We start from the raw sequence: 115,343 nt of genomic DNA on the forward strand, positions 1-115,343 counted from the left end.
ATTATCATCATGTTAGTACACAGTTACAAACAGAGTGTACAGATCAGTTATTAAATAAATTAGAGCGCTTATCAAATCAGCTTGAAGCGGCAGATGGTTGGCGCTTTGATAGTCGTATTCAACTGGTGTTAACCCGTTTGGAGCTTTCTCCGGAAGCGAAACTTGAGTCGCTTTCAGGTGGTTGGTTACGCAAAGTGGCCCTTGCCCGTGCGCTGGTCAGTGAGCCAGATTTATTATTGCTTGATGAGCCTACTAACCATTTAGATATGGAAAGTGTCATGTGGCTTGAGCAGTTTTTAAAAGAGTTTAAAGGCGGCATTGTTTTTATTTCTCATGACCGTGCGTTTATTCGTGCAGTTGCGACACGAATCTTAGATTTAGACCGTGGTAAGTTAATTTCATACCCAGGCGATTATGCTACTTATTTAGAGCAAAAAGCCCATGATTTAAAAGTTGAAGAAACACAAAATGCATTATTTGATAAGCGTTTAGCTGAAGAAGAAGCGTGGATCCGCCAAGGTGTTAAAGCACGTAGAACACGTAATGAAGGTCGTGTACGTGAACTAAAACAGTTACGTAATGAACGTAAGCAACGTGTTGACCAAGTGGGTAAAACTGACTTCAACATCGAAACTGCCGATCGTTCTGGCAAATTAGTATTTGAAGCTAAGCACTTAAATCATGCATTTAATAAAGACAAAGTGATTGCTCAGGATTTCTCAACCATCGTTATGCGCGGTGATCGCATTGGTTTAGTGGGTCCAAATGGGATTGGTAAAACAACCTTATTGAAATTACTCTTTGGTGATATTGCAGCAGATGCTGGTGTTGTTAAACAAGGCGTTAACCTTGAATTTGCTTATTTTGATCAGTACCGTCAAAAGTTAGACGAAGAAGCGACAGTGCAAGATAACGTAGCAGAAGGTAAGCAAGAAGTGATGATGAATGGTCGTTCACGTCATGTGCTTGGTTATTTGCAAGACTTTTTATTCCCGCCTGCACGTGCGCGTACACCGGTTAAAGCACTTTCAGGTGGTGAAAAGAACCGCTTACTACTTGCAAAGCTATTCCTTAAGCCATCAAATATTTTAGTGCTGGATGAGCCAACCAACGATTTGGACATTGAGACACTAGAATTATTAGAAGACATTATTAACCAATATCAAGGCACTGTGTTGATTGTAAGCCATGACCGTGAGTTTATTGATAATACCTGTACTAGTGTCTGGGCGTTTGAAGGTAATGGTGTTATCACCGATATTGTGGGTGGTTATAGTGACTACGAAGCGTATGTAAATTATTTGGCGCAAGAGCAAAAAAAACAGGTGAATACACCAGTCAAAAAAGAAATTACAGTCGCCCCAACGTCAGTTGCTAAAACAGAGAATAAAGCAAATAAACTCTCTTACAAATTAAAACTTGAATTAGAACAATTACCCAGTAAGCTGGAGCAACTTGAACAAGCGCTAGAAGCGCAACAAGTTGTGGTTAATGATGCTGATTTCTTTAAACAAGATGCCAGTGTAACCAGCAAAGAATTGAACCATTTAGCACAACTTGAGTCTGACCTTGAAGCCGCTTTGGAGCGCTGGGAAGAACTTGAAGATTTAAAGAATCAGTAGTAAGGACTAAAATGAAATATAAATTACTCGCTGCTAGTATTTTAGCTACGATGAGTACATCGGCACTGAGTGCAACGTACCAGTTAACCGAGCTGAGCACGTTGGATGGCGCTAAGCATAACTATGTTAAAGATGTCAGCGAAAGTGGCCATATTCTTGGTCTTGCTAACGGAATCTACAATTTACCTATTGATGTTAGTTATATAGATTTTGATGATAACTTGATCAAAAATGCCTACAATCAGCGAGAAAACGATTTCGAGTCAATTAATAAGCAAATTACCTTTACGCTAGATGATATTGAAAACAATAATGCGGCAGCAACTAACCCTGACGCGCACAGTTTTATGTTGGATTTTTTAAGTTTAGATGCAATAAGAACAAACCCTGAATATCAAAAACTGGCGAATATTGTTGGTTACAATGTTTTAAATGGTGAAGCCCAAGAGCAAGTACTATTTGATCTTGCATCAGTCGATTATGATGGCCTTACACGATCAGTTAGCAATAACTATAATGCAGTGGCAGAAGACGGTACCGCAGTAGGTTGGGGCAGTGCGCCCTATGAGAAAACAGTTTTTACCCCAGATGGGGAAACAGAAGAAGAAACTCGTTTTGTTCGCGATTTTATTTCTCGGGGTATTATTGTCTCTCCTGATGGCTTAAGTGTGCCATTAGTCCCTGAATTTGATGAATATGGTGGCATCAGTATCGCCAGTGATATTGTAAAAACAAACTCAGGCTATACAGTGGTAGGGCAAGTTTCAACGGGTATACCATCGGATCGACAAGAAAATATCGATGATGATTGTGATGGTGAAGACCAGCCCATATCTGTGTGTATTGAAGGTTTACAAAGAAGTACTTCATCGCGTTTATTTGATACCCGCGCTGTTAAATGGAGTTTAGACAGCAACTTAAATATTACCAATACTGAGTTATTAGGTTTAGGGTTAACACCCGAAGACGATGATAACTTTGCGTTTACAAGTAATGCACTTGCAGTGAATAGTAATGGTATTGTGGCCGGCTCTTCTGATATTCGTGATAACAATCGCTCTTCGACAATTCGTACTTTACCGGTTTATTATAAAGACGGTAAAATTGTTGAAATGCTTAACCAAGAAGATGATTGGACTGGTGGTAAAGCACTGGCAATTAGTAATAATGATGTGATTGTAGGCTACGGTATTAAGCGTATAGAAGGCGAAGACCGACTTAAGTTTTTCTACCATGATATAGCAAGCAATAGCAGTGTATTCCCAACGGATTTCTTTAATAGCTCAGCGTCAATCGCCAATGATATTAATGATAATGGTTATATCGTAGGTGAAGGTGAAACCGATGTATTTAATCTTGGTTCACGACGTCGTGAAGGCTTCTTATATAAGATTGGTGAAGACACAATCACTAACGTCAATGATTTATTACCGTGTTACGAAGCCGATGGTGAGACCCGTTATAAATACGTCGTCTCAGAAGCAAAAGTAATCAACAACAACAATGAAATCTTTGGTGTTGCGACCAAAACAGTTGAAAAAACGGATTCTTTAGGTGGTGTAGTACGAGATATTAACGGCGAAATCGAATACGAAAGTATCGCCGTACCAGTAAAATTAACGCCAATTGATGGCGAAGTTGAGAGCTGTACAGATCCTGAAACAGATACTTATGAACGTCAGTCAGCTAGTTTCCCTTGGTATACATTGTTATTATTACCGTTAGTTGGCTTACGTCGCGCGTTTCGTAATAAGTAAACTAATTAATAAAATAAATAAAAAACCCTGCTTTACTCAGCAGGGTTTTTTTTGTCTATACTTTTACTAAATTTGGAACGATTGTTATTTGTGGCGATTTAACCAGGCTTTACGCACTGAGCGACGCCATAATAAATCAACACCAAAATAGCCAATGGCAGAGGCAAGAGTCGCGCAGATCAGTGAGCCAACTAAAAATGCAGGGCCAATGGTGGTTAAGCTTTCGATAAACCATTGCCAACTCGGTTCAAAAGCAAAATGCTGCTCAGGCTGGCCAAGTGCAATAGTGCCAATTAGATAAGAGCAATAAAAAATTGGCGGCATGGTGAGTGGATTAGTGATCCATACAACGGCGACTGAAATAGGTAAATTAACTCTCAGCGGTATAGCCAGTGCTGCAGCAAGCACCATTTGAAAAGGAACAGGGATGAAAGCGAAAAATAAACCGACGGAGAAAGCTCCCCGTGCTGAGCGGCGATTTAAATGCCATAAATTGGCATCGTGGAGTAAACGACCAAAAATTTTTAAAGATTTATGATGTTTAACTTTATTGTGATCGGGTAAAAACCGTTGGATCGTTTTCTTAGCCATTTAAAGCAACCATTTACATCTGTTTGGTTAAGTGTTGGGTTTGTTGTTGGTTGTATTGTAACCGTTTTTTATTATCAGACCCTTGTATTTACAGTTTTCGCTATATCTCTATTAATCGCGAGCGCTTATTTTAAGCCGTTTTACAGTGTATTGTTAGGTTTTATTTGTGGAATTTGCTGTGTTTGGTTCCATTTTTCTAGCTTCTATACAATTTCACCTGCTGTTTTGCATGAAAATCAACCACATTATAGCCACATCACTGTTGTTGAGATTATTTCTCAGCGCGATCATTATTATTTAAAAGTGCAGCTGAATAAGATTAACCAACAAAGCCAATCTATAATTAAACCGCCTTTGGCGTTGATCACCTTAAAAAGCGATCAACTACTTGAGGTTGGCGATGATATTTTAACTTGGCTGTATTTAAGTAAATATCGCAGCCAAAAAAACTATGCTGTGTTTGATAAAGAGCGTTATGCATTTAGTGAACGGATCTTTTATAAAGGCAAGCAAATTGGCAGTTATATTGAAATATCTAAAAGCAAAAACACGCATGTGATCAAGTCATATCGACAATTTATTAAAAATACTTATCAGAGCAGCGCCTTGAATTGGTTGTACTATCCGTTGTTAACAGGTGACCGCAGCATAATGAGTTATGATCAAAAGCAACAATTACAGCAATTTGGTATTAGCCACTTATTAGCAATCTCAGGACTACATATTGGTTTAATGTTTAGTATTGGTTTTTTTATAACGCGGGCTGTTTTAACTGGCCTCAACTTTGTAGTTAAACCACTAGGACAGCAGTTGAACCTATCGCTTATGTATAGCGTTGGCGGTTTCATACTGGCTTTTAGCTATGTGTATTTAAGTGGCTTTGTCGTGTCAGCAACTCGCGCATTGATCATGTTAGGCTGCTATTTAGTTATTTACTACTACGCTAAACAAGCGCTCAGATGGCGCAGTATTTTGTTTGCATTGGTGTGTGTACTACTTATTGAGCCATTTAGTTTACTTAACCCTGGACTTTACTTTTCATTTACGGCGGTGGTCATCATTTTTTGGGTGTTCAGTGTGATAGCTATTGCCAAAGTTGGCGTTATGTCATTGATACAAACACTTGTTATCTTACAGGTAGCGCTGTTTATAGGCTTATTACCGTTATCTCTTTATTATTTTAATGGTATTAGTGTGATTGGTTTAGTGGTCAATTTAGTTGCGATCCCAATACTTGGTTTTATTATTATGCCAAGTTTGGTATTGCTGTCAGTATTGAGTTTATTGTTTGATGTTACTGTTTTAATCACAGTGTTTGATTATTTATTACAGCATGCGTATCAGAGTCTACTATTGGTACCTGGTGAGTATCGTTGGTTGGATACAACAAAATTTAGCATACAATGGCTTATTAGTAGTTATATCGCAATTGGTATTATGTGTTTTTCATCGTGGCGAGTAATGGCGTGTTTACCAATTGCACTAACCTTTCTCGATCAATACTTACAGCCAAAACCTCTATGGCAACTAGATGTATTTGATGTAGGGCACGGCACTATGGTGTTGGTTAGCCGCCACGGTAAAGGCTTTATTTATGATTTAGGTCCTGTATATTTTAATACATTCACGCGGATCAACAGCACCTTAGTCCCGTATATAACCAGTATGGGGGTTGAAGTTGAACTAACGCTGATCAGTCATATGGATAAAGATCATGCTGGCGGGCTGACAGATTGGTTACATCATGGTTATCGACATACTTTTCGCTTATTACAACCGAATGGGCCTGAGCACGGTTGTAAAGCAGGCCGCTATGATTTTTATGATTTAACGTTAACCGTAAGTGAGTCCGCAGAGGACTTAAAAACTGATAACGATAATTCCTGTGTGGTACACATTAGTGATGGCCATTTTAGTGTATTACTCCCCGGTGATATTTCAGCAAAAAGAGAAAGCCAATTAATAGCGCAGCAAAGCGTACTCAAAAGTACTGTGTTGCTCAGCCCGCACCATGGTAGTAATACGTCATCAAGTGATGCGTTTATTCGCGCTGTTGCTCCGGAGCTTGTTATTCATTCAACTGCTTATAAGGGGCAGTGGCAATTACCGCATCCACGGGTTATCACACGTTTTGCTGATCATAATGTAATGCAATACACCACGGCCGCACATGGTCAGGTAAATATTGCTTTTTATGCAGATCAATACACGATTAATCTTGCTCGTGATGATGAAAGTTATTGGTTTCTAAAAGATTGAGTTTAGTTTTGTACTACTGGAGGCTACAATAGCCACAGACTATGAATAAGAGAGTGTTATGGATCAAACTACATCACAAATTTATAAGCGTTTATTGACGTATGTGGGTGATTATAAAAGCGTTGCTATTTTAGCAGTGGTCGGCATGATTGGTTACTCAGCGATGGATGCTTTATTTATCCAATTAATGAAACCATTTATTGATGAGGGCTTAAATCAGCGCAATGCTGATGTGCTAAAATATGCACCATTAGTCGTCATCGCATTAGTGATAGGCCGTGGTATTTTTAATTATATGTCGTCTTATTGCTTAAGTTATGTTGGCTCTCAAGTTGTGCGTTCATTGCGACAGCAATTGTTTGAACATATCCTACATTTACCCGTGTCATTTCATGATCAAAATTCAACGGGCGATTTGATCTCAAAAATTACTTTCGATACCGAACAAGTTCAACAAGCAATCACTAAAGCAATGCTAATCGTTGTGCGTGAAGGTGCTTTTGTGGTGTTTTTATTAGGAGTAATGTTTTATACCAGCTGGAAGTTGTCATTAATTTTCTTAGTTATCATTCCATTAGTGGCAGTGATTGTCTCTGTTGTTTCAAAACGATTTCGTAATATTTCTAAAAATATCCAATCAGCGATGGGACAAGTAACTCGCAGCTCAGAGCAGATGCTCAGTGGTCACAAAGTTATCCATGGTTTTGGTGGTCAACAACAAGAAATCACTCAGTTTGCAAAAATTAATAACCATAACCGTCAACAACGGATAAAAATGGATGCCACTAAAGCTATTAGTGTCTCTGTTATTCAAATTTTAGCGGCCAGTGCCATGGCGGTGATTTTGTGGGTGGTTGCTATGCCATCAATGATTGATACCATCAGTTCAGGTGATTTTGTGGTATTGATATCATCAATGATGATGCTATTACGCCCGCTTAAACAGCTTGCTAATGTTAACAGTGACTTACAACGCGGTATTTCAGCCGCACAGAGCGTGTTTTTAGTACTTGATGAAGAAGTTGAAAAAGATACAGGTACTGTGTCTGTTGACAAAGTGCAAGGGCACATCGAAGTAAAACACGTGACGTTTAGCTACCCTACTAAAGATGAAGCGGTATTAAAGGATTTATCACTAACCATTAAAGCGGGTGAGAGCATTGCCTTAGTGGGACGTTCAGGATCTGGTAAATCAACTATTTCGAACTTATTACCGCGCTATTATGACTTACACCCACCGAGTGAAATTTTGCTTGATGGTATTGCGCTCAGTGATTATAAGTTGACTGATTTACGTAAGCAATTTGCCTTGGTATCACAACAGGTTGTGCTTTTTAATGACACTATAGCTAACAATATAAGTTATGGCATTAGTCGTGAATTAAGCGAAGACGAGTTACTCAATGTTGCCAAGCAAGCACACGTTTGGGAGTTTGTTAAAGATTTACCCGATGGTTTAGATACCATGGTCGGTGAAAATGGGGTGATGCTATCAGGCGGCCAGCGCCAGCGTATTGCTATTGCACGGGCAATTCTCAAAGATGCGCCAATTTTGATTTTAGATGAAGCAACATCGGCATTGGATACTGAGTCTGAAAAACTGATACAGCAAGCGCTAGAAAATTTAATGCAAAATAAGACCTCGATTGTCATTGCGCACCGTTTATCGACGATTGAAAATAGTGATCGAATTTATGTCATTGATAACGGTCAGGTAATTGAAAGCGGCGACCATAAATCATTACTGGAAAAAGATGGTACCTATTCTGCTTTATGCAAAATGCAATTTGGTGAACAAGGTGAGTAAAATAGAACAAAGCTGGTATCAAGGTATCAGTTTACTCACTATTTTACTGCTGCCATTGAGTTTACTGTTTTGGTTGCTAAGCACGCTTCGCCGCGCGGCATATAAAATCGGCTTATTTAAAGCTTACATTAGCCCAGTACCTGTTATTGTGGTTGGTAATATTAGTGTTGGCGGTAATGGTAAAACACCTTTTGTGATCTGGCTGGTTAGTTACCTACAACAGCAAAACTTAAAAGTAGGGGTGATCAGTCGCGGTTATGGTGGTCATAGTGAATGTTATCCACTAAGCGTTACAGCAACGACCAGCCCAGCGAGTGCAGGTGATGAACCGGTGTTAATACAGCGTAGACTAGGGTGTCCTGTAGTCGTTGGGCCAAACCGAGAAGCGAATATTAAGCAGTTACTTGCCGAGCACTCACTTGATGTCATAGTTTCTGATGATGGTATGCAACATTATAAAATGGCCAGAGCCATTGAGTGCTGCATTGTCGATAGTCAACGACGTTTCGGTAATGGTTTTATTATGCCAGCGGGGCCACTTCGAGAAACTCAGGCACGTTTAAAATCAGTTGATTTAGTGATTGAAAATGGCGGGGATAACCCTTTCAACTATCAACTGAAAAGTGCAGCGCTATTGACTGTTGCTAACGCAGTTACTGCGCAAGCTCCTTTACTTGAAGGACATGCTGTTAGCGCAATAGGAAACCCACAACGTTTTGAGAATAGCCTACGAGAGCAGGGTATATCTCTATTAAGTTGCCATCATTATCGTGATCACTATGCTTACAGTGCTACAGATTTTGCACAATTTAATGATGAAATAGTGTTTATGACAGAAAAAGATGCGGTAAAATGCCAATCATTTGCAAAACCAACGTGGTATTTTTTACCTGTTGATGCAGAGCCCTCTGCAGCGGTGGTTACAAAATTAAATTTATTACTAAAAGAAAAAGGGATCCTCGATGGCCTTTGATACAAAGTTACTTGAAATAATTGCCTGTCCTGTGTGTAAAGGCAAATTACGTTTAGACAAAGAAAATAATGAACTGATCAGCACGGCTGCAAAGCTTGCTTACCCAATTCGCGATGATATCCCAGTGCTACTTGAAAACGAAGCACGTGAGTTATCACAGCAAGAGATTGAAACGTGGAATTCGTAGTTGTAATTCCCGCGCGTTACGCATCAAGCCGATTACCGGGTAAGCCATTAGCGGATATTTGTGGCAAACCGATGATCCAACACGTGTACGAAAAAGCCATGGCAGCGGGGGCAAGTAAAGTGGTTATTGCAACCGATCATCAAAAAGTCTTCGACGCTGTCAGTGTATTTACCAAAGATGTATTAATGACCAGTGAAGATCATCAGTCGGGCACTGAACGCCTTGCCCAAGTGATGGAGTTACTGGCATTAGCTGATGATACAATTGTTGTTAACGTACAAGGCGATGAGCCGTTGTTAGCTTCAGAAAATGTAGCGCAAGTTGCTGCATTGCTTGCAGATTCGTCTGCGCCAATGGCGACTTTAAGTGTTGCCATTGATGACATCGCAGAAGTACTCAACCCTAATGCTGTAAAAGTGGTTAGCGATATCAATAAAAATGCTTTGTATTTTTCTCGTGCTAGCATTCCTTTTGATCGCAGCAATATGATGGATGCCGCAAATAACCATCAGCTAAATACCGCGAACTACCAACGTCATGTGGGTATTTATGCTTATAGAGCAGGGTTTATTAAGCAATACATTAAATTAGCACCTTCGCCGCTTGAGCAACTAGAATCATTAGAGCAGTTACGCGTACTTTACCATGGTCATCAAATTAAAATTGAGCAAGCGCAGATTGCGCCTCATGCTGGGGTTGATACACCGGAAGATTTAGCGCGTGTCGTGAGTTACTTAGAAAGTAAAGCTGCGAGTGAATAAGCCCACATTAACTGTGCATGCTCAGCATGAAGATTTTTATATCTTAGAAAAGCCTGCAGGCCTAAATTTTCACAGCGTAGATGGCCCAGGTTTTGTGGTACTTGCTGAGCAACAGCTAAATGAAAAACTCTATGCGGTGCACCGCTTAGATAAAGTGACGTCTGGTTTGATTATCTTAGCGCGTAGCAGTGTTGCAGCCGCTGAGTTTACACGTTTATTCACAGCACATCAGGTTGATAAGTTTTATTTGGCTTTATCTGATAGTAAGCCAAAGAAAAAGCAAGGCTGGGTAAAAGGTGATATGGCTAAATCTCGCCGTAGTAGCTTCAAACTATTAAAAAGTCTTGAAAACCCGGCGATCACCCGTTTTTATTCGCTCAGTATTGCGGCTAACTTACGTGGCTTCATTTTAAAGCCCTATTCGGGGAAAACCCATCAATTACGGGTTGCTTTAAAAAGTTTAGCGGCGCCTATTTTAGGTGATTCACTTTATGGTGGAGGCTCTGCAGAACGTACCTATTTGCATGCCTATGCACTTAGCTTTGAGTGGCAAAATCAACAGCACCTGTATGTGTGTAAACCTGATTGTACAACACTGTTTGGACAATTAATTGAACACGAAAATTTTCACACATGGCAACAGCCATGGCAATTGGATTGGTAAATGACAGACTCGGTAACCGATATTCGTTTTGGTGGTATAAAACGCTTATATGGACAACAACAATTTGCATGGCTGCAAAATGCACACTTTTGTGTCATTGGCATCGGTGGTGTTGGCTCTTGGGCCGCCGAAGCATTAGCAAGAACGGGAGTAGGAAAGCTTACGCTTATTGACCTTGATGATATTTGTGCAACGAACGTTAATAGGCAAATTCATGCCCTAACCGGCACGGTGGGTGAAGCGAAAGTTGAGGCGATGAAAACTCGTTGTGAGCTTATCAATCCAACATGTGAAATAACGATCATCGACGATTTTATTACCCTGGATAATATTGCTGAACATATTCAAAATTTTGATTATGTGATTGATTGTATTGATGCAGTAAAAGAAAAAGCGGCATTAATAGCACATTGTAAACGCAATAAAATACCAGTGATCACCACCGGTGGCGCCGGTGGGCAAACCGATCCAAGCCAAATTACTTTTGGCGATGTGGCAAAATCTACCCAAGATCCTTTACTTGCGAAAGTGCGCTATATTCTGCGCAAACAGTACAATTTTAGTAGCAATCCCAAACGTAAATTTAATATCGACTGTGTGTATTCTACAGAGCAGCTGGTTTATCCTGGCTCAGATGGCAGTGTCTGTCATGCAAAACAAAATGCTGATGGTAGTATGAATATGGATTGTAATAATGGTTTTGGCTCAGTGACTATGATCACGGGCAGCTTTGGCTTTTTTGTAGCAGCTAAAGCGGTACGTAAATATTTAGACCGCTGCGCTCGGAACGTGAAAAGTTAGCTTTTTTGCTGGGCCATGGTTTGAATACGCTCAACCATGGCCTTGATACCATTACCGCGGGATGGGCTCAAATGCTGAATAAGTCCTAACCGTTGAAATTCTGCAAAGGCATTGGTGTTTATCACTTGCTCTGGTGTTAGACCATTATATAAGGCTAACACAATGGCTAGTAAGCCTTTTACGATACGGGTATCAGAGTCGCCAACAATGACCAAGGTATTCTCTTCTAGGTCAAAGTCCAAATACATCCACACTTTACTTTCACAGCCAGGAACAAGGGCGTCATCGGTTTTTAATACTTCAGGCATAGCTGGTAATTGTTTGCCTAACAGCATTATTTCTCGGTATTTTTGTTGCCAAGCAGACGCATTGTCTAAGGACTGTGCTATTTCTTTAAACGTTTTAATCATGTCTTATCCGAATTTAGTCTAATAACGCGATGCACTCTTGCAAGGCTGCGATGAATAAATCAACGTCTTGGTGGTTATTATAGAATGCGAAGCTAGCACGAACACTGCCATTAATTCCTAAATGCTGCATCAGTGGTTGTGCACAATGATGGCCACTGCGAACTGCGATGCCAAAACCATCCAACAAAGTGGCAATATCGTAAGGATGTTCATCCTTGTAATTAAAACTTAAGGTGCCAATATTGCTTTTTAGGTCGCTATAAATGGTGATCCCATCGATGGATTGCAGTTTTTTTGCGGCATAATTGAAAATTGCTTGTTCATGAGCATATACATTAGTCGTATCTAATGCTTTCAAGTACTCAATTGCGTGGGCAAAAGCAATCACCGCAGCGATATTTGGTGTGCCAGATTCAAACTTTGCCGGTGCTTGACGAAAAGTTGTTTCTGTTAAAGTCACGGATTCAATCATTTCTCCACCGGTTTGATACACACTAAGACTATTTAATTGCTCATAACGTCCATATAAACCGCCGAGACCCGTTGGACCGAGCATTTTATGCGCCGAAAAAACATAAAAATCGCAATCCAATTGCTGTAAATCAGGTTGTAAATGTAAAGCTGCCTGTGCGCCGTCAATAAGGGTAAGGGTATTTTGCTGTTTTGCTGCGTGTAAAATCGCTTCAAGTGGGGTGATATTACCTAATGCGTTTGATGCATGGGTAATTGCAAGTACATTTGGCTTATGTAGCTCAATAAATTTAACACATTGCTGTGTATTAAAGCGGCCATCTTGCTGTAAAGGCAAAGCGAGCAGTGTTGCCCCAGTACGTTTTGCAAGTTGCTGCCAAGGCACAATATTAGCGTGATGTTCTAAGGGAGAAATAATAATAACAGAATTGCTATTTAGTTGTTCAGTTAGGCCGTTAGCCACAAGGTTTATTGCTTCAGTAGCTCCTTTGGTCCAAACTAACTCATTGGTTGCAATATTAAAAAAATCAGCGACTGTCGCTCTTGCCTGCTCATAAGCGTGAGTGGCTTGTTCGCTTAAGGTATGGCGGCCGCGATGTACATTGGCATTATTACGCGCATAAAACTGCTCAGTCGCTGCGATCACTGATAGTGGTTTTTGTGTGGTAGCTGCTGAATCAAGATAAACCAGCGGTTGCTCGTTGATAAGTTGCGCCAGCGCAGGGAAGTCCGCACGGATTTTTTCTACATCAAACATAACGTTTCAACATCTAACATAACAAGCCAAATTTAAAATGAGCGAGAATTGTAATCACTTTATGATTTTTCTCAAGGGCTGGACACAAAAAAGGCCGCACATGCGGCCTTTTTAGCATTAAATAACGCTTAACGCTTGTCAGTTGCTACGTAGTCACGGTGAGTGTGACCAGTATAAAGCTGACGCGGACGGCTGATCTTATGACCAGGTTGAGAAAGCATCTCATCCCAGTGTGTGATCCAACCTACAGTACGCGCCATTGCGAAGATCACAGTGAACATGCTAGTCGGAATACCGATTGCTTTTAAGATAATACCTGAGTAGAAATCTACGTTAGGGTAAAGTTTCTTTTCAACAAAGTATGGGTCTTCAAGCGCAATTTGCTCAAGCTTCATCGCGATATCAAGCAATGGATCTTGAATGTTAAGTTCAGCTAACACTTCGTGACACGTTTGACGCATTACGGTTGCGCGTGGGTCGAAGTTTTTGTAAACACGGTGACCAAAGCCCATAAGACGGAACGGATCCGCTTTATCTTTTGCTTTAGCAACGTATTCATCAATGCGGTCAACTGAACCAATTTCTTCTAACATGTTTAAACATGCTTCGTTAGCGCCGCCGTGCGCAGGGCCCCATAGTGACGCGATACCCGCTGCAATACATGCATATGGGTTTGCACCTGAAGAACCAGCTAAACGTACAGTAGACGTTGATGCATTTTGTTCGTGATCAGCGTGTAGCATAAAGATTTTATCCATTGCTTTTGCTGTAACTGGGTTCACTTTGTATTCTTCGGCCGGAACAGAGAACATCATGTGTAAGAAGTTTTCTGCGTAGCTTAAATCATTACGTGGGTAAACAAATGGTTGACCTACGTTATATTTATATGCCATTGCTGCGATAGTTGGTAACTTAGCAACAAGTTTAATTGCACTGGTTTTACGCTGTGTTGCATCAGTGATATCAAGGTCTTCATGGTAAAAAGACGATAATGCACCTACTACACCACATAGCATTGCCATAGGGTGAGCGTCGAAACGGAAGCCTTGGAAAAAGTTTGCAATTTTTTCATCAAGCATAGTGTTATGCGTAACTTGTTGAGCAAAATCAGCATATTGTTCTTTCGTAGGTAATTCACCATTTAATAGTAAGTAGCATAACTCAACGTAATCTGAGTCTTCTGCCAACTGCTCAATTGGGTAACCGCGATGCAGTAAAATACCTTTGCCGCCATCAATGTAAGTGATTGAAGATTCGCAAGAGCCAGTCGACATAAAGCCTGGATCATAAGTAAAGTGTCCGTGAGCACCTAATGTACGTACGTCGATTACATCTTGACCTGCAGTACCTTGGTAAATTGGAAGTTCGATTGGATCTAGACCATCAATATGGACTGTGGCTTTCTTATCCGCCATCTATTTATCTCCTATTAAGATAACAACTCTGATTGTTATGTTCTGAATCTGTTTAAGCACATTCTTTTCATTTTAACGTGAAAGAGGGGGTTAAAGTCAATTTTTATAAACATTATGCACAAATGTATAATAAATATTCTGACGGGATTAAATATTATACCATTGGCTAATTCGCAAACATCTCTAACTAAACAAGAATTGTAAAAAGACCTTTGGCTATATATACTATCGAAGGTTTTATACCGTATTGTCTGTAGGTAAATGTAATTTTTGCAGCTAATTTTGCATAAATGTGAACTTTGTTGCTAAAAAGAGCTTTGCTTAGATAGTTCCATCAGAAAATCGTTTTCTGGTGGGTTAAGAAAAACAAGTAGATGAGCTCCTAGTGGGCAAGATGGGCAAGTAACTGTGAAAAAGCAAAGACCTGTAAATCTAGATCTAACAACTATATCTATGCCGGCAGCGGCTAAAGCATCAATTTTTCACCGCGTCACCGGTGTTGCATTATTTTTTGCTTTAACGTTTGTCATTTGGGCTTGGTCAGAGTCTCTTTCTTCAGCTGAAGGTTTTGAATTCGTCAAGGGTCTGTTTAGCGGATTCATTGCCAAATTTATTGCTTGGGGCACCATTTCTGTATTGGCATATCACCTTATCGGTGGTATTCGTCATATCATTATGGATATGGGACATTGGGAAGAACTTGAATCAGGTAACCTCAGCGCTAAAATTGCAATGGCACTCGGCGTTGTGGCTTCTGTATTAGCAGGGGTGTGGATATGGTTTTAAATCAAGCAACTCTAAAACGTGACGGCATACAAGATTATGTTTCGTTACGTACCACGGCACTAATAATTACCGCATATGCGATTTTTATTATTGGCTACTTCTTATGTACACCAGAAGTCACTTTCGAAGCATGGCAAGGCCTGTTTTCAAACCTAGCAATGAAAGGGTTCACACTAATTACCCTCGTTTGCATTATGGTTCATACCCGTATTGGCCTTTGGCAAGTACTGACTGACTACGTTAAATGCGCAAAATTGCGTGCTGTTTTAGGTTTTATTTTAAACCTAATGGCCGCTGCATACGTAGCAATTGGTCTAATCGTTCTATGGGGTGTTTAAGTGAAATATTCTGTTCGTGAATTTGATGCCGTGGTGATTGGCGCAGGTGGTGCGGGTATGCGCGCGGCACTTGCAATCACTGAATCAGGTAAAACCTGTGCACTTATCTCTAAAGTTTTCCCAACCCGTTCACACACTGTGTCTGCACAAGGTGGTATTACGGTTGCGCTGGGTAACTCACATGAAGATAACTGGGAATGGCACATGTACGATACGGTTAAAGGTTCCGATTTCATCGGTGACCAAGACGCTATCGAATATATGTGTAAAACTGGCCCAGAAGCAATTACTGAATTAGAAAACATGGGTCTACCGTTTTCTCGTTTTGAAAATGGCCGTGTTTACCAACGTCCTTTCGGTGGTCAATCGAAAAACTTTGGTGGCGAGCAAGCAGCTCGTACAGCTGCTGCAGCTGACCGTACAGGTCATGCGTTATTACACCTTCTTTATCAGCAAAACGTTAAAAACAAAACCAATGTATTCTCTGAGTGGTATGCATTAGATTTAGTTAAAAACGATGATGGTAATGTAGTAGGTTGTACTGCTATCGATATTGAAACAGGCGAAGTTGTTTATTTCAAATCAAAAGCTGTGGTACTAGCAACAGGTGGTGCGGGTCGTATCTTCGCTTCAACCACTAATGCACATATTAACACTGGCGACGGTGTTGGTATGGCAACACGTGCAGGCATTTCTATGCAAGATATGGAAATGTGGCAGTTCCACCCAACGGGTATTGCTGGTGCAGGTACGCTAGTAACGGAAGGTTGTCGTGGTGAAGGTGGTTATCTTTTAAATAAAGATGGCGAACGCTTCATGGAACGTTATGCACCGAATGCGAAAGACTTAGCGTCACGCGATGTTGTTGCCCGTTCAATGATGACAGAAATCCGTGAAGGTCGTGGTTGTGATGGTCCTTGGGGTCCACACATTAAGCTTAAGCTTGATCACTTAGGTGAAGAAACGCTTAACTTACGTCTGCCTGGTGTATGTGACCTTGCTAAAACATTTGCTCACGTTGACCCTGCTAAAGAGCCAATTCCAGTAATCCCTACTTGTCACTATATGATGGGTGGTGTACCAACAAACGTAAATGGCCAAGCGCTACAAATCGATGCTAACGGCAACGAAAAAGTAGTTGAAGGTTTATTTGCTGTTGGTGAGATTGCCTGTGTGTCAGTGCACGGTGCAAACCGCCTAGGTGGTAACTCATTACTTGATTTAGTTGTATTTGGTCGCGCAGCGGGTAACTTCCTTGGTACTTACTTAAATGATGTTGAAGTGTCTAAAGATGCTTCAGATTCAGATTTAGAAGCTGCGCTAGCTCGTTTCAATCGTTGGGAAAATTCAACGGCGGGCCAAGGCGAAGATCCAGTACAAATCAAGAAAGACCTACAGCAATGTATGCAACTTAACTTCTCGGTATTCCGTGAAGGTGAGTCAATGGCTGCTGGCCTTAAAGAGCTTAAAGAAATTCGTGAACGTCTGCAGCATGCACGTCTTGATGATAAATCATCAGACTTCAACACTGCACGTATCGAATGTCTAGAGTTAGATAACATGATGGAAACAGCATACTCAACAGCAGTTGCTGCAAACTTCCGTACAGAAAGCCGTGGTGCACACTCTCGCTTTGACTTCCCAGATCGTGATGACGAAAACTGGTTATGTCACTCAGTTTTCAATCCGGTAACGGATGAAATGAGCAAGCGTGATGTAAACTATGCGCCTAAACTGCGCGAAGCATTTCCACCTAAAGCACGTACCTACTAGGAGCGAGACGATGGCACAAGTACAATTTTCTGTTTATCGTTACAATCCAGATGTTGATAACGCCCCACGTATGCAAGAATATACTTTGCAAACGGAAGAAGGCCACGACATGATGGTATTGGATGCACTTTTATTATTAAAAGAGCAAGATCCAACGTTATCATTTCGTCGCTCATGCCGTGAAGGTGTATGTGGCTCTGACGGTGTTAACATGAATGGTAAAAATGGTTTAGCATGTATTACTCCTTTATCAACGCTACAAAAAGGTGGCAAAGGTAAGATTGTAATCCGTCCATTACCAGGTTTACCTGTGGTTCGTGACCTTGTTATTGACATGAGTCAGTTCTACACTCAATACGAAAAAGTAAAACCATATCTAATTAACGATACACCTGCTGCAGGTGAGCGTCTTCAATCAATTGAAGAACGTGATAAATTAGATGGCTTGTATGAGTGTATTCTATGTGCATGTTGTTCAACATCGTGTCCTTCGTTCTGGTGGAATCCAGACAAGTTCATCGGTCCTGCTGGTCTTCTTCATGCTTACCGTTTCTTGGCTGATAGCCGAGATACAGCAACTGAAGAGCGTTTAGCTGACTTAGACGATGCATTCAGCGTGTTCCGTTGTCACAGTATCATGAACTGTGTTAGCGTTTGTCCTAAAGGTCTTAATCCAACTAAGGCAATCGGACAAATCAAATCAATGTTAATAAACCGTTCGGTTTAACAATATTGGTAAATGTAAGATGGCTAATGCGAATTAGCCATCTTGTTATAACAATTAATTTCTGCGCTAAAGAAAAGGGCTTATAAATGCACGAAGGTGTGATGAAGGCATGGCTAGAATCTTCACATTTAAACGGCGGAAACGTTGCTTATATAGAAGAGCTTTATGAAGCGTATTTAGACAATGCGACTTCTGTGCCAGAAGAATGGCGAGAAGTGTTCGAACAATTACCAAAAGTTGATGGTGTGGATGTTGAAGTTAAGCATTCAGAAGTTCGTGCACAGTTTGCGGCGCTTGCGAAAAACAAGCATAGAGAAGTAGTGGTAGCAGAGGGCAGCGGTAGCGGCGATCCTAAACAGGTCAAAGTACTGCAGCTTATTAATGCTTTCCGTTTCCGTGGTCACCAAAATGCGAATTTAGATCCATTAGGCATTTGGCAACGTGAACGTGTTCGAGACTTAGAACTTGAATACCATGAATTATCTAAAGCTGATTTTGACCGTGAATTTAACGTGGGATCGTTTGCCGTAGGCCGCGATTCCATGCCTTTAGGTGAGTTATATCAAGCGCTTATGACCACATATTGTGGTTCTGTGGGTGCTGAATATATGCACATCACATCAACTGAAGAAAAACGTTGGTTACAACAACGTTTAGAGTCAGTGCAATCACGACCAACATTCAGTAAAGAAGAAAAGCTACGTATCCTCAAGGGATTAACCGCAGCCGATGGTCTTGAAAAGTATTTAGGGGCGAAGTTCCCAGGTGCGAAACGTTTCTCACTGGAAGGTGGTGATGCGTTAGTGCCAATGCTCAAAGAGCTTATTCACCGTGCTGGCGAAAGTGGTCAACAAGAAGCGGTAATTGGTATGGCTCACCGTGGTCGCTTAAATGTACTTGTCAATGTACTTGGTAAAAATCCATCTGAATTATTTGATGAGTTTGCTGGTAAACACAAAGAAACATTAAGCTCAGGTGACGTTAAATACCACATGGGTTACTCTTCGGATTTTGCTACGAAAGGCGGCAAAGTTCATATGGCACTTGCCTTTAACCCGTCGCATCTTGAGATTGTAAACCCTGTAGTTATGGGCTCAGTTCGCGCACGTTTAGACCGTTTGGGTGACAGCACAGGTATTAAAGCACTGCCAATCACTATTCACGGTGACTCAGCAGTTGCTGGTCAGGGTGTTGTTCAAGAAACCTTTAACTTATCGCAAACCAATGCGTTTAGTTGCGGTGGTAGTATTCGCATTGTAGTGAACAACCAAGTTGGTTTTACTACAAGCAAGAAAGACGATGTTCGTTCAACAGATTACTGTACTGACATCGCAAAAATGGTGCAATCGCCTATTTTCCACGTTAACTCTGATGATCCTGAAGCAGTTGCATTTGTTACGCAAATCGCCCTTGATTTCAGAAATCAATTTAAGCGTGATGTGGTTATTGATTTAGTATGTTATCGCCGTCATGGCCATAACGAAGCGGATGAGCCAAATGCGACTCAACCGATCATGTACCAAAAAATCAAAAAACACCCAGTGCCGCGTTTGATCTACGCAGATCAATTAATGGCAGAAGGGTCGTTTACTGAAGATGAAATTAAAGCGCTTGCTGACGATTACCGTAATGGCCTAGACGATGGTCATTGTGTTGTTGAAGAAATTCAACCAGAAACATCACACTCATCTGATTGGGCTAAATATGTAGGCCATGAGTGGAGTGTTGATTATGATGCCAGTGTGTCAGTCGAAAAGCTCAAAGAGCTCGGTGAAAAAGTAGCAAGCTACCCTGAGCAATATAAAGCGCAGTCACGCGTTAAAAAGATTTACGATGATCGTAAGTTAATGGCCGCCGGTGAAAAACCGCTTGATTGGGGTATGGCAGAAACATTGGCTTATGCGACAATCGCCTCAGAAGGTACTGATATTCGCTTAACTGGACAAGACTCTGGCCGTGGTACATTCTTCCATCGTCATGCTGTAGTTCATAGCCAAACTGATGGTGCAACGTATACACCACTAGAGCACATCAGTGAAGATCAAGGTACATTCCAAGTATTTGATTCAGTTTTATCTGAAGAAGCCGTTGTTGCGTTTGAATATGGTTATGCAACAGCAGAGCCTACATCACTGGTATTGTGGGAAGCACAATTTGGTGATTTCGCTAATGGTGCTCAAGTTGTATTTGACCAATTCTTAAGTTCAGGTGAGCAAAAGTGGGGCCGTCTATGTGGTCTTACAATTTTATTGCCACATGGTTATGAAGGCCAAGGTCCAGAGCACAGTTCGGCACGTTTAGAGCGTTTCTTACAGTTATGTGCTGATCACAATATGCAAGTATGTGTGCCTTCAACACCAGCTCAAGTATACGCCATGCTGCGTCGTCAATCAGTTAGACCACTACGTCGTCCACTGATAGTTATGACACCTAAATCGTTATTACGTCATCCACTTGCGACATCAACACTTGAAGAGTTATCGGAAGGTGTGTTCCATAATATGATTGACGAAATCGATGATATTGATGCGGCTAGCGTTGAACGTGTGATTTTCTGTAGTGGTAAAGTGTACTACGAATTACTACAAGAGCGTCGTAAACTTGAACTTAACAACATCGCTATTGTGCGTGTTGAGCAACTATACCCGTTCCCACATGATGAGATGGAAGCCATTATGGCTCGTTATCAACATGTAAAAGATTTTGTTTGGTGTCAAGAAGAGCCACAAAACCAAGGTGCTTGGTATTGTTCACAACACCATTTTGTAGAAGCAATTCCGCAAGGTGCTAAGCTTAAATATGCAGGTCGTAAAGCATCAGCTTCTCCAGCATGTGGTTACATGTCAGTGCATACTAAAGAACAACAAGCGCTAGTCGCAGACGCGCTTACTATTGAAAATAAAGGATAAGCAATGAGCACAGAAATTAAAGTTCCTGTTCTTCCTGAGTCGGTTGCTGATGCTTCCGTTGCTACATGGCATGTAAGTGTTGGCGACAAAGTAAGCCGTGATCAGAACTTAGTTGACATCGAAACAGATAAAGTTGTTTTAGAAGTTGTTGCACCCAATGACGGTGTGATCACTGAAATTTCACAAGAAGAAGGTGCAACCGTACTTGGTGATCAAGTGATCGGTATTATTGGCGATGCTGATGCAGCAGCGCCAAGTGAAGACGCTAAGAGCGAAGCTGCACCGGCTTCTGCTAAACAAGAAAATGCGCCAGAGGCGCCATCAGCACCAGCATCAGAAGGTAAAGAAGTGGACATTAAAGTACCTGTACTTCCAGAATCAGTCGCAGACGCGACAGTAGCTACTTGGCATGTGCAACCAGGTGACGCGGTAACACGTGATCAAAACTTGGTTGATATCGAAACTGATAAAGTTGTTCTTGAAGTTGTTGCTCAAGAAGACGGTATCATGGGTGAGATTATTCACGCAGAAGGTGAGACTGTACTAGGTGATCAAGTGATCGGTAAAGTACAAGCCGGTGGCAAACCAGCATCAGCGCCAGCTGCAAAAGAAGAAGCAGCACCTGCTGCGGATTCTTCTAGCGACAGTTCAGATGTGTTAACACCATCCGTTCGCCGTTTAATTGCTGAGAAAGGCCTAGATGCGTCTAAAATTAAAGGCTCTGGCAAAAATGGTCGTGTGACAAAAGAAGATGTTGATCAATTCTTGAAGTCGCCAGCTCCTGCGGCAAAAGCTGAAGCAGCACCCGCGGCACCAATGGGTGACCGTACACAAAAACGCGTACCAATGACGCGTTTACGTAAAACCATTGCTAATCGCCTTCTTGAAGCGAAAAACTCTACTGCAATGTTAACGACATTCAACGAAGTTAACATGAAGCCAATCATGGATCTTCGTAAGCAGTATCAAGAAGTGTTCGAGAAACGTCACGGTATTCGTTTAGGTTTCATGTCTTTCTACGTGAAGGCAGTAACTGAAGCGCTAAAACGCTTCCCTGATGTAAATGCTTCAATTGATGGCGATGATATCGTATACCACAACTATTTTGATATCAGCATTGCCGTTTCTACGCCACGCGGCTTAGTGACGCCAGTATTAAAAGATTGCGATAAGTTATCTGTTGCTGAAATCGAAAAAGGTATTCGTGAATTAGCACTTAAAGGTCGTGACGGTAAGCTTACCCTTGACGATATGACCGGTGGTAACTTCACTATCACTAATGGTGGTGTGTTCGGTTCATTGTTATCAACACCTATCATCAACTTACCGCAGTCATCTATTTTGGGTATGCATAAAATCCAAGATCGTCCAATGGCGGTTAATGGTAAAGTTGAAATTCTTCCAATGATGTATTTGGCACTATCTTATGACCATCGCCAAATCGATGGTAAAGAATCTGTTGGCTTCTTAGTAACAATTAAAGAGTTACTTGAAGATCCAACTCGCTTATTACTAGATGTTTAATCTAGTTGTATAAAATCTAAGCTGTGAGTCATATTCACAGCTTTTTTTTTGCGTCTATTAGTCTAACTGGGGTTTTCATGTTAAGCCTTGGGATCTATACTAGTTGCGCAATTTGGGATAGCTGTCTGTTAATCGAAATAGTCAGCTCTTTTAGTATAAAAAATTGGATAAAGCATCATGAATTTGCATGAGTATCAGGCAAAACAACTTTTTGCCGAATATGGTTTACCAGTTTCTCAAGGTTTCGCGTGCGATACACCTGAAGAAGCTGCAGCAGCTGCTGAGAAAATCGGCGGTGATATGTGGGTTGTTAAAACTCAGGTTCACGCAGGTGGACGTGGTAAAGCTGGCGGTGTAAAGCTAGTTAAAACTATCGACGAAGTTAAAGCGTTTGCAGCTAACTGGTTAGGTAAAAACCTAGTTACTTACCAAACAGACGAAAATGGTCAGCCAGTTGCTAAAATTTTAGTAGAAAGCTGTACTGATATCGCCAACGAATTGTACTTAGGTGCAGTTGTTGACCGTGCATCTCGCAAAGTTGTTTTCATGGCGTCTACTGAAGGCGGTGTTGAGATTGAAACTGTTGCAGAAGAAACACCAGAGCTTATCCACAAAGCTGAGATCGATCCATTAGTTGGTCCACAAGCTTACCAAGCACGTGAACTAGGTTTCAAATTGGGTCTTAACCCAACGCAAATGAAACAGTTTGTTAAGATCTTCATGGGTCTTGGTCAAATGTTCACTGATTTCGATTTCGCACTACTTGAAATCAACCCGCTTGTGATCACAGACGAAGGTAACCTTCACTGTCTTGACGGCAAAATCGGTATCGATGGCAATGCACTTTACCGTCAACCTAAAATGCGTGATTTCCACGATCCATCTCAAGAAGATGCACGTGAAGCACATGCAGCAAGCTTTGAACTTAACTACGTTGCATTAGACGGCAACGTTGGTTGTATGGTTAACGGTGCAGGCCTTGCGATGGGTACTATGGACATCGTAAACCTACACGGCGGTAAGCCAGCTAACTTCCTAGATGTTGGTGGCGGCGCGACTAAAGAGCGTGTATCTGAAGCATTCAAAATCATTCTTTCTGATGACAACGTTAAAGCTGTTTTAGTTAACATCTTTGGTGGTATCGTTCGTTGTGACATGATCGCTGAAGGCATCATCGGTGCAGTTAAAGAAGTTGGCGTAAACGTACCTGTAGTTGTACGTTTAGAAGGTACTAACGCTGAACTAGGTCGTGAAGTTCTTAAGAACTCTGGTCTAGATATCATTGCTGCTGAATCACTAACAGACGCGGCTGAAAAAGTTGTTGCTGCTGCGGAGGGCAAATAATGTCTGTATTAATCAATAAAGATACAAAAGTTATCTGTCAAGGTTTCACCGGTGGCCAAGGTACTTTCCACTCAGAGCAAGCGCTTGAGTACGGTACACAAATGGTTGGTGGTGTAAGCCCAGGTAAAGGCGGTCAAACGCACCTTGGTCTTCCAGTATTTAACACAGTACGTGATGCGGTAGAAGCAACTGGCGCAACTGCATCAGTTATCTACGTACCAGCACCTTTTTGTAAAGATGCAATTTTAGAAGCTATCGATGCTGGCATCGAGCTAATTGTTTGTATTACTGAAGGTATCCCGACGCTTGATATGGTTGACGTTAAAGTTAAGCTAGATCAAACAGGTACTCGCATGATCGGTCCTAACTGTCCAGGTGTTATCACTCCTGGTGAGACTAAGATTGGTATCATGCCTGGTCACATCCACAAGCCTGGTAAAGTAGGTATCGTTTCACGCTCTGGTACTTTAACGTACGAAGCAGTTAAACAAACTACTGATGCTGGTTTTGGTCAGTCTACGTGTGTTGGTATTGGTGGTGATCCAATTCCTGGTACTAACTTTATCGACGTGCTAGAAATGTTCGAAAAAGATCCACAAACTGAAGCAATCGTAATGATTGGTGAAATCGGTGGTACTGCAGAAGAAGAAGCTGCAGAGTACATCAAAGCAAACGTTACTAAGCCTGTTGTTTCTTACATTGCTGGTGTTACTGCACCAGAAGGTAAGCGTATGGGTCACGCTGGCGCAATCATCGCCGGTGGTAAAGGTACTGCTGATGAGAAATTTGCTGCATTAGAAGCTGCGGGCGTAAAAACTGTACGCTCACTTGCTGATATCGGTAAAGCACTTAAAGAGAAAACAGGCTGGTAAGCAGTTCTTTTCTTTTTAAAAAGGCTCGCTAATGCGGGCCTTTTTTGTTTTTCAATTTCCTAGTATGGCAATTTAGTATTTTATTTACAGGTGCGAATAATAATGCTTTATTTGTGAATTTAAATTCTTTAAACTGGTGCATTGTTCATTCGTATTTCTTAAAAATATTCGAATTCTAAAAGGTAATAATGACGTGCGTACCACAGAGTTGGTAGACGGTTTTCGCCAGTCTACTCCTTATGTTAATGCCCATAGAGGTAAAACTTTCGTTGTAATGCTTGGTGGTGAAGCGAATGACCAACCAGGTTGTCGCAGTATTATTAACGATGTTGCTTTGCTAACGAGTCTTGGTATAAAGATAGTTTTAGTCTTTGGTGCGCGGCCACAATTTAATGCTGCCTTAGATGATGTTGGCATAACTAGTCACTTTCATAATGCTATTAGAGTTACTGACAACGCGACATTTGATGTCATAAAAAAAGTTGCCGGTGCTATGCAGTTTGATATAACTGCGCGTTTGTCCACGTCATTGAGCAGTACCCCTATGTCCGGCTCATTTTTAAATGTGGTCAGTGGCAACTTTGTTATTGCTCAACCGTTAGGAGTAGACGAGGGGATTGACTACCATCATTCAGGCCGCGTTAGACGTATCGACGTGGATGGCATCCGTCATCAGCTAAATAACAACAGCATTGTATTATTAGGGCCCATCGCTGCATCGGTAACGGGTGAAAGTTTTAACTTAACGGCCGAAGAAATAGCTACGCAAGTCGCGCTTAAATTAAAAGCAGATAAAATGCTAGGTTTTAGTCAAGATGCCGGTATTTTAGATGAAAATGGCGAAGCCATTGCAGAGCTCATGCCAAATGAAGCAGAGCGACTATTAACGCATTATAAAACGCATGCTTCTTCATGCTCAAGTGCGCCCGTTTTCTTACAAGCCGCTATTGATGCTTGTCGTGGCGGTGTGCATCGCTGTCATTTAGTTAGCTATAAAGAAGATGGCGCCTTACTACAAGAGCTATTTTCTTTAGATGGGATTGGCACTCAAATTGCGCCACAAAGTTCTGAGCAACTGCGCAGCGCAACAATTTCTGACATTACTGGTATTATTAATTTACTTAGACCGCTTGAAGAGCAAGGTTATTTAGTGCGCCGCTCAAGAGAGCAATTAGAAATAGAAATTGAACAATTCACAGTGATAGAGCGTGATGGGTTGATCATCGCCTGTGCAGCCCTGTATCCATATGAAGAAGAGCAAGTTGGGGAGTTTGCGAGCTTGGCTGTGCACCCACAATATCGCGATGCTGATAGAGGAAGTTATTTATTACGCTTTATTATTAATAAAGCTAAAAGTGTTGGTTACAGTGCCTTATTTGCTTTGACAACACGCAGCATCCATTGGTTTTTAGAGCAAAGTTTCGAGTCTGCCACTGTGGATGATTTACCCGCGAAGAAAAAAGCGCTCTACAATTATGAACGACGCTCAAAAGTGTTACGCTTAGATTTAACTAAATTAACAAAAAATCGTTAATCTAAAGGTGACACTGAGTGTCACCTTTCATTGCTTTAGTATTGATAGTTTATGTGCTGGAAGAAACGCACCAATAGTTCTTGGCGGGTTGGGTTGAAAGCTAACTCATCAGTCACTTCATTGATAGCGCTGTGAACGTTATTCATGAACTTACCAAATCCCATATCATGTTCATCTATTTTGCCTGCAGCAATGACAAAATGAACCATATCGACAAGTTTGTCACCTTGCCAAGCATACTCCATTTGCACAGCTTGATCATCACAGTTAAATGTCAGTTTATGAAGTTCACTGTTGCTAGCTACTTTGTCTATCATGCTGTTTCGAACGATAGGTCGACTACCATCCGCGATCATCGCACCACGCGTAATATCTCGATTGATACAAGCACGTTGAAACGCATCAAATAAATAACAATAGAATTTATCGTAGTGTTTATCATTGAGCATCGCTTGGAACTGGGTTTTTATTTCTCGCGTTACAGGGATAGAAAACGTTACATAGGTCATATCGTTATATTGCTCAGGCAACTGACAATGACGTGATTGATAACGTGGGTAGATACTGCGTAATTTATAGCCGTAACTTTCTTTATTACCTTTTGCCTTAGCAAATAAATCATAGGTTAAATGTTGATGATCACGAATTTTCAGCTGTGCTTCACCACTGAGTAAATGTTCTTGCAGCGATGAAATTGCTTTTTGTACTCGGCTATGAAAATGTGCGGCATTACTGCGTAAATCATCCCCAGTTGCTAAAAATAAAAAGCGGATTTTGTCGCATCGATTATTACTGTCAGCATAAAGGGTGTGGCTTTCATGGTATTTAGGGTTGTAAAAAAATAGCATTTGCTTTGGTGTTTGCAAACAGTAGGGCTCATCATGATAGCGAACCACGGGTAATTTATCATTTGCCAAAATTTGCACATTATGAAGCTCATATTCATCACAAAATGAGAAAAGTTCACGGGCTATACGGTTATAACAATTAATATAATCATTAAATTGCAAGTAAAACTCATCACTTGGTTTAAATTCTACCAGTAAGTAGTGATTTGCTCGAGCATTACTTGCGATATAAACGCGATGTTGGTTACTTGATGCCATTATCTTCCCTTATTTACTAGATTACATTGGTTGGCACTATAAGTGGATTCTATGAATGTTTTATTGCGTTAACACAGAGTTTTTATGTATATGAGCAAGTTAAATTTTGCACTTGAGTATAATAAATTCACGGCAAGATCATTATAAATTGAACTTATAGAATATGTAGTGATCAGATCAAGGCATAATAATCACCTTGGTCACGTAAAATATGAGCGCTACTTTTCTGAAACACTTTAATTCAATTACCGATCCTCGCATTGAACGCTGTAAAAAGCATGAGCTTATCGATATTCTCCTTTTAGCCATTAGTGCAGTAATCTCCGGTGCACAAGGATGGGAGGATATTGAAGACTTTGGGCATCTAAAACTTGATTGGTTAAAAAGATATGGCGCTTTCAACGCGGGTATTCCAAGACACGACACCATAGCCCGTGTCATTTGTCGGTTAAAATCAGATGAAATAGAGCATGCATTTCAATCTTGGATATCTTCACTTATTGAAACCACGGGTGCTGATATTATTGCTATGGATGGAAAAACTGCACGTCGTTCATTTACAACCAAAGATAGAAAAAGTGCTTTACATACCGTCAGTGCATGGAGCTGCCAACACCAGTTAGTTTTAGGGCAAACAGCCGTTGATAGCAAAACAAATGAAATCACAGCCATACCTGAGTTACTCACCATGCTAGATATTGAAAATAGCATCATTACACTTGATGCTATGGGCTGCCAGCAAGAAATAGCGAAACAAATAATTAAACAAAAAGCTGATTATATCCTAGCGCTCAAAGGTAACCATTCAGGTATGCAGAGTGAATTAGAAGCTTGGTGGCACAAGAGTGAGCGCGAAGGATTGACCAATAGCAACTATGATAAACATACCGAAATAAGCTCAGGGCATGGGCGCATTGAAACAAGGGTTTGTCAGCAATTGCTTATTGATAAAAGCTGGTTAGATAAAATCTACCAATGGTCTGGCTTAAAGAGTGTTATTCAAGTAACCGCTGAGGTTCACGATAAATCATCAGGTACAGACACGATAGAAACGCGTTGGTATATTAGTTCGTTAGCGTTAGGTGCGGAGCAAGCACTTAATGCGGTACGAAGCCACTGGCAGGTTGAAAGTATGCATTGGATGTTGGATATGAACTTTAGGGAAGATGAATCAAGAATCCGTAAGAAGCAAGGACCCCTTGTTTTTAACGTAATGAGAAAAATAGCCATGGCGTTATTTAAACAAGATACAACTAAAACAGCCAGTATGGCGAGAAAAAAGAAAATGGCAGGGCTAGACGATGATTATCGCTCAACCCTGTTAGAATCTGGGATTAAAATGCGCTAGCCGTGATAATAAATTAATATCTTTAATAAACTGGCATCTATTGCTGTATGTTAAGGTTTGTTTTTGTAATAATGACTTAGTTTTGTCACCATGCACTATTGTGAGGATTGTATTCCTATGGCGGAAATTGAGAATCGCCCAAGTAACTTTATAAGAAACCGTATTGATGAAGACTTAGCATCAGGTAAACATGCGTCTACACATACGCGTTTTCCACCTGAGCCAAATGGTTTTTTACATATCGGTCACGCTAAATCTATTTGTTTAAATTTTGGTATAGCGCAAGACTACAGTGGTAAATGTAATCTACGTTTTGATGATACTAACCCTGAAAAAGAAGATATTAACTACGTTAATTCAATCAAAGAAGATGTTCAGTGGTTAGGTTTTAACTGGGATGGTGAAATAAAGTATTCGTCAAATTATTTTGATACTTTGTATGGCTATGCGGTAGAGCTTATCAATAAAGGCTTAGCCTATGTGTGCTTTTTATCGGCAGATCAAGCCCGGGAATATCGTGGCACATTAAAAGAGCCTGGTAAGAATAGTCCAACTCGTGATACTAGTCCTTCAGAAAACTTAGCGTTATTTGAAAAAATGCGTGCAGGTGAATTTAAAGAAGGCGAGTGTGTACTTCGCGCTAAAATAGATATGGCCAGCTCATTTATGGTACTGCGTGATCCTATTATTTATCGTGTTCGATTTGCACACCATCATCAAACCGGTGATAAATGGTGTATCTACCCAATGTATGACTTTACGCACTGTATCTCAGATGCGCTGGAAGGCATTACGCATTCATTGTGTACCCTTGAGTTTCAAGATAACCGTCGTTTATATGACTGGGTATTAGATAACATCAGCCTTGAATGTCATCCACAACAAATTGAGTTTTCACGCTTAAACCTTGAATACACAATTATGTCTAAGCGTAAGTTGAACGACTTAGTGGTGAATGGCCATGTTGAAGGCTGGGATGATCCGCGTATGCCAACGATCGCGGGTTTACGTCGTCGTGGTTATACACCCGCATCAATCCGCGAATTTTGTGCTCGTATCGGTGTAACCAAACAAGAAAACATGGTTGAAATGGGCATGCTTGAAGCGTGTATCCGTGAAGACTTAAACGAACATGCACCACGTGCTATGGCCGTGCTTGATCCTGTTAAAGTGATCATTGAAAACTATGATGCTCAGACAGTGGAAACATTATCGGTTGCAAACCACCCGAATGATGAAAGCATGGGTCGTCGTGATGTACCGTTCACCCGTGAAATTTATATAGAGCGTGAAGATTTCAAAGAAGAAGCGAATAATAAGTTTAAACGTTTAGTACTTGATAAAGAAGTACGTTTACGTGGTGCCTATGTTATTAAAGCGGATCGAGTTGAAAAAGACGAAAATGGCGAGATCACAACAATCTTTTGTAGTTATGATCCAGAGACTTTGGGCAAAAACCCAAGTGATGGTCGAAAAGTGAAGGGCGTTATCCATTGGGTTTCGGCAAGTGAGTCAATTACTGCTGAAGTACGTTTATATGATCGTCTATTTAATGTGCCAAACCCTGCAGCCGCAGAAGAGTTTTCGTCAACATTAAACCCAGACTCATTAGTTGTACTAACCAATGCGAAACTTGAGCCTGCTCTTGCTAAAGCAGAGCCAGCGCAAGGTTTTCAGTTTGAACGTACCGGTTATTTTAGCCGAGACACTAAGTCTGAACAGCTTGTATTTAACCAAACAGTTGGTTTACGCGACTCATGGACTAAAACTCAGCAATAGTCAGTTTATCCCTTAACTGTAAAAGTTAAGGGATAAAAGTAACAGACACAAAAAAACCTGCAAAAGCAGGTTTTTTTATTTCATTTTAGCGAAGAAATAAAACGAAATTATTGGCTATCAGCAAATGCTTTACATGCAGCAGTATCAGTACACTCACCATACAGATACAGCGAATGGTTGGTTAATTTGATACCATTTTCTTCTGAAATTTCAACTTGACGACGTTCAATCATCTCATCTTCAAATTCAACTACTTTACCGCATTTTAAACATACAAGGTGGTCATGGTGTGTGCTACCTGAGAGTTCAAACACAGATTTTCCGCCTTCAAAATGATGACGACTAACAATACCTGCATCATCAAATTGGTTAAGTACGCGGTACACAGTAGCAAGGCCAATCTCTTCACCTAGGTCCAAAAGAATTTTGTAAACATCTTCAGCGCTGATGTGTTGGTTATCTGGAGATTGTAAAATCTCTAAAATTTTAATACGCGGCAGAGTTACTTTTAAGCCGGCTTTTTTTAATTCCAAGTTATGATCAGTCATTAAATCTGTCTCAATTATATTTGGTTATACTAGACACCTTACAAAGATGTACACGACACATTAGCAACGATAAGAATAACGCGCCTAGTCATTAAGTGCAAAGATCAATTGCTAGAATTAGTTATAAAAAGTGAAATCATAAAAAAAACATCACTAATTTATACCATTACTAGCAATAAAGTGTATTTAATCAGCAAGTTCACTTAAGCACATTTCTTCATAAACTTGCGCTGACCATGCTTTTACACGTTGTTCAGTGAGCTCTGGCTGGCGGTCTTCATCAATGCCTAAACCAACAAAGTGGTTATCATCAGCCATGCCTTTAGATGCTTCAAAGTCATAACCTTCAGTTGGCCAGTGACCCACAACAATTGCACCGCGCTCGGTAACGATATCATTGATCATACCCATCGCATCAAGGAAGTATTCAGCATAGTCTTCTTGATCGCCACAGCCAAAGATAGCAACGAGTTTGCCATCAAAATCAACTTCTTCTAATTCAGGGAAAAAGTCATCCCAATCACATTGCGCTTCGCCATAATACCAAGTAGGGATACCAAATAAGATTAAATCAAATTCAGCGATCTGTTCTTTAGAACTTTTAGCAATATCGTGCACAGCCACAAGCTTTTTCCCCAATTCTTTTTGGATCATTTTAGCTACGTGTTCTGTGTTACCTGTGTCACTTCCGAAAAAAATACCTACACTTGCCATGGATTTAAAACCTTTTATCTATCAATAGCCAATCTTTCTTGTAAAATAGTTTCAATCAACGCACTACGGCTAATATTTTGTGCATCGGCCATATCGCTTAACGCTTGATACAACTGCGATGAAACTTTAAATTCGACACGTTTTAAACCACGTGCTTTATCTCTTTTTATTTGATTACGTTTATTTACCTTTAACTGAACCTCCCTCGGAAGGGGATTCGTTTTTGGTCTGCCGGGGCGCTTTTCGTATTCAAATAAATCGAGCGTTGTTCTATCTGTTTCAGACTTAGCCATGGTTAACCCACACCCGCACCTTGCCAAAACACTTGGATAAGCCCTTTAGCGATAAAACCAGAACACCCTAAAAATAGTACAAGCCATACAATATAGCGGCCAAACTTAGGTACATTACCTCTTTTAAGTACGTCTTGAATAGCCATACCAATAAAAAAGAACACACCGGCTAAGCCAAAATACAACCCAAGGGTATCAAATTCGTTAATTAACTGACTGACCATCAACGTATAACCTTTAAATTAAACGGCGCGTACTATAGCATATAAAATCGCAATTATTTAGTGCGCTTAGTCAAAAATACATGATTAAATTTTGCTTTGTTAAGCCATTAAAAAATCATTGATAGACTTATTCACGGCTTGTGGTTTCTGCGCATGTAACCAGTGACCAGCACCATGAATAATTTTTGCTTTTGCATTACTAAATTGCGCCATGATCGCATCGCGGTATTCAGGCAATATATAGTCAGAATCGTTCCCTTTGATAAATAAAGTATCGCATAAACAAGAATCATTTGCTTTAATATTTGTTAGGATATTACTATATTTTTTACTCAAAGTGGCTAAATTGAAGCGCCATTGCAATTGGCCTTGGTCATTTTTAGCATAACTTTTTAATAAAAACTGACGAACACCTAGTTCAGGGATCAGCTGTTGCATCAATTGGTCAGCCTGTTTACGGTCATTAACTGCGTGCTGTTCAACGAGTTTTAACGCAGCAATAATATCATCATGACGACTTTTATAAGCCACTGGCGCTATGTCTAAAACAACCAGTTTGTTAATTAATTCAGGGCTTAAATGCGCAATTTGCATAGCAACTTTGCCACCCATTGAATGACCGACTAAATGTGCTTTATTTATATTTAAATGCGCCATTAACGTTAGCACATCGTGTGCCATAACCGGGTAATCCATTTCTTCGCTGTGTGGTGAACGGCCATGGTTACGAAGGTCAATGTTGGTCACTGTAAAATTTTCAGCTAATGCGTTAGCGATAACATTTAAATTTTCCAATGAACCAAATAAACCATGGATCAAAATTACATCTGGCCCTTGGCCTAGTTGTTTGTAATTTAACAGCATCAGAGTTCCCAAAAATATCTCTAAAAAGTGCGCCTAGTTTGCCTAGTGAAATAACAAATTGCAAAACATAGAGAATTAAATCAGCTTTGGGTATAATCAGGTAGGAAAAAAAAATGTGACCCGTAACGACAGGAATAACATGAAAAAAATTGACATAGACGACGAGTTATATCAATACATTGCAAGTAATACACAAAGTATAGGCGAAAGCGCTTCAACTATTTTACGTCGTTTGTTAAATATTCACGACGAAAATGATTTAGTCGTACCAGAAAACCCTGCGCTTGTTGAGATGCCAGTAAGCGAAGATGATGGGCCGTCATCTAAAACAACACCGCTTGTTGAAGATAAAAAGCCAGCGCCAGTCACACAATTGACACATCAACATGCGAACGTTTTTAATATTCTAAATAAAGAAGAGTTAGCGATGCAAAAAGGGGTCGTTGGCCGCTTTTTGTTTATCCTCTCTGCTTTACACAGAACACATAAAACTGATTTTTCAGCAGTACTGGATGTGCAAGGACGCGATCGTGTCTACTTTGCGACTAGTAAAGAAGCGCTCGTCAACAGTGGTAGTAGTATGAATCCAAAAAATATCACCGACAGTGAATACTGGGTAATGACTAATTCAAATACTACCCGTAAGAAAATGATGTTGCATGAAGTGGCGCTTGGCTTAGGTTATAGTGCTGAACAAGCAGAAAAAATTCGAGACTACTTATAAAGGAAGTGTAATGGCGATTCATTCCGGCGCAGGGAAACCTGCAACACAATCAGATTTAGTAAATGTACCAAAATTAGTGTCTGCTTATTACTTAAATGAGCCAGATTTAGAACAAAATCCTGAACATTGTGTTGCCTTTGGTACCTCAGGGCATAGAGGTTGTTCTTATGATGTGAAATTCAATGAATCACATATTCTCGCCATTACTCAAGCAATTTGTGACTACCGTAAGCAAAATAATATTTTTGGCCCGCTTTATTTAGGTAAAGATACCCACGCATTAAGTGAAGCTGCTTTTAACTCAGCGATTGAAGTATTAGTTGCAAATGAAGTGCAGGTGATCACTCAAGAAAATGATGATTTTACACCGACTCCTGTTATTAGCCATGCTGTTGTTTGCCATAACAAATTACATCCGCATGAATTAGCGGACGGCATTGTTGTAACCCCTTCACATAATCCACCAGAAGACGGCGGTTTTAAATATAATCCCCCTAATGGCGGCCCAGCTGATACAGATGTAACGAAATGGATAGAAGACAGAGCTAATCAATTACTCCTTGAAGATTTAGTTGAAGTTGAGTTGTTTCCATTTGCTAAAGCATCGCGTTCTGGTTTTATTAAATACCAAGATTTAATGACCCCATACATTGAAGACTTAATCAACGTGGTTGATGTTGCGGCTATTAGTAAAGCAAATATTAAAATTGGTATTGATCCACTGGGTGGATCAGGAATTAATTTTTGGCCTGTTATTGCGAAGAAATTCAATTTAGAGTTAACGGTCGTAAATGATCAAGTTGATCCGCGTTTTGCATTTATGCCGCTTGATAAAGACGGTAAAATCCGCATGGATTGCTCCTCTCCTTATGCAATGGCAAATCTCATTGCCCTAAAAGATGATTTTGATCTTGGCATTGGTAACGACCCCGATTATGACCGTCACGGTATTGTTACTCCTGATGGGTTAATGAACCCGAATCACTTTTTAGCGGTTGCGATAGATTACTTATTGAATCATCGTAATTGGTCTAAAGATGTACAGATCGGTAAAACGCTAGTATCAAGTGCTATGATTGACCGCGTTGTTGCACGTAATAAGCGACAAGTGCAAGAAGTGCCAGTTGGCTTCAAATGGTTTGTTGAAGGGTTAAGCGCAGGCACACTTGCCTTTGGCGGCGAAGAAAGTGCGGGGGCCTCATTCCTGCGTTTTGATGGCACCGTGTGGAATACTGATAAAGACGGCTTTATTTTGGGTTTATTAGCAGCTGAAATTTTAGCCGTGACAGGTAAAACCCCCTCTGCACTTTATAAAGAACTTGAACAAGAGTTTGGTGCGCCTTTATATAAACGTATCGATGCACCAGCAAGCACGGCACAAAAAGACCGCCTAAAAGCGCTTAGTGCTAAAGATGTTACGGCTGATACCTTAGCTGGAGAGCCTATTTTACAAAAGCTTACTCATGCACCAGGTAACAACGCTGCGATTGGTGGCCTAAAAGTAGTCACCGAAAATGGCTGGTTTGCTGCCCGTCCATCAGGTACTGAAGATATCTATAAAATCTACCTTGAGTCATTCAAAGGTGAAGAGCATTTAGCGTTACTTGAAAAAGAAGCTAAAAAATTAGTTGATGCAGTGATCAGCTAATCATTAACGTGTTAAAGAAACGGCTGACTTGATCAGCCGTTTTTGTATTTACTCCACACAAAAGGCGATTCAATGTCAGCCACAACAAATTATATCAATGAGTTAAAAAAAACGGGTGACTTTTTAACACTCAGTCGTGCTAACGAATGGCACTTAGATGACAGTGAGTTTATGTTAGCGAATGGTACACAAGTGAATGTTCATGATACTGGCGTTATAGAGTTTCAACCGCAGGTGCACAGCAGCAAAGATATTGTACTCTCGAGTGCCATCCATGGTAATGAAACCGCACCTATTGAAATTTGCGATCAATTAATTAAGCAAGTTTTGCTTGGTCAATTACAGTTGGCGCAGCGTGTACTGTTTATTTTTGGCAATCCGCAGTCGATTAATATCGGCAAACGATTTGTCACAGAAAACCTTAATCGCTTGTTTAACGGTCACCATAGCGTAGACGGCATTGCAATGAACGATGAACGTCGTCGCGCTAAAAAATTAGAAGACTATGTAAGCGACTTTTTTACCCGTGGTGGGGCAAACCGTGCACGTTGTCATTATGATTTACATACTGCCATTCGTGGCTCTAAAAATGACAAGTTTGCTGTTTATCCATTTTTACACGGCAAGCCATGGAAAAAGTCACAACTGCAATTTTTATTGAGTTGTGGTGTAAATACAGTGCTGATGATGAAATCAGCGGCAACAACATTTAGCTATTATTCATCATTCGTCCATGATGCCGACTCGTTTACCGTGGAGCTAGGTCAAGTAAAGCCATTTGGTGAAAATGACATGAGCCGCTTTGCTAAAACGCGCGACACGCTAACTGCATTAATTAGCCAAAAAGAAGTTTCATATAAGGAATTTAATGCAAATGACTTTGAGTTGTTCGCCGTGCATCGCTCAATTAATCGCACAGCGCAAAATTTTTCTTTTCCTTTTTCTGATGATGCAGAGAATTTTACGGGTTTTAGCAAGGGTGAGTTACTCGCAACGGATGGCGAAACGTGTTACTACGCCGATGTAGAAGGAGAGGCAATTATATTTCCTAATGCCGATGTTGCGTTAGGTCAGCGAGCCTTATTAACTGTCATTCCACTGCAATTAACAGATAATATTATTTAAATTAGCGTTAAAAAATTCCGCCTAAGTTGTTAACTATATGATTGTATATGTTTTATATTTTTGTATAGTTAACTTTCCAGTCCCTCTCTCGCCAATTCAATTTGTTTCGTCTATGATTAGTTGAATAACACCTTACGTTAACGTAAGGTGTCGACAGATTTAATTTAAATACAGTGTTATTTCTGCAAACTTTAACCAGCAGAATTCATCCAATAATAACAAGCGATTTGCACTGTGTTGACAACAAAAGAAGGTAGGTTATGAGTAATCCAAATAACGTATCGCTGAATATCAGTCACGATCTAGAATTTATTGATGGTCATGCCCTGAATATTCCGACCTTGAGTATTTTAAACGAGGATGGCGATATCCAAGACGGTGCAACAGCCCCTGATATTGACGAAAGCACAGCGCTGCGATTATATGAAACAATGCGGTTTATTCGTGCGCTTGATGAGCGTATGCAAGCCGCTCAACGCCAAGGCCGTGTCAGCTTTTATATGCAATGTTTGGGTGAAGAAGCTGCGGTAACTGCATCAGCGGCAGCCCTTGATCAAGATGATATGATCATGGCGCAATACCGTGAGCAAGCAGCACTGCATTATCGTGGATTCACTCTTGATCAGTTTATGAATCAAATGTTTTCAAATGAGCTTGATCTTGGTAAAGGCCGCCAGATGCCAATTCATTATGGCAGTGCAGCACTTAATTATATGACTATTTCTTCTCCGCTTGGTACGCAAATTCCGCAAGCGACAGGCTATGCCTACGGTCAAAAAATTAAGCATATTGACGCCAAAACAGGTGAGCTAAATTCGGCCATTGATAACATCACCATTTGTTATTTTGGTGAAGGTGCGGCATCGGAAGGTGATTTTCATGCGGGTTTAAATATGGCTGCGGTACATAAGTCTCCGGTTATCTTTTTTGCCCGTAATAACGGTTATGCGATTTCAACGCCTGCGGATGAACAGTTTAAAGGAGACGGTATTGCTTGTCGCGGAGTTGGCTACGGTATTAAAACAATTCGTGTCGATGGTGCTGATGCATTGGCTGTTTATGCAGCAACCAAAAAAGCACGGGAAATCGCTACAACTACTGGCGAACCAATTCTGATTGAATCGATAGCGTATCGTTTAGGTGCGCATTCAACCTCAGATGATCCAAGTGGTTATCGCTCTAAAGATGAAGAAGCGAATTACCAAGCATGCCCAATTGAGCGTTTTCGTAAATGGTTAGTGAAACAAAACTGGCTAAATGAAGAAGAAGACGTTAAAGCGAAAGAAACAATTCGTGAAGATATTTTAGCCGCCTTAAAACGCGCGGAAGTGATTGCAAAACCAGCATTAGAAGAATTGATATCTGATGTCTACGATACGCCAATTCCTTCACTGCAACGTCAGTATGAGCAATTAAAAACCCACATCAAGCAACACCCAGATGCTTACCCAATCACAGCAGGGAGAATTAAGTAATGGCTAAAATGAACATGTTACATGCAATTAATTCAGCCCTTGATATCACCATGGCCGAACACCCGCAAGCGTGTATTTTTGGCGAAGATGTTGGTTTTTTTGGTGGGGTATTTCGTGCCACATCAGGCTTACAAGAAAAATACGGCCAGCATCGAGTGTTTAATACGCCACTTACTGAGCAAGGTATTATGGGTTTTGCCAATGGCTTAGCTGCGTTTGGCGCACCAGCACTTGCTGAAATTCAATTTGCTGATTATATTTTTCCTGCGTTTGACCAAATAGTGAATGAATCAGCTAAGTTTCGTTATCGTAGCGGTAATGAATTTAATGTGGGTAACTTGACTATTCGTACTCCTTACGGTGGCGGTATTGCTGGTGGTTTATATCATTCACAATCACCTGAAGCCTATTTTGCGCACACCCCAGGACTTAAAATTGTAGTGCCACGTAACCCGTACCAAGCTAAAGGCCTGTTACGTGCATCGATTAAAGATGATAACCCAGTTATCTTCTTTGAGCCGAAACGTTTATACCGTGCCTCAACAGGTGAAGTTCCTGAAGAAGATTACAGTATTGAACTGGGTAAAGCCGAAGTTGTTAGTGAAGGTACCGATGTTACACTACTCGCGTGGGGCGCGCAGATGGAAATCATCGAAGATGCTGCAAAACGTGCCAGTGAGCAAGGTATCAGTTGTGAAGTGATTGACTTACGCAGTATTTTACCTTGGGATATGGAAACGGTTGCCAAGTCTGTAACTAAAACTGGCCGTTTAATTGTTAGTCATGAAGCGCCAATTACAAATGGTTTTGGTGCAGAAATTGCGGCGACAATTCAGCAACAATGCTTTTTGCATTTAGAATCACCTATTTTACGCGTCTGCGGCTTAGATACTCCGTATCCATTAGCACTTGAAAAAGAATATGTACCGGATGCATTAAAAGTACTCGCTGCAATCAAGCAATCGGTCGAATTTTAGGAGTTATCATGGCAAAAGATTTTATTTTACCGGATATCGGTGAAGGCATTGTTGAATGCGAAGTGGTTGAATGGCTGGTTGCGGAAGGTGACAAGGTTACTGAAGATCAACCTATTTGTGATGTAATGACTGATAAAGCGCTAGTGCAAATTCCAGCAGTACATGATGGGGTGATCACCAAACTATATTATGCTAAAGGTGATATTGCCTTAGTCCATGCGCCGCTTTTTGCAATGGATGTGGCAGGTGAAGCGAGCGCAGAGCCAGAGCAACAATCAACGCCTAACGAAACAGTAACTACCAGCAACAATTCAGAGCAACTTGAAGACTTTATTTTACCAGATATCGGTGAAGGCATTGTCGAGTGTGAAATTGTTGAATGGCTAGTCAGTGAAGGCGATGTGATTGAAGAAGATCAGGCTGTTTGTGATGTAATGACAGATAAAGCCTTGGTGCAAATTCCCGCCAAATATACAGGCACTGTGGTCAAGCTTTATTATGCAAAAGGGGAGGTGGCTCAAGTACACAGCCCGCTTTTTCAAATGTCGATTGCAGGTACTAATTCAGCAAAAGTTGATGTCAGTGATGCCCTTGTTAAAGCACAAACAAAAGCCGTAGAACCTAAAAGCGCAGTGAGTGAGCAAGCAGCTTGTGCAACTTCAGGCACGGCTCAGCAGGCAAAACAAGTAAATCAAAAAGCAGTGGCTTCACCAGCGGTTCGACGCAAAGCGCGAGAACTGGATGTTGACTTAACCACAGTGCCAGGTAGTGGTAAAAATGGTCGTATCTATAAAGAAGACATTGAACGTTTTGTAAAAGGTGAAGTACCAAACAGCATTGATACATCGCCATTACAAGTTAACTCTGATGTTGCAAAGACTGCGACTAACACGACAAGTAACACACGGGTTGAGCCAATTAAAGGCATTAAAGCTGCGATGGCTAAACAAATGGTTGCTTCAGTTAGTACAATCCCACATTTTACATTTTGTGACGAAATTGATTTAACTGCGCTTATTGCTCTACGTTCTGAATTGAAAGAGCAGTATAAGCAACAAGGTGTTAAGTTAACCATGATGCCATTTTTCATCAAGGCCTTATCGCTTGCGATGAAAGAGTTCCCGGTATTAAATTCAAAAGTAAATGATGACTGTACTGAACTTACCTATTTTGCCGATCACAATATAGGTATGGCAGTCGATTCAAAAATTGGCTTATTAGTGCCTAACATCAAACAATGCCAGTTAAAAAGTATTGTTGATGTTGCTAATGAAGTAACGCGACTAACGGATGCTGCAAGAGAAGGGCGCGTAACACCGGATGATTTAAAAGCCGGTACTATTAGTATTTCTAATATTGGCGCAATTGGTGGCACCATCGCAACGCCAATTATTAATAAGCCAGAAGTGGCAATTGTTGCCTTAGGTAAGTTACAGCATTTACCGCGTTTTGATGAGCAAGGTCAGGTTGTTAGTAAGGCTATAATGCAAGTCAGTTGGTCTGGTGATCATCGCGTGATTGATGGCGGCACGATTGCACGTTTTAATAACTTGTGGAAGTCGTACTTAGAGAACCCAGCCAAAATGATGATGGCAATGAGTTAACTTTAAACGTTACCTATTTTAAAACCAGCTTAATGCTGGTTTTTTATGGTCACAAATTTAAATGCCATAGAAATACAAGCCATAACCTACAAGTATTGCCGGCACAGCTGAATAAATAGTCGCGACCAATGCAGCACGCGGTGCCATCGCTATCGCCGGGAATAATGCATCACCATCATTCGATATCGCATTAGCAGCTAAGGCGCTAAAAGGTATGATCCCTTGAATATAAAGTGTGGTGACGACTATTTGCGGACCACAGCCAGGTAAAAAACCAATCAACACCGCAATTAAAGGGGCTAAATACGCATAATGGGCAAACCAGGCTTTTAAATCCACTCCTGCAAAAGTAATTAAGATCTCAAACAACATAAAAGATGCAACCACCCAAGCTGTGACAAAATGGGTATCTTGCAAAACTTTATAGAGCTTTGAAGGCGGCGTAATGGTCTCTTCCTCAGAGGCAACGTCTTGGTAGCTTTGCCCTTTAGATGATAATGCCCACGTTGCGACAGCGATAAATGCCATACAAGCGCCAAACACTGTAATGGCGTCTGCCAGCACAGCATCGAAGCTACTGAAATCAGTATTAATCGCTATCAGCACCGCAATAATCACGCTCGGGATCAACACAACTTGCCAAATAGATTTACTCATTATCAGCGCTTTACTTGGGCGGTTGTAGCAGTCATCTGTGTAGTTGTTTTTTGCAGGTCGAAGGTGATCAGCGTTATGGAAAGCATTTACTACGCTGCCACTAATGACACCGACACTTAGGCCAATAAGAATGATAAGTAGTCCTTCAAGTGGTTTGGTCGCTAATAATAAAAATGCAGCATCTCCCATAGTCGCTGTTAACACCGCAACCACAGAGCCAAAGCTGGCTTGTCCTTTGGTAAATTGTGTCACTACAATAATCGCACCACCACAGCCGGGCAGTGCACCGAGCAGTGAGGCAAAGCTTACTTCCAATAGTGGTGATTTTTGACTTAAAGTACCCAATTCTAATTGTGGTAAACGATCAATTGCACAGTAGTAAAGAAACAAAGTCGCAGCGACAAATACACTGACTTGAAAAAATGCATCGCTCATTGCGGTTAATGTGAGCGATCTTATCGGTGGATAAGCTAAACACAGTAGTAGCAATATCGGTAGTAAAAGTCGCTTATTACTAAGAATAACTTGCGAAGAAATTGCAAAACTAAATTTGGTGAGTGTAAGAGGGGGCATAAGTGCAACCTAAAAATAATCTAAGTTGCACTTTAAAATTAAATCAAATGAAAATCAATATCATTTGCGTTGTTTTCTTTGAAATTCAGAATTTTCGTTCCATTTAGGCCACTGAGCTTGCTCAGAAATGTCAAAACCTACTTGGTAAAACAATTGTAAGTCTTGCACAGCGCCGGATAAATCCCACTCATCACGGTATCTATCGCATGGCTGATGGTAACAACCACGTAGCACTAAGCTCATGCGTTTACGATAATTAGCCGTGTCTTCATCGAGCGCTTCGGTGCCACCACCTGCATACATAGCTGGAATGCCCATATTGGCAAACGCAAAGTGATCAGAGCGGTAGTAGCCTCCAGATGACGGCTTAGGATCGCCTGATACAGTGCGCCCTTGTGCTTTAGCTGCAGCTTCTAATAGCGTGTCCATTTCAGATTTACCAAGACCAACAACACTAATGTCTTTAACTTTGCCTAATAAATTTAGGCTGTCCATATTGATATTCGCAACTGTTTTATTTGCTGGGATCACCGGGTTTGCAGCATAATATTTAGACCCTAATAAGCCTTGCTCCTCAGCTGTTACAGCTAAAAAGGTCATCGAACGGCTAGGGTGCTTAGGTAAACTTGCAAAGGCTTCGGCAACTTCGATTAACCCAGCGGTGCCTGTCGCGTTATCATGAGCGCCATTGTATATTTGGTCACCTTTGCGGTTTTTATCTGTGCCTAGGTGATCCCAGTGTGCTGAATAAATAATATGTTCATCGGCTTTTTCACTACCAGGTAAGGTGGCGATAAAATTATACGAAATAGACTTTTTAATGGTGTTTTTAACCGCAACTGACGCTGTTAAATCGCCCATATCAACATGGTAGGCTCCTTTCGAAGCATTGGCTTTTGCGGTATCAAAGTCCAAACCGACTTTAGTGAAAAGCTCTTTGGCAACGTCTGTGGTTACCCAACCTTCAACTGCAACTCTGTCCATATTATTGTTTTCTTTTTGAAAACCAAACTGCTCGCCACTCCATGAATTTTCTACAACAGACCAAGGGTATGACGCTGGTGCTGTCTCATGAATAATAATGGCACCTGCTGCACCTTGACGGCTTGCTTCTTCGTATTTGTAGGTCCAGCGTCCATAGTAGGTCATTGCATCGCCAGTAAATAAGGCAGGATCTTTAGTTGCAAAACCAGGATCATTAACCAGCATAACGACTGTTTTACCCTTAACATCTAAGCCTTCGTAATCGTTCCAGTTGTATTCAGGTGCATTGACACCATAACCAACAAACACCAACTCAGAATCTTTAATGCTTTGTTGTTCACTAATACGGCTGCTGCCCATTACCATGTCTGTTTTATATTGGTACGCTTTACCACCAATATTAAGCACCATATCTGAATCAGCTTCTAGCGAAACCAACGGCACTTCTTGTAAAAAGCTATCGCCGTTGCCTGGCTCAAAACCCAGTTTTTTAAATTCAGTTGTCAGGTAGGCCAGTGTCAGCTCTTCACCTTTAGAAGAAGGCGCGCGGCCACCAAACTCATCCGATGCCAGCACTTTTACATGCTCAGCGAGTTGTTCGGCATTTATTGAATCATAATCTTTGCTAACATCATCAGAGGTAAGACTTGTTGTTGCACATCCCGCAAGTACCGCAGTTGCAAGGAGTGTAAGAGAAAAATAACGTTTCATAGTCGCTCTTTTTTTGTTTTAAGTGGGCAGAGTATAAGAACTTCTATTAAATAGAACCAGTTTTTGCGGTAAACTCCCCCTAAAATTACTGTAAAGCTAAAGATACTCATGAAGCGTTTTACTCCTCACGAACAATGGCATAGCGCCAGCTTAGAAAATGGCGCATTTAACCACTTAAATAGATTATTTTCTTTGAACAGTCTAACTGACTGGCCAGCGTGTGCATGGTTTTCAAGCTTTCTTGATGCTAAAAACGCTAATCAACAAGTCATTAGTTTCGTTGACGATGCCTATTTCACTGAAGAAGAACGCTATTATGAGCAAATCATTTTTGATACCGGTAAAGTGCCTACCCGCCAGCAAAATTGGCATGACCTATTTGGTGGCTTGAGCTGGTGTTTATTTCCTAAAACCAAAGCATTAATCAACCAACGTCATGTTGAAGAGATCACCTTGCACGGCACAAAGCAACGCTCTAAACACCGTAATGCACTGACCTTATTTGATGAATGTGGGGTGGTACTTGCGGTGTGTGATGATATTTGGCCACAGCTACTTAAAAATCACCAATGGCAAGACGCTTTTATTACCCACAGAGCTTCATGGGGCAAAACCATTGCGCCATTTATGTTTGGCCATGCTAATTATGAAATGCTAACAAAGCCCTATATTGGTTTAACGGGTAAAGCGTTATTTGTAAAAGTACCGAGTGACATATTTTGTAAAGATTTAGCACAGCAGTACCAGTATATTGATCAAACTCTTTATGAGATGATTAAGCATGATAACTGTTTAAGGGACAACAGCCAGCTGTCACCGTTACCCTTATTAGGCGTACCGGGCTGGTATGACAATAATAACCCCGAATTCTATAGTAATACGGATTACTTTAGACCGAAACGAAGGACACGAATATGATAGAAGTATCAGGGCTTAAAAAGAAGTTTAAGCTGACCAAAGATCATAAAAAAAATAAACAAGATAAAATCGATCCTAGAGAAGATAAAGATTTTTTTCACTCAGTGCGAGATGTCAATTTTCATTGTAATAAAGGTGAAGTATTGGGTTTACTCGGGCCAAATGGTGCAGGTAAAACCACGACTTTAAGAATGATCTCCACAGCCCTAAAGCCAGATGCTGGCAGTATTCACATTGCGGGTGAAGACATTATTAAAAAGCCATTATTTGGCCGCAAATCTATTGGCTTTTTATCGGGTAGTACAGGGCTATATGGCCGTTTAACAGTAAAAGAGAACATTGAATATTTTGCTAAACTGCACGGTATGAGCAAAACGGCGATAAAATCGCGCTGCGAGGAGCTATTTGATTTACTCGATATGCACAGCTTTATTGACAAGCGCGCAGAAAACCTATCAACCGGGATGAAACAAAAAGCCAATATTGCCCGTGCCGTAGTGCATCATCCGGCAGTGGTTGTGCTTGATGAGCCAACCACAGGGCTTGATATCATGACCACACAAACGGTGATCAACTTTATCAAAGGATTAAAAGCGCAAGGTACGCCGGTTATCTTTTCAACCCATCATTTAGATGAAGTGGCCTTATTATGTGACCGCGTTGCAGTGATCAACGAAGGCATAAGTTGTTTTGATGGCAGTCTTGAGGAATTTAAAAAAGTAGGCAAGAGCGACGAATTGAATCAAGCATTTATGAACATTCTAACGGAGAAAAATGATGTTTGAAGTATTTAAAAAGGAAATAAAAGAGTTATTGCGTGATAAAAAGACCTTGATTTTTATTGTTGCATTGCCAGTTGCTATCTTTCCTCTGTTATTCGCTGTTATGGCATTTATAAGCTCTCAAGCAGCCCTTGAAGCAGAGCAAAAAGTAAATACCTATGCCATTATTAATGGCCAGTATGCGCAGTCGTTCACTGATAAAGTGTTTTACCATAAAAGTTTTGAACTCTATAAAGGCGAGCAAACTTTTACCAGCGTTGCAGAGCTCACTGAGGCAGTAAAAGCAGGCATCATAGATATGGGAATTTACTTGCCTTCGGATGCTAAACAAACCCTAGATGAAGCGCAGCAAAGTCAGTGGCAAGTGGTTTACAACGATTCTAAAGCGATCAACTTTTTATTTGACCGTGTAAAAGAATTAGCTGAAGAATTTGGCAATAATTTGCGAACCGAAAAGCTACTTAGTTACGGTATTAATGAGCAACAACAGCAAGCAATCATAGCACCGATAAAAGTTGTTAAAGTTGATACGGCCGATAAACGAGAAAACCTAGGCGAGAAAATAGGGGGCTTTATACCTTATTTGCTTATTCCATTGGTGCTGATGGGCGCAACTTACCCAGCAATCGATTTGGGTGCTGGTGAAAAAGAGCGTGGCACATTAGAGACGCTACTACTTACCCCTATTACCCGTACACAACTGGTATTAGGTAAATTTGTAACCTTACTTGCGGCATCCATTGCAACTACAACAATTACGGTGCTTAGTATGGGGATTTGGATCAGCATAGCGATCACTTTTGTTGATCTTGCCGTGGTTAAAACTGCATTTAGCTCATTACGCGTGTTAGATCTTGCGTTAATCTTTATTATCTTACTTCCCGTTGCTGCAATATTCTCATCACTTGCTTTAGCCATTTCTATTTATGCACGTACCTTTAAAGAAGCACAAAACTACATGACACCGTTGAGCATGGGGGTTATCTTTCCCATTATCGTTGCACTATTACCTAACGTAGAGCTGAATGCCAAAACAGCGTTTATTCCCGTTACTAATGTGGCACTGGCAATAAAAGAAATTATTAAAGGCACCATTGATTACACCTTGCTAGGTTTGATCTTCTTAGCCACAGTGATTGTTGCCGGTGCATTACTGGCATTTTGTGTTAAATGGTTTAATAAAGAAGCAGTACTGTTTAGGTAAGCTGATTTAAATAGCACACTCAAAACTAACTAATTTAAAATGGCGGCATATCCGCCATTTTTATTTTAACAAGCATGAGAAATATCGTTGTAAGTTACCTATACTGTGGTTCAGATAATAGACTGTAGAACGTGTTCAATGCCAAATAATAGTCCAGTTAACCGTTTCGTAAGTGGTAATAAAGTATTTCTGATTGCACTGCTCGTTTTTTGTATTTTATTGATCCCCACATTGTACTTTTTTGAGTTAAAAAGTAGAAAAGACGCATACCAATTAGCATACGCTAATTTACAAGAAGAATTAGATACCAAAAGCCAAGCATTGCGAGGGCACTTGCAACACAGCATTGCTGCGATTCATTTTTTTAATGTCACGCCACCCGTAACAGGTATTATACGCGCAGCAGAGAATGACTTGGTTGATCCTGTATTAAAAACACCAATAGCGGTTTGGCAAACACGTTTAGCTGAGATTTTTAGTGGCTTTATGCAAACTGACAGCTATTTAGCGCAGTCGCGTTATATAATGTTGGCTGAGCAAGGCCAAGAAATAGTTCGTATCGATAGAACTGAGCAAGGTATTAAACGCTTAACGGGGCCACAATTACAAAAAAAGGGCCAACGTGATTACGTAAAAGCGGCCAGTAAACTTGATAACAACACGGTGTATATTTCTCCCATTAATTATAATCGCGAAAATGGCGAAATGCAGCTCCCTTACGTCAGTATGTATCGTGTTGCAAAGCCTGTTTTTGATAGCGAAGGGCAGGTGTTTGGTGTTTTGGTTACCAATTACTTCGCTGAGGAACTCATTAACAGTTTAACCTTTAACACACCGGTAGGTATCAATCTGTACTTATTGAATCATAATGATCAGTTTCTATATCATCCTAATCCTAAACTGAGATTCGCATTTGAATTTGGCCAAACAAATAATTGGCATGATGAGTTTTCAACGACTCAGCTGATGAGTGAATACACGGCATTACCATTAACTGATCTGCCTGCACACTATTACCTAAGTAGAGAAATTACATTAGCGGGGGATGTTGCAATGCACCCCCTTAAATTAGTGGTAGCAATCGATACAGACTATTTACTAAAAGAAGTTACACAACGCAGAGATAATTTCATGCTTGTTGTAATTGGCTTTTTTTCAGCTTTACTTGTTTTGGTATGGTTATACCAACGCTATATAAACCGTAAATTAGAGTTACATTCACTAAAAGAGCAGAATAATAAAATTATTGAAAACTCACTCGATGCAATTGTGACTGTAAAAGCCGATGGCGTGATCTGTAATGCAAATCAAACTGCAAAAGCCAGTTTTAACTTAATTGGTGAGAAAATCGTTTTTAATGAGCTCTTTCATTTAAAAGACCAAGATAAATCTTGTATTGCTACGACAATTGTTGATGGCAATAAAGCCCCCTTTGAAGGCATGTATATAGCAGCTGATAATCTAGAGCATTATTACTCTATTACGCTAACCGCGGTTTTTGACGTATTTAGCCAGCAAACTCAAGTCGCCGCTATTTTGAGGAATATTGATTCACTCAAGCAAACGCAAGTTGAGCTTAAAAAGCTCAACGATTCATTTGAACAAAAGGTAGCCCAACGTACCATTGAATTGGAAACCGCGATAGAGGATGCACTGGCAGCAAGCCAAGCCAAAAGCGACTTTGTCGCTAATATTTCCCATGAAATACGCACACCTATGAATGGTGTGTTAGGCATGTTAGACATGCTTCGAGATGACTCCTTAAACGAGGAGCAACAACATTATTTAAAGCTCGCTAACAACAGTGCTAATTCGTTGATGACACTCATCAATGATATTTTAGACTTTTCAAAAATTGAAGCGGGCAAACTTGATATTGATAACCATAGTTTTGACATTATTACAGTGTGCAGTGACATGATCACATCAATGGCATTACAAGGACAACGCAAAGGTTTAGAAGTCATACTTAATACTGGCAAAGTTATAGATCGCTTGGTCGTTGGAGACAGTCATAGGCTAAAACAAATCTTAACTAACCTGTTAAACAATGCATTTAAGTTTACTCATAAAGGAGAAGTGAGTTTAAGCTTAGATTGTAATTATTTAACGGACGATAAATTAATAATGAGCTTCGCGATAACCGACACCGGTATTGGTATTGAAGCCGCTAACCTAGATAAGTTATTTGATGTATTCACCCAAGAAGATACCAGTACCACCCGTCATTTTGGTGGTACAGGGTTAGGCTTATCAATTTGTCGAAAGCTTGCTCAATTAATGGGCGGAGACATCACAGTAACAAGTGAAAAAGGCAAAGGGAGTTGTTTTACCGCATTGGTAGAATTACATGTTGCAGCAGAGAAAAAACTAAACACGGCAATAGAATTAAGCACAGATATACATGTTGGCGTTTTGATAGCTAAAGACAGTGTGTTTAATAACGTAAGCAATTTATTAGTGAAAAATTGTAACGTCAAAGCTAATAATATTCAGCGCTTTGATTATCTTTTAAAGCATCATGAGCTTAACGTCGATTTACTCGTGATTGATAATGAGCACCCTGAGCTAGAATCATTAATAGCGCTGTGTGATCAACTAAACAAAAAATACATACTGATTTTAAGAGATTTATTGCTCAGCAAAGAAGTTAAAGCCACCTTTGCAGAAAACTGCCACGTACTCAATAAACCACTCACTCAAGATCAATTTAGTTTTAAATTAGCCAATATTTTTGGTGCTAATAATAGTTTTTTATTACCAGCGCAAAAGCAATCGCAAATCGATGAAGCTCAGTTAAATTTATCACAATTCAACGTATTGCTTGTTGATGACAATATGATCAACTTAGAAGTTGCAAAGGCAATCTTAAAAAGTACCGCAGTTGTGATCACCTGTGCTACTGATGGCCAAGAGGCGCTTGAAACATTAAAAATAGAACAAACAACACCGTTTGATCTAATTTTAATGGATTGTCAAATGCCAAACTTAAATGGCTACGACACAACGGCTGCGATTCGAAAAGGGCAAGCTGGTGGAATTTATAAACACGTGCCGATCATTGCTATGACCGCAAGTGCAATGGCAGGAGATAGAGAGCGCTGTATTTCAGCAGGGATGAACGACTATATAACTAAGCCAATAAAGCCTGACACTTTAAAAAATAAACTAATTATGTGGTTAAACCGCGACCTATAGACGAAAAGGCAACTGTGATAAATAACTTCAGTAGTACAATACAGCTAGGCTGACTTTATTAAATCAGATCGTTAAGTATTTTACTGGTCAGACTAGTCACGATTATGAGTGAGAAAAATTTAATTGCTTAACTGTTAAGCTTTAGGTTTAATGGATATATAATAAACGCTGACCAATGCAGGGAGAGCTTAGATACGACAAGCCTCGTGCTCTCTCCAGTAAGCTAATATACAGCACACAGCGTCTCGCAAATATTGAAGTGTTATACATATATTTTACGGAAAGTTATGATTAATCAAGAAGTATCACAATACTATTTTTTTGGTACAACGATGCGTTTTCTTCAAGATGCAAAAGAGGGTTGGTCTATCCGAGGGGAAATGTTTATTTATGAAAATATAAAATGGTTCTTTGATCATTTAGATGCAATAAACCTGCCTGTTACAAAAAGAGCATCCAGGCCGCTCAAAGATTTTATGAGAAAGCTCGAAGAAACTGAAGAAGTTAATTTATCAAACAATCTTGCTCATGAACTTGCGCAGATCATGAATCAGATACGTTTTACTCTAGATGCTGAAATTCAAGGATTAGAAGCATTCATTATTACTCCTAAAAGATATGATGTTGATAAATTACTCAATGATATTAATGGACTATTTGCTCCTGAAATGTTTGCAAAATTTCATGATATAGCAAAAGTTGATTTTATTGAGGCCGGAAAGTGTATTGCATTTGAGCGAGCAACTGCTGCTGCGTTTCACATTCTTCGTGCTACTGAGGCAAACCTTCGTTTTTACTATGAGTCTATGGTTAAACAAAATAGAATTAAATCTAGGATGTGGGGTCCTATAGTGCAAGATCTGCGAGTGAAGGGTAAAACAAAAAACTATATTGCCCTTAATAATCATTTAGATAATATTCGGGTTTCTTTTAGGAATCCCACACAACACCCTGAAGCTTTGTATGACATACATGAGGTTCAGGACTTACTATCTGTTTGCATAGATGTAAATAACCGCATGTTTAAGGTCATAAATGCTTAATTGTATACTCTAGCAAACGCTGTGTTTTCTATTCACACTTACTGGATGGCTGTTAATTTGTTCCCCTTACATTGGTAATTTGTAAATATACCTAGCAGGGCTTACTTTTATTACGGGTTAACACTCAACTTTTTGTCTTAGTTACTTCTCTAATAGCTCTTGGTTTTTTGATATTATCTCTTTATCTCATGCTTTACTATTTAACAACTCTTTGTTCAAAATCATCAGATTAAAGTAATTAGCTAGACAGCTTATGTACTTATGTAAGAGTTAATGAAAGGTAGATACAATTCATTATCACATTCAAGACATCATTATTTGATCTATCCAAAGAAGATGAAAACCCTATTAACCCAATATATATTGAAATGGCTAAAAAAAGGTCTGCGATTCTTATCAGATAGGAGATACCAATACAGAAAATTGAGGCTTGTGCGGCCACATAAATTGCTTGATAGGGAATATATTTTAGGAACAATTGCGTACTTTGATAAGGGGGGATCTTTCATCTGAGATTGAATACAAAATTCAAATCGTGAAGGTTCGATTTTTTAAGGAGAAACTACTTGGTTGAGAGAAGATCAAACAAGACGATGCTTGTTTTTTATATTTAAAATCGGTTTTCGAGACAGAGTCAAAATTTCATGAGGTTACAATAGAATAAGCCCAAATATTCTGCATTCAATACAACACCTTCAATTATCTTTTAATCTTGCCACTGCTAAGTCATTTCAACGTATTGTTTTGCTAGTTAATCGAACTAGACTTTTTATTGATCAAAAGGCTGATACACTGCGTATCATAATGGAAATAATAATTAATTAGGTGATCTTTTGAAATTTCGCGTGCTTATAACCTGTGTTTATTTTAGCTGTGCTGCGGTTGTACCTTCGGCATTGGCTGCCAATGTACTTGTAGAACACGTTGCGATGGAACATGCCAAAGAACAAGTGCAAGCAGTTGGCAATGCTGAAGCTATACGTTCTGTGATCCTATACCCTGCAGTAGGGGATAAGGTGACAGCGGTACATTTTAAACCAGGAGATAAAGTTACTGCTGGGGCGGTGTTACTCGAACTTGATTCTCGCAGACAAACAGCGGCTTTGAATGAGGCGAAAATAAAGCTTGCTGATAGCGAGCGTATCCAATCTCGTTTAAAACAAAGTCATGCAAAAGGAGCTGTTCCGCAAAGTGACTTAGACGATGCTAAAACCGTGTACGAGTTAGCAAAAGTGGCAGTCACCAAAGCTGAAACTGAATTACAAGACCGTCAAGTCCGTGCGCCATTTAGTGGCACTATGGGGTTAACTGATGTGGAAGTTGGTGACCGAATCACCACACAAACGGCCATCGCCAGTATTGATGATACCCGTGCTTTGTATATCAATTTTAATGCGCCAGAATCAGCAATTAGTATGCTCAGAAACAGCGGAAATGTTCGAGTTATTCCATGGCAAGGCAGCACTGCTGTTAATGCTAAAGTTGCGTATCTTGATTCACGAATCGATCCTCAAACGCGTACGCTGCGGGTCAAAGCAAAATTAGAGAATAAAAACGCACAATTTTTACCTGGTATGAGTTTTAGAGTGCATATAGAAATTCAAGGTGAACGTTATGCGGCAGTGCCGGAAGCGGCATTACTGTGGGGCGCGACGGGCCCGTACGTCTGGAAAAGTGTTGAGCAAAAAGCCACCCGTGTTGATGTGAAAATTCAACAACGTTTAGCGGGTCGTTTATTGGTTTCTGGACCTTTACTTGAAGACGATATTTTAGTGGTTGAAGGCGTGCAACGACTTCGTCCAGCGCAAGCACTTGAGTTTGTGCAGCCACTTGCAAACGTACAGGAGTAGCAAGGATGCAATCACCTATGATGCAAGACTTGCCGTCAATGGCAATTCGCCGCCCAGTATTGATAGTCGTCCTTAACTTACTAATTATCATCGCAGGTATTGCAGCCATTGCGGGAGTTGAAGTACGTGAACTGCCCGATGTTGATACGCCTAGGATCACGGTATCGGCTTCTTTTCCAGGTGGTTCACCTGAGACGGTTGATACCGAGGTAACCAGTAAACTTGAAGGTGCGGTTGCACGAGTCAGTGGTGTTAAAACTATTCGTGCACAAAGTGAAGAAGGTAGCGCACGTATTGTGGTTGAGTTTCGTGCTGGTGTTGATCTTGATGATGCCGCAAATGAAACCCGCGAATCCGTAGCGCGCGTGCAACGTGATTTACCCGAAGAAGTTGAGCGGGTGTCTATAATCAAAGCGGATAACGATGCTGAAGCCGTCGTATCGTTAACCGTTTCCAGTGAGTCATTAGCGCTTGAGGCCTTAACTGAATTAGTTGAGGTTGATTTAGCCCCGCAGTTTTTAACCATTCCAGGGGTTGCCGATGTACGCTTAAATGGCGACCGCAAACGAGTATTACGGGTACGATTAGATCCTCTTAAATTAACCAGTTTTAATTTAACGGTCCCCGATGTGGCACGTGTGCTGCGCCAAGCTCCCTTTGATGTTCCTGCAGGGAGTTTAAAGTCAGCGGATCAACAAATTATTGTTCGCGCAGATGCAACATCGGTCACAGCAGAGCAAGTAGCAGATATTATCATTCGTGATGGCACGCGGATTGGCGATATTGCAGCGGTGTATTTTGGCCCCGCAGATCCACGCTCTATGGTGCGTTTAAATGGCCAACCTGTGATTGGCATGGAAGTTATCCGTCAAGCGCAATCAAATACCATTGAGATATCCGATGAAGTGTTAAGTTTATTAGCGAAAATGCAAACACGTTTTCCTGAGCTTGAATTTACCCTGACATCGGATGATGCACAGTTTATTAGAAGCTCAGTTGATGAAGTGATCTCTTCGTTAGTACTGACTGTATTATTAGTGATCATTACGTTGTGGATATTTATTGGCTCATGGCGGGCAACTCTAGTGCCTGCATTTGCAATTCCTGTTGCCTTGATTGGCTCATTAGCCTTGATCTGGGCGTTGGGCTTTTCAATCAATATACTTACGTTATTGGCATTAGTGCTTGCCACTGGTTTAATTGTTGATGATGCGATTGTGGTCAGTGAAAACATCCAACGGCAACGTGGTTTAGGCCTTGGCCGACGCGCAGCTGCCGTGGTGGGCACCCGAGAAGTATTTTTTGCGGTGGTTGCCACAACCGCCGTTTTAGCGGCTGTGTTTGTTCCGATTGCATTTTTACCTTCAACCGCAGGGCGGCTATTTAGAGAGTTTGGTGGAGTACTTGCGGGCGCTGTGATCATCTCAAGTTTTGTCGCGCTGTCTTTGGTTCCTGCATTAACCTCTAAACTAAAACTTAAGCAAGGTGGCAAACACCCGTTCGCAAAAATAGGCCATTGGCTTGCTAATGTTTACACTAAAACTATTCATTGGGTGCTTGATCACGCATGGCTAACGTTTGCTGCGTGCGTATTGGTTGCAGCGGGGTCGGGTGCTTTGTATGTCAATTTAGACAATGAGTTACTGCCATCAGAAGATCGCGGAAAAATTCGTATCTTTGCCCGTGGACCAGATGGCGTTGGCTTAAATTTTATGGATCGCCAAGCAATGCAAATGGAAGACATTTTATTGCCGTACGTAGAAAGCGGTGAGATAGAATCCATTTATACTGTAGTAGGGCAATGGGATCCTAATATCGTGTTTATCACCGTGCCATTAAAGCATTGGGACGAACGCCATTTTACCCAACAAGAGATCATCAATAAAATTCGTACTCCATTGGGCAATGTACCCGGTGCAGCAGGCTATCCAAATGGTTCAAATAGTTTAAATTTACGTGGCCAAGGTGGTGGGATTGAGCTGGCGTTATTAGGGCAAGATTACCTGCAAATCTATAAAGCCGCACAGCTATTTGCCGCCCAAGTTGAGCAGCAAATTCCGGCCATTGATAATGTTCGAATTTCATATCAACCATCTCAACCGCAGTTACGGGTTAATATAGATAGACGCCGCGCTGATGAATTAGGTGTTTTACTGAGTGATATATCAGTGACATTGCGTGCTGCAATCAACGGCGATGATATTGCTGATCTCAATATTGGTGATCAATCAGTGCCTATTATGTTGCAAGCACAAAATCAAACCATTAATGATCCGAGTGATTTAGCAAATCTCTATGTTAGTGCATCAAATGGCAGACTCGTACCCTTGAGTAGTGTTGCGACTATTAGCGAAGAAGGGGTTGCGGCAGAGCTTGAGCGCCATGCACAGCGTCGTGCTATTGAATTGGATATGGAATTACCTGAAGATATGAGCATTGCAGAGCTAGTTTCACAGCTACGCGATATTGCAGAGCAAACTTTGCCAAGTGGTATTAGCTTAGCATTCAAAGGTGAAGCATTAACGTTTGAAGAAACCTCTAATGAAGTGTTTATTACCTACATATTGGCATTTTTAATTGTGTTCTTAGTGTTGGCGGCACAATTTGAAAACGTTAACAGTGCAATTGTGGTGATGGTCACCGTTCCATTTGGTATTACTTCGGCAATCTTAGCGCTGTATCTTACGGGGACTTCCCTTAATATTTACTCGCAAATAGGCTTAGTGATGCTAATAGGCTTAATTGCTAAAAATGCGATTTTACTGGTTGAATTTGCCGATCAATTACGAGATCAAGGTTTAACGGTGCGCAAAGCGGTTGAGCAAGCGGCATTGGTACGGTTAAGGCCGATCACCATGACCTTAGTATCTACCTTGCTTGGCGCGTTGCCGCTCATATTATCAACGGGCGCAGGGGCAGAAGCACGTAACGCTATCGGTTGGGTGGTGTTTGGTGGCTTATCACTTGCGGTATTATTTACCTTGTATTTAACACCGGTTATTTACTTAGGTCTTGCGCGTTTTACCTCGCCGCGCGGCGATGAAAGCAAACAGTTAGAGCAAGAGTTATCGCAAGTCTAATTATTTAACTTTCACTGATCGGCTATTTTTTTTGAAAAAATAGCCGATTAGGCCCACAATCAACAAAACGCTTTAAAACGGATATGTTAATGCAAGCCGAACATGTTGATATCGCTCACTTCCTGTGTGAGCACGCCCCATTCGATGACCTACCAGAAGAAGCTTTAAACCAACTAGCTTGCCAAATTGAAGTGGCTTATTTTCGAGCTGGAACCAATATTCTTCTCTATGGCGATGATATAAATGACTTATATATAATTCGCAGTGGTGCAGTTGAAATGTATCGACGTGATGGTGAGCTGTACAACCGATTAACGGTTGGCGGCATATTTGGTCAAATGGGTTTATTAATGAATCGCAAAGTGCGTTACCCTGCAAAAGCCCTTGAAGATACCTTAGTTTATTGTATTAACGTTGAATTCTTTAATAAATATTGTGATAAATTTGACGCATTTGCAGACTATTTTGAAGCTAACGGCACGGTAAGGCTGCATCAAGCAATTGTTGAACAAGCCGATAGTAATGATTTAACAACGGCTAAAGTAAAATCTTTACTCCATCGCGACGTCGTCACTGTGGCAAAGGATGCCAGCATACAGCACGTAGCACAAGTGATGACGGATGAGTCGGTATCATCGGTACTGGTAACCGATGTTGATAAGCCAATTAGCGATGATCCTGAAGATGATGATGGCCAAGTTGTTGGCATTATTACAGATAGAGATTTACGCAGTAAAGTTATCGCCGCAGGCCTTGATTACACGATGACCGCGCAAGCAATCATGCAGCAAGATTTAATTTTGCTAGACAGTAACGCGTACATTTTTGAAGCTGTTTTAGCGATGCTACGAGAGAATATCCATCACTTACCTGTTGTTGTTAAGAAAAAGCCTATTGGTGTGATCTCACTTTCAGATATTTTACGTTACGAATCGCAAAGCAGCTTACTGTTAGTGCGGGGGATTTTATCGCAGCCTTCAGTGGAAGATCTTGCATATTATGCACGGCAATTACCAAACGTATTTGTACGTATGGTAAATGAAGACGCTAATTCACACATGATTGGTACCGCTATGGCTGTGATTGGCCGCACCTTTAAACAGCGTTTGCTAAGTTTAGCTGAGGAAGAATTTGGCCCACCACCTGTGCCGTATTGTTTTATTGCGTTAGGCTCAATGGCCCGTGATGAACAGCTTATTGTTACTGACCAAGATAACGCCATTATTCTTGATAACAGTTTTGATGAAGAAAAGCATGATGAATACTTTCAAAAACTGGCTGACTTTGTTTGCGATGGCTTAGCTGAATGCGGCTATACCTATTGTGCTGGTGAAATAATGGCTTCATTTAAAAAGTGGCGATTGACCAAAGACCAATGGCAGGCGCAGTTTGCTAAATGGATTGCCGAGCCAAAACCACAAGCTTTACTCAATAGCGCTATTTTCTTTGATTTAGATGGCGTATACGGCAAAGTTAAATGGGCGCTAGAGCTGCAACGCTTTATTGCCATAGAAGGGCGCAACAATAAACGCTTTTTAGCAAATATGGCTGCCAACGCGCGCAACCGCACACCGCCACTGGGCTTTTTTAAAGACTTTGTGCTTGAGCACAATGGTCAACATAAGCGTTCAATGAACCTTAAACGACGCGGTACTGCGCCATTATCTGATGTGATCAGGGTACATGCTTTGGCTGTAGGGTCACGTAAACAAAATTCATTTGAGCGCTTAGAAGATATTATAGATGCTAAATTGCTGCCAGAAGGCAAAGCACAAGATTTAAGAGATGCGCTTGAATACATTGCGATGGTGCGTATTCGTCACCAAGCGTGGCAAATAGAGCAACTCGATGAGCAACCGGATAATGATTTAGAACCACATTTATTATCGCCTTTTGAGCAGCGCAATCTAAAAGAAGCATTTGCTATTTTAGACAAAGCACAAAACTTCCTTAAATTTAGATACTCAGCTAATTCAGGTATTAAATAATATGGCGGGTAATCAGATTGATTGGCAAAAACGTTATAAGCAGCTAGAAAACAGCAGCAAAAATGACTGTATAAAACATTATTACCGTAATGCTATTTTTGATGGTAATACCGCGATTAGTGACGTTCCTTTAGTTGCTTTAGATTTTGAGACGACCGGTCTAAATTTTAATCATGATGATATTGTCAGTGCGGGATTAGTGCCGTTTAATACTCGGCGTATCAGCTGCAGTGGCAGTAAACATTGGCTGGTAAATCCCAAGCAAAAGCTCGATGAAGAATCAATTGTTATTCATGGCATCACCCATTCAGAAGTAGTTGATGCTCCTGATTTTTCAAAAATCATTGAGCCTTTATTAGCGGCATTGGCAGGAAAAGTGATTGTTGTTCACTTTGCGCCGATCGAGCGTCATTTCTTATATCAGGCTTTACAGGCTCGACTAGGCGAGGGGCTTGAGTTTGCAGTGATTGATACGCTTGAGTTAGAGAAGCGCGCGTTACAAGCCAGACAAGGGCTAATTGGCCGGTTATTTAATAAGAAACTTGATTCAGTAAGATTGGGCGACTCACGTAAACGTTATTCACTGCCAGCTTATCAAAGTCATAGTGCACTCACTGATGCATTAGCTACCGCAGAGTTATTACACGCACAGCTGGCATATCATTATCGTGATGACACACGGCTTGCAGATTTATGGATATAAAAAACGCCGCTAATTTTAGCGGCGTTTTTAGATTTTAGTTAACTGTGTTTAGCTTCTTGGTTCGGTTCTAAGTCCTAACAGTAAGCTTACACACATCATTAGTAGTACAATCGTGAATGGTAAGCCTGTGGACACGGCACCGGCTTGCAGTGCCTCCATTGCTTTCGTTCCACCTACCCAAAGTAGTGTTGCTGCTATGGCGCCTTCAACCGTCGCCCAAAAAATGCGTTGTGGTACTGGCGCATCAACTTTACCACCGGCAGTGATCGAATCAATAACTAATGACCCTGAATCTGACGAGGTAATAAAGAATACCAATACTAGAACAACCGCAGTGAATGACAGTAATTTAGCCATTGGTAATTCATCAAACATTTCAAACATCGCCAGTGGTACTTGCGTTAATCCTTCGGTACCAAGTTTACCAACCCCATTAATGACTTGATCAATTGCAATACCGCCATAAATTGACATCCACAGTATCGTGACCATAGTTGGAATAAGCAATACCGCAATTAAAAACTCACGGATAGTACGCCCCTCAGATACACGTGCGATAAACATACCAACAAATGGAGACCAAGAGATCCACCAAGCCCAGTAGAACACAGTCCAACCGTGCATCCAGGTTTCATCTTCGCGACCATGCGGGTTACTTAACGGAATAATGTTTTCAACATAGCCCATTACTGTGGTTGGAATGTTGCCTACAGACGCTGCAAAGCCAACTAATAAAACGAACATTAGCAAGGCAAAGGCAATCAACATATTAATATTACTGAGTAGCTTTACGCCGCCATCAATACCGCGTACTACCGAAATAACCGCTAATAAGGTGACGACGGATATAACTATAATTTGTAAACCAACACCGGATTCAATACCAAATACATGGTCTATACCCGCTGAGGCTTGTTGCGCACCTAAGCCGAGGGAAGTTGCTAAACCAAATAACGTCGCCAGTACTGCTAAAATATCAATGACGTGACCTGGCCAACCCCATGTTCTGTCACCTAAAATGGGATAGAAAATAGAGCGGATAGAAAGCGGTAAACCTTTATTATATGTAAAAAAGGCCAATGACAACGCAACAACGGCATAAATAGCCCAAGGGTGTAGTCCCCAGTGAAACATGGTCGCGCCCATGGCAAGTTTTGCAGCTTCAGGCGTATTAGGTGTGACATTGAGTGGCGTTTCATACCAACCGGTGTAGTAGGCGACGGGCTCTGCAACCCCCCAGAACATTAAACCTATACCCATACCCGCAGCAAACAGCATTGCCATCCATGAAAGACGTGAATGAGTAGGGCGCGCGCTTACACCACCTAATCTAATTTTCCCGTAAGGCGAGAAAATTAAACCGATGCAGAATAATAAAAAAATATTAGCAGACCACATCAAAAAGCTATCAAATGTATTAATGATGTCGAATTTGATCCCATCTAGCATTGCTTTTGCTGAGTCAGGATCACTAATTAACACTGCGATTAAAAAAATTAAAACTAAGCCAGCACTGGCACCAAAAACTGGATTATGTACATCAAATCCCCATTTCTGAATATTATCCTGGCCTACCGTATAGTCCGTATTATCAATACTATATTTGTCATGATTATCACTCATGAATAAGCCTCTTTTGTTAAATTTCCGTTTGTTTTAATGGTTTGAGCAGCGATCCCGAACAGGATTATTACTTCGTAGACAAACTAAAAATAGCACTTAGTAATATGCTAAAGTGTAGAAGTAATCGTCAAAATGTAAACCTAGATTATTCGTAAACCGCTGAATTATAGCCATTACGGTAATGAATAGCTTACAGGATCGTTTTGGTGCTGTCATGATGATGAGGAAAAATAAGCAATAATCACTAATTTAATATCCAACTCTAATTAATATTTCATCTAAGTGTCACTTAAATGCCTTTTAACTAAACTTAAACTATAGTTAATACAGCTAGTTTGTGAGGGATAATATGATAGCAAAGGATAACCAAACGCTTTTGCGTAACTTTAATAAAGTAAGGCGGGATTCAGAGCAATTAATTAGCAACCTCAGCGTTGAAGATTGCCAGCTTCAAGCAATGCCAGATGTAAGCCCTATGAAATGGCACCTGGCGCACACCACATGGTTCTTTGAAACTTTCTTATTAGTACCGCACCTTACTAACTACTGTATTTTTAATGCCGAATTTAAGGTGCTATTTAACTCTTATTACAATGGTGTTGGAGAGCAGTTTAGCCGAGCTTATCGGGGGACTTTATCACGACCAAGTTTAGAATCAGTACTTGAGTACCGTCGGTATGTTGACCAAGCAATGGCTGAATTGCTGACAAGTGATAATGGCTTAGAAGAGATTGTTGAACTTGGCATTAATCATGAGCAACAACACCAAGAGCTGATGTTAATGGATATTAAATATAACTTTGCATTTAATCCCTTGTTGCCAGCTTATCACCAACCTGCGGTAGCAACCGCGAACAAGGTATCAACACCACTCGAATTTGTGCAATTTAAAGAGTCTATTATCACTGTAGGGGCAGCACTAGATGAGCACTTTTCTTATGACAACGAGCGGCCAAATCATTCAGTGTTGATGCACCCTTTCAGTTTAGCAAATCGATTAGTGACTAACGGTGAATACCTCGAATTTATTAATCAACAGGGCTATCAACAACCCATACATTGGTTAAGTGATGGCTGGAACTATATTCAAAAAGAGCAGCTAACACAGCCTTTGTATTGGCATTTTATAAACGAAGAATGGTTTGAGTTTACTTTAAATGGCTTACAACCGCTGGATTTAAACGCTGCTGTTACTCATGTGAATTATTATGAAGCATGTGCTTATGCAAATTTTGCAAATGCGAGGCTGCCAACAGAGTTTGAGTGGGAATACGCGGCACAACAACCCGATACACTCCTACAACTAAGTGATAGCGCCTGGCAGTGGACAAACAGTGCTTATTTGCCTTATCCCGGCTTCAAACCTATCAGTGGTGTCGCAGGTGAATACAATGGCAAGTTTATGAGTAATCAAATGGTACTGCGTGGTGGGTGTCAATTTACACCAAACAATCATTCACGCAGCACATATAGAAATTTTTATTATCCACATCAAGCGTGGATGCAAAGTAGTATAAGACTTGCGAGGGATAGCGAATGAGTCACCTTACAGCGGTAGCAAATAAAAACGTTTTAGATCAGCAATTTTTAAATGATGTTTTAAATGGCTTAACGCAGCGCCAAAAGTCGCTACCGTGTAAATATTTCTACGATGATAGAGGAGCTGCATTGTTTGAGCAAATCACCAGCGTTAGTGAATATTATGTCACACGTACTGAGCTGAGTATTTTAGATAAGTACTCTCATGCGATTGCTCAATTATTACCACAAGATATCTCGATCATAGAGCCCGGTTGTGGATCTGGAAAAAAGGTGGCTTATTTGCTTGCTCATTTAGTCAATGTAAAAACCTTTGTTCCTTTTGAAATCTCCAAAGAGATGCTCAATTATTCCTTAGCACACTTATCGCCGCTTTTTCCTGAGCTGGTTATCTCGCCACTGTTGGGGGATTTCACGCACAGTCAGATGGTTAAGCAATTGGCAAAAAAATCTGCATTGGTGGATCAAACAAACCTAGTTTATTTTCCTGGCTCTACATTGGGTAACTTTGCACCCGTTCAGGCTATTGAAATTTTGCAAAACTTCCACCGCTTATGTGGCATCAACGGCTATGTTCTGATTGGTATCGATTTAGTTAAAGACCGCCAAGTGCTTCTTAATGCTTACGATGATAAAGCGGGTATTACGGCTTCATTTAATAAAAACATGTTATTGCGCATCAATAAAGAGCTAAATGGGACATTTGAACTGGATAATTTCACTCATCAATCTCGCTTTAATGAACTCCAAAGCAGGATTGAAATGCATCTTGTCAGTAACTGCGCGCAACGCATTTTTATAAATAATGTTGAAGTGAATTTTAAACAAGGCGAAAGCATCCATACCGAAAATTCACATAAATATACATTAACGGCCTTTGAACTTTTAGCAAAACAGGCGAACTTGAAGTTAGAACATACTTGGTGTGATGATAATGATTACTTTGCACTGTGTTTATTGCGCCCTTGCTAAAAGGTTAATAAAGTCTCACAGATTGTTTTTTTAATTGGTAATTTATTACAGCGCCGTTTACAGATGCTTGAAAAAGTGCGCCTTTATATTCTGTGTTTAGCTGTTTAATAAGCGGCGCAAGCACACTTAACGCAGATCCTGTTGCCTGATCTTCTGCTATGCCATAGTAAGGAGCAAAATATCGAAATGAGAAGCAGCCGTTATGGGGATTTTGTTGAAGCACAATTACAGCATTGGGGTAGTCTGTTAATTCTGTCACTCTTACATCAAGTTCTTTAAGTGGATGCTCAGTATTAATTAAAACAGTGGTATACCCATGTTTACTGGTTGTTGCATAGCTTTGCAGGATCGGCGTTTTAATCGCCATTTCGATGGCGTGCACAGGGGCAATTTTTTCGCTGTTTATGGCAGTTATTTCAAGCTGTAAGTTATTAATACTGGATTGTATTTTAAAAATTTCACCCGTTAATGAATAAAATTGACGAGGTGAATTACCTTGATATTTTTTTAAATACAAAGCAGCTGCTAGGGTACCGTGACCACAACGCTTTATTTCATTGTGTTGGTTGAACCAACGGATACTGCAGCTAGGGCTTTTAATTTCAGTTTCTTTCAAAAATACAGTGGCGCTGTGATGAGTATGGTTTGCGATACGCTGCATCATAAAACGGCTTAAGCCAGATTTATAAATAACGATCAGTGCCGATGAGCCTTTATTGTGGGGAGGATTATCAAAAACAGTTTGTTCAGCAAACACCTGCACAAAGCGCGGGGCTTTATGCAGGTATCTAGGTAATAATTGCGTAAACTTATTACTTTTGCTTATAGGCATCGTTATGGATACCCGCAGCGCGACCTGATGGATCAGCATTATTTTGAAATGATGCATCCCATAACAGTGCTTCAGGGGTAGAGCAGGCAACTGATTTACCATGCGGTACACATTTCGCTGGCGCGTCGCCTGGAAAGTGCGATTCAAAAATGCTGCGATAAAAATACGCCTCTTTAGAATCCGGTGTGTTGATCGGATACTTAAATTTTGCATTTTCTAAATCTTGGTCACTTACTTGCTCAGCAACGTATTCTTTTAATGTGTCGATCCAGCTGTAGCCAACGCCATCAGAGAACTGCTCTTTTTGACGCCAAAGTACTTCATCTGGTAAATAACCTTCAAAGCCTTCACGTAAAATATGTTTTTCAATTTTACCGTTGCCACACATTTTTCCTTCTGGGTTAATGCGCATAGCCACATCAACAAACTCTTTATCAAGGAACGGCACTCGGGCTTCAACACCCCAGGCTGCCATTGATTTATTCGCTCGTAAGCAATCAAACATGTGCAGTTTAGACACTTTACGGTTTAGCTCTTCATGGAATTCTTGTGCATTAGGGGCTTTATGGAAATACAAGTAGCCGCCAAATAACTCATCGGCACCTTCACCAGAGAGCACCATTTTGATACCCATAGCTTTAATTTGACGCGCCATAAGGTACATTGGTGTTGAGGCACGAATAGTGGTCACATCGTAGGTTTCAATGTGATAAATCACCTCACGCAGTGCATCAATACCTTCTTGAATTGTAAAATGGATAGGGTGATGAACCGTACCAATCATATCAGCTACTTTCTGTGCTGCGGCTAAATCGGGTGAACCTTCAAGACCGACTGAGAAAGAATGCAGTTTTGGCCACCATGCATCACTTTCGTCATTATCTTCAATACGTTTAGCGGCAAATCGTTGCGTGATTGCTGAGATAACCGATGAATCTAAACCACCAGAAAGTAACACACCGTAAGGTACGTCACACATTAGTTGGCGTTTAACAGCAGCTTCGAGTGCTTCTTTCACATCTTGCGCTTTTGCGTCATTGTCTTTAACTGCTGCGAAGCTTTGCCAATCACGAGTGTAATAAGGGCGTAGCTCACCATCTTTGCTCCATAAAAAATGCCCCGGCGGGAATTCTTCAATGTGTTTACAAATCGGTGACAGCGCTTTTAATTCTGAGGCAACATAAAAGTTACCGTGTTCATCGTGGCCCGTGTACAGTGGAATAATACCAATATGGTCACGGCCAATTAAATAAGCATCTTGCTCTTCATCGTATAAACAAAAAGCAAAAATACCGTTTAGGTCGTCTAAAAACTCAGGGCCTTTTTGTTTGTATAACGCTAAGATAACTTCACAATCTGATTGTGTTTGAAAGGTAAAATCAGTCTCTAAATTAGCCGCTAACTCTTTGTGGTTATAAATTTCGCCATTAACCGCTAAAATATGGGTTTTTTCTGGGTTATATAAAGGTTGTGCGCCGCTTGAAACGCCAACGATGGCTAAGCGCTCATGCACTAAAATCGCTTTTTCAGATGAATATACGCCAGACCAATCAGGCCCACGGTGACGTAATAATTTTGACATTTCAATTGCTTGAGTACGCAACTGAGCGGGATCAGATTTTATATCTAATACACCAAAAATTGAACACATAGTAACTCCTCATTCCTATCATGTGTGTTAGTTAGGCCTAAAATACCTAACTATTCACCCTTGTTTTAACAGAAATAATTAACTAAGTCACATAGCTTTTACAATATTTTCAGAATAATTTATGCACCAACGCGAGCATGCGTGCACCAAATTGATCAGTGCGTGGTGCCAGCTGCTACTTTTGTATCCAGTTTTGTACTGATCGCTTCGTTGATCAGCACTTTTAAAGCACTTAGCACGGTGTCTTCGCTCATACTGGGTGCGCCATTGTGGTGCAATGCTTGGCTGGGTAAATACGGAATATGAATGAAGCCGCCTTTGATATGTGGTTCGTGTTGGTTAATATGGTGCAACAGTCCATACATCACATGATTACAGACATAGGTCCCCGCGGTATTTGATATAACAGCCGGGATCTCACCTTGATGTAATGCCAGCAACATGCGCTTAATGGGTAGGTTTGCAAAATAAGCTGCAGGCGCGTCTGCGATGACTGGCGTATCAATTGGTTGGTTACCGGCATTATCTTTAATGCGCGCATCATCAATATTAATGGCAATACGTTCAATGCTAATTTCGCTGCGCCCACCAGCTTGGCCAACACACAGTACCAAGACGGGGTGATGCTGCTCTATTGCTTGGTATAGTAACGCTAATGAACGATTAAATTCGCAGGGTAATTCTAAAGCGATAACGCGATGTTTCGCTATCAAATTGTCGTCCAACTTGCTGACAGCTTGCCAAGAGGGGTTAATCGACTCCCCTGCAAATGGGGCAAAGCCGGTGATCAATACACAGGGCATACTTGATGTCAGTTTAGTCATTAAAAATCTCCATATAGATTAAAAAACTATCAACCGCCAACAGTATGAAGGCGCCAGCATTTGACCCTTTATAGCATGGTAAGTGCATTTTAAAGCGAATTATGGTTATTTAACTCACAACCTAGCCATTAATGTTTATTTTTAAGTGCAATAGCCAGTTGCTGCAAGTGCGCATTTAGCTTGGCTTGTGCAGCATTTGCGGTTGCTAAATCGACATAGCAGAAGTTAATACTGTCACCCGGTTTTAGCTGCGCAAAATGATAAAGATCGGCACTAATTACGGTGCCAAGTAATGGGTAGCCACCGGTCGTTTGGCCATCATTAAGCAAAACAATAGGTTCACCACTTGGTGGCAATTGTATTGAGCCTGGGTTTACCGCTAATGACGGCAATGAATGAGAATGTGCTAATTGATTAGTATGTGCCTGCAACCTGACTCCCATACGGTTACTTTGTGGGGTCACTTGCCAACTTTTTGCACAGAATTCGTCGAGCGTAGATTGGCTCAGTAGCTGGGTATGAATACTTGGATGCAGACGAATTAGGCTACGTTTTGGTGGCGATATTGCCCCCAGCTTTGGCCAACTTTTTGAGTATGGCGTAATAGGGATAGTATCGTTTTCTTTTAGCGCAGCGCCGGTTGTACCACCAAATCCTGCGGCTAAATCGGTCGCCCGCGAGTTCATTACACACTCACAATTTATGCCACCTTTAACCGCTAAATAGGCTCTAAAGCCGTTTCTAGCTGTAGCAAATGTCAGAGTTTGACCTTGTTTAATTGTGTAAGTCCAACCGGGGTAAATCGATGTATCGTCCAGTTTAGCTTGCATGTCTGTGCCAATAAGGGCAATGCTGCTATCGCAATTAAATTGCAGTTTCGCCAGCCCTAATGTTATTTCAATAACGGCGTCGTTATCATCGTTATCGAGCAAACGATTTGCTATGGTCATCGCGTAGCTGTCTATTGCCCCCGATTGGGCAACACCTAAGTGACGAAAGCCAGTACGGCCTCTATCTTGAATAGTCATTAATAAACCGGGTTTTAGTACTGTGATCATGATGTTGACTCCAGACAAACAAATTGCAGAGTATCGCCAGGTTGAATAACACTAGGAGGATTAGCGTGGCAGTTAAATAAACTAAAATCAGTATGGCCAATTATATGCCAACCGCCGGGAGAGTCAGCAGGGTAGATACCAGTTTGACCTGCACCGATTGCAACAGAGCCTTTGGCAACGTGTGTACGTGGGTTTGCCCTACGAGGCGTATGCAATTGGGTGGTTAAACCATGCAAGTAAACAAAGCCTGGTTGAAACCCTAAAAACAGAACTTGATAATGAGCACTGCTGTGTTTTTCAATCACTTGTTTTGGCGTAAGGCCATGCGCATCAGCAACAAAGTCCAGATCAGGACCATATTCACCGCCATAATGAGTGAGTATTTTATGATGTGCACCTTGATATTGTTGTGCGTCAATTTCGTCCCACCAGGTTGCTAAGGTAGTTTGCCATTTAGCCAGTTCATGGGTATTTAGCAAGTAAACGGTGAGCGAGTTCATTGCTGGTACAATATCAAGAAAGGCGTTACTTTCTTTACATTGGCTCACCAATGCCCAGATCCTTTTTTGAGTCATTAAGCTGTCTTCGCTTAAGTGTGTTGCATCCAAAAACAGGCTATTGCTACTGAGTATTGAAATCGATACGGGTGCTTGTGAGTTCATGGCTGATTATTTTATTAATTCTTAATCATTCCAACCTAGCACACTCAGTATTAAATGTTTACAGCAATGCGATTAGATTGCTGGATTTTAATACTCAAGTTATTTTCTGGGGACTTACGCATAAGCTTAACCTATCTGCTTATGCGTAATAACACAGCTTAGTTGCTCAGCAGCCACTCACTTAATAGACGAACACCATAGCCAGTACCGCCGGCTGAGATTTCATCCTTACCTTTGCTCGCTAACGCATTACCTGCGATATCGATATGAACCCAACGGGTATCACCAGCAAAATGTTGTAAAAAACTGGCTGCAGTTGTTGCGCCAGGGCCACTTGAACCTAAATTTTTAAGATCCGCAATATCCGATGATAATGTGTCTTTATAGCCTAAAGGTAAGCGCCATAAATTTTCATTAACTTGTTTACCAGCTAAAGTTAGTTGCTGAACTAGTTCGTCATCATCTGAAAAAACACCTGCATAATCATTGCCTACAGCTTTAATTTTAGAGCCGGTAAGGGTTGCAACATCAATCATTACTTGTGGCTTGAAATATTCTCTGGCATACCACATAGCATCGCTTAGCACTAAACGACCTTCTGCATCGGTGTTAACAATTTCAACACTCAAGCCTTCAGCGGTGCGCACCACATCGCCAGGTGCGACTGCAAACTGCGACACCATGTTGGCAGCCATGCCCATTACAGCCACTACATTTTTATCTGCTTTTGCTAATGCCATAGCTTTAACTGTACCAAGTACGGCTGCGGCGCCTGCCATATCTGACTTCATACGCGCTATCGATGCGCCCGTTTTTAAACTATAACCGCCTGAATCAAAGGTGATCCCTTTACCGACCAAGGCAATAGGGATGTCGTTTGAACCTTTGTAATGCGCAACCACTAAACGTGCGCCTTGCTGGCTACCACGGCCAACGGCTTCAAGTGCGCCCATACCGAGTTCTTTTAATTGCTGTGGCTCTAAAATAGTAATTTCAACACCTAAAGACTCCAGTTCTTTTGCTGCATTAGCAAAATCCACTGGGGTCATTTCAGTGGCAACTTCTGAGGTAAGGTCGCGAGCTAAAAATACGCCAGCCTGAATGCTTTCAAGCTGTGTGTATTCACGTTTTGCTTGCTTAGCGTTATCTACATCAACACTATAACTGATTGTGTGGGTATTCGCCGTTTGTTTGTATTTTTCAAAGCGGTGGTCACGCAAGTTCGCACCATGAGCAAAGTTAGCCGCTAATACGCTATTGCTATTTACACCAGCTAACTCGTCGCTAGCGATGGTTGCACTGGCTGTGTTATTAGCAAGTAATTGCGCGTGAATATTGCCACCTAATTTACTCATTAACGCTTTATCAAGTTTTTCTTGCTCGCCTGTGCCCACGATAAGCACACGGTTAAAGTCACTGTTATGCGGGGCTAATACTTCAACAACACTGGCGTACTTGCCACTAAAGTCATTAATGTCAATAGCACGCTGTAATTGGTTATTTAGTGTTTTATTGAGGGATTTGAACTGCTTATTACTGCCATCTTGGGCATAAAACAGTACTAATGCGTTGGCGTTATCATCAATTTTATTTGTAAAACTAAACTCTGCGGCTGTGGTTTGCGTACTGATTGTTACAGCAAGTGTGAGTGCCGATAGATTGAAAAGCGTCTTCATTGTTAAACCTAAATTAAATAAAAGCCTTTTTACCTTACTTAGGTTCACAGGTGAAGTCGAATTCGGTAAAGCTGCGATAATGAGCGATAAAATAATACAAACGAATGAAATAATAGTATCTGCTCTAAGGTCTACTAAAATGAAGCAATTAATAGAGTGAGGTAGGGGAATGATGACATCAATGAATTGGCTTAAATTAGCCACTTGCAGCGTTTTGTTCAGCGTGGCCAGTTATGCGCTGTCGCTTGAAAATGAAACAGACCGTGATGTGCAAGCCACCATGCATTTAGAAACTATTGTGCTTGGCTCTGGCTGCTTTTGGGGCGCTGAAAAACGCTATGAAGCATTAGACGGTGTGATCGATGCAGAATCTGGTTATGCAGATGGTAAAGGGTTCAAAGCAACTTACCGCAACATAACTAAACAATCACGTCGCTTCGATGAGAACAATTATGCTGAAGTCGTTCAAGTCACTTACAATAGTAATATTATAAGCGCCGCAACATTACTGAAAAATTATTTTGAAAGTCATGATCCAACCCAAAAAAATCGCCAAGGTAATGATATCGGCACTCAATATCGTTCAATTATTTTAACCACTATTACAGAGCAAGCAGAAGTGGTTGAAAAATTACGAGCGCAATATCAAAGTAAACTAACCGCAGCTGGGTTTGGAGAAATTCAAACTATCGTTAAACCGCTGACTGAGTTTTTTCCAGCAGAGGAATACCATCAAGATTATTTAGTTAAGAATCCAAATGGCTATTGCCCGGATCACTCAACGGGCGTGGTATTTGAAAAAGTTACCGAAGATGCAGTCGATAACACGGCATTATTAGTTGGAAAACAGATTGTTGTGATTGATTCACGTGATTATTGCCCATATTGTGAGAAGTTTAAAAAGGATGTTAGCAATGAGTACAAAGGCAGTATTGCGTTAACCTATCGTAAGGCTGATCAACTTGATGGCTTAACGATTAAAACACCAACGTGGGCAACTCCAACTATCTTGTTTTTAGAAAATGGCAAAGAGATTTATGGTCGTCAAGGGTATGTGTCAGCAACTGAATTTTATAAAGCACTGGGAGCTTTTAAATTAGGTGATAGTGAGGCTTACTCGGTGGCATTTAATGCCAGTACAGATAGCCCATTTTGTAAGCAATACGATATATTTAAAAATACGCCCGACGGTATTTTTATTGATAAACTCAGTGGAGTCCCTTTATTTGACACGCGTGACAGATTTAAATCGGGTACTGGCTGGTTGTCATTTACGCATCCAGTGAAAGGCACAGTTACACTGCATGATGACAACAGTTATGGCATGCAGCGGATTGAAATAAAATCAAAATCGTCAGGTATTCATTTAGGACATTTGTTTCCAGGTGAAGGCCCTAAAGGGCAGGATCGTTATTGTATAAATGCAACTGTTTTAGAGTTTGTGGCTCGTAAGCAAAGCTAACACGGCTCGTTTACCCAAAATCAAAACCCAGTCATGCACTGGGTTTTATTTTATGAATATCACTTAAGTGTTTAAAAGTATCTAGTAACCACTTTATAAATAGTTCAAGTGAGGCGTTGGTCTCACTCGGATCATGTTGGACTAAGTAATATTTGTCTTTAGTCACTAATGGTTCTTCGGTGAAGTTAAATAGCCAGCTTTCATCAAACCAAGTTTGACTAATAGGTAAGGGGATAAGTGCGATCCCCATGCCTTGTTGGGCTGCGCGGGCAACACCAAACATACTATCGATTTGGATAATTTGTTTTGGTGAAAAGTCATCAAGGCCTACATGTTCAGCCCATTGGTGCCATGCCCAAGGACGGGCTTTATGTAAAATCAGTGGCACTTGCTGTAACGCTTCAAGGGGATTTTCATGCCATTGTTGCCAATTTTCTTTATTACAGGCCGGAGAATATTGTAACGAAAACAGCTCATGAACCACGCCCTCAAGGGGTTTTGATGACGACAGTACAATCGATAGATCACTGTTTATAGCCAATTCTTTACGCGTTTTCATGGTATTAAGTTGTAAATTGGTTTTCGGGTGCTCGGTGGTCCACTCACTGAGTTTTGGCATCAATAGTTCACTGGCAAAAAACTCAGGTAAAGTAATACTGATAGTGACATTCTCTTGCAACTGACTAAATTCAGTGATGGTTTTTTCAAGCGCTTTGATCAGCGGTGACACCGAATCATAAAAGTTTTTACCCGCCGCGGTTAAATTGATAGAGCGAGTTTGGCGTTCGAATAGCTCAATACCTAACTGCTCTTCTAGCTGCTTGATTTGGTGACTAACAGCTGATGGCGTAAGGTAAAGTAAGTTAGCGGCTTCTTTAAAGCTTAACGTTCTTGCCGCAAAACAAAATGAACGTAATCCTCTAATAGGTGTTTGCATAATCGATGTTAGTAATTCTCAATAACGTTAGTAAAGCAATAACTATCCCAACTTGCGAGACATTAGCAAAATTAGTTTGTAACATAGCTATTTTCTGCATTTATAATTAAAAAACAACCAATTTAGGGTTATTTAATTTGTGTGATATTAGTTATCAGGTTAATCGGTGCTTTGACTTTTTGTCTACAACAACTAGCTGAGTTATCCAATTGTAGTACAAATCACAGTTATGGGGCACAAAAAAATGTTTTGCTGTAATTTGGTGCAGTTAAATGGCGAAAAAAAATCCCTCTTGCGAGGGATTTTGGGTAACTCAGCGCCATTGGCACTGGGAATGAGGTCGGTACAAGGTGAGTGAGAGGTAAATTAAAATACCATCTCTGGCACGTCACCATCAACAAGTAATTTACCTGCTGTTTTACTAATAATTTCATCAACTGACACGCCCGGTGCGCGCTCTAGCAGATGAAATGCGCCGTCTTTAACTTCTAACACGGCTAAATCTGTTACTATTTTCTTTACACAGTTAACACCAGTTAACGGTAAAGAGCAACTTTCAAGTAATTTTGAGTCACCATGCTTACTAGCATGAGTCATAGTAACAATAATATTCTTAGCGCCAGCGACAAGGTCCATCGCGCCGCCCATGCCTTTGATCAGCTTTTTTGGGATCATCCACGATGCGATGTTGCCGTTCTGGTCAACTTCAAATGCACCTAGAACAGTTAAGTCTACATGACCTCCGCGGATCATTGCAAAACTATCTGCACTATTAAATATCGCGGCACCTGTGGCTGCTGTCACGGTTTCTTTACCCGCGTTGATCATATCGGCGTCAAGCTCAGCTTTAGTAGGGTATGGCCCCATGCCTAATAAGCCATTTTCAGACTGTAGCATAACTTCAATGCCATCTGGTACATAGTTGGCAACGAGGGTAGGAATACCAATCCCCAAGTTTACGTAGTAACCATCTTGTAATTCTTGCGCAACACGCATTGCGACTTGTTCACGTGATAATGCCATGATGTTGCTCCTAATCGCTGGTGGTGACGCGTTCAATGCGTTTTTCAAAGCTGCCTTTGATAACGCGATTAACAAAAATACCTGGGGTATGAATTTGGCTTGGCTCAAGTTCGCCTGGTTCAACAATTTCTTCAACTTCAGCAACGGTAATTTTACCCGCAGTTGCAGCCATTGGGTTGAAGTTCATTGCCGTGTGTCGAAACACTAAATTACCGTAACGGTCGGCTTTCCACGCTTTTACAATGGCAAATTCGCCGGTGATTGATTCTTCTAAAATATAAGGGCGGCCAGCAAATTCTTTAACTTCTTTACCCTCAGCAACTGGAGTTCCGTAACCTGTCGCTGTATAGAACGCCGGAATACCCGCACCGCCAGCACGCATTTTTTCAGCTAAGGTGCCTTGTGGAGTTAATACAACGTCTATTTCACCGCTTAATAATTGTTGTTCAAAAAGGGCATTCTCACCAACATACGAAGCAATGATTTTTTTAATTTGTTTGTCGTGTAACAAAATCCCTAAACCAAAGTCATCAACACCACAGTTATTTGAAACCACAGTGAGATCTTTAGTTTTTTTACGTTTGATTTCATTAATTAATCCCTCTGGGATACCGCATAAACCAAAGCCACCAGCGATAATAGTATCGCCATCTTTTAAACCTTCCATTGCAGCTTCATAACTTGAAACTACTTTATCGAAACCGGCCATGGGCCCACTCCTTATAATTATGTGTATAACTGCTGTTATTACTCAGCAGCTTGATTTTTAAGGGCAAGGGAAACCTTGCTTACGGGTTGTTTGTTTAATGCACTACAAATAGCCCAACCAGCCTTAGCCAGTCTTTCTAAATCAATTCCATGCTCAATGCCAAGCCCTTGTAGTAAGTAAACCACATCTTCAGTGGCAACATTTCCTGACGCCCCCTTGGCATAAGGGCAGCCACCAAGGCCTGCAACTGCACTGTCAACCGTTGCTATACCTCGCTTTAGAGCGGTGTAAATATTTGTGAGCGCTTGCCCATAAGTGTCGTGAAAGTGAACAGCTAACAATGACTTATCAATATGAGTTAGAAGTAAGTCTAGTAGCTGATCGACCTTTTTGGCAGTACCCACACCAATTGTGTCGCCAAGGCTAATTTCATAACAACCTAGTGCTAATAATTTCTCAGCAACAGCAAGTACTGCCTGAGGGTCAATATCACCTTCGTACGGACAACCTAATACGCAGCTTACATATCCGCGCACTCGAATATTATTTGCTTTGGCAAACGCTAAGACGTCCGTAAAACGTGTAATACTTTCATCAATCGAGCAGTTGATATTCTTTTGGCAAAATGATTCGCTGGCTGCGGTGAAAATAGCAAATTCTTTAATACCTACAGCATGCGCGGCTTCTGCACCCTTTAAATTTGGGGTGAGGGCAGTGAGATTGCAATCAGGTAATTCAAGTGCGCTAATTACTTCGCTAGAATCGGCCATTTGCGGCACCCATTTAGGTGATACAAAGGCACCAGCTTCAATATCTTTAATACCCGCAGCGGCGAGTGCATTGATAAGTGTAACCTTACTTTGAGTACTTACAGCACTTTCGTTTTGTAAACCATCACGTGCACCTACTTCAACAATACGCACATTGCTAGGTAATTGATCTAAATTACTCATCAGCTGCACTCTCATCGGTGACTATTGCCAACAGCGCACCATGACTTACTAATTCGCCTTCAGCAAAACAATAACTTTGCAGCACGCCATCATGTGGGGCGGTAAGAGTGTATTCCATTTTCATCGCTTCAATGATCACCACGGCATCACCTTTAGTGATTTGGCTACCTACATCCACTAAATGCTTCACAACAGTACCATTGAGCGGAGCTGCAAGTGGCAGTGCATCACTTTCGTGTTCGCTGACATAATGCTTATCAATAATGTCAAAACGGCTTTGTAGCGCCTTATACATCACTGTGATGGTGTTATCATGCATAGCTACATGAGATGTGTGTTTCTCGCCATTTATAAATACACTACAGTGGTTATTTTCAAGGTTGCCAGAGGTTGTATAGTCAACTTCATTAACGTGAATAATATAACCATCAGCGGTTGCTGTCGCCGTGATCTGCTGTTCAACAAATGGAACTGTAATGGTAGTTGCACTGTTGAGTTTAAAACCGGCTAAATTATCCCAAGCTGAGTATTTATCGTGTTGCTTAAGCGAAGATAAATAGCTAAATGCAGCAATAACTTGGCTAAAATCTCGGTGCTTTTGCTCCACTTCAATCAAGGCTTCACCTTGTTCTTCGATAAAGTGGGTATCAGGCGCGCCTTGTTTAAACGTAGGGTGATTAGCAAGTGTATGTAAAAAGCTCACGTTACAGCTAAATCCGGCTAAATGAAATTGCTCAAGTGCAGTACTTAAACGAGCTAAGGCTTGTTCACGGTTTTCATCGTGAACAATAAGTTTTGCGATCATCGGATCGTAAAACGGGCTAATTTCATCCCCTTGCATTACACCGGTATCAATACGTACATATTCTGATTGAGCTGGTATATACAAGCTATTAATGGTGCCAGAGCAAGGAATAAAGTCATTACTTGGATCTTCTGCATAAATACGCGCTTCAAAACTATGGCCGTGTAATTGAATATCAGTTTGCGCAAGTGGAAGCGGTTGACCTGCGGCAATATTTATTTGCCAATTAACTAAGTCAACGCCGGTGACCATTTCAGTTACTGGGTGCTCTACCTGTAAACGCGTGTTCATTTCCATAAAGAAGAACTCATCGCCACACAATAAAAACTCCACCGTACCAGCACCGCGATAATTAATTGCTAAAGCACAACGAACCGCAGCTTCGCCCATTTCTTTGCGTAACGCGTCGCTTAAGCCTGGAGCTGGTGCTTCTTCAATTACTTTTTGATGACGACGTTGTAACGAACAATCACGGTCACCTAAATACACGCAGTTACCATGGTTATCAGCAAATACTTGTACTTCAACGTGGCGCGGTTTATTTACATAGCGTTCAAGTAGCACTAAGTCATTACCAAAGCCTGCAATTGCTTCACGCTGAGCGCCTTGTAGGGCACTGATAAAGTCTTTTGCATGCTCGACAATACGCATGCCTTTACCGCCACCACCAAATGCTGCTTTGATAAGCACAGGGTAGCCAATTTTTTCAGCTTCAGCGTGTAAAAACTCTGGATCTTGTTTATCGCCGTAATAACCTGGCACCAATGGTACATTGGCCGCTGCCATGATCTCTTTCGCACGGGTTTTTGAGCCCATGGCTTCGATGCTCGCCGCTGGTGGACCAATAAACGCAATGTTGTGTTGTTCACAGGCTTTGGCAAATTCACTGTTTTCAGATAAAAAGCCATAGCCTGGGTGAATGCAATCAACACCCGCATCCAGTGCTACTTTGAGGATCCTATCCGCTACTAAGTAGGAATCTTTACTCGGTGCTGCGCCAATATGGTAGGCTTCATCCGCTAATTTTACATGTTGCGCGTGCTTATCAGCATCTGAATACACGGCAACAGTGGTTAAACCCATTTGCTTGGCGGTACGCATAACCCGACAGGCAATTTCACCACGGTTAGCAATAAGAATTTTTTGTAATGATTGTGTGCTCATGGTGATCCCTATTTCTGCCAATTTGGTGGGCGTTTTTCAAAAAAGGCCGTTAAGCCTTCTTGGCCTTCTTCAGATACGCGAATTTCAGCGATCCGCTCTGCGGTTAAATTAATGATTTGACCATTAATATCATGACCTGCCACATCGTTAATTAATTGTTTCGCAGCGCGTACCGCTACAGGGCCATTATCTAGTAAGGTTTCTAGCAGTTGTTCAAGCGCCGTGTCTAACTTGCCGGTAACTTGATGAATTAGGCCTAACTGTTTCGCCGTATGGGCATCAAAAATTTCAGCGGTTAAAAAATAGCGCCGCGCCGCGCGCTCGCCAATTGCGCGGATCACATACGGGCTGATTACAGCTGGGATGAGCCCTAATTTGACTTCGCTTAAACAAAACTGTGCGTTGTCTTGGCAAATTGCAATATCGCAACAAGCGATCAAGCCAAGTGCACCACCAAAAGCGGCACCTTGTACGGCACAAATTGTAGGAAGCGGGCTCGTGGCTAATACATGCATCAGCTTGGCAAGTTGCTTTGAATCAGCGAGGTTTTCACTGAAATCATTATTTGCCATGGATTTCATCCAATTAAGATCAGCGCCAGCAGAAAAATGATCGCCTTTTGTTCTTAATACCAGTGCTCGTACGTCTAAGCTATTAGCGTGTTCGATGCATTGGATCAGCTCTTGAATTACTTGCTCGTTAAAGGCATTACGTTTTTCAGGGCGACTTAAAACGAGTACAGCCACATTTGATTTAGTTATTTGTAGTGTTACTGACATGGTCAATTCCTTACATTCTAAAGACGCCGAATTGCGAATCACGTTGCGGCGCGTTAGCTGCAGCACTCAGTGCTAGGCCAAGTACGTTGCGTGTATCAGCAGGGTCGATGATGCCATCATCCCAAAGCCGTGCACTGGCATAATAAGGGTGGCCTTGTTGCTCGTACTGATCGATTATAGGCTGTTTAAACTCACTGATTTGCTCGTCAGTCATAGTTTGGCCTTTACGGGCTAAACCATCTTGTTTTACTTGCGCCATCACGCCTGCGGCTTGCTCACCACCCATCACAGAAATACGCGCATTTGGCCACATCCACATCATGGTTGGTTCAAACGCACGGCCACACATACCATAGTTACCGGCGCCATAAGAGCCGCCAATTAGTACGGTAAACTTAGGCACATCAGCACAGGATACTGCCATCACCATTTTCGCGCCGTGCTTGGCAATGCCTTCGGCTTCGTACTTTTTACCCACCATAAAGCCGGTAATATTTTGTAAAAACACCAGCGGAATTTTGCGCTGGGCACACAGTTGAATAAAGTGCGCGCCTTTTTGCGCTGATTCACTAAATAAAATGCCGTTGTTGGCAACAATACCAACCGGGTGACCATAAATTTTTGCAAAACCAGTCACTAAGGTATCGCCAAAGTAACGTTTAAATTCATCAAACGAAGAGTCATCCACGGTACGGGCTATGACTTCACGCACATCAAACGGCTTTTTAAGATCGGTGCCGACAATGCCGTATAATTCGTTAATGTCATAACGCGGTGCTTTTACTGGTTCAAGTAGTGGCGAAGTAGGGCGTTGATAATTAATTCGTTCAATACATTGACGAGCAATAGATAATGCATGTGCATCGTTCTCAGCATAGTGATCCGCAACACCGGATGTTTTACAGTGCACATCAGCTCCGCCGAGTTCTTCTGCGGTGACTTCTTCACCCGTTGCTGCTTTGACCAGCGGTGGGCCAGCTAAAAAGATTGTGCCTTGCTCTTTAACGATAATACTTTCATCGGCCATTGCAGGAACATATGCACCACCTGCGGTACATAAACCCATAACTACGGCAATTTGTGGAATACCTTTACCAGACATACGCGCTTGGTTATAAAAAATACGCCCGAAGTGCAGTTTGTCAGGAAACACATCATCTTGTTCAGGCAGGTTGGCACCACCTGAATCAACTAAATAAATACAAGGTAGGTGGCATCGCTCGGCAATATTTTGGGTACGTAGATGCTTTTTAACTGTCAGTGGGAAGTATGTGCCCCCTTTAACAGTCGCGTCATTGGCGATGATCATACATTCAACACCTTTAACACGGCCAATACCCGCAACCACACCGGCGCATGGAATTGCTTGTTCGTACACACCAAAGGCAGCAAATTGTGAAATTTCTAAAAATGGTGAGCCTTCATCAAGCAAAGTACTAATGCGCTCACGCACGAACATTTTGCCACGGCTTTCATGGCGTTCGATTAACGCAGCGCCACCGCCTTGGCTGATCTCGTTTACTTTATTACGTAAATCATCCACTAAAGCCGCCATGTTTTTATGATTTTGTAAAAACTGTGGATCGTGAGGATTAACGCTTGATTTTAAAATTGTCATAGCGCTTATCCTTAACGGCTTTCAGTAAATAATTCACGACCAATGAGCATACGGCGAATTTCCGAGGTGCCGGCACCAATTTCATAAAGCTTCGCGTCACGCAGTAAACGACCCGTAGCGTACTCGTTGATATAACCATTTCCACCGAGAATTTGAATGGCATCCAGCGCCATTTTAGTCGCCAGCTCAGCAGCATATAAAATAGCGCCAGCGGCATCTTTACGGGTGGTTTCACCACGGTCACAGGCTTTGGCTACGGTGTACACGTATGAACGCGCTGCATTCATTTGCGTGTACATATCGGCTACTTTGCCTTGAATAAGCTGGAACTGGCCAATTGGCGTGTCAAACTGCTTACGTTCATGAATATACGGCACCACAATATCCATACAGGCTTGCATAATACCCAGCGGGCCGGCAGCCAGTACAACGCGCTCGTAGTCAAGGCCACTCATTAACACTTTTACGCCTTCGTTTAGGTTACCAAGAATGTTTTCTTCTGGCACTTCACAGTTTTCGAACACTAATTCACAGGTATTTGAACCACGCATCCCTAGTTTGTCGAGTTTTTGCGCCGTTGAGAAACCAGGGAAGTTGCTTTCAACAATAAACGCGGTAATGCCTTTAGCGCCGGCATTTAAATCTGTTTTTGCGTAGATCACTAAAGTATGCGCATCTGGACCATTGGTGATCCACATTTTGTTACCGTTAAGAATGTACTTATCGCCTTTTTTCTCTGCTTTGAGTTTCATAGAAACAACATCAGAGCCGGCGTTTGGCTCACTCATCGCAAGGGCACCAATGTGCTCACCACTAATTAATTTTGGTAAGTATTTTTCTTTTTGTGCTTGTGTGCCATTACGATTAATTTGATTTACACACAGGTTTGAATGAGCACCATAACTTAAGCCAATCGAGGCACTCGCTCGGCTAATTTCTTCCATCGCGATAACATGCTCTAAATAACCTAAACCTGCACCACCTAGTTCTTCAGATACGGTCATACCTAATACACCCATTTCGCCAAGTTGTGGCCAAAGTTGATTAGGAAACGCATTATCAAGGTCGGTTTTCTCTGCTAAAGGGGCAATCTCTTGGCTGGCAAAGCTATTAACATGATCGCGGATCATATCTGCGGTTTCGCCAAGGCCAAAGTTCATTTCTTTATATAGTGAAATAGTGCTCATGATTCATTCCTGTGTGAGAGACTGTTAATGAATAGTCTTTTATAAATTGTTTAAACTGGGTTATTCATCTAATTGATTTAAGGTATCGCGACAACGACGCTCAGCGGTTACTAATTCCATCAACACAACTTTAATGTCATCCATTTGCTGACTGAGATCGGCTTTTTTTTCAGAAATTAAGTCAAGCATGGTCACTAACTGTTTTGCGCTCGATTTATCAGCGTCATACAGTTCAAACAAACGGCCTGTTTCAGCCAAGGTAAAGCCTAAACGCTTACCACGTAAGATTAGTTTTAAACGCACTTTGTCACGTTTTGAATAAATACGGGTTTGACCATTACGCTCAGGTGAAATTAAGCCCTGATCTTCGTAAAAGCGAATTGAGCGGGTAGTGATGTCAAATTCTTTAGCTAATTCACTGATGCTAAAGGTTTGCTCGTGGCTGGCAGGCTCAGCGGCTGAACTTGCAAAGTTTGTTTGATTATCTTGATTCATAGTCTAGTTACCTCATTCGAATAACTCCAATATAAGTGAAGTTTACGTAAAGGTAAAGTGAATAATGGCAGTTATACTTTAGACTAATGCATTTCTAATATAAAACAGGATGTTTACCCGTATTTACAGGTGTTATAGCCCCAGTGTTTGCAAATGGCTACGCAAAAATAAAGATAAGTTTACAGTTTTACTTGCCGCAAAAATCTTGATTTTAGATTTACGTTGGCGTAAACGTAAATATTATGTATGCTCATAGACAAATCAAATTATAAATGAATAGGTGTAGCTCAAACAGTTGTGATTACACCTGATATTAAATGGAGCCTTTTTATGACTACCGAAGCCGTTGTTATTGTAGCAGCAAAACGTACCCCGATGGGTGGTTTTATGGGATCCCTTAGTGATGCATCAGCCACTGAGTTAGGTGCAACCGCCATTGCCAGTGCTTTAGCCGATACTGGTTTAAGTGATACCGCGATTGATGAAGTGATCATGGGCTGTGTACTACCCGCAGGCTTAGGTCAAGCGCCAGCACGTCAAGCGATGTTAAAAGCAGGGCTTGCGCGCAGCACCGGCGCCACCACCATTAATAAAGTGTGTGGCTCTGGCTTGAAAGCGGCAATGCTTGCACACGACTTAATTAAAGCGGGTTCAATTAATAGCGCGGTTGCCGGTGGCATGGAAAGCATGACTAACTCACCGTATTTTATTCCTAAAGCCCGCGGCGGAATGCGTATGGGCCACGGTGAAATAAAAGATCACATGATGAGTGATGGCCTAGAAGATGCTTACGATAACAAAGCGATGGGCTGTTTTGCACAAGACACCGCTGATGAATACGGGATTGGCCGTGAACAAATGGACACCTTTGCACTGGGTTCATTAAGCAAAGCCAATGCGGCGATTGAAAACGGCAGTTTTACTAACGAGATTGCTCCGCACACAATCAGCGGCCGTAAAGGCGATGTTACCATCAGTATTGATGAACAACCGGGTAATGCTCGTCCTGAAAAAATTCCAGGCCTGCGCGCTGCGTTTAAACGTGACGGCACCATTACCGCCGCTAATTCATCGTCAATTTCAGACGGTGGTGCCGCACTTATTTTAATGAGTGAAACCCATGCAAAAGCGCAAGGGCTAACACCACTGTGTCGTATTGTTGCTCACAGCACCCATTCACAAAAACCAAGTGAATTTACCCTTGCACCGGTAGGCGCTATGAATAGCTTACTTGAAAAAGCAGGCTGGACAACGAACGACGTTGACCTTTGGGAAATTAACGAAGCCTTTGCCATGGTGACTATGCTTGCTATCAACGAGTTAAAGCTTGATGAAAGCAAAGTTAACGTTAATGGCGGTGCCTGTGCACTAGGTCATCCAATTGGAGCAAGCGGCGCACGTATTTTAGTTACCCTAATACATGCATTGAAAAACCGCGGCCTTAAAAAAGGCGTGGCGTCATTATGTATTGGCGGTGGTGAAGCAGTCGCATTAGCGGTAGAAGCTATTTAAAGTTGCACTGTACAAATTAGTTAAATTTAAACTCTCACAGCCGCAGGCTCTTTCAACAATAACTACTGCGGCTTAATTAATTACCCTCTGGGGAGGAGTGCGTTATGCACCAAGTACCATTACTGATCAACGGCGAATTTATCCAATCAACATCAGATCAACTGATTGACGTTATTAATCCAGCAAACCAAGAAGTGCTTGCACAAGTACCTTGTACAACAGACGCAGAAATGGATGCCGCAATTGCATCAGCAAGCGAGACATTTAAAACCTGGAAGGACGTACCAATCACTGAGCGTGCGCGTATCATGATGAAGTACGCAGCGCTGTTAAAAGAGCATCACGATGAACTTGCCACCATTATTTGCCACGAGTTAGGTAAAACCTTTGAAGATGCTAAAGGTGACGTATGGCGTGGTATTGAAGTTGTTGAACAAGCAGCGAATGCCCCTTCATTAATGATGGGTGAGACCATGGAAAACGTGGCTCGTAAAATCGATACATACTCATACATGCAGCCTCTGGGTGTGTGTGCGGGTATTACGCCGTTTAACTTCCCTGCGATGATCCCACTGTGGATGTTTCCGCTGGCGATTGTCTGCGGTAACACCTTCATTTTAAAACCATCAGAGCAAGATCCGCTTACACCAATGCGTTTAGCTGAGTTATTCATCGAAGCAGGTGCCCCAGCAGGTGTATTACAAGTTGTTCATGGTACTAAACCACAAGTTGATCGTTTATTAGAAGATCCAGCCGTTCGTGCAATTTCGTTTGTAGGTTCATGTGGCGTAGGTCAATACATTTACTCTAAAGGCACAGCTAATTTAAAACGTGTACAAGCGTGTGTTGGTGCTAAGAACCACATGGTGATCATGCCTGATGCTAGTCGCTCACACGTTGTTAATAACCTTGTGGGTGCTTCTGTCGGTGCGGCAGGTCAGCGGTGTATGGGGATTTCAGTGGCGGTGTTTGTTGGCCAAGCGAAAGATTGGGTTGAAGACATTAAAGCTGGTTTTGCTAATGTACGCCCAGGTGTATGGGATGACAAAGATGCAGCCTATGGTCCGCAAACCTCTGCGGCAGCCAAAGCGCGTATTTTATCATTAATTGAAAGTGGTAAAGCGCAAGGCGCAACCTGCTTAATTGATGGTTCTGACTTTACTGTTGAAGGTTATGAGCAAGGTAACTGGCTTGGACCAACTCTGTTTAGCGATGTTACAACCGAGATGGACTTATACAAAGAAGAAATTTTTGGTCCAGTACTGGCGTGTATGTTTGTTGATTCGCTAGATGAAGCAATTGCCCTTATTAATGATTCACCATTTGGCAATGGAACGTCATTGTTCACTTCAAGTGGAGCCGCTGCGCGTAAATTCCAACACGAAATAGAAGTAGGCCAAGTTGGTATTAACGTACCAATTCCTGTGCCACTGCCATTCTTTTCGTTCACTGGTTGGAAAGGTTCTTTCTATGGCGATACTCACACATACGGTAAGCAAGGTATACGTTTTTACACAGAGACAAAAACCATTACTTCACGTTGGTTTGAAGATGACATTGCCTCAGGTCCAAACATGAGCATTAATCTTAAATAATACGTTTCCCATAATAAAAAAGAGGGGTAACGAAGGCACTCCACACACATATTTGAGCCTTCGTTACTCTTCACTAATCTTTTGACAACACATATTTATAAAGAGGTCGCCAATGGACTTTAACTTAACTGAAGATCAACAAGCTTTTGCTGATACGGCGCGCCAATTTGCGCAATCAGAGCTTGCCCCCCATGCAGCCAAATGGGACCGAGAACATATTTTCCCAAAAGACACTATCAAAGCCGCCGGTGAGCTTGGTTTTTGTGGTTTGTATACCCCAGAGGAAGCAGGCGGTTTAGGTCTGTCGCGCTTAGATTCAAGTATTATTTTTGAACAGTTGGCGATGGGCTGTACAGCAACCACCGCGATGCTGACTATTCATAATATGGCAACCTGGATGATTGCAAGTTTTGGTACTGAGCAAACTAAACAGCAGTACTGCGAGCAATTAGTGATGGGCGAATTATTAGCATCTTATTGTTTGACAGAGCCAGGTTCAGGCTCTGATGCTGCATCACTAAAAACCAAAGCTGTGCGTGACGGTGATGAGTACGTGATCAACGGCTCAAAAATGTTTATCTCAGGTGCTGGTGAAACTGAAGTATTAGTGGTTATGGCACGCACTGGTGGCGAAGGCGCAGCGGGTATTTCAGCGTTTGTTGTACCGGCTGATGCTAAAGGCGTTGAGTATGGTAAAGCAGAAGAGAAAATGGGCTGGAACGCACAGCCTACGCGCTTAATTAGTTTTGAAAATGTGCGTATACCGGCGCATAACTTACTTGGTGCTGAGGGCGAAGGCTTTAAGTTTGCCATGCAAGGCCTTGATGGCGGACGCATTAATATTGCTACTTGCTCAATTGGTACGGCGCAAGCGGCACTTGAAACCGCTCGTGAATACTTAAAAGAGCGTACTCAGTTTGGTAAACCGTTAGCGGCCTTTCAAGCGCTGCAATTTAAAATTGCCGATATGAACACCGAACTTGTCGCTGCACGCCAAATGGTGCGTTTAGCCGCCTTTAAACTTGACTCAGGTGACAGCGAAAAAACCACTTATTGCGCTATGGCAAAACGTTTTGCGACCGATGTAGGTTTTACAGTGTGTAACGATGCGCTGCAAATTCATGGTGGTTACGGTTACATTAAAGAATACCCACTTGAGCGTCACGTTCGTGATGTACGCGTACACCAAATTTTAGAAGGCACTAACGAAATTATGCGTGTGATCATCGCACGTCGTATTTTAGCCGAATCAGCCGCTGATATTTTATAAGGAGCCAGTTATGTCAAACCCAAGTATTGATTTAACCATTGAAGGTCACGTAGCGATATTAACTATGTCTAATCCGCCAGCGAATACCTGGACGAAAGACACGTTAATTGCATTAAAAAATACTGTGAATGAGCTTAACGACAATAAAAATATCTATGCGTTAGTGATTACCGGTGAAGGCGAGAAGTTTTTTAGTGCTGGTGCTGACTTAAATGTATTTGCTGATGGTGATAAAGGCGTTGCCGCGACCATGTCGCAAGTGTTTGGTGAAGCGTTTGAAGCGCTGACCGCGTTTAGAGGTGTATCTATTGCCGCGATCAATGGTTATGCCATGGGTGGTGGCTTAGAAGTCGCACTAGCGTGTGATATTCGTATTGCAGAAGAGCAAGCACAAATGGCATTACCTGAAGCTAAAGTGGGCTTACTCCCGTGTGCGGGTGGCACGCAAAACCTAGCTTGGCTAGTTGGTGAAGGTTGGGCAAAACGGATGATTTTATGCGGCGAGCGTTTAAAAGCCGATAAAGCACTGCAAATAGGCTTAGTTGAAGAAGTTGTGGCGCAAGGTGAAAGTTTTGCTGTGGCACTCAAACTGGCTAATCAAGTGGCAGAGCAAAGCCCTGTAGCAGTATCTGCGTGTAAATCGCTGATCCAAAAAGGCCGTACACAGCCAATGGCACATGCTTTACCACTTGAGCGTGAATTGTTTGTTGGTTTATTTGATACAGAAGATCAGCGCGAAGGCGTAAATGCTTTCTTAGAAAAACGCAAAGCAAACTGGGTGAACGGCTAATGGTTGCTTTAACACAATTAAATTCGCCTGATGCGCCAGTGGTGTTTGAAACCGCGGCCGCTGCAAACGGCTCATTAATTGGTTTTGCCACCCTTAATGCGCCAAAGTCATTAAACGCACTTAATTTTGCGATGATCAAATTATTAGAGCCACAGCTATTAGCGTGGCAAGAAGATAGTAACATTGCCATGGTCATCATCAAAGGTGCCGGGGATAAAGCGTTTTGCGCCGGTGGTGATGTGGTAAGCCTACACACAGCCATGAAAAGTGGCGAGCCTGCTGATCTAATTGAAGACTTTTTTACCCAAGAGTATCGTCTTGATCATTTAATCCATTGTTATGACAAGCCGATTTTGGTGTGGGGTAACGGGATTGTGATGGGCGGTGGCTTAGGCTTAATGGCCGGTGCTAGCCACCGAGTGGTCACTGAAACATCGCGCATTGCAATGCCTGAGCTGACCATAGGTTTATACCCAGATGTAGGCGGCAGCTACTTTTTACATAAAATGCCAGAGCACGTTGGGGAATTTTTGGGGTTAACCGCAGCGTCGATTAATTGTGACGATGCCTTGTTTGTTTCATTGGCTGATCATTTTGTTAAAGCTGATAAATATGACACCTTAATTGCGCAGTTAGTGGCAATAAAATGGGGAAAGACTGCCGCTCTTAATCACGAAAAGTTATCTAAGATATTGACTGAATTAGACAATACCTCAGGTCGTATGCCACAAGGCAATGTAAAGGCGAATTTAGCGACTATTCAGCGCTTGGGTGAATTCAGTGCGTTAGCCGATAAAGTTGCCTACATTTTAAACCTTGAAACTGACGATACATGGCTTACCCGTGCACAAAAAGCATTAAAGCACGGTTGCCCATTAAGCTGTGCACTGGTTGAGCGCCAACTGGCAAACTCAAAAGGCAAGAGCTTAGGTCAGTGTTTTCAAATGGAGCTGGGTATGTCTGTACGCTGTGGCGAAGTCGGTGAATTTCAAGAAGGGGTACGGGCGTTGTTAATTGATAAAGATGGCGCGCCTAATTGGCAGTTCAAATCAATTGCAGCACTGCCTGATGAGCTCCTAGAGAGCTTTTTCACACCGCGTTGGACTGCTGACACGCATCCACTAAAACAACTCACACAAGGATAATGTTATGTCACTTTCTATTGGTTTTATTGGTTTAGGTAATATGGGCGGCCCAATGGCCGCTAACCTTGTTAAAGCAGGTCATCAAGTTAAAGTATTTGATTTAAACCAGTCGGTCGTAAATGACTTGGCGAATAACGGTGCGATTGCCGCAACGGACGCAAAACACTGTGCAACCGACATTGATTTATTGATCAGCATGCTACCTGCCAGTAAGCATGTTAAGTCACTTTATTTAGGTGATACCGGGCTTGTCCATGTGTTAGCTAAAACCACCTTGGTTATTGATTGCTCTACGATTGATGCTGCATCGGCACGTGAAGTGGGCGCAGAGCTTGGTGAACAAGGTATCGCTTTTGTTGATGCACCGGTCTCTGGTGGTGTTGCGGGCGCAACTGCTGGCACATTAACCTTTATTGTTGGTGGCGATGATGCACATTTTAATCAAGCACAGCCAGTGCTTGCTGATATGGGCAAAAATATCTTTCATGCCGGCGATATTGGCGCAGGGCAAGTAGCAAAAATTTGTAATAACATGTTGTTAAGCATTTTAATGGCAGGCACCAGCGAAGCACTACAAATGGGTATTAACAATGGCTTAGATCCAAAAGTGCTCAGTGACATCATGACCGCCAGCTCAGGCCGTAACTGGACCCTTGAGCTTTACAATCCTTGCCCAGGCGTAATGGACACAGCCCCAGCGAGTAATGATTACAAACCAGGTTTTATGGTTGATTTAATGGCTAAAGACTTAGGCCTTGCGATGGAAGCGGCGCAGCAAAGTAACTCTTCAACCCCAATGGGTTCTATGGCAAAAAACCTTTATACCATGCTACAGCACCAAGGGGCTGGCAGTGATGATTTTAGCGCCATATTTAAATTATTCTCGAAGGAGTAACAGGTGGAAATTAAAAATAATACCGTGGTGATCACCGGTGGTGCGCAAGGCTTAGGCTTTGCAATGGCGCATAAATTGGCTGAGCTTGGTGCTAATATCGCGTTAATTGATATGCAACAAGATTTATTAGATGCCGCCGTTGCTGAGCTTAGACAACATGGTGTAACTGTAAAATCCTATGTTGCCAATGTCACTGACGAAGATGCGGTGGTAAATACCTTTAATACCATCAATACAGATTTTGGTCATATTGGTGTATTGATAAATAATGCCGGTATTTTACGCGATGGTATGTTTATCAAAGCCAAAGAAGGCAAAGTGGTTGCTAAAATGGCCCTAGATCAATTTAAGTCAGTGATTGATGTAAACTTAACCGGCGTGTTTTTAGCGGGGCGTGAAGCAGCATCACATATGATTGAATCTGGTAAAGGCGGCGTGATAGTTAATATGTCGAGTGTGGCTCGTGCGGGTAACATTGGTCAAACTAACTACGCTGCTTCTAAAGCGGGTGTGGTTGCGATGACCACAGGTTGGGCAAAAGAGCTTGGCCGCTTTGGCATTCGTGTAGGCGCTATTGCTCCTGGTGTTATTCGTACTAATATGACCGACGCCATGAAGCCAGAAGCCAAACAGCGCATGCTTGCAGTCACGCCAGTAGGGCGCTTTGGTGAAGCAGATGAAATAGCACATACTGCACAGTACATTATTGAAAATGACTTCTTTACCGGTCGCGTGGTTGAGATTGATGGCGGTATTCGTCTATAACCGAACACGTATTTTTGATTAAAAAGCATAGCTCATATGGGCTGTGCTTTTTTTTTGCTCAAAATTTAGAGTCTAGGAAAAGGTTAGTAACTTAGTTAATAGCTTGCCTTAAAACAATTAAGTTACCAAAATAGGGTTAATTCAGCGTTTACTTATAATAAGTCTCAGATTTACATTGTACTATAAATAACCAGTTGTTGTGGTTTGCCAAATTTTACTGTTGCCACCGTTTTAGTGTATTTGCGCATTTATAAAATCTGAAGCTTAGCTAACTAATTGTTTACATGGGCGTATTTAATAGATAAGGTAAATTCATTGGAATATCTAGTAATGTGTCAGTTTATTAATAAAACAAATGTATTTTCGTGCTAGTTAAAGCGGTAGTCGCACGAATTATAGTCGATTATGGAAGAAACAAAGCGTTGCACTGGGTAAACTGATAAGTGCGTCGTTCAATGACATGAAGGAACAGTGGTATGTTTCAACGTTTTTTTAAAAATCGAAAAATTAAAAAATATGCAAGAAAGTTGCCTCAAGACTTAAAAGCTCATTATGGTTACAAACAACATTACTCAAAAGTGCAAGTAGATTATGCTATTAAGCGTAAGAAATTAGGTAACAGTGGTGCTGTTATTGTCACTGATAATTGCTACGCATATGCAATGTATTGCTCCCCAGAAGAGTTTAAAGAGATCCATGATAACGCAGGTGAAAATTGTGATTATGCTGCGATGCGTAGTGAAATTTCTGACACTCTTTTTAACGGCGCATCCGACTTTTCATTTTCTACTCTTTTAGTCGAATCAACAAATTCAGCTTCTAGTTTCTCAACTGGAGATTTTGGTGGAGATGGCGGAGGAGGTTTCGGTGGGGGAGATGGTGGAGGGGGCGGTGATTAATCGCCACCTAACAAACATTTATTTTAACTCAGCCAAAAAATAAATATTCTTTTCACTTATCTTGTTACGGCCTTAACTCGCTGATTAAAAATAGATTTAGCGCTAGAGCGAAACCGCGCCAAATGTAGGCTTGCATCGTGACCTTATAGAAATATAAGTTTTAGAGATCAAAATCGAGCATCACGTACTTTTGTTTCTCTAGCAGATCTTGGCTAAAGGTTGTATTTAAAAAATCCACTAATAACTTTGCTTTTTCAAGTGATTGCGTAGATTGAGTATTAACAATTAATACTAAAGGTCTTACAAAGCTATACTCGCCACTTTTGATTGTTTGCTCTGTAGCTTTGATACCGTCAACACTTAGGATCCTAATTTTATCTATCGAGTTTTTATCAGTGAACTGTGTAATTGCACCAAATGAATCATAAGCAATTGCATTGGGAAAACGTTGAACTATGCCTAACGCCTGATTGAATTCGTCATACATGTATACGTCTTGCTGTAAAAATAACCCACGGTTACCAGCCACTTTAAATTTAACGGTATCAGTGCCTGGCTCGTTTATATAGTCTAGTTTTAAAAACTCTAAAAACACATCAAATGTGCCATGCTTGACACCTTTACTGAACAGTTGGATTTGATTATCCAATGTTGATTTCGGTTCAATATCGTCGTTTATTTGACTCCATAAAATATATTTCCCCGAATAGATATGGGTTAATTGCTGGGTACTTATATTGGTGATTGGATTTGCTGTATTAGTAAAGAAAACCATACCATCTTGGGCTAAAACGATCTGTTTTAAATAGGGCCATTGCTGTTGTTCAGATTTAGTCAAATAGCGAGAGGCAGCACCTATGTCTACTAAATTCTCGCCAATAGCTTTGATACCTTGATCGCTACCCATGCCTCGTAATTGCATGATGGTGGTAGATTGTTGATTAAACCTAGCTTTTAATGGCTCAAGCATATGTATGACAGATGTAGAGCCTGCAATTAAAATTGGTGTGCGTTGTGGTAGTTCTTCGCATGCCGCACTCCAGGAGGCGGTAAACAAGCTTGCGACAATTAAAAAGTTTCGGTACATGATCTGCATTTGCTATTGCAATTTAGGTTAACTGTAGCGCAGAACGACAAATTTTAAAGTGTAAAATGAAAACTAAAAGAATAAAAATATAGGTATATATTTTACAAAATTATAGAAACTGGCTTAACAAGATTGAGTGGCGTTGAGAGATAATTGGATCGATATTCATTACGGGAGATAAACCGCCCATTCCACTTCCTCTTAATAAAAAGTGCATGATGGGTGATATGGGGGTTGGAGGAGACCTCAGGTTAACCGATTAGGTGAAATTATTCATCATGCCTCCAGACAGGAAATGCATACTCTAAGCCTTCTTCTTCATAAACAGAAAACAAAATAGGACAGGCACTTTTCTTTACGTATTTTTTGCAAAATTCGTAGTATCAACTACTGTTTTTATATACAGGTAAGCTAAAGTTGATATGTATGACTCGTGCAAGAAAAAAGCTGATTGATTTAGCGTCCACACCTTATTATCACTTAATCTCACGATGCGTTAGGCGAGCGTTTTTGTGTGGTGACGATAAATACACAGGTAAAAACTTTGATCATCGTCGGGAGTGGTTAGTAGAGCGAATAAAGTTTTTAAGTAGTGTATTTGCCATAGAAATAGCAGCCTACGCGATTATGAGTAATCACTACCATCTTGTTGTGAACGTTAACCGGCGCCAAGCACTTGATTGGTCTGATGATGAAGTAATTAATCGTTGGTATCAGCTTTATAAGGGCCATGTTTTGGTTGATCGCTACTTAAATGGAGAGGAATTAGATAAGGTAAGTTTCCTCTTTTTCAATGAGATTATCGCAAAATGGCGAGAAAGACTCTATGACATAAGCTGGTATATGAAAAACCTCAATGAATACATTGCTCGCGAAGCCAATAAGGAAGATAGCTGCACTGGTAAATACTGGGAAGGGCGCTATAAATCACAAGCATTATTAGATGAAACCGCAGTGCTCAGTTGCATGGCCTACGTTGATTTGAATCCTATCAGAGCAAACATAGCCGATACGCTTGAAGACAGTGATTTTACCTCAATTCAAGAGCGTATAGCGCATTTCAGAGCTTTCACTATGGACAAAGCTAAAGTAGATCAGCACCTCAAACAAAAAGATAATATTCAGCATGAAAGTCAGCCATCACAGCTAAAGCCATTTGGTGGTAACCACATCAAAAACACGATCCCTTTTGCCTTAATAGATTACATTGAATTAGTTGATTGGAGTGGCCGTCACATAGATCCAAAGAAAAAAGGACATATAAACAAAGCTATGCCAAAAGTGCTACTCACCTTAAATATAGAAGAAGCGCAATGGCTTGAATCAATAATGCGATTTAGGCAACAGTACTCAAATTTCGCAGGCAGTAAACAACGGTTAAAGCTGCACGCGGCAACCAACGATGTCAAATGGTACAAAGGGGTAGGTTAGCACTAAGTTCGTCAATTAATTGAAAAAACAACCTCATCAAAAAAGTAACCGTATTTAGCCAAGCCTTGCTCTGCAGCTTAATATCCTATCCAAGAATGTAAAATTTTTAATAATCATCAAATGGTGAATTTGATAGTGCATATATGTTGGGGGATTAGTAATTTCAAAGACGATTTTTGATGTTAGGCAATAATTAAAACATGCCTGTCCTTTTTAGTTGGCAGTAAACAACGGTTAAAGCTGCACGCGGCAACCAACGATGTCAAATGGTACAAAGGGGTAGGTTAGCACTAAGTTCGTCAATTAATTGAAAAAACAACCTCATCAAAAAAGTAACCGTATTTAGCCAAGCCTTGCTCTGCAGCTTAATATCCTATCCAAGAATGTAAAATTTTTAATAATCATCAAATGGTGAATTTGATAGTGCATATATGTTGGGGGATTAGTAATTTCAAAGACGATTTTTGATGTTAGGCAATAATTAAAACATGCCTGTCCTTTTTAGTTTAGGAAAGCACCAAGGGCTTCTGGTCGAGCTGGAGCCGTTCTAATGATATTATCTTTTTTTATTGATATTCCAGATGCTTCAACAGGTGAAGATGATGATGAAACTCCGCAAACAACAGTTACGATTTCAGATCTACCTTCTGCGACAGATGGAAGAGATCCAGACGTGCCTCCGTCAGATGAGGTTAAGATACCTCAATGCGAAGGCAAAGATAATTGTAAGTAGGTAATTTCATGTACGTGTTTCAAAAAAACGGTGATGATTCCGAACTTCAAAGTTGCCTTGATTTGGCGATAGAAAACGAAGATAGAAGCTCTGAGGACCTAGCAAGACAGGGATTGTACTTTTCATCTGATGACGTATTTAGAAGTTCATGTATTCAGTATTTGGGTACTCTGAACCTAATAACAGAGAAAGACATTGTTAAAGGTTTAGAGGATGAATCTGAGATCGTGAGGATTGAGGCTATTTCGATTGCTGAATACTACGAGTCTAATTCTGTTGACAAGAAACTGTCTGAGATTTGCTTCGATGAAAAAGATGAGTTTACGCTAGCTCAAATAATGTTTGTATTAGGTGTGAAAGAAGTAAATTGTGACTATAACGTACTAAAAAGCGAGGATGTAACTAATTTTGTGTAAATGCCTATCATAATTTACTCTATCAAGAGTTTAAGGATTAGGCGATGAACATGAATAAAGAAGAACTTGAAGCGTTTGCAAAAGAAGCAGCTAAAAGCATTAAAACACCTGACGATTTAAATCAATTTAGTCAGATGTTAAAAAAGATAACCGTTGAAGCCGCACTTAATGCAGAAATGGATGAACATTTAGGCTATCAAAAACACAGTAAATCCACGAGCAGTAATAGCCGAAACGGTAAAACAAGTAAGCGTATCAAGACAGAAGACGGTGAGTTTGAGCTTGATACGCCCCGCGACCGTGAAGGCTCTTTTGAGCCGCAGCTTGTTAAAAAGCATCAATCTCGATTCACCTCAATGGATAATAAAATTTTATGGCTGTATGCCCAAGGAATGAGCACACGCGATATCGTGAATGCTTTTCATGAGTGGTATGGCGCTGATATCTCTCCCACATTGGTGTCACGTGTTACCAGTGCTGTTATGGAGCAGGTCACTGAATGGCAATCTCGCCCCCTGGATGCGATTTATCCTATTGTTTATTTGGATTGCCTGGTTGTAAAAATACGCCAAGATAAGCGCGTTATCAAAAAGTCTATTTACCTTGCTTTAGGTATTAATATTGACGGCCATAAAGAATTGCTTGGCATGTGGATTTCAGAAAATGAAGGGGCTAAGTTTCGGTGTTTGTCAAACTAGTTGTCGCGATCACTACGTTATGCACTCTCAGCCTTGACACTATTTTGTTCAGGGTTTAAGTACACTTCTTTTGGTAAATCCCAATTACGGATATTACCGCTCCAGCGCTCAGGGTGAGCATCTTTAGCACCTTGATAAACTTCTTTTCTATTAGCCAATATGTCACCCGCTAATCCTGAATGCCTTTGATGTGGGCTGACGTATTTGATGCCACTATGTTTGTGGTTAAAATTATACCAGTGGCTAAATTTCAACACCCAACTACGCGCCTCATCAATTGTTGAAAACCCTTTATACGGATAGTCAGGGCGATATTTACACGTTTTAAATATCGACTCAGCATAAGCATTATCATTGCTCACCCTAGGACGATTAAAAGACGACACGACACCTAAACTATAAAGTGTTTCAAGCATTGATGAGCCTTTCATTGGGCTTCCATTATCCGAATGCAGTACCAGAGGATTATCTTTAACTCCTTCTTTTAAATGAGCTTTCTTAATTAATATTGATGCATTTTCTGCTGATTCGTCATCATGAATTTCCCATCCAACAATCTTTCGACTAAATATATCGAGTATCAAATATAAATAAAAATGCAGCCCTTTAGCGGGGCCTGGTAACCAAGTAATATCCCAACACCACACTTGGTTTGGCCCTGTAGCACAGTGTGTCGTCGGTACTTTTCTCTCTTTTATCTGACTACGTCCGCGAGCGTTTTGCTGTTTTTCTTCATGAAGAACACGATAATATGTTGATTCAGAAGCAAGATAAATACCCTCATCTGCTAATGTAGGGACGATTTGGCTTGGTGGTAAGCTCTTAAAATCATCGCTATTAACGATGGCTAATATGTTATCTCTCTCTGCTTTTGATAGCTTATTTTTTGGCTCAGGGCGCTGAGATATTGGTCTACCATCTGTTTTTATGTTCCCGTCAACAGTCCAACGTTGATACGTCCGGACACTGATCCCAAGTTCACGGCAAGCTTTAAACTTTGGCGCACCAGAACTCACAGCTTCATTAACTAGTTTAACTGCTTGAATGCGAGCTGAGTCGAGGATCATTCGTCCTCGGCTTCCCCCCAGATCGCATTTGCTTTTTTTCTTAACACCAATAGTGCTGCGGTTTCAGCGAGTGCCTTATCTTTTCGACGTAGCTCCTTTTCTAATTGATTGATCTGTTTTTTATCTTTCTTTGTTTCGGTGGAGAAGGCTTTTTCTTGCTCTTTAACGTTAGCGTTTGCATCTATACACGCATTTCGCCAAGCCGATACTTGTTCCACATAAAGACCTTTGCCTCGGCAATATTCCGCTAACTCAGCTTGATTTAAAGAGGCTGTTTCCAACACGACTGAGAATTTATTTGCTGATGACCACTGCTCAGCATTCTTTCCATCACCTGGCACTAAATGCCCCTTATCAATTGCTTGTTTTCGCCAATTATACAAGGTTGATTCACCAATCCCCATCTCGATTGATAATTGGGCTATTGCTATATTATTTGGAGGCATCATCTTCTGAAGAGCCGACTCTTTGCTTTGCGCTGAATAATGTTTCATTGTTACTCCACGCCCTCTGTTTAATGGTTGAATATTAAGCGCGACAACTAGTCTGACAGAGAGGGGTTTTGGTTGAGCGTGCTCACCGAATTAAGCCAACGGGGCGTTGAAGATATCTTAATCGCGTGCGTAGATGGCCTGAAGGGATTTCCTGATGCAATTAATACTGCTTACCCGCAAACTCATGTTCAATTGTGTATAGTGCATATGGTTCGCAACTCATTGAAATATGTCTCATGGAAAGATTATAAAGCCGTGACGGCTGATTTGAAGCTGATTTACCGCTCGTCGACAGAAGAGGAGGCGTTGCTGGAGTTGGAGCGATTTGCAGAGAAATGGGACAATCAATATCCTCAAATAGCAAAGTCATGGCGTGCGAATTGGGACAATTTAAACACGTTATTTAATTATCCGGATGCAATACGAAAAGCCATTTATACAACGAATGCCATTGAGTCACTCAACAGCGTTATTCGCCGAGCGATTAAAAAGCGTAAGATATTTCCAAATGACGACTCTGCGAGAAAAATGATTTATTTGGCAATAAAAGAGGCATCGAAAAAATGGACGATGCCAATTCGTGACTGGCGAAATGCAATGAGTCGTTTTATCATTGAATTTGAGGAACGACTCAGCAAGCATATTTAAAATGTAAAACGGGCAGTTACACAGAATCCGTTACAGGCTCTCTAAATGAGGCCCTTTCGCAATAAATTACTCTCGTTCTGCATTTCTTCTAAGTTGAGAAGAGATATTATCGTTTAACTCAAGCCAACTAAAGTCCTTATTCCAAGCCTGTTTAAAGCTTTCTCCGCCTTGTGAATTATCCAGAATTTCTTTTAAATCAAATATTTTTGAGAAATTATCTTCGTTTACGTCGTAACTTGACCACCCCCTAACTCCCAAGTCAATGTGCTCTAGAAAGCTCGATTTAAACTCGTTAGCTGCGGCCACAAAATCCCCGTTGTCATTTAATTTTTCAGATATAAGACTTTTCTCTTTATCACTAATGGAACCTGTAACTTCTAGCTCACCTGATTGACTGATTGATATACCCCAGTCTTTATTCGCTAATGATGGTTGTTCGGCCGCTATTTCAGCCATAATATTGTCATACTGAGTAAACATTTTTTCAACCGAGTTAGAAACTTCACCACCCGGCATATAAAGATTGACAGTAGCGACTCGAATATTATTTAACGCTTTTTCTTCTGCTTCCCTTGTTGATACAACATTATTTGTTGTTATATTCATTGGCTTATCATAGGTCGCTTCAGGCTCTTTAGGCTGATCTTTATGATATATGTCCTTAGCTAGTCGCTCCATTTCACTATTTATTTGCTCTTTACCATTTACAGGTTTATTAACTTTCACTTCTGAACCGTTCGATATAAACTGCGATGCTAGATTGGTATCATTTGAATTAACTTTCATATCATTTTCCTTGTTCGTTATTTATTACTAGTTATCGGCAGGTTATTCTCTTACTTTAGTTGTTTCTAATAAGAAAACTTAACTTATTATACATAAATAATAAGCATTACTTAAATCTTAGACTCGGCATATCTTTGTAGAGGTAATGTGGGCGTAGTTTTTTGTACTTAATGGCTTCATTTATCTTCCTTGGGTATTTTTTGATTAACCACCATGCGAGCTCTAAAATATAATGCCGCTCAGATAAAGAGCGCTGCTCAAATGCTATTTTTACATCACTTATATGTTGATACGGCATATTTGTTTTGTCACATAAGTATTGTTGTAAATCTGGAGCCAATGAGTGTGAGGCAATAATTCTACAAAGCTGATGCAGTAAATTAAGCCTCTGGGTTTTTACTTGACCTGAATTAACAAAACCACGGTCTAATACCGCTAACTTCCATTTCCACCTTCGATGTACGTTAAAGTAATAAGGAATTGAATGGCAGACGAAGAATTAATAGTTATGGCTTACTTGCTAGGTTTTAACGGTTTTAAAATAAATACACTATATAATTCAGTGACTTTTGAGAAGAATGGGCAAGAATGCATTTTAACGAAGCAGCAATTCATTGATATACATTTACTGAAAAATTAATGGAATAAACCAAATGGAAAGCTGGAATAGAGAAACTCTGCTTCACTATGCTCAAGATAAGCAATCAGAAAAAGATATATCAAAATTGGATAGGGCAATTAGTTCTATAGCTGAAACTCAAATGCTATGCAGCTACCACTACCGTACATTGCATGCTTTGCTTGATGAGCATATGCGGAATAACCCTACAGAAAGTAGTTTATTTAGATCTAGGTTCAGTGTAGATACCGAGGTGAATAACAAAGATTTTGAATTTACACTTGCTTGTAGAGCTAATATTATCGCTATTGTTAGAACGTTACATTCGTGCTCAGACATAGTGGGGTTTGTAATTTACCTTGGCCTTTGTCTTAACCATAACGATAGTACATGGATAACCCCCTCAAGAGTTTCCTTGTACAATGTAAAAGAGAAGCTTAAAAAATTCCCAGAGTCCTTGGAGCTATTATCTCTTTTAGGTCAGCTCACCAATAACTCTGACTATAAACACCCTAAGGGATCCCCAGAAATAATCATTAAGTTTCAATTACATCACTCACATCCATATTTTTCCAATCGAGTTGCACTACCACCTGTACGAAATAGGCTAGTCCTGCCAAATAATCTCGCCGTCGCAGTTTAATGGACTGTTTTTTGAAGTATCGCAGCCCAACAAATGCCCATGACACTACTCGTCTTTTTTTGGTTGAATTAGCTTGAAAAGCGCCTGTCTTTCCTGCTTTGTCTATCACTGCCCCCAGCATCATTGAGAACCAATGAGCCAGTGTGGCAAGCAGCAACAGTATGTCTAATCGATAGAGTTTGTTTGTCCTGTGCAGATCTGAGCCTAAGCCGAACCTAACACTTTTTTGATCTCGAAATCCTGCTTCTATCTGCATTCTCATACCATATAATTTGAGTACTTTTTCGAGAAAGTGGTGCCTCTTTGGAAGAGAAGAAACGAGTAGCCAAGGCTCCTTATAACCACGTTTTTTATCTCTTTTTAATAACTTATGTCCCTTGCCAACCAGCACTGCATGAGTTTGATATTTTGCACTTTTGGTCAACTCGGTCGCGCCAAGATACTGGCTCTTACGTTGATTGCTCTTGAATAGTGACTGGCATGGAACAAACTCATCGCTGCCCTGCGTTTTCAAATGTGCCGTACCTCGAACACGGCTAATATAATGCCAGCCATTGTTTCGCACGGCTTTGAGCCAAGGAACTTTAAAGCCCGCATCCGTCACAATTACGGGCCGGCAGTCACCCGGCAAGATCAGTTTGAGCATCTTTAAGAACCGTTTTTGAACTTTTGGGCAATGATACTGAAAACTGAATGCACTTTCCTGATACAGGGTCAAAGAACGACCTTCACTGGCAATGCTGGCACGCAGAATACAGTATTTGGTTTGTGTATCTGCATGACTCCAATCAACCAAAATGACGGGATGCTTTTCAGTGACCACAAAACGGCTTAAGCGAACATAAACCGATGTCGACTCACGCAAAAGCTCGTGGTTATTGAGTAGTCGATCAATACGTTTAATATCATGTTTTTCAGTTGTTTTTGAATCCAAATTGCGACCAATAGATGTCAAGGTGCATTGCTGACAGTGCAAAAGAGATTTAACGGCAGCGACTAGAGTATTAAATCTGGCTTTATGAATAGAGTTAGGGGTGACAGCGCGGAGCATATTGTGCAAAATAGTAGACGCATTCATGGTGTTTAGTTCTGTTGTTTTTAAGCGATTCATAAGATCACAAAACACCATGAATGTTCCCTCACTACCCATATTTTTTAACACTATTAGTTCATTGATATATAAAGGCTAATTTTGGGGATACTTTAGGTCGTTTTCCCAACCCCTCCCTTGTTGTTAAAAAAACTATACTTTTCATTGCTATCCTTCATTTATCTTTGCTTACTAGGGGTGCTAACATTTAATAGTGAGCTCATCGCACATATTACTGCCGAATGAACACTTATTTATCTTCTTTATATAGTTTTAACAAATAACCTAACGCATTACTACCACTAAGTTTTTTAAGCTTGGGCTTCGTTGTTCTCAACCATAACCTACGTTTAACGCTGTTTTTAATACTTATCGCTTACAGCTGACGGCTTAAGGCTTACAGCTTCTTCAGCTACTTTTAAACCCAATTCTAAAGCCGCCCCAGTGTTTGCCATTTACTAAAATGGGTACTGATAGGTCATGTAAAATTTCGCCGGTATCACGTTTATAGGTTTGCAATAAAAAGCTTTCAGTGTGGCTACCACAGCGGCTGCCAGTGGCATCATTAAAAATTCGTTTAGTGCGATTGTTTACTAAATCTTGTTGGTAATTGCCCGTTAGTGGCTGGCTGTAGCGTTTATTGTGAGTAGGGAAGTAACCTTTCTTGTCTACGGCACCAGCAAACAGGATTTGTTTATTTTCAAGGATAGGTTCTTGAATTGGTGGTAATATTTTATCGGTTAAGCTGTCGTAGTCGGTGCTGTATTTAGTCGGGTTTGTATTAGGTATTTCTCGGTACTGCTGCGAAAATAACTGCTGCTCGCTTAATTGGGATGTTGCTAGTAGCTCGGTAAATTTAATTGAAATGGCAGAGCTGGCCTCAAGTGCCGCGGCTAAAATAGGTTTAAAGAATGCGTTATGTTCGACTTTATTAAGCTCTCTAAAAATAGTTTCTGATCCCAGTGATAAATTAGAAGCTTGATCTGAGATTGAAGTACTTTTTGTAGACACTTCGGCGAGTAGGTGACTAATACTACCCACTGAGGTATTAATTTGTGTGGTTGCATTTTGAAAAGCACTGACTGCTTGCTGCATGTTTTCAAGTGTTGATGATGATTCGCTAATATCGTGATTGATTGCTAAAAATGATTGAGTGACGTTCTCTAGTTGTTGTCTTACAGAATCACTGCGTGTTGATACTTGTTTCATGTCGTCATTTGTTTGCATGCTATTGGCATTAATTTCAGTCAACATATCAGCAATTTGTTTAGTGGCTTGATTAGTTTTATTGGCAAGATTACGTACTTCATCAGCAACAACAGCAAAACCTCGGCCTTGTTCACCTGCGCGAGCCGCTTCAATGGCCGCATTTAGTGCCAGTAAGTTGGTTTGCTCGGCGATGGTTTGAATAACTTGGGTAATGCTTTGAATATCTGTGGCGCTTTTTAGCAGTAGATCGAGTTGCTTAGATACCTTATCAATGGAGCCAGATAACGAGTCTATTTGCTCTGTGGCCAGTTGCAGGCGCTGATCAGCAGAACTCGATGCCTTTGTTGTTTGCATCATTGCTTGGCTAACTGTGGTTATATCATTAGTCAGCTCGCTACTATTGTGGGATAGCGCTTGGGTTGCTTGGCTAACGGCTTCACTTTCGCTATAACAGCCATCAATTTCTTTGGCTAAACTATCAATATAAAATGCCACTTCTGCGGCATCTATTGCATTTTTAGACGTTGCCTTAGTGATATTATCAGCAACCTTAGTAATAACTGCATGTTGATCAGGTTCAGGCTTAACTGGAGCTTTTTTAGCAAAAACTTTCTCCCGAAAAAACATCAGTGCGCTTAATGCTGTTAGCAGTAGCGCGCTAACGAGAGTCAGCTGTGCAAAAAAGTACAGTGCAGCAATAACGAAATAGAATAATGTATATAACAGTGAGTTTAAATTCATGCCATTGGCCTTTTTTTATTGTAATTTTTAGTTTTGAATATAAAACAAACTAAATCAATTATTAAAAGGTCTTATATGGGCACAAATTTACCATTAAAAAAGCCAACCCCAAGGTTGGCTTTTTGCAGTAATCTATTGCAGTAATGAGCAGCAACTCATTTTAGTAAGTTGCACTGCCTTTGGTACGAGGGAAGGCGATCACGTCACGTACGTTACCCATACCAGTTACATAAGCAACTAAACGCTCAAAACCTAGGCCAAAACCTGAGTGCGGTACAGTGCCATATTTACGTAGGTCGCGGTACCAGCTGTAGTCTTCTTTGTTTAAGCCCATTTCTTCTAAACGTGCATCAAGTACATCAAGGCGTTCTTCACGTTGTGAACCACCAATGATTTCGCCAATACCTGGTGCTACAACATCCATTGCAGCAACGGTTTTGCCGTCTTCATTTTGGCGCATGTAGAATGCTTTAATATCACGCGGGTAGTTTTTAATAACGACCGGTGCTTTAAAGTGCTCTTCAGCTAAATATCGCTCGTGCTCAGACTGTAAATCTACACCCCATTCAACGGCGTATTCAAATTTCTTGCCACAGCTTTTTAGGATTTCCACTGCATCTGTGTAATCAACTTGAGCAAAGTCTTTCTCAACAAATTCTTCAAGACGAGTGATAGCTGTTTTCTCAACGCGTTGCGCAAAAAACTCCATATCATCACGACGTTCTTCAAGAACCGCTTTGAACACATACTTCAGCATGTTTTCAGCAAGTTTGGCGATATCTTCTAAATCAGCAAACGCAACTTCTGGCTCGACCATCCAAAACTCTGCCAAGTGGCGAGAAGTATTTGAGTTTTCAGCACGGAAAGTCGGGCCAAAAGTATAAATTTTTGACATCGCTGAGGCGTAAGTCTCACCATTTAACTGACCTGATACAGTAAGGAATGCTTCTTTACCGAAGAAGTCTTCGCTGTAATCAACATCGCCTTTATCTGTACGTGGCAAGTTTTGCATATCAAGCGTTGATACGCGGAACATTTCGCCTGCACCTTCACAGTCACTTGCGGTGATGATAGGGGTGCTGATCCAGTAATAACCTTGCTCATGGTAGAAACGGTGAATAGCTTGCGCTAAACAGTTACGTACACGTGTTACCGCACCAATCATATTGGTACGTGGGCGAAGGTGAGCGTGCTCACGTAAATACTCAATGCTGTGGCGTTTTGCCGACATTGGGTATGAGTCTGGGTTTTCTACCCAACCAAGTACCTGTACGCTATTTGCTTGAATTTCGAAAGATTGACCTTGGCCTGCTGATTGTACTAAAACACCGGTAACTGACACAGAGCAACCGGCTGTTAGGCTAGTAACTTCATCATAATTATTAAGTGAATTAGGTACTACCGCCTGAATAGGATCAAAACACGAACCGTCATGAACGGCTAAAAATGAAATTCCTGCTTTTGAATCGCGGCGTGTACGGATCCAGCCTTTAATTGTTACTTGGCTGTCTACCGCAACCTTGCCTTTTAATAGCTCTGAAATCGCTAAGTGGCTCATCTTCACTCCAATGATATAAGTTGCCTACATTAATATGTGCGCCATCGCACTTGAACGGTGTATCTTACCTTTGAATGTAAAATAAAAAAACATTCAAAGGTAACTCTTTGCTTATTCTTTTGCATTTTTATGATTTTTTGTCGTTAAAAACCCGTCACTTTAATTTTTCGTGATAAAAAACAACTTAGATCATAATTTAAAGGTGATTTTCACTGCGATCAAAACCGGTTTTGTGGCATTATGTGAAATTACGATATTTAAACTAACTTGCTAAACATATAGGTATTATGAAACAAGTCTTTATTTTACGTGGTTTACCAGGGTGCGGTAAGTCTTATTATGCGCAAAACCTTGCCGATGAAATGGTAGCGGGCGATCCAAGCCAATACTTAATTTGTTCTACCGATGATTATTTTTATAATGAACAAGGTGACTATCAGTTTGATAAGTTCAAGCTGTCGCAATACCACAATTTAAATTTAGCCCGTTTTATAAATGCATTGGCGCAAGAGATCCCTCTGATCATTGTTGATAATACCAATATCAAAAAATGGGAATTTATTGCTTATAGCCAAGCCGCTGTTGCACTGGGCTACCAAGTTAAAGAAGTGATAGTGGGTGAAGTAAAAGATAAATCAATGCAGCACCTGTATGCCAAACGCAATAGCCATAATATTCCACTGAAAATGATCAGCAAAATGGCTTACATGTTTGAGTGGTAGCACCCAAACTCGGTGTAGTTTGGGTGCTGGCTTTATCAGTTATATTTGCTCATTGATACTTGCTCAGTAATGTTTGCCTGCAATTGCGTCGTAAATCGCATTTGCCAACATGGTTATGTCCTCTTCGCTGCTAATATACGGTGGCATTAAATAGATAAGCTTACCAAATGGGCGGATCCAGACATGTTGGCTGATGAAGAAAGCTTGGATCTTGGCAACATCTATTACAGTATCTAGTTCAACCACACCAATTGCGCCAAGTGTTCTTACCTCAACAACCTGCTCAAGCTCACTGCAACGCTTTAATGCTTGCAGCGCATCGTTTAAATGGGTTATTTGCGCTTGCCAATCTTGTTCAATTAATAAATCAATACTTGCACAAGCCACTGCACAGGCCAGTGGGTTACCCATAAAGGTTGGCCCATGCATTAATACACCGGCTTCACCTTCGCTGATACCAATGGCTATCTTATCTGTGGTTAAGGTGGCTGATAAGGTCATCATGCCACCTGTGAGTGCTTTGCCAATACATAAAATATCAGGTCCTATATCTGCATGTTCTACAGCAAATAGTTTACCTGTGCGGCCAAATCCAGTGGCTATTTCGTCACAAATTAACAGTACGTCATAGTCTGTGCATAACTTGCGCACGGTTTTTAAATATTCGGGGTGATAAAAGTTCATGCCACCGGCGTTTTGAACAATTGGCTCGATAATAAAAGCGGCAATCTGTTGATGATGTTTAGCAAAATGATCTGCAAGCTGTTGCGCCTCTTGCTGATCAAAGGTTTGGCCAAATTGGCTGACTGGCGCTGGCACAAACACATGCTCGGGTAAAAACCCTTGGTATAGTGAGTGCATTGAGTTGATAGGATCACATACACTCATCGCTGCAAAGGTATCGCCATGATAGCCCTTTAACGGCGTCATTAGTTTTTGTTTGCTGGTGATACCTTGGCTGAGCCAGTACTGCAACGCCATTTTTATTGCTACTTCAACACACACTGAACCGCTATCGGCTAAAAACACTTTTTGTAATTTGCTTGGTGTGATTGCGACGAGCTTTTTACACAGCTCTACTGCAGGCGCGTGGGTTAGCCCGCCAAACATCACATGACTCATTTTATCAACTTGCTCGATCGCGGCATTTTTTAATACCGGGTGGCCATAACCATGGATGGCGCTCCACCAAGAAGCCATACCATCTATGAGCACTTCACCTGTGGCTAAGAAAATACGATTATCTTGGGTGTGACTAACCGGGTATACCGGCAAAGGTTGAGTCATCGATGTGTAGGGGTGCCAAATGTGCTGGCGATCAAAATCAAGGTCTATCGTGTATTTTTTATTCATTGGTAAACTTAATGCTGGTTGGGTTCGTTGACAATGTTACGGCAAGTCGTAGACTAAGCCAATATCACCGTCATGAAAAATAAAAAGAGAGAGTTATGGAGTTTGCAGCTGTTCGCCACGATTGGACACATCAACAAGTAAAAGCCTTATTTGAAATGCCGTTTAACGATTTATTGTTTAAGGCTGCGTCGGTACATCGTGCTAATTTTAATCCTAATGAAGTGCAAATATCGACTTTACTGTCAATTAAAACCGGCGCCTGCCCAGAAGACTGTAAATATTGCCCGCAATCGGGTCACTATAAAACTGATTTAGAGCGCGAACGCCTGCTTGAAGTTGAAAAAGTGGTTGAACAAGCGCGGTTAGCAAAACAAAAAGGCGCGACTCGCTTTTGCATGGGGGCTGCATGGTCTGATCCTAAAGACAGAGACATGCCGTATATTTCGCAAATGGTTAAAGAAGTGAAAGAGCTTGGCCTTGAAACCTGTATGACACTGGGCATGCTGGATAATCAAAAAGCTCATGCACTGCGCGATGCCGGCCTTGATTATTACAATCATAACCTCGATACCTCGCCTGAGTATTATGAGCAAATAATTACTACCCGTACGTTTCAAGATCGCTTAGACACCATTGGTAATGTGCGCGATGCCGGTATGAAAGTGTGCTCAGGCGGTATTGTTGGTATGGGTGAGCAAGCTGCCGATCGTTTTGGTTTATTAATGCAGCTTGCAAATCTTCCGCAACAACCAGAAAGTGTGCCAATTAACATGCTGGTGAAAGTAAAAGGCACACCACTGGAGAACGTTGACGATTTAGATCACTTTGAGTTTATTCGTACCATTGCCACAGCGCGTATTATGATGCCACACAGTTATGTACGGTTATCAGCAGGGCGTAATGCGATGAATGAACAAATGCAATCAATGTGCTTTTTTGCCGGTGCAAATTCAATTTTTTATGGTGATAAACTATTAACCACAGAAAACCCAGAAGCCGATGCGGATATGAAGTTGATTAAAAAATTAGGCATGAACCCTGAAAAACGCCACGATTATTCAGACGAAGCCTATGAAGCGTCGTTATCGTCAGCGGTAGCAGATAAAGCAACCTCAGAGATGTTTTACGAAGCCTAAAGCGCTCAGTAATAGGGTTATGGTTTAAAGTATCGCGTTGAAGGTTAGAGACATTTATGTCATTTGAATTTATAAACACCCATTTAGATGAACGCAAAGCACAGCAGCTACTGCGTAAACGCTATATAGTACAAAGCGCAACGGCGCGCACAATCACGGTTAATGATAAAAGCTACCTTAACTTTGCGAGTAACGATTACTTAGGGTTTGGTGATTCACCGGTGGAGTTAACCAGTGCGCCATTGTTAGGTAGCCACAGCTCAGCATTAGTGACGGGTTATCAGCAACCACAGCAAGCGCTTGAGCAAGTTTTATGTAGCGCTTTGGGTTATCAAGCTGGCATGCTGTTTAATTCGGGCTTTAGTGCAAATAGCAGTGTTATTAAGGCGTTGTTTCAAGATAAAGCGACGGCGCAACACAGTGCTATTTTTCAAGATAAGTTAAACCATGCCAGTTTAATTGATGGCGCATTACACGCCAACGCAGCTTTAATACGCTTTAAGCATAACGATATAAATCATCTACGTTCACGATTAGAAAAATCAAAAGCGCGCAATAAGCTAATCATTTCTGAGGGCGTGTTCTCGATGGATGGTGATACCGCACCGATCAAAGCGCTATTTGCCTTAGCAAAGCAGCATAACGCCTGGTTAATGATAGACGACGCCCATGGCTTTGGTGCGCTGGGTCAAACCGGGCTGGGTAGTTGTGAGTCATTAATAAATGAAGCGTGTATGCCAGATATTTTAGTGATCACCTTTGGTAAAGCGGTTGCTAGTAGCGGGGCGTGCGTATTAGGTTCGCAGCACTTTATAGAGTATATGCTGCAGTTTAATCGTGATTATACCTACTCAACCGCTATGTCACCGTTTATTGCTTCTCATACTTTGGCGCGTATTAAAAGCATAAGAGACGCTAACGATAAGCGAGCTAAATTAAACGCCAATATTGCGCTGTTTAAACGCCTAGCAAAAGAGCAGCAGATTGCGCTAATGGACTCCAATACCGCGATTCAGCCAATCGTTTTAGGCTGCGCTGAGCAAACGTTAAAAGCCAGTGAGCAATTAAAGCAGCAAGGTATTTGGCTAACGGCTATTCGCCCGCCAACCGTTTTACACAATACTTCGCGTTTGCGTATTACCTTAAGTGCAGCCCACACTCATGACGATATAGCTCAGCTTGTGGCTAGCTTACAAAAGGCCATAGCATGATAAGCCAGCAGGCAATTAAAACTAAGCCAGTTAGTTCTTCGGCTGTGTGTATAGCGGCTCAGGTTTTAAAAAAAACCACCGCGCATAACTTTTCAAAAGCAGCAAACAGTTACAGCCAGCATGCCAATGTGCAAAAACAAGCGGCTAATGATTTATTTAAACTCATTACTGCAAATCCTAAAAAGCTCTGTGTTGACTTAGGGGCAGGGCCGCTGGTTAATACTCAGGCTTTAAAGGCATTATTTGGCCAAGTTGTTGCTATAGATTTAAGTTTTAAGATGCTAAAAAGCAGTGCCTTAAACACCCCAAAACTGTGCGCTGATATGGATAATTTACCGCTGCAAGCAAACAGTATTGATGTGGTTTTTAGTAATTTTGCGCTCCAGTGGTCTGCTGATTTTGAAACGCTAATGCACTCGCTTTATCAAGCATTAAAGCCAGGCGGGCAAGCCTATATTAGTACGGTTGTTGTAGGATCATTAAATGAGATAAAAACCGCCTTTGCAGCGCTTGATTCCTATAGTCATATTAATCAGTTTGCAAGTCATAGCAATATAAACCAATCGGTCGAAAAGGCAGGGTTTAAGATCAACGCCTCAAATAAAGTAATTTATACCGATCAACACAGCAGTGCATTAGCGGCTATAAAATCAATTAAGGCTATTGGTGCCACCACCCATAATCACGCAACAAGTCGCCGTGGTTTATTAACTAAATCAGCGCTAAAAAAAGTCTGTGATGCCTATCCGCTATTAAACAATCAAGCCCATGTATCTTACCATGTGGTATTGTTATCATTAGAAAAAGCCCAGTAAAAATAGAAAGGCCACGCCATGAATCAGTTTTTTATTACCGGTACAGATACCGATGCCGGTAAAACCCATGTAACCAGTTTGCTGTTAAAGTTACTCGCACAACATAAAAAGCGTGCAATAGGTTTTAAGCCGATTGCCTCTGGGTGTGAAATGGCATTTGAGCAGCTCGTTAATGCCGATGCGCTAATGCTAATGGAAAGTGCCACAGTAAGCGCTAAATACGACATAATCAATCCATTTGCATTTGCACCGCCAATAGCTCCCCATATAGCTGCAGAGCAAGCGGGTATAAACATAACAGTAGAAAAGCTCAGCGCGGCTTATCAACATGTTAAGCAGCAAGGCGCAGATTATCTGTTAACAGAAGGTGCGGGCGGCTGGGCATTACCTATTAATAATAACGAGTATTTATATGACTGGGTTAAAGCAGAGCAACTGCCGGTTATATTAGTAGTCGGTATGAAGTTAGGCTGTATAAATCATGCATTACTTAGTGCTGCGCATATGCAAAGTTTAGGGATTAACTGTGTAGGTTGGATTGCAAACCAAGTTGATGCCACTATGGATGAATACCAAGAAAACCTAGACTCACTCAAAACACGCTTACCATTTCCACTGCTTGCCATTAGCCCATACACAGAGCAAACCCCTAAATTACAAATTTATAAAACCCTACTTGAAAAATTATCAATAAATCCATAAATAACCCTTGTGTTGTGACATAGTTTGTCACAAAATGGCGCTGGCGTTATGACATAGTGTGTCATAACGCAGTGATTGCTCAAAGCCGATCAAACATAGTAAATCGCTCAGCAATAAATGTTATTTTTGGAGAACTCGTATGAAACGTGTATTTTTGTTTTTATTAACTAACCTAGCGGTTATGTTGGTATTAGGTGTGGTGCTTTCAATCATAATGAGTGCGCTGGGCTTAAGCCATCGTAGCCTTGGCGGAATTTTACTAATTGCAGCTGTATTTGGTTTTGGTGGCTCTTTTATTTCTTTATTCATGTCAAAATGGATGGCGAAAAAGTCAACCGGCGCTTATGTGATTGAGCAACCGCGTAACGAAACTGAGCACTGGTTAGTGCAAACAGTGGCTACGCAAGCTAAAAAAGCCGGTATTGCTATGCCGGAAGTGGCGATTTACGATAGCCCTGAAATGAATGCCTTTGCGACAGGCCCGAGTAAAAATAATTCGCTGGTGGCTGTAAGCTCTGGTTTATTACAGCATATGAGTCAAGATCAAGCCGAGGCGGTACTTGCTCATGAGGTTTCGCATATTGCCAATGGCGATATGGTTACTTTGACCTTGATCCAAGGTGTGGTGAATACCTTTGTTATTTTTGCCGCAAAAGTACTGGCTGGTATTGTTGACAACTTTATCAATAGTGATGAAGAAGAGGGCGGCAGCAGCTGGACTTACTTCCTATTTGATATGTTATTCCAAGTATTATTTGGCGTATTGGCAAGCATAGTGGTTGCTCATTACAGCCGTAAACGTGAGTTTGCAGCCGATAACGGCGCAGCTCAGTTGGTAGGCGCAGATAAAATGCGTTCAGCACTTGAGCGATTAAAGCAAAATCACCCTTCACAATTAGAAGGCTCAATGATGGCGTTTGGTATTGCCAGTGGTAAAGGCATGGCTGAGTTGTTTTCATCTCACCCACCGCTTGACGCACGTATAGACGCACTACGTCGTTAAATTCAAGTTTTTCACAGTACTTGTAAACAAAAAGCCTGCATTTGCAGGCTTTTTTATTTTTAATGTTTTTTATTGCGATTGAATGATCTCAGTTATGCCCTCTGGCGAGAGTATTTCAATCCAGTAACCGTCGGGGTCTTTAATAAAAGCGAGGCCTTTCATTGAACCGCCATCTGGTTTTTTCACAAACTCCACATCGTATTTAGCAAAGCGCTCACACGCCGCGTATACATCGGGCACACTAATACCAATATGACCAAAGCCTTTTGGTTCCTCATTACCGCTAACATAGCCCGTAAAGCTATCGTCGCTTTCAGTGCCCCAGTTATGAGTAAGCTCTATTAAAGCAGGGCGGCGAAACACCCACTGGGTTTTTTCTTTATCATCGCCTTCTGGCAAGTCTTGCTCATAGCCTAAAAAGTACAAGGTAAATTTCATACCCGGAAAGTCATACTTACCTAACAGCTTCATACCTAATACGTTTTGATAAAATGCCAGCGACGGTTTGGGATCTTTAATACGCAACATAGTTTGCTGCATTACATAGCCTTCGGTGGCCTGAGCAACTTGCTCTGGAGGTTCGTTATAGCGAGACATGAGATAATCCTTAATGAAATGACTGAAAAAACCTTAATGGATTTAAAAAGGCAGGGTATACGCTCATCATAATCAACAGCAGCAAAAATTAAAACCACCGAGCTAAATTACTTGCAAGTCAGTTGAGTGCTTTATAAGCGAAAAATGGCATATTTAGCGATGCTGTTTATTTATACAGTTCTGGGGTTTTGTCCCATAACATTATTAAAAGTCGTTTTGGTGTATTTTAACAGCGAGTGTTTTATAGCCTACGTAATTACTTGTTTACATTGAAGTTGTTTAGTGGAATTATTGAACAATGTAATATACGCCTTTTTGGGGTGTTATAAACCCCCAAAGTGGTGTTTGATAAGCTGTTAGGCGCTTATTCAATCACGATACATATTAAGGATAATTTATGGCTATGCGATTATTTTTTAAATCAGAACCAACATGGCTTAGTTGATATAATTAAGTTAAACAATATTTTAGCTAACGCTGTTTAAATTTGAACTATTAAGTCACTTTACCAGCATTGTCTTATATAAGGTTGTTTACTAAAGTGAAGTTATAACCTTGTGTAAATTTAAAAGGGAAAATCATGAACCAGTTAACCGAAAAGTCGATTAGTTGCCCTTACTGTGGAGAAAACATAGAAGTATTAATTGATGTGGTTGATATTGATGAGCAATACATAGAAGACTGCCAAGTGTGTTGCAGGCCTATTTCGTTTGTCGTATTTGAAGATAACGATGAACTTAATGTAAATGTATACAGTGAAGATGAGGCGTTTTAAAAGGCAAATATGAGATTTTTAAAAACTTCTCTTCAACTTTATGAAAATTAAACATTGACAATATTTAATGTTCTTTTTACTCTTGAAGATAGGTACAAAATTTTAAAAGGAATTAAGATGGAAACTCGTGTTATTAGATCACAAAAATTATCACTCAGGGAAAAGAAAAGTTTAGAGATACAGTGCAATAATAGATTGAATTGGACTGATGGTGGTCATTGGATGGGCGTAGGTAAAGCACCAGACTGTGATACTAGAGAGCGTTTAAAAAGTAAGTCTTCTCACACACTAACTTTTCCAACTGATCAGTCAGCTAATAAATGGAATTCTGAATGGGAGAAAGTCATTAGACACGGTGGTTACCTAGCTTCTGCATTGCTAGGTTTAGGAACGGGCTTTATAGCAACATCAACTGCATCTTTTTCAGTCTCCGTAATTTCTGGTGTTGTTCTTGGAGAAGCGCAGGCTTCAGTAATTTTTCCAAGAATGGAAAGGGGTTGGAGTTACGAAATTATTTTTGAATATGATTTTTCTTGGTCACCTCACCCTTTCTTTGGAAATAGACTAATCCAAACTATCACTGGAATTTCGAGAGATCATCAGGGGAAAGAAGTTTTAGTAAATTCTAATACACAAAAATATGATTTGGACCAGCTACCTGATGGTTTAGGGCGACTTTTAGCAAGTTCTCCACCTAAAGTAACGTCGTCGGTTTATAGTTGACTTATTTCTAAATTAATTAAAGATTGTTAACTAAGCAATCTTTAATTAATGAGATCTGCTAAGAATAATCCAAACTAAAAAGTTCCTCTTAAATCACAAACTGGTTATGTATGATCCCTAAGTGCTTAAAATGTTCTGCTAATATTTCATTATCGTGGTTTACTATATCTTTAATGACGACTCGTTATAGATGTACAAGTTGTGGCTCATTGCATGAATTTACAAATCGTCACCGTTACTTAGGTGTCTTTTTTGTTTTGCCATTGATTCTTTTAGTTAATTTGACGGAGAGTTTTATAACTTCAAATGTGCTTAGAGTGATTTTATTAATTTGCGTGGCTGTTTTTATCATGATCTTAATACCTGGACAACACCAGTTAAGTGTAAAAGATGATTTGGAAATTAAAAAAAAGAAATAAGTTGTCATATCTACAAATATTACATTTACACACGATCTATATGGATATAAAAATGCATAAAATTATAATATGTCTTGCTATTTTAATTACGCTGATCTATTCACCTTTACTTTATTCGAAAGAGAATGATATTCAGTTTAAATGGAAGTTAATTGAAGTTATTGCATCAGATATAGATACAATAAAAATTGATGATGGTAATTTTTTTAAAATTGATAACTCAGGTATTCTCCAAATAATGAAAAAACATGGGAATAGATACTACCCTTACACAAGGGAAGGCAAAATATTACATGTAACTTCGGGAGAAGTAGTCAGAAAATGGGAAGTGCTACATGTTGATGAGCATAACCTACGTCTAGACTCCCCACTCGGTATTTATGTTTTAAAACGTTAATAATGAAAATTTTTAATGCTTTTTTCTATTATAAGTACCTTACTGATTTTGCTGTTCACGCGCTAATTGGTTAGGCAGCAACTCCTCCACAATTTCTCTCGCTGGTAAGGTGTAACGTACGCCATCGAACATTACAGATGTAAATTCATCAATACTTGTTATACCTGTTAATGTCCATCCTTCACCGCGCTCAGGGCAATAAACAGTGGTTGTTGGTTGTATTACTTTAAATTCATCGCTCATAATTTGATTGTTGTGTTATTAACTTGTTTGCGCGGTATCTTAAGGCAATAATAGTGGGCTTTAAAGCCGTAATTTAATTTTATTTATGAACAATGAGTTTACACTAAGCCGAATTACATTAAAGCCAATTAAACATAGGGACTGTAGCGCGTTGTGGGCTATTTTGTCTGAGCCGTTAGTTGCGCAATATAATGACTATGCAATGCCACTTACACGTAATGACGTAAAACAACTGATCCAAGATGATATTACTGGCATGTATGAAGGAAATACGCTGCGCTTAGGAATGTACTTATTAAATACGTCGACCTTGATTGGCTGCATTGGTTTATATGATATTACAGAGGGCAGTGCTTGGTTAGGGTTTGAGTTGTCTGTAGATTATTGGGGGGATGGGTTTATGTCTGAAGCATTAGCATTTATGCTAACAAATATAACAGCCGTTGTTGCGCTGTTAGGCAATGAGTCGAACATTACTAATTTACAGGCGAAAGTGGCGGTAGAAAACACCCAAAGCCAGCAACTACTTCGCCGTTTTAAATTCACTCATGTAGCGAGTGAACATTGGCTGTATAAATTTTAAATCATACTTTGTTACATAACGGTAGTTTCATAAAGAATCGAGGAAGGGTATTGTTTTTAAAATAATCTTTGACTTGCAGTTATGATGACCCTATTAAAAAAACTAAATTACACTGTAATAATTATTCTCTTGAGCATAGCAGCCCTGATTGCAGGTGCCGTTGTTATTTATAAATACAACGCGCATTACACGTCAAATTTTAAAGACATCACAATTTATTCTCAGGTATTGGATGAAAGTAGGAAAGTGTTTATTCGTTTACCTAATAATTTTGAGCCAAAAAAGCGCTACTCCTTGATTATTAGAACCGATGGTAACTTTAATCTTACGCAGTGGGATTCAGTGATGGCTGAGTTACCAGCGCAGCAAGATACAATTTTAGTGTCTATTCCTAATCAATTTTGGACCTTTACTAGAAATCGTGATTTAGTGCCGCCGTATGCTCGCCAAGATGTTAATACCCAAGCTCGCCCTGCAAGTGAAAATGCGCCTGAATTATTTGGCCAAGCGGATAAATTTTTAGCTTTTATAGACAGTGAATTATTACCGTATTTAGAATCACATTATAGGCTAGATAATAATCGTGTTTTATCTGGCTATTCAGCAGGAGGGAGTTTTGTTTTATACACTATGAGCACAAAACCTTGGTTGTTTAACGGTTATTTTGCATTTAGTCCGGCTGCTTGGTATGACGACATGACAGTTGTAAAAGAGTTTGAGCAATTCTTATCGCAACGAAGCCTCACTACAGAAGATTACATACCGTTGTCGCTATATATAACAGTTGGAGGCGCTGAACACCCATTAATGTTAAGTGCCTTTGCTGGCCTTAAGAATAGTCTTAACATACATGCTAATGATATTATCTGGGATAGCAGAATTAATGATGGTTTAGAGCACAGGGAAAACCCGGTGGTTAGTGTTAAGCAGGCACTCGATTTCTATAATTCATCGATAAACTAATATGCTGAATTAAAGAACAAGTTAGTAAGATGTCAGATTAACTTAGCAAAAAGAACACATCATACTAAATCTATAGATCTAGATAACGTTGCATAGCAGTATTTTTTGACTAAAACTATCAAAAGGGATTATGAGCTTAATAAGTCAAAGTTAGCTAGTCAGTGTTTTAACAATAGCAGCGAATTAGTTGGGGGTTTAGAAGCTGAGTTTGATTTACACGGCGTTATTAATTAGTCGTGTTGTTTATAACTTGTTTATTAAGCATGATTAAACAAGGTACTTAACCATTAAAAAAGCGCTATCACATTTGGTTACGCTTTTAATGTAATCAGAGGGTAGGTTTCACTTTAAATTTAATGCTAAAAGTGAAACCCACAGAGTGAAATAAGTTGTCCTAAAGAATAGATAGTTTGTTGGTCAACAGCCGTAACATTTTGTCAGGCTGTGGTTCATGCTCATTTAAGCCAGCGATTATAGTCATAAAGTAACAATCTAACATTGCGCTTGCTTTAATATCATCAAGCTCAGGCTGTTCACTAAACAAACGCTGCTTAAAGTCATTCATTTGCTGCTCAAAAAAAGCAGCCTGCCAAATCATATCGCTAATTAGTATTTTACTAAACTCGCTATTGTCACAATAAAACTCAAACAGCGGCAGGGCATAGTGGCTAAGTTTTAAACGTGGCATGCTGGTTATCAGTTTGACTTGCTTGGTGAAGAATCGCATCTATTTGCTGCTGCATACCCGCTTTAAGCAAATCAATTTTATTGCCCGGTGGCATTTTAATGTTGTGGATCATACTCGGTCCAAAAGCAGGGTATTTAGCATTTAGGCAGGCATTTTTTGAGCAACGAAAGGGAAGTAATTAAATGGATTAATTTAGATAGGCTATAAGGTATACAGCCTATCTGCTTAAGAGTTATAAATTGTAATGAAACCCGATAGCAATACCATCGTCTTCAGATAAACCCATTTGATACTCTTGCTCTTTATCGGCGCTTGAAAAGTCACTAAAGTCTTTTCGCGCTTCTATGTACACAATCGTATCTGCATCAAATAAATAGTGAACACCAAGTACACTAAATTGACGTTTAAAATTGTCATTCGGATCAGCATTAAAGTTTGGCTGGATCACGTAATCTGTACCAGCATCAAACACGTTATAAGCAATGAAAGTACGAATGTCATTATCAAATTTATAAGATAGTAATGACTCTAAGCCCACCGCATCTTTGATC

The 115,343-nt window shown here is 40.9% G+C and carries 100 protein-coding genes and 3 pseudogenes (2 of these 103 cut by a window edge); 63 read left to right on the top strand and 40 right to left on the bottom strand.

Annotation, left to right across the window (positions count from 1 at the left end; genetic code table 11):
- Both NDQ71_RS02190 and NDQ71_RS02195 read left to right on the top strand, forming a co-directional pair.
- On the top strand, positions 1-1,622 hold the 3' portion of the coding sequence (locus NDQ71_RS02190) for an ABC transporter ATP-binding protein (RefSeq protein WP_301562171.1). The gene continues 298 nt to the left of window position 1, outside the view; only the last 1,622 of its 1,920 coding nucleotides appear in the window; its start codon lies beyond the left edge, outside the window; the stop codon is at positions 1,620-1,622.
- An 11-nt stretch (positions 1,623-1,633) separates the two neighbouring features.
- The gene (locus tag NDQ71_RS02195) at positions 1,634-3,379 is read left to right on the top strand and encodes a DUF3466 family protein (RefSeq protein ID WP_301562172.1); all 1,746 of its coding nucleotides are present in this window, start codon (positions 1,634-1,636) and stop codon (positions 3,377-3,379) included.
- Positions 3,380-3,463: 84 nt separating this feature from the next.
- On the opposite strand, the gene NDQ71_RS02200 is transcribed toward NDQ71_RS02195, so the two are convergent.
- Positions 3,464-3,970, bottom strand: a complete 507-nt coding sequence (locus NDQ71_RS02200) for a DUF2062 domain-containing protein (RefSeq protein ID WP_283710763.1) — start codon at positions 3,968-3,970, stop codon at positions 3,464-3,466.
- A gap of 225 nt (positions 3,971-4,195) precedes the next feature.
- Here NDQ71_RS02200 and NDQ71_RS02205 point away from each other — a divergent pair, with 225 nt between their 5' ends.
- Genes NDQ71_RS02205 through tcdA form a run of 7 tightly spaced genes read left to right on the top strand, consistent with a single transcriptional unit; the run spans position 4,196 to position 11,422 of the window.
- Positions 4,196-6,229, top strand: a complete 2,034-nt coding sequence (locus NDQ71_RS02205) for a DNA internalization-related competence protein ComEC/Rec2 (RefSeq protein ID WP_301562173.1) — start codon at positions 4,196-4,198, stop codon at positions 6,227-6,229.
- Between the two features lie 58 nt (positions 6,230-6,287).
- Positions 6,288-8,036 carry a lipid A export permease/ATP-binding protein MsbA gene (msbA, locus tag NDQ71_RS02210; protein ID WP_064666141.1) on the top strand — a complete coding sequence of 583 codons (1,749 nt, stop codon included), beginning with the start codon at positions 6,288-6,290 and terminating at the stop codon, positions 8,034-8,036.
- Positions 8,029-9,009, top strand: a complete 981-nt coding sequence (gene lpxK / locus NDQ71_RS02215; protein WP_283710761.1) for a tetraacyldisaccharide 4'-kinase — start codon at positions 8,029-8,031, stop codon at positions 9,007-9,009. The genes msbA and lpxK overlap by 8 nt, the downstream gene beginning before the upstream one ends.
- Positions 8,999-9,196 (top strand): Trm112 family protein, encoded by a 198-nt coding sequence (locus NDQ71_RS02220; protein ID WP_064666143.1) that lies wholly within the window; start codon positions 8,999-9,001, stop codon positions 9,194-9,196. Before lpxK ends, NDQ71_RS02220 begins: the two co-directional genes overlap by 11 nt.
- A complete protein-coding gene (gene kdsB / locus NDQ71_RS02225; RefSeq protein ID WP_301562174.1) occupies positions 9,184-9,957 on the top strand; it encodes a 3-deoxy-manno-octulosonate cytidylyltransferase in 774 nt (257 codons plus the stop codon). The genes NDQ71_RS02220 and kdsB overlap by 13 nt, the downstream gene beginning before the upstream one ends.
- The gene (locus NDQ71_RS02230; protein ID WP_192540990.1) at positions 9,950-10,621 is read left to right on the top strand and encodes a TIGR01621 family pseudouridine synthase; all 672 of its coding nucleotides are present in this window, start codon (positions 9,950-9,952) and stop codon (positions 10,619-10,621) included. The genes kdsB and NDQ71_RS02230 overlap by 8 nt, the downstream gene beginning before the upstream one ends.
- Positions 10,622-11,422: a tRNA cyclic N6-threonylcarbamoyladenosine(37) synthase TcdA gene (gene tcdA, locus NDQ71_RS02235; RefSeq protein ID WP_064666146.1), complete on the top strand. Its 801-nt coding sequence runs from the start codon at positions 10,622-10,624 to the stop codon at positions 11,420-11,422. It abuts the gene before it with no gap.
- On the opposite strand, the gene NDQ71_RS02240 is transcribed toward tcdA, so the two are convergent.
- The 3 genes from NDQ71_RS02240 to NDQ71_RS02250 form a co-directional block, all read right to left on the bottom strand.
- The gene (locus NDQ71_RS02240; protein ID WP_064666147.1) at positions 11,419-11,832 is read right to left on the bottom strand and encodes a SufE family protein; all 414 of its coding nucleotides are present in this window, start codon (positions 11,830-11,832) and stop codon (positions 11,419-11,421) included. The genes tcdA and NDQ71_RS02240 overlap by 4 nt on opposite strands.
- 13 nt (positions 11,833-11,845) lie before the next feature.
- Positions 11,846-13,060: an aminotransferase class V-fold PLP-dependent enzyme gene (locus tag NDQ71_RS02245; RefSeq protein WP_283710758.1), complete on the bottom strand. Its 1,215-nt coding sequence runs from the start codon at positions 13,058-13,060 to the stop codon at positions 11,846-11,848.
- A gap of 128 nt (positions 13,061-13,188) precedes the next feature.
- The gene (locus NDQ71_RS02250) at positions 13,189-14,475 is read right to left on the bottom strand and encodes a citrate synthase (protein WP_064666149.1); all 1,287 of its coding nucleotides are present in this window, start codon (positions 14,473-14,475) and stop codon (positions 13,189-13,191) included.
- 408 nt (positions 14,476-14,883) lie between these two features.
- Here NDQ71_RS02250 and sdhC point away from each other — a divergent pair, with 408 nt between their 5' ends.
- The 9 genes from sdhC to argA all read left to right on the top strand — a co-directional run bounded on the left by sdhC (position 14,884) and on the right by argA (position 26,282).
- Entirely contained in the window at positions 14,884-15,261 is a 378-nt protein-coding gene (gene sdhC, locus NDQ71_RS02255) for a succinate dehydrogenase, cytochrome b556 subunit (protein ID WP_084448108.1), read from the top strand.
- Complete coding sequence (gene sdhD, locus NDQ71_RS02260; protein ID WP_192540988.1) at positions 15,252-15,599, top strand: succinate dehydrogenase, hydrophobic membrane anchor protein; 348 nt, start codon at positions 15,252-15,254, stop codon at positions 15,597-15,599. Before sdhC ends, sdhD begins: the two co-directional genes overlap by 10 nt.
- Positions 15,600-17,372, top strand: coding sequence for a succinate dehydrogenase flavoprotein subunit (gene sdhA / locus NDQ71_RS02265; RefSeq protein WP_064666152.1), 1,773 nt, complete (start codon positions 15,600-15,602; stop codon positions 17,370-17,372).
- Positions 17,373-17,382: 10 nt separating this feature from the next.
- On the top strand, positions 17,383-18,099 hold the full coding sequence (locus tag NDQ71_RS02270; protein WP_064666153.1) for a succinate dehydrogenase iron-sulfur subunit: 717 nt from the start codon (positions 17,383-17,385) through the stop codon (positions 18,097-18,099).
- Between the two features lie 86 nt (positions 18,100-18,185).
- The gene (locus tag NDQ71_RS02275; RefSeq protein ID WP_192540987.1) at positions 18,186-21,008 is read left to right on the top strand and encodes a 2-oxoglutarate dehydrogenase E1 component; all 2,823 of its coding nucleotides are present in this window, start codon (positions 18,186-18,188) and stop codon (positions 21,006-21,008) included.
- Between the two features lie 3 nt (positions 21,009-21,011).
- Complete coding sequence (gene odhB / locus NDQ71_RS02280; protein ID WP_064666155.1) at positions 21,012-22,532, top strand: 2-oxoglutarate dehydrogenase complex dihydrolipoyllysine-residue succinyltransferase; 1,521 nt, start codon at positions 21,012-21,014, stop codon at positions 22,530-22,532.
- Positions 22,533-22,709: 177 nt separating this feature from the next.
- A complete protein-coding gene (gene sucC, locus NDQ71_RS02285; RefSeq protein WP_016709647.1) occupies positions 22,710-23,876 on the top strand; it encodes an ADP-forming succinate--CoA ligase subunit beta in 1,167 nt (388 codons plus the stop codon).
- Positions 23,876-24,748, top strand: a complete 873-nt coding sequence (gene sucD / locus NDQ71_RS02290) for a succinate--CoA ligase subunit alpha (protein WP_145233870.1) — start codon at positions 23,876-23,878, stop codon at positions 24,746-24,748. The genes sucC and sucD overlap by 1 nt, the downstream gene beginning before the upstream one ends.
- A gap of 193 nt (positions 24,749-24,941) precedes the next feature.
- Positions 24,942-26,282: an amino-acid N-acetyltransferase gene (gene argA / locus NDQ71_RS02295; RefSeq protein ID WP_192540986.1), complete on the top strand. Its 1,341-nt coding sequence runs from the start codon at positions 24,942-24,944 to the stop codon at positions 26,280-26,282.
- Positions 26,283-26,317: 35 nt separating this feature from the next.
- Here argA and NDQ71_RS02300 read toward each other — a convergent pair whose 3' ends face one another.
- Positions 26,318-27,388, bottom strand: coding sequence for a DUF3083 family protein (locus NDQ71_RS02300; RefSeq protein WP_064666158.1), 1,071 nt, complete (start codon positions 27,386-27,388; stop codon positions 26,318-26,320).
- 211 nt (positions 27,389-27,599) lie between these two features.
- On the opposite strand from NDQ71_RS02300, the gene NDQ71_RS02305 reads away from it, so the two are divergent.
- The gene (locus NDQ71_RS02305; protein ID WP_024602346.1) at positions 27,600-28,736 is read left to right on the top strand and encodes an ISAs1 family transposase; all 1,137 of its coding nucleotides are present in this window, start codon (positions 27,600-27,602) and stop codon (positions 28,734-28,736) included.
- 117 nt (positions 28,737-28,853) lie between these two features.
- On the top strand, positions 28,854-30,515 hold the full coding sequence (gene glnS / locus NDQ71_RS02310) for a glutamine--tRNA ligase (RefSeq protein ID WP_301562175.1): 1,662 nt from the start codon (positions 28,854-28,856) through the stop codon (positions 30,513-30,515).
- 107 nt (positions 30,516-30,622) lie between these two features.
- Here the strand turns inward: glnS and fur are convergent, their stop codons facing one another.
- From fur to NDQ71_RS02335, 5 genes are all read right to left on the bottom strand, one after another.
- Positions 30,623-31,063, bottom strand: coding sequence for a ferric iron uptake transcriptional regulator (gene fur / locus NDQ71_RS02315; RefSeq protein ID WP_192540984.1), 441 nt, complete (start codon positions 31,061-31,063; stop codon positions 30,623-30,625).
- Positions 31,064-31,249: 186 nt separating this feature from the next.
- Positions 31,250-31,777, bottom strand: a complete 528-nt coding sequence (gene fldA, locus NDQ71_RS02320) for a flavodoxin FldA (protein WP_192540983.1) — start codon at positions 31,775-31,777, stop codon at positions 31,250-31,252.
- A gap of 14 nt (positions 31,778-31,791) precedes the next feature.
- The gene (gene ybfE / locus NDQ71_RS02325) at positions 31,792-32,070 is read right to left on the bottom strand and encodes a LexA regulated protein (RefSeq protein WP_016709654.1); all 279 of its coding nucleotides are present in this window, start codon (positions 32,068-32,070) and stop codon (positions 31,792-31,794) included.
- 2 nt (positions 32,071-32,072) lie between these two features.
- Complete coding sequence (locus NDQ71_RS02330; RefSeq protein ID WP_064666161.1) at positions 32,073-32,294, bottom strand: DUF2788 domain-containing protein; 222 nt, start codon at positions 32,292-32,294, stop codon at positions 32,073-32,075.
- Between the two features lie 99 nt (positions 32,295-32,393).
- Entirely contained in the window at positions 32,394-33,158 is a 765-nt protein-coding gene (locus NDQ71_RS02335) for an alpha/beta fold hydrolase (protein ID WP_064666162.1), read from the bottom strand.
- Positions 33,159-33,297: 139 nt separating this feature from the next.
- On the opposite strand from NDQ71_RS02335, the gene seqA reads away from it, so the two are divergent.
- From seqA to NDQ71_RS02365, 6 genes are all read left to right on the top strand, one after another.
- Positions 33,298-33,882 (top strand): replication initiation negative regulator SeqA, encoded by a 585-nt coding sequence (gene seqA / locus NDQ71_RS02340; protein ID WP_064666163.1) that lies wholly within the window; start codon positions 33,298-33,300, stop codon positions 33,880-33,882.
- Positions 33,883-33,892: 10 nt separating this feature from the next.
- Entirely contained in the window at positions 33,893-35,530 is a 1,638-nt protein-coding gene (gene pgm / locus NDQ71_RS02345; RefSeq protein ID WP_301562176.1) for a phosphoglucomutase (alpha-D-glucose-1,6-bisphosphate-dependent), read from the top strand.
- A 72-nt stretch (positions 35,531-35,602) separates the two neighbouring features.
- On the top strand, positions 35,603-36,655 hold the full coding sequence (gene astE, locus NDQ71_RS02350; RefSeq protein WP_301562177.1) for a succinylglutamate desuccinylase: 1,053 nt from the start codon (positions 35,603-35,605) through the stop codon (positions 36,653-36,655).
- A gap of 260 nt (positions 36,656-36,915) precedes the next feature.
- On the top strand, positions 36,916-38,130 hold the full coding sequence (locus NDQ71_RS02355) for a thiamine pyrophosphate-dependent dehydrogenase E1 component subunit alpha (protein ID WP_064666166.1): 1,215 nt from the start codon (positions 36,916-36,918) through the stop codon (positions 38,128-38,130).
- A complete protein-coding gene (locus tag NDQ71_RS02360) occupies positions 38,130-39,107 on the top strand; it encodes an alpha-ketoacid dehydrogenase subunit beta (RefSeq protein ID WP_064666167.1) in 978 nt (325 codons plus the stop codon). Before NDQ71_RS02355 ends, NDQ71_RS02360 begins: the two co-directional genes overlap by 1 nt.
- 8 nt (positions 39,108-39,115) lie before the next feature.
- Positions 39,116-40,711 (top strand): dihydrolipoyllysine-residue acetyltransferase, encoded by a 1,596-nt coding sequence (locus tag NDQ71_RS02365; protein WP_192540980.1) that lies wholly within the window; start codon positions 39,116-39,118, stop codon positions 40,709-40,711.
- Between the two features lie 57 nt (positions 40,712-40,768).
- Here NDQ71_RS02365 and NDQ71_RS02370 read toward each other — a convergent pair whose 3' ends face one another.
- Together NDQ71_RS02370 and NDQ71_RS02375 are read right to left on the bottom strand one after the other, a co-directional pair.
- Entirely contained in the window at positions 40,769-41,941 is a 1,173-nt protein-coding gene (locus NDQ71_RS02370; protein ID WP_192540979.1) for a putative manganese transporter, read from the bottom strand.
- A gap of 60 nt (positions 41,942-42,001) precedes the next feature.
- The gene (locus NDQ71_RS02375) at positions 42,002-43,636 is read right to left on the bottom strand and encodes a M28 family metallopeptidase (protein WP_301562178.1); all 1,635 of its coding nucleotides are present in this window, start codon (positions 43,634-43,636) and stop codon (positions 42,002-42,004) included.
- Between the two features lie 108 nt (positions 43,637-43,744).
- On the opposite strand from NDQ71_RS02375, the gene NDQ71_RS02380 reads away from it, so the two are divergent.
- From NDQ71_RS02380 to NDQ71_RS02420, 9 genes are all read left to right on the top strand, one after another.
- Positions 43,745-44,554, top strand: coding sequence for a DUF3025 domain-containing protein (locus NDQ71_RS02380; RefSeq protein WP_192540977.1), 810 nt, complete (start codon positions 43,745-43,747; stop codon positions 44,552-44,554).
- The gene (locus NDQ71_RS02385) at positions 44,551-45,339 is read left to right on the top strand and encodes an ATP-binding cassette domain-containing protein (RefSeq protein WP_064666172.1); all 789 of its coding nucleotides are present in this window, start codon (positions 44,551-44,553) and stop codon (positions 45,337-45,339) included. The genes NDQ71_RS02380 and NDQ71_RS02385 overlap by 4 nt, the downstream gene beginning before the upstream one ends.
- A complete protein-coding gene (locus tag NDQ71_RS02390) occupies positions 45,332-46,540 on the top strand; it encodes an ABC transporter permease subunit (RefSeq protein ID WP_301562643.1) in 1,209 nt (402 codons plus the stop codon). Before NDQ71_RS02385 ends, NDQ71_RS02390 begins: the two co-directional genes overlap by 8 nt.
- A gap of 138 nt (positions 46,541-46,678) precedes the next feature.
- Entirely contained in the window at positions 46,679-49,738 is a 3,060-nt protein-coding gene (locus NDQ71_RS02395) for a hybrid sensor histidine kinase/response regulator (protein WP_301562179.1), read from the top strand.
- A gap of 287 nt (positions 49,739-50,025) precedes the next feature.
- Complete coding sequence (locus NDQ71_RS02400; RefSeq protein ID WP_301562180.1) at positions 50,026-50,781, top strand: hypothetical protein; 756 nt, start codon at positions 50,026-50,028, stop codon at positions 50,779-50,781.
- Between the two features lie 833 nt (positions 50,782-51,614).
- Positions 51,615-52,631, top strand: a complete 1,017-nt coding sequence (locus NDQ71_RS02405; protein WP_301562181.1) for an efflux RND transporter periplasmic adaptor subunit — start codon at positions 51,615-51,617, stop codon at positions 52,629-52,631.
- 5 nt (positions 52,632-52,636) lie between these two features.
- Positions 52,637-55,711, top strand: coding sequence for an efflux RND transporter permease subunit (locus NDQ71_RS02410; RefSeq protein ID WP_192542173.1), 3,075 nt, complete (start codon positions 52,637-52,639; stop codon positions 55,709-55,711).
- An 89-nt stretch (positions 55,712-55,800) separates the two neighbouring features.
- Positions 55,801-57,699 (top strand): DUF294 nucleotidyltransferase-like domain-containing protein, encoded by a 1,899-nt coding sequence (locus NDQ71_RS02415; RefSeq protein ID WP_301562182.1) that lies wholly within the window; start codon positions 55,801-55,803, stop codon positions 57,697-57,699.
- Position 57,700: 1 nt separating this feature from the next.
- A complete protein-coding gene (locus NDQ71_RS02420) occupies positions 57,701-58,402 on the top strand; it encodes a 3'-5' exonuclease (protein ID WP_301562183.1) in 702 nt (233 codons plus the stop codon).
- A 48-nt stretch (positions 58,403-58,450) separates the two neighbouring features.
- On the opposite strand, the gene NDQ71_RS02425 is transcribed toward NDQ71_RS02420, so the two are convergent.
- On the bottom strand, positions 58,451-60,025 hold the full coding sequence (locus NDQ71_RS02425; RefSeq protein ID WP_301562184.1) for a BCCT family transporter: 1,575 nt from the start codon (positions 60,023-60,025) through the stop codon (positions 58,451-58,453).
- A 349-nt stretch (positions 60,026-60,374) separates the two neighbouring features.
- Between NDQ71_RS02425 and egtB the strand changes: the two genes are divergently transcribed.
- Both egtB and egtD read left to right on the top strand, forming a co-directional pair.
- Complete coding sequence (gene egtB, locus NDQ71_RS02430; protein ID WP_301562185.1) at positions 60,375-61,565, top strand: ergothioneine biosynthesis protein EgtB; 1,191 nt, start codon at positions 60,375-60,377, stop codon at positions 61,563-61,565.
- Complete coding sequence (gene egtD / locus NDQ71_RS02435) at positions 61,562-62,536, top strand: L-histidine N(alpha)-methyltransferase (protein WP_301562186.1); 975 nt, start codon at positions 61,562-61,564, stop codon at positions 62,534-62,536. Before egtB ends, egtD begins: the two co-directional genes overlap by 4 nt.
- A 4-nt stretch (positions 62,537-62,540) precedes the next feature.
- Here egtD and NDQ71_RS02440 read toward each other — a convergent pair whose 3' ends face one another.
- From NDQ71_RS02440 to NDQ71_RS02465, 6 genes are all read right to left on the bottom strand, one after another.
- Positions 62,541-63,368, bottom strand: coding sequence for a PhzF family phenazine biosynthesis protein (locus tag NDQ71_RS02440; RefSeq protein WP_301562187.1), 828 nt, complete (start codon positions 63,366-63,368; stop codon positions 62,541-62,543).
- Positions 63,349-65,019, bottom strand: a complete 1,671-nt coding sequence (asnB, locus tag NDQ71_RS02445; protein ID WP_301562188.1) for an asparagine synthase B — start codon at positions 65,017-65,019, stop codon at positions 63,349-63,351. The genes NDQ71_RS02440 and asnB overlap by 20 nt, the downstream gene beginning before the upstream one ends.
- 155 nt (positions 65,020-65,174) lie before the next feature.
- A complete protein-coding gene (gene pcp / locus NDQ71_RS02450) occupies positions 65,175-65,843 on the bottom strand; it encodes a pyroglutamyl-peptidase I (protein ID WP_283710740.1) in 669 nt (222 codons plus the stop codon).
- Between the two features lie 128 nt (positions 65,844-65,971).
- Entirely contained in the window at positions 65,972-66,901 is a 930-nt protein-coding gene (locus NDQ71_RS02455) for a biotin-dependent carboxyltransferase family protein (RefSeq protein ID WP_301562189.1), read from the bottom strand.
- Positions 66,898-67,563 (bottom strand): 5-oxoprolinase subunit PxpB, encoded by a 666-nt coding sequence (gene pxpB, locus NDQ71_RS02460; RefSeq protein ID WP_301562190.1) that lies wholly within the window; start codon positions 67,561-67,563, stop codon positions 66,898-66,900. Before pxpB ends, NDQ71_RS02455 begins: the two co-directional genes overlap by 4 nt.
- A gap of 158 nt (positions 67,564-67,721) precedes the next feature.
- Positions 67,722-69,239 carry a leucyl aminopeptidase gene (locus tag NDQ71_RS02465; RefSeq protein ID WP_301562191.1) on the bottom strand — a complete coding sequence of 506 codons (1,518 nt, stop codon included), beginning with the start codon at positions 69,237-69,239 and terminating at the stop codon, positions 67,722-67,724.
- A gap of 172 nt (positions 69,240-69,411) precedes the next feature.
- Between NDQ71_RS02465 and msrA the strand changes: the two genes are divergently transcribed.
- The gene (msrA, locus tag NDQ71_RS02470) at positions 69,412-70,701 is read left to right on the top strand and encodes a peptide-methionine (S)-S-oxide reductase MsrA (RefSeq protein WP_283711204.1); all 1,290 of its coding nucleotides are present in this window, start codon (positions 69,412-69,414) and stop codon (positions 70,699-70,701) included.
- 31 nt (positions 70,702-70,732) lie between these two features.
- Here msrA and NDQ71_RS02475 read toward each other — a convergent pair whose 3' ends face one another.
- The 9 genes from NDQ71_RS02475 to NDQ71_RS02515 form a co-directional block, all read right to left on the bottom strand.
- Positions 70,733-71,638 carry a LysR family transcriptional regulator gene (locus NDQ71_RS02475; RefSeq protein ID WP_064666188.1) on the bottom strand — a complete coding sequence of 302 codons (906 nt, stop codon included), beginning with the start codon at positions 71,636-71,638 and terminating at the stop codon, positions 70,733-70,735.
- A 366-nt stretch (positions 71,639-72,004) separates the two neighbouring features.
- Positions 72,005-72,661 carry a CoA transferase subunit B gene (locus NDQ71_RS02480; RefSeq protein WP_192542184.1) on the bottom strand — a complete coding sequence of 219 codons (657 nt, stop codon included), beginning with the start codon at positions 72,659-72,661 and terminating at the stop codon, positions 72,005-72,007.
- Between the two features lie 10 nt (positions 72,662-72,671).
- Positions 72,672-73,370 carry a CoA transferase subunit A gene (locus tag NDQ71_RS02485; protein ID WP_192542185.1) on the bottom strand — a complete coding sequence of 233 codons (699 nt, stop codon included), beginning with the start codon at positions 73,368-73,370 and terminating at the stop codon, positions 72,672-72,674.
- A gap of 38 nt (positions 73,371-73,408) precedes the next feature.
- Positions 73,409-74,323, bottom strand: coding sequence for a hydroxymethylglutaryl-CoA lyase (locus tag NDQ71_RS02490; RefSeq protein ID WP_301562192.1), 915 nt, complete (start codon positions 74,321-74,323; stop codon positions 73,409-73,411).
- Positions 74,316-76,292, bottom strand: coding sequence for an acetyl/propionyl/methylcrotonyl-CoA carboxylase subunit alpha (locus tag NDQ71_RS02495; RefSeq protein ID WP_301562193.1), 1,977 nt, complete (start codon positions 76,290-76,292; stop codon positions 74,316-74,318). Before NDQ71_RS02495 ends, NDQ71_RS02490 begins: the two co-directional genes overlap by 8 nt.
- Before the next feature lie 8 nt (positions 76,293-76,300).
- Positions 76,301-77,071 (bottom strand): enoyl-CoA hydratase/isomerase family protein, encoded by a 771-nt coding sequence (locus tag NDQ71_RS02500; protein ID WP_301562194.1) that lies wholly within the window; start codon positions 77,069-77,071, stop codon positions 76,301-76,303.
- Between the two features lie 10 nt (positions 77,072-77,081).
- Positions 77,082-78,689, bottom strand: a complete 1,608-nt coding sequence (locus NDQ71_RS02505; protein WP_301562195.1) for a carboxyl transferase domain-containing protein — start codon at positions 78,687-78,689, stop codon at positions 77,082-77,084.
- A gap of 11 nt (positions 78,690-78,700) precedes the next feature.
- The gene (locus tag NDQ71_RS02510; protein ID WP_301562196.1) at positions 78,701-79,876 is read right to left on the bottom strand and encodes an isovaleryl-CoA dehydrogenase; all 1,176 of its coding nucleotides are present in this window, start codon (positions 79,874-79,876) and stop codon (positions 78,701-78,703) included.
- 60 nt (positions 79,877-79,936) lie between these two features.
- Positions 79,937-80,371 carry a MerR family DNA-binding transcriptional regulator gene (locus NDQ71_RS02515; RefSeq protein ID WP_016709690.1) on the bottom strand — a complete coding sequence of 145 codons (435 nt, stop codon included), beginning with the start codon at positions 80,369-80,371 and terminating at the stop codon, positions 79,937-79,939.
- A gap of 330 nt (positions 80,372-80,701) precedes the next feature.
- On the opposite strand from NDQ71_RS02515, the gene NDQ71_RS02520 reads away from it, so the two are divergent.
- The 8 genes from NDQ71_RS02520 to NDQ71_RS02555 all read left to right on the top strand — a co-directional run bounded on the left by NDQ71_RS02520 (position 80,702) and on the right by NDQ71_RS02555 (position 89,242).
- Positions 80,702-81,883, top strand: a complete 1,182-nt coding sequence (locus NDQ71_RS02520) for an acetyl-CoA C-acyltransferase (RefSeq protein ID WP_192542191.1) — start codon at positions 80,702-80,704, stop codon at positions 81,881-81,883.
- A 104-nt stretch (positions 81,884-81,987) separates the two neighbouring features.
- A complete protein-coding gene (locus NDQ71_RS02525) occupies positions 81,988-83,478 on the top strand; it encodes a CoA-acylating methylmalonate-semialdehyde dehydrogenase (protein ID WP_301562197.1) in 1,491 nt (496 codons plus the stop codon).
- A 112-nt stretch (positions 83,479-83,590) separates the two neighbouring features.
- Complete coding sequence (locus NDQ71_RS02530) at positions 83,591-84,748, top strand: acyl-CoA dehydrogenase family protein (protein WP_192542193.1); 1,158 nt, start codon at positions 83,591-83,593, stop codon at positions 84,746-84,748.
- Positions 84,749-84,758: 10 nt separating this feature from the next.
- Positions 84,759-85,538: an enoyl-CoA hydratase gene (locus NDQ71_RS02535; protein ID WP_192542194.1), complete on the top strand. Its 780-nt coding sequence runs from the start codon at positions 84,759-84,761 to the stop codon at positions 85,536-85,538.
- Entirely contained in the window at positions 85,538-86,683 is a 1,146-nt protein-coding gene (locus NDQ71_RS02540; protein ID WP_301562198.1) for an enoyl-CoA hydratase/isomerase family protein, read from the top strand. The genes NDQ71_RS02535 and NDQ71_RS02540 overlap by 1 nt, the downstream gene beginning before the upstream one ends.
- A 4-nt stretch (positions 86,684-86,687) precedes the next feature.
- Positions 86,688-87,578: a 3-hydroxyisobutyrate dehydrogenase gene (gene mmsB / locus NDQ71_RS02545; protein WP_301562199.1), complete on the top strand. Its 891-nt coding sequence runs from the start codon at positions 86,688-86,690 to the stop codon at positions 87,576-87,578.
- A 3-nt stretch (positions 87,579-87,581) separates the two neighbouring features.
- Complete coding sequence (locus NDQ71_RS02550; protein WP_301562200.1) at positions 87,582-88,343, top strand: SDR family oxidoreductase; 762 nt, start codon at positions 87,582-87,584, stop codon at positions 88,341-88,343.
- Positions 88,344-88,819: 476 nt separating this feature from the next.
- Positions 88,820-89,242: a DUF6559 family protein gene (locus tag NDQ71_RS02555; RefSeq protein ID WP_064666203.1), complete on the top strand. Its 423-nt coding sequence runs from the start codon at positions 88,820-88,822 to the stop codon at positions 89,240-89,242.
- A gap of 160 nt (positions 89,243-89,402) precedes the next feature.
- Here NDQ71_RS02555 and NDQ71_RS02560 read toward each other — a convergent pair whose 3' ends face one another.
- Positions 89,403-90,338, bottom strand: a complete 936-nt coding sequence (locus NDQ71_RS02560; RefSeq protein ID WP_301562201.1) for a substrate-binding domain-containing protein — start codon at positions 90,336-90,338, stop codon at positions 89,403-89,405.
- Positions 90,339-90,755: 417 nt separating this feature from the next.
- Between NDQ71_RS02560 and NDQ71_RS02565 the strand changes: the two genes are divergently transcribed.
- The 4 genes and pseudogenes from NDQ71_RS02565 to NDQ71_RS02580 all read left to right on the top strand — a co-directional run.
- Positions 90,756-91,760, top strand: a complete 1,005-nt coding sequence (locus NDQ71_RS02565; protein ID WP_301562202.1) for a transposase — start codon at positions 90,756-90,758, stop codon at positions 91,758-91,760.
- Between the two features lie 550 nt (positions 91,761-92,310).
- Positions 92,311-92,493 (top strand): hypothetical protein, encoded by a 183-nt coding sequence (locus tag NDQ71_RS02570; protein ID WP_301562203.1) that lies wholly within the window; start codon positions 92,311-92,313, stop codon positions 92,491-92,493.
- Between the two features lie 8 nt (positions 92,494-92,501).
- A complete protein-coding gene (locus NDQ71_RS02575; RefSeq protein ID WP_301562204.1) occupies positions 92,502-92,909 on the top strand; it encodes a hypothetical protein in 408 nt (135 codons plus the stop codon).
- Positions 92,910-92,959: 50 nt separating this feature from the next.
- A pseudogene (locus NDQ71_RS02580) lies at positions 92,960-93,589 on the top strand (IS256 family transposase); the annotation flags it as partial.
- 35 nt (positions 93,590-93,624) lie between these two features.
- On the opposite strand, the gene NDQ71_RS02585 reads toward NDQ71_RS02580, so the two are convergent.
- Positions 93,625-95,168, bottom strand: a protein-coding gene (locus tag NDQ71_RS02585) for an IS3 family transposase (RefSeq protein WP_225736794.1) whose coding sequence is annotated in 2 segments (ribosomal slippage) — positions 93,625-94,715 and positions 94,715-95,168 — 1,545 coding nt in all. Because the reading frame shifts where the segments join, the coding sequence is not laid out codon by codon here.
- A gap of 51 nt (positions 95,169-95,219) precedes the next feature.
- On the opposite strand from NDQ71_RS02585, the pseudogene NDQ71_RS02590 reads away from it, so the two are divergent.
- Positions 95,220-95,816: pseudogene (locus NDQ71_RS02590) on the top strand (IS256 family transposase); the annotation flags it as partial.
- 66 nt (positions 95,817-95,882) lie between these two features.
- Here the strand turns inward: NDQ71_RS02590 and NDQ71_RS02595 are convergent.
- Entirely contained in the window at positions 95,883-96,602 is a 720-nt protein-coding gene (locus tag NDQ71_RS02595) for a hypothetical protein (protein ID WP_192543182.1), read from the bottom strand.
- Between the two features lie 484 nt (positions 96,603-97,086).
- Here NDQ71_RS02595 and NDQ71_RS02600 point away from each other — a divergent pair, with 484 nt between their 5' ends.
- A complete protein-coding gene (locus tag NDQ71_RS02600) occupies positions 97,087-97,242 on the top strand; it encodes a hypothetical protein (protein WP_192543181.1) in 156 nt (51 codons plus the stop codon).
- A 515-nt stretch (positions 97,243-97,757) separates the two neighbouring features.
- Here NDQ71_RS02600 and NDQ71_RS02605 read toward each other — a convergent pair.
- From NDQ71_RS02605 to asnS, 3 genes are all read right to left on the bottom strand, one after another.
- Complete coding sequence (locus NDQ71_RS02605; RefSeq protein ID WP_301562640.1) at positions 97,758-98,975, bottom strand: IS4 family transposase; 1,218 nt, start codon at positions 98,973-98,975, stop codon at positions 97,758-97,760.
- 387 nt (positions 98,976-99,362) lie between these two features.
- Entirely contained in the window at positions 99,363-100,904 is a 1,542-nt protein-coding gene (locus NDQ71_RS02610; RefSeq protein WP_192542295.1) for a methyl-accepting chemotaxis protein, read from the bottom strand.
- Between the two features lie 160 nt (positions 100,905-101,064).
- Positions 101,065-102,462 (bottom strand): asparagine--tRNA ligase, encoded by a 1,398-nt coding sequence (gene asnS, locus NDQ71_RS02615; protein WP_064666209.1) that lies wholly within the window; start codon positions 102,460-102,462, stop codon positions 101,065-101,067.
- A 287-nt stretch (positions 102,463-102,749) separates the two neighbouring features.
- Here asnS and NDQ71_RS02620 point away from each other — a divergent pair, with 287 nt between their 5' ends.
- On the top strand, positions 102,750-103,184 hold the full coding sequence (locus NDQ71_RS02620; protein ID WP_064666210.1) for an AAA family ATPase: 435 nt from the start codon (positions 102,750-102,752) through the stop codon (positions 103,182-103,184).
- Positions 103,185-103,247: 63 nt separating this feature from the next.
- Here NDQ71_RS02620 and bioA read toward each other — a convergent pair whose 3' ends face one another.
- The gene (bioA, locus tag NDQ71_RS02625) at positions 103,248-104,537 is read right to left on the bottom strand and encodes an adenosylmethionine--8-amino-7-oxononanoate transaminase (protein ID WP_301562205.1); all 1,290 of its coding nucleotides are present in this window, start codon (positions 104,535-104,537) and stop codon (positions 103,248-103,250) included.
- 95 nt (positions 104,538-104,632) lie between these two features.
- On the opposite strand from bioA, the gene bioB reads away from it, so the two are divergent.
- From bioB to htpX, 5 genes are all read left to right on the top strand, one after another.
- Positions 104,633-105,673 (top strand): biotin synthase BioB, encoded by a 1,041-nt coding sequence (bioB, locus tag NDQ71_RS02630; protein WP_192542293.1) that lies wholly within the window; start codon positions 104,633-104,635, stop codon positions 105,671-105,673.
- A gap of 56 nt (positions 105,674-105,729) precedes the next feature.
- A complete protein-coding gene (locus NDQ71_RS02635; protein WP_301562206.1) occupies positions 105,730-106,884 on the top strand; it encodes an 8-amino-7-oxononanoate synthase in 1,155 nt (384 codons plus the stop codon).
- Positions 106,881-107,699 carry a methyltransferase domain-containing protein gene (locus tag NDQ71_RS02640; RefSeq protein WP_301562207.1) on the top strand — a complete coding sequence of 273 codons (819 nt, stop codon included), beginning with the start codon at positions 106,881-106,883 and terminating at the stop codon, positions 107,697-107,699. Before NDQ71_RS02635 ends, NDQ71_RS02640 begins: the two co-directional genes overlap by 4 nt.
- An 18-nt stretch (positions 107,700-107,717) precedes the next feature.
- A complete protein-coding gene (gene bioD, locus NDQ71_RS02645) occupies positions 107,718-108,401 on the top strand; it encodes a dethiobiotin synthase (RefSeq protein ID WP_301562208.1) in 684 nt (227 codons plus the stop codon).
- A 139-nt stretch (positions 108,402-108,540) separates the two neighbouring features.
- The gene (gene htpX / locus NDQ71_RS02650) at positions 108,541-109,404 is read left to right on the top strand and encodes a protease HtpX (protein WP_301562209.1); all 864 of its coding nucleotides are present in this window, start codon (positions 108,541-108,543) and stop codon (positions 109,402-109,404) included.
- 69 nt (positions 109,405-109,473) lie between these two features.
- Here the strand turns inward: htpX and gloA are convergent, their stop codons facing one another.
- Positions 109,474-110,001: a lactoylglutathione lyase gene (gene gloA, locus NDQ71_RS02655; protein ID WP_301562210.1), complete on the bottom strand. Its 528-nt coding sequence runs from the start codon at positions 109,999-110,001 to the stop codon at positions 109,474-109,476.
- 580 nt (positions 110,002-110,581) lie between these two features.
- Between gloA and NDQ71_RS02660 the strand changes: the two genes are divergently transcribed.
- From NDQ71_RS02660 to NDQ71_RS02670, 3 genes are all read left to right on the top strand, one after another.
- Positions 110,582-110,776, top strand: a complete 195-nt coding sequence (locus NDQ71_RS02660; protein ID WP_192542287.1) for a CPXCG motif-containing cysteine-rich protein — start codon at positions 110,582-110,584, stop codon at positions 110,774-110,776.
- A 117-nt stretch (positions 110,777-110,893) separates the two neighbouring features.
- Positions 110,894-111,499, top strand: a complete 606-nt coding sequence (locus NDQ71_RS02665) for a hypothetical protein (protein ID WP_076919500.1) — start codon at positions 110,894-110,896, stop codon at positions 111,497-111,499.
- Between the two features lie 471 nt (positions 111,500-111,970).
- Positions 111,971-112,315 (top strand): hypothetical protein, encoded by a 345-nt coding sequence (locus NDQ71_RS02670; protein ID WP_076919501.1) that lies wholly within the window; start codon positions 111,971-111,973, stop codon positions 112,313-112,315.
- 39 nt (positions 112,316-112,354) lie between these two features.
- On the opposite strand, the gene NDQ71_RS02675 is transcribed toward NDQ71_RS02670, so the two are convergent.
- Complete coding sequence (locus NDQ71_RS02675; RefSeq protein WP_192542286.1) at positions 112,355-112,558, bottom strand: hypothetical protein; 204 nt, start codon at positions 112,556-112,558, stop codon at positions 112,355-112,357.
- Positions 112,559-112,643: 85 nt separating this feature from the next.
- Between NDQ71_RS02675 and NDQ71_RS02680 the strand changes: the two genes are divergently transcribed.
- Complete coding sequence (locus tag NDQ71_RS02680; RefSeq protein WP_301562211.1) at positions 112,644-113,141, top strand: GNAT family N-acetyltransferase; 498 nt, start codon at positions 112,644-112,646, stop codon at positions 113,139-113,141.
- 84 nt (positions 113,142-113,225) lie between these two features.
- Complete coding sequence (locus NDQ71_RS02685) at positions 113,226-114,104, top strand: alpha/beta hydrolase (protein ID WP_301562644.1); 879 nt, start codon at positions 113,226-113,228, stop codon at positions 114,102-114,104.
- A 394-nt stretch (positions 114,105-114,498) separates the two neighbouring features.
- On the opposite strand, the gene NDQ71_RS02690 is transcribed toward NDQ71_RS02685, so the two are convergent.
- The 3 genes and pseudogenes from NDQ71_RS02690 to NDQ71_RS02700 form a co-directional block, all read right to left on the bottom strand.
- On the bottom strand, positions 114,499-114,792 hold the full coding sequence (locus tag NDQ71_RS02690) for a hypothetical protein (protein WP_192542284.1): 294 nt from the start codon (positions 114,790-114,792) through the stop codon (positions 114,499-114,501).
- Positions 114,773-114,904, bottom strand: a complete 132-nt coding sequence (locus NDQ71_RS02695; RefSeq protein ID WP_263973436.1) for a hypothetical protein — start codon at positions 114,902-114,904, stop codon at positions 114,773-114,775. Before NDQ71_RS02695 ends, NDQ71_RS02690 begins: the two co-directional genes overlap by 20 nt.
- Before the next feature lie 120 nt (positions 114,905-115,024).
- A pseudogene (locus NDQ71_RS02700) lies at positions 115,025-115,343 on the bottom strand (porin); its annotated part runs 581 nt beyond the window's last position; the annotation flags it as partial.

Source organism: Pseudoalteromonas sp. KG3, assembly GCF_030436385.1.
Lineage (GTDB): Bacteria > Pseudomonadota > Gammaproteobacteria > Enterobacterales > Alteromonadaceae > Pseudoalteromonas > Pseudoalteromonas prydzensis.

What these genes read in the sequence shown, in the direction of transcription:
- NDQ71_RS02635 (WP_301562206.1), top strand. Translation starts at nt 105,730, where the DNA reads ATGTCATTTGAATTTATAAACACCCATTTAGATGAACGCAAAGCACAG.
- NDQ71_RS02380 (WP_192540977.1), top strand. Translation starts at nt 43,745, where the DNA reads ATGAAGCGTTTTACTCCTCACGAACAATGGCATAGCGCCAGCTTAGAA.
- msrA (WP_283711204.1), top strand. Translation starts at nt 69,412, where the DNA reads ATGACATCAATGAATTGGCTTAAATTAGCCACTTGCAGCGTTTTGTTC.
- NDQ71_RS02220 (WP_064666143.1), top strand. Translation starts at nt 8,999, where the DNA reads ATGGCCTTTGATACAAAGTTACTTGAAATAATTGCCTGTCCTGTGTGT.
- fur (WP_192540984.1), bottom strand. Translation starts at nt 31,063, where the DNA reads ATGACTGATCATAACTTGGAATTAAAAAAAGCCGGCTTAAAAGTAACT.
- NDQ71_RS02300 (WP_064666158.1), bottom strand. Translation starts at nt 27,388, where the DNA reads ATGGCATCAAGTAACCAACATCGCGTTTATATCGCAAGTAATGCTCGA.
- NDQ71_RS02425 (WP_301562184.1), bottom strand. Translation starts at nt 60,025, where the DNA reads ATGAGTGATAATCATGACAAATATAGTATTGATAATACGGACTATACG.
- NDQ71_RS02610 (WP_192542295.1), bottom strand. Translation starts at nt 100,904, where the DNA reads ATGAATTTAAACTCACTGTTATATACATTATTCTATTTCGTTATTGCT.
- ybfE (WP_016709654.1), bottom strand. Translation starts at nt 32,070, where the DNA reads ATGGCTAAGTCTGAAACAGATAGAACAACGCTCGATTTATTTGAATAC.
- NDQ71_RS02505 (WP_301562195.1), bottom strand. Translation starts at nt 78,689, where the DNA reads ATGACAATTTTAAAATCAAGCGTTAATCCTCACGATCCACAGTTTTTA.
- NDQ71_RS02565 (WP_301562202.1), top strand. Translation starts at nt 90,756, where the DNA reads ATGACTCGTGCAAGAAAAAAGCTGATTGATTTAGCGTCCACACCTTAT.
- NDQ71_RS02305 (WP_024602346.1), top strand. Translation starts at nt 27,600, where the DNA reads ATGAGCGCTACTTTTCTGAAACACTTTAATTCAATTACCGATCCTCGC.
- NDQ71_RS02535 (WP_192542194.1), top strand. Translation starts at nt 84,759, where the DNA reads ATGTCAAACCCAAGTATTGATTTAACCATTGAAGGTCACGTAGCGATA.
- NDQ71_RS02495 (WP_301562193.1), bottom strand. Translation starts at nt 76,292, where the DNA reads ATGAGCACACAATCATTACAAAAAATTCTTATTGCTAACCGTGGTGAA.
- gloA (WP_301562210.1), bottom strand. Translation starts at nt 110,001, where the DNA reads ATGTCTCGCTATAACGAACCTCCAGAGCAAGTTGCTCAGGCCACCGAA.
- astE (WP_301562177.1), top strand. Translation starts at nt 35,603, where the DNA reads ATGTCAGCCACAACAAATTATATCAATGAGTTAAAAAAAACGGGTGAC.
- sucD (WP_145233870.1), top strand. Translation starts at nt 23,876, where the DNA reads ATGTCTGTATTAATCAATAAAGATACAAAAGTTATCTGTCAAGGTTTC.
- NDQ71_RS02540 (WP_301562198.1), top strand. Translation starts at nt 85,538, where the DNA reads ATGGTTGCTTTAACACAATTAAATTCGCCTGATGCGCCAGTGGTGTTT.
- NDQ71_RS02245 (WP_283710758.1), bottom strand. Translation starts at nt 13,060, where the DNA reads ATGTTTGATGTAGAAAAAATCCGTGCGGACTTCCCTGCGCTGGCGCAA.
- NDQ71_RS02475 (WP_064666188.1), bottom strand. Translation starts at nt 71,638, where the DNA reads ATGCAAACACCTATTAGAGGATTACGTTCATTTTGTTTTGCGGCAAGA.
- NDQ71_RS02385 (WP_064666172.1), top strand. Translation starts at nt 44,551, where the DNA reads ATGATAGAAGTATCAGGGCTTAAAAAGAAGTTTAAGCTGACCAAAGAT.
- NDQ71_RS02200 (WP_283710763.1), bottom strand. Translation starts at nt 3,970, where the DNA reads ATGGCTAAGAAAACGATCCAACGGTTTTTACCCGATCACAATAAAGTT.
- NDQ71_RS02575 (WP_301562204.1), top strand. Translation starts at nt 92,502, where the DNA reads ATGTACGTGTTTCAAAAAAACGGTGATGATTCCGAACTTCAAAGTTGC.
- fldA (WP_192540983.1), bottom strand. Translation starts at nt 31,777, where the DNA reads ATGGCAAGTGTAGGTATTTTTTTCGGAAGTGACACAGGTAACACAGAA.
- NDQ71_RS02485 (WP_192542185.1), bottom strand. Translation starts at nt 73,370, where the DNA reads ATGGCCGGTTTCGATAAAGTAGTTTCAAGTTATGAAGCTGCAATGGAA.
- NDQ71_RS02375 (WP_301562178.1), bottom strand. Translation starts at nt 43,636, where the DNA reads ATGAAACGTTATTTTTCTCTTACACTCCTTGCAACTGCGGTACTTGCG.
- NDQ71_RS02275 (WP_192540987.1), top strand. Translation starts at nt 18,186, where the DNA reads ATGCACGAAGGTGTGATGAAGGCATGGCTAGAATCTTCACATTTAAAC.
- tcdA (WP_064666146.1), top strand. Translation starts at nt 10,622, where the DNA reads ATGACAGACTCGGTAACCGATATTCGTTTTGGTGGTATAAAACGCTTA.
- NDQ71_RS02675 (WP_192542286.1), bottom strand. Translation starts at nt 112,558, where the DNA reads ATGAGCGATGAATTTAAAGTAATACAACCAACAACCACTGTTTATTGC.
- NDQ71_RS02605 (WP_301562640.1), bottom strand. Translation starts at nt 98,975, where the DNA reads ATGAATCGCTTAAAAACAACAGAACTAAACACCATGAATGCGTCTACT.
- sdhD (WP_192540988.1), top strand. Translation starts at nt 15,252, where the DNA reads ATGGTTTTAAATCAAGCAACTCTAAAACGTGACGGCATACAAGATTAT.
- NDQ71_RS02640 (WP_301562207.1), top strand. Translation starts at nt 106,881, where the DNA reads ATGATAAGCCAGCAGGCAATTAAAACTAAGCCAGTTAGTTCTTCGGCT.
- pcp (WP_283710740.1), bottom strand. Translation starts at nt 65,843, where the DNA reads ATGACTAAACTGACATCAAGTATGCCCTGTGTATTGATCACCGGCTTT.
- egtD (WP_301562186.1), top strand. Translation starts at nt 61,562, where the DNA reads ATGAGTCACCTTACAGCGGTAGCAAATAAAAACGTTTTAGATCAGCAA.
- odhB (WP_064666155.1), top strand. Translation starts at nt 21,012, where the DNA reads ATGAGCACAGAAATTAAAGTTCCTGTTCTTCCTGAGTCGGTTGCTGAT.
- NDQ71_RS02440 (WP_301562187.1), bottom strand. Translation starts at nt 63,368, where the DNA reads ATGCCTATAAGCAAAAGTAATAAGTTTACGCAATTATTACCTAGATAC.
- NDQ71_RS02520 (WP_192542191.1), top strand. Translation starts at nt 80,702, where the DNA reads ATGACTACCGAAGCCGTTGTTATTGTAGCAGCAAAACGTACCCCGATG.
- NDQ71_RS02270 (WP_064666153.1), top strand. Translation starts at nt 17,383, where the DNA reads ATGGCACAAGTACAATTTTCTGTTTATCGTTACAATCCAGATGTTGAT.
- NDQ71_RS02250 (WP_064666149.1), bottom strand. Translation starts at nt 14,475, where the DNA reads ATGGCGGATAAGAAAGCCACAGTCCATATTGATGGTCTAGATCCAATC.
- bioB (WP_192542293.1), top strand. Translation starts at nt 104,633, where the DNA reads ATGGAGTTTGCAGCTGTTCGCCACGATTGGACACATCAACAAGTAAAA.
- glnS (WP_301562175.1), top strand. Translation starts at nt 28,854, where the DNA reads ATGGCGGAAATTGAGAATCGCCCAAGTAACTTTATAAGAAACCGTATT.
- NDQ71_RS02410 (WP_192542173.1), top strand. Translation starts at nt 52,637, where the DNA reads ATGCAATCACCTATGATGCAAGACTTGCCGTCAATGGCAATTCGCCGC.
- bioA (WP_301562205.1), bottom strand. Translation starts at nt 104,537, where the DNA reads ATGAATAAAAAATACACGATAGACCTTGATTTTGATCGCCAGCACATT.
- NDQ71_RS02500 (WP_301562194.1), bottom strand. Translation starts at nt 77,071, where the DNA reads ATGTCAGTAACACTACAAATAACTAAATCAAATGTGGCTGTACTCGTT.
- NDQ71_RS02695 (WP_263973436.1), bottom strand. Translation starts at nt 114,904, where the DNA reads ATGATCCACAACATTAAAATGCCACCGGGCAATAAAATTGATTTGCTT.
- NDQ71_RS02330 (WP_064666161.1), bottom strand. Translation starts at nt 32,294, where the DNA reads ATGGTCAGTCAGTTAATTAACGAATTTGATACCCTTGGGTTGTATTTT.
- asnS (WP_064666209.1), bottom strand. Translation starts at nt 102,462, where the DNA reads ATGAGCCACTTAGCGATTTCAGAGCTATTAAAAGGCAAGGTTGCGGTA.
- NDQ71_RS02670 (WP_076919501.1), top strand. Translation starts at nt 111,971, where the DNA reads ATGCATAAAATTATAATATGTCTTGCTATTTTAATTACGCTGATCTAT.
- NDQ71_RS02665 (WP_076919500.1), top strand. Translation starts at nt 110,894, where the DNA reads ATGGAAACTCGTGTTATTAGATCACAAAAATTATCACTCAGGGAAAAG.
- htpX (WP_301562209.1), top strand. Translation starts at nt 108,541, where the DNA reads ATGAAACGTGTATTTTTGTTTTTATTAACTAACCTAGCGGTTATGTTG.
- NDQ71_RS02370 (WP_192540979.1), bottom strand. Translation starts at nt 41,941, where the DNA reads ATGCCCCCTCTTACACTCACCAAATTTAGTTTTGCAATTTCTTCGCAA.
- sucC (WP_016709647.1), top strand. Translation starts at nt 22,710, where the DNA reads ATGAATTTGCATGAGTATCAGGCAAAACAACTTTTTGCCGAATATGGT.
- egtB (WP_301562185.1), top strand. Translation starts at nt 60,375, where the DNA reads ATGATAGCAAAGGATAACCAAACGCTTTTGCGTAACTTTAATAAAGTA.
- NDQ71_RS02660 (WP_192542287.1), top strand. Translation starts at nt 110,582, where the DNA reads ATGAACCAGTTAACCGAAAAGTCGATTAGTTGCCCTTACTGTGGAGAA.
- NDQ71_RS02360 (WP_064666167.1), top strand. Translation starts at nt 38,130, where the DNA reads ATGGCTAAAATGAACATGTTACATGCAATTAATTCAGCCCTTGATATC.
- NDQ71_RS02680 (WP_301562211.1), top strand. Translation starts at nt 112,644, where the DNA reads ATGAACAATGAGTTTACACTAAGCCGAATTACATTAAAGCCAATTAAA.
- NDQ71_RS02240 (WP_064666147.1), bottom strand. Translation starts at nt 11,832, where the DNA reads ATGATTAAAACGTTTAAAGAAATAGCACAGTCCTTAGACAATGCGTCT.
- NDQ71_RS02600 (WP_192543181.1), top strand. Translation starts at nt 97,087, where the DNA reads ATGGCAGACGAAGAATTAATAGTTATGGCTTACTTGCTAGGTTTTAAC.
- asnB (WP_301562188.1), bottom strand. Translation starts at nt 65,019, where the DNA reads ATGTGTTCAATTTTTGGTGTATTAGATATAAAATCTGATCCCGCTCAG.
- NDQ71_RS02355 (WP_064666166.1), top strand. Translation starts at nt 36,916, where the DNA reads ATGAGTAATCCAAATAACGTATCGCTGAATATCAGTCACGATCTAGAA.
- NDQ71_RS02525 (WP_301562197.1), top strand. Translation starts at nt 81,988, where the DNA reads ATGCACCAAGTACCATTACTGATCAACGGCGAATTTATCCAATCAACA.
- NDQ71_RS02620 (WP_064666210.1), top strand. Translation starts at nt 102,750, where the DNA reads ATGAAACAAGTCTTTATTTTACGTGGTTTACCAGGGTGCGGTAAGTCT.
- NDQ71_RS02195 (WP_301562172.1), top strand. Translation starts at nt 1,634, where the DNA reads ATGAAATATAAATTACTCGCTGCTAGTATTTTAGCTACGATGAGTACA.
- NDQ71_RS02365 (WP_192540980.1), top strand. Translation starts at nt 39,116, where the DNA reads ATGGCAAAAGATTTTATTTTACCGGATATCGGTGAAGGCATTGTTGAA.
- pxpB (WP_301562190.1), bottom strand. Translation starts at nt 67,563, where the DNA reads ATGAACTCACAAGCACCCGTATCGATTTCAATACTCAGTAGCAATAGC.
- NDQ71_RS02555 (WP_064666203.1), top strand. Translation starts at nt 88,820, where the DNA reads ATGTTTCAACGTTTTTTTAAAAATCGAAAAATTAAAAAATATGCAAGA.
- msbA (WP_064666141.1), top strand. Translation starts at nt 6,288, where the DNA reads ATGGATCAAACTACATCACAAATTTATAAGCGTTTATTGACGTATGTG.
- NDQ71_RS02595 (WP_192543182.1), bottom strand. Translation starts at nt 96,602, where the DNA reads ATGAAAGTTAATTCAAATGATACCAATCTAGCATCGCAGTTTATATCG.
- NDQ71_RS02515 (WP_016709690.1), bottom strand. Translation starts at nt 80,371, where the DNA reads ATGAATCAAGATAATCAAACAAACTTTGCAAGTTCAGCCGCTGAGCCT.
- NDQ71_RS02420 (WP_301562183.1), top strand. Translation starts at nt 57,701, where the DNA reads ATGGCGGGTAATCAGATTGATTGGCAAAAACGTTATAAGCAGCTAGAA.
- NDQ71_RS02395 (WP_301562179.1), top strand. Translation starts at nt 46,679, where the DNA reads ATGCCAAATAATAGTCCAGTTAACCGTTTCGTAAGTGGTAATAAAGTA.
- NDQ71_RS02530 (WP_192542193.1), top strand. Translation starts at nt 83,591, where the DNA reads ATGGACTTTAACTTAACTGAAGATCAACAAGCTTTTGCTGATACGGCG.
- NDQ71_RS02570 (WP_301562203.1), top strand. Translation starts at nt 92,311, where the DNA reads ATGATATTATCTTTTTTTATTGATATTCCAGATGCTTCAACAGGTGAA.
- NDQ71_RS02560 (WP_301562201.1), bottom strand. Translation starts at nt 90,338, where the DNA reads ATGCAGATCATGTACCGAAACTTTTTAATTGTCGCAAGCTTGTTTACC.
- pgm (WP_301562176.1), top strand. Translation starts at nt 33,893, where the DNA reads ATGGCGATTCATTCCGGCGCAGGGAAACCTGCAACACAATCAGATTTA.
- seqA (WP_064666163.1), top strand. Translation starts at nt 33,298, where the DNA reads ATGAAAAAAATTGACATAGACGACGAGTTATATCAATACATTGCAAGT.
- NDQ71_RS02490 (WP_301562192.1), bottom strand. Translation starts at nt 74,323, where the DNA reads ATGAGTAATTTAGATCAATTACCTAGCAATGTGCGTATTGTTGAAGTA.
- NDQ71_RS02390 (WP_301562643.1), top strand. Translation starts at nt 45,332, where the DNA reads ATGTTTGAAGTATTTAAAAAGGAAATAAAAGAGTTATTGCGTGATAAA.
- NDQ71_RS02685 (WP_301562644.1), top strand. Translation starts at nt 113,226, where the DNA reads ATGACCCTATTAAAAAAACTAAATTACACTGTAATAATTATTCTCTTG.
- NDQ71_RS02400 (WP_301562180.1), top strand. Translation starts at nt 50,026, where the DNA reads ATGATTAATCAAGAAGTATCACAATACTATTTTTTTGGTACAACGATG.
- NDQ71_RS02465 (WP_301562191.1), bottom strand. Translation starts at nt 69,239, where the DNA reads ATGAAGACGCTTTTCAATCTATCGGCACTCACACTTGCTGTAACAATC.
- NDQ71_RS02455 (WP_301562189.1), bottom strand. Translation starts at nt 66,901, where the DNA reads ATGATCACAGTACTAAAACCCGGTTTATTAATGACTATTCAAGATAGA.
- NDQ71_RS02510 (WP_301562196.1), bottom strand. Translation starts at nt 79,876, where the DNA reads ATGAGCACTATTTCACTATATAAAGAAATGAACTTTGGCCTTGGCGAA.
- NDQ71_RS02415 (WP_301562182.1), top strand. Translation starts at nt 55,801, where the DNA reads ATGCAAGCCGAACATGTTGATATCGCTCACTTCCTGTGTGAGCACGCC.
- bioD (WP_301562208.1), top strand. Translation starts at nt 107,718, where the DNA reads ATGAATCAGTTTTTTATTACCGGTACAGATACCGATGCCGGTAAAACC.
- mmsB (WP_301562199.1), top strand. Translation starts at nt 86,688, where the DNA reads ATGTCACTTTCTATTGGTTTTATTGGTTTAGGTAATATGGGCGGCCCA.
- NDQ71_RS02480 (WP_192542184.1), bottom strand. Translation starts at nt 72,661, where the DNA reads ATGGCATTATCACGTGAACAAGTCGCAATGCGTGTTGCGCAAGAATTA.
- NDQ71_RS02335 (WP_064666162.1), bottom strand. Translation starts at nt 33,158, where the DNA reads ATGCTGTTAAATTACAAACAACTAGGCCAAGGGCCAGATGTAATTTTG.
- NDQ71_RS02690 (WP_192542284.1), bottom strand. Translation starts at nt 114,792, where the DNA reads ATGCCACGTTTAAAACTTAGCCACTATGCCCTGCCGCTGTTTGAGTTT.